The organism is Rhodococcus sp. P4_C10 (assembly GCF_056402135.1).
Window position 1 is genome coordinate 1 of sequence record NZ_JBFUHZ010000009.1, and the last position, 112,203, is coordinate 112,203.

Here is a 112,203-nt window from a genome sequence, read left to right on the forward strand (position 1 = left end):
CCGGGGAACGCGCAGCCGCAGTCCCTGGCCACCAACGCCTTCCGTAGTTTCGGGGAGATGACGCGGGTGGTKCGGCCCACGTCGAGAGGGTTGCCGCCCCGGTCGACGAAGATCGCGGTGAYCKRCGCGTCGCAGGAGATGCGGGCCGCGACGGCCGCGGAGATCGGGCCGGCCCAGGGCATGCTGGCGTGCCGGCCTCGCCGGTACCGGCGGGGTGGCCTGAAACCGGCGGGGCTGGTGCAACCGGTGCGCTCGCCGACGGGACCGGYTGCGTTGTCGGAGTGGTAGTCCCAGCCGTCGCCGCCCCAGGCGCCGGTCGCAGGTATCGCCGCCGCCGTCGCCGCCACCGCGTCCTTGAGTGCGTCGACATCGATGGTGACCGTGACGTGCGGGCGTTCCCCACCCTCCATCGGGCCGCGAGCCGCGTCGAGATGCCCGCGGATGATCTGTTCGAGGGCGTCGGCGCGGCGCYTGGCTGCGGAGCGGTCGTCCCGGATCGGGTGGCCGTCGTCGTCGGYGSTCGGGTGCGGCTTCGACAGTCCGGAGAGGGCGGTCTGCAGGGCCTCGCCGGACTCGGCGTCGAAGCTGCCCTTCACGAGCACCCGACCTCCGAGGGTGCTGGAGGCGTGGAACTCGTTGAGCTCGGGATTCTCGGCGTCGGAGGGGAGGTCGCTGTCGCGTTCGAAGAAGATCTCCATCTCGCGGGCCCGCTTGCGCAACTGTGTGGGGTCCTCGACGCGGGCGGCGATGAGCAGGTAGGCCTCGCAGTCGTCGGCACGGCCGCTGTCGGGGTCGGGGTGCTCCCAGTCGGTTCCGTCGGGTGCCGGGTCGATGTCGAAGTCGCGGGTGAGTTTCGCGAGTCGGTCGAGGAAGTTGACGATCACCTGGACGTGGGCGAGTTCGATCCGTCCGTCGTTCAGAACGTCGGCCACCTGCGGGTGCAGGGGCAGCTCGCGGGAGAGGCGGACGATTTGCGCGGCGTGGGCGCGGTGCATCCGCGTGGCGCCGGCGAGCCAGGCGGTGGTGTCGGCGGCGCCGGCGTGTTCGGGCAGGCAGCGCTGGTCTGCCTCGTGCACGAGTCGGACGAGGAGCGCGTCGCGTCTGCGCATGTCCTGAACCAGCTCCGGCACCGCCGAGGCGAGCTCGGTTTCGTCGAGTCGCCATGCCTCGACCCCGGCGGGGTCGGTGAGCATGGCGCCGAGTTTCATACATCGAATTCTACTCGCACGCACATTCGATCACAATGATGTTTCGCCTGGTAAACAGCCTGCGGCCTGTGCGCGCTTTTGGTAGCTGTGGCAACCAGAAGTGCGCACAGGCGCGGAGCGCATGGTCCCTAGACCCGATCGGCCAGCGCCTCGTCGACGGTCGCAAATATCGCGAGACGCTCGCCGGTCCGCGTGGCATCGTCGAGAACGTCACGCACCTGTCCGATGTCGTGCGCGATTCGCAGGTCGATTCCACTGCGCCGCAACGTCGTCTGCAGCTGCACCAGCATCTCCGCGGCGCTCACGTCGATGCTGGGCGAGGTCTCCGCATCGAGTACGACCACCCTGGTCGCGTCGGTGCACATCTCCTCGACGCTGGCGCGGACGTGATCGGCGTTGGCGAAGAACAGTCCGGCCTCCACCCGAACCACCACGATGTCCGGGCGGACAGTCGATTCCGGGTGCCGATCGGTGTCGACCCACAGCGCGCCCTCCCTACCGAGCGTGGCCACGTGCGGGCGCGAGGCGCGGTAGAGCAGCAACAGCATGGACACCCCGATGCCGATGACCAGCCCGGGAAGGGTGTCGAAGAGCAGCACGCCGAACATCGCGGCGATCGCGGCGCCGAAGTCGGCTCTGGCCGCGAAACCGTAGATGCTGCCGAGCCGTTCCGTCCAGATCCGGTACAGCCGGCGCAGTCCCGCGAAGTCGACCAGCTCGATCACCGCCGCGATCACGACGGCCGCGAGCGTCGCCTCCGGCAACTGCTCGAACAGGCCCGTCAGGAACAGCAGGGTCACGATCGTCAGGACCGCCACCACGAGACCGCTGAGCTGGGTCTTCGCCCCGGCCGACCCGTTGACCGCGGTCTTCGACAGGCTCCCGTTGACCACCATGCCGGAGCTCAGACCGGAACCGAGGTTCGCGGCGCCGAGCCCGAGCAGTTCGCGGTTGGGATCCACCTCGTATCCGGCCTTGGCGGCATACGTTTTCGCGGCGCCGAGCCCTTCGGCGAAGCCGATCAGCAACACGCCGATCGCGGGACCGGCCAGGTCGTAGTAGTCGTGCCAGCTGCGGCCCTCCGGGAGTCCGATGGACGGCAGCCCGGACTCGATGTGCCCGACGATCTCGACGCCGTGCTGGTCCAGCGAGAACACGCTCACCGCCGCGATGCTCAGCAGCACCACCACCAGCGAGCCCGGGACCAGGGGTAGCCACCGCTTGAGCAACAGAACCAGCGCCAGGCTGAGCGCCCCCACCACCAGCGTGGGCCACTGCGTGTCGCCGAGGTTCCTGATCGCACCCCAGGCCTGCTCGAAGAAGTCCCCCTCGGACTTCTCGATCCCGAACAGCTTCGGCACCTGCCCGACGATGATGGTCAGCGCCAGGCCGACGATGAAGCCCTTGAGCACCGGCTCGGAGATGAACGACGCCGCGAAGCCGAGCCGGCACAGCCCCGCGAGCAGACCCATCACGCCGGTCATGATGGCGAGCACCGCGGTCAGCGTCAGGTAGTGGCCGCCGTCGGCACCGGCGACCGGCGCGATGATCGCCGCGGACAGGGCTGCGGTCGCCGACATGGGGCCGACCACCAGGTGCCGGGAACTGCCCGCCGCCGCGTACAGCACCAGCGCCGGGACCGCGGCGTAGAGACCGACGACGGGGGTGACCCCGGCGATCGTGGCGTAGGCAAGCGATTCCGGCACCAGCACCGCCCACACGGTGAGACCCGCGACCACGTCCGGGCGCAGCCATTTTCGGTCGTATCCCTGCAGGGACGCGAACAGGAGCCATCGCTTGCGCGCACTTTCCACGACCCCATCGTGGACGTTCGCGCCCGCCGCGGCATCACCTCACAAGGATGATGCGGTCGCCGTCGGCATCAGTCGTAGTGCCAGTCGGTGTCCATCCGGCGGAAGTACGGGAACAGCGAGGACTCCTCGAATTCGAGGTGCGCGCGCAGATGCTCGGCTGGCGCCGCGACCAGCCCCATGACGTCCTCGTGCTCGGCGTGCAACCGCTCGATTACCGGCCCGAGTTCGGGGAAGGTCCGCAGCATCGTCGGGGAACATCCGCCGGTCCTCGACGGTGTGGTGCAGCGTGAGGGTGTTGCAGTAGAAGTCGCAGTTCACTGCCAGACGAAGTTCGCGACCGTCAGTTCGGACCGTTGCAGCGCGCCGGTGAATCCCGCTCCGAGCCCGTGGATCTCGATCACACTGGGCCAAGCGGTGGCCGGGCATTCCCGACCACCGCTCCCGCGGCGCTAGCGGACCTGCTGCGCCAGCAGCTGCTCGAACGGCACCGGGTCGTCGAACGGGTCCACCGGCCCGCGGTTCGCGCGCCCGACGATCGCGTCGGCGAGTTCGCCCGCCGCGCGCTCGATCCGGCCGGCGAGCCCGCTCCCCGACCCGCTCGCGCCCCAGTCCTCCGACGCGGCGAAGACGCCGGTGGGCACCGCCGCCGCGCGCAGGTAGGCGAACATCGGGCGGACGGCGTGCTCGATCACGAGCGAGTGCCGGGCGGTGCCGGCCGTCGCGCCGATCAGCACCGGCTTGCCGTCCAGCACGCCGGGCTCGAGCACGTCGAAGAACGACTTGAACAGCCCGCTGTACGACGCGTTGAAGATCGGCGTGACCACGATCAGCCCGTCCGCGCCGACCACCGCGTCGATCGCCCGCTTCAGGTCAGCGCTCGGGAATCCCGTGAGCAGGTTGTTCATCAGGTCGTGGGCGTGGTCCCGCAGCTCGACGACCTCCCCCTCGGCGCCCTCGCCGAACTCGGCGAGGGCCCGGGTGGCGGCGGCCGCGAGCTGGTCCGCGAGCAACCGGGTGGACGAGGGCTGGCCGAGCCCGGCCGCGACGACGGCGATCCGGCGCGCGGTCACGACCGCACCGCCGCCGACTCCGCGCCGGACCGTGCCGCCGCGACCCGCGCACCGTGCGTCGGACCGTCCGGGACGTGTGCCGGACGCAGCGCGTCGAGTTCCTTGCGCAGCACTGGGACGACCTCCTCGCCCAGCAGGTCGAGCTGCTCGAGCACCGTCTTGAGCGGCAGGCCCGCGTGGTCGACCAGGAACAGCTGACGCTGGTAGTCGCCGAAGGTCTCGCGGAAGGTCAGGGTCTTGTCGATGACCTCCTGCGGGCTCCCCACGGTCAGCGGGGTCTGCTCGGTGAACTCCTCCAGCGACGGCCCGTGGCCGTACACCGGCGCATTGTCGAAGTACGGCCGGAACTGCCTGACCGCGTCCTGCGAGTTCTTGGCCATGAACACCTGCCCGCCGAGCCCGACGATCGCCTGGTCGGCCGAGCCGTGGCCGTAGTGCTCGTACCGGCGGCGGTAGAGGTCGATCAGGCGCTTGAAGTGCTCCTTCGGCCAGAAGATGTGGTTGGCGAAGAAGCCGTCGCCGTAGTAGGCGGCCTGCTCGGCGATCTCGGGGCTGCGGATCGAGCCGTGCCAGACGAACGGCGCCACCCCGTCCAGCGGCCGCGGCGTCGCGGTGAAGGACTGCAGCGGGGTACGGAAGTTGCCCTCCCAGTCGACGACGTCCTCACGCCAGAGCCGGTGCAGCAGTCCGTAGTTCTCGATCGCCAGCGGGATGCCCTGCCGGATGTCCTGGCCGAACCAGGGGTAGACCGGACCGGTGTTGCCACGGCCGAGCATCAGGTCGACGCGACCGTCCGCGAGGTGCTGCAGCATCGCGAAGTCCTCCGCGATCTTCACCGGGTCGTTCGTCGTGATCAGGGTCGTCGACGTCGACAGGATGATCCGCTCGGTGCTGGCGGCGATGTAGCCGAGCATCGTGGTCGGCGAGGACGGCACGAACGGCGGGTTGTGATGCTCGCCGCTGGCGAACACGTCCAGGCCCACCTCCTCGGCCTTCTGCGCGATGGCGACCATCGCCTTGATCCGCTCCGCCTCGGTGGGCGTACGCCCCGTGGTCGGGTCCGTCGTGACGTCGCCGACCGTGAAGATCCCGAACTGCATGCTCACTCCAATTTAGTTGACGATTCAATTATATGGCAGAACCAGAGGGTACCCCGGCATATTCCCGCGGCCCGGATCAGCGTGCGACGGAAAAGACCCAGCCACGCAGCGCCAGGAACCGGAGCACGCCCACGAGCGCGCTGACCGCGATGACGAGGATCGCCTGGACGACGCCGGGCGCCGACGGAAACCAGAGATCGAGCAGCGCCAGCGCGGTCGAGCTGACGGCCAACCCCACCAGGGCGAGGCCGCCGGCCTCCCACTGCGCCGACAGCCAGTCCACCCGCTCCGCGGCGTTGAAGGTGAGCCGGCGGTGCAGCTCGTTGGCCAGCACGGTGCTGACCGCGACGCCTCCGACGTTGGCGATCAGCGACCCCTGACCGCGCAGCATCAGGAAGAGCGCCGCGTACACGATGTTGCTCGACCCTCCGACCAGGACGAAGCGCGCGAACTGCGCCGCGGCGCCCTCACCCCGGAGCCGGCAGCGCCGGGGCCGCCCCCGGAGCCAGTGGTAGGTCGCGGCGTCGGATTCGTCGACCGCCGCGTCTCCCACCTCCGGTCCGGGGCCGTCGCGCCCGATGACCTCACTCATGTGCCCGGGCCGGCTCGCGCCAGGTCAGCGCCGGCACCATCACGCCGTCGACGATCCGTTCCACCAGCTCCTTGTCCACCGGGGCGGCGAGCACGGTCAGGTGGTGGAAGGTGACGGCCGGGAACACGGTGCCGATCAGGTCGATGTCGCGGCCGGCCGGGACCTCGCCGCGCGCCACCGCCCGGTCGACGACGGCGGCGAAGACCGCCTCGTGCGGCACCGACACCGCGACCCGGACCGCCTCACGCAGTCCGGCGTCGTGAGCCATCGCGGTGAGCAGACCCGCGACCACCGCGTCGCGGCGGGAGTCCGGGTCGAGCCAGGTCGACGCCATCAGCACCAGGTCGCCGCGCAGCGTGCCGGTGTCCGGCTCCGGGTACGCGCCGTGCAACTGCGCGACCGCGTCGGCGACCAGTTCGCTCTTGCCCGCCCAGCGGCGGTAGACGGTGGCCTTGCCCGCGCCGCACCGGGCGGCGACGGTTTCGATGGACATTCGGTCGTACCCGACCTCGGCGAGCAGGTCCTGGGTGGCGACGAGGAGCGCACGGTCGAGGTCCGCGCTACGCGGACGGCCGGCCTTCGACAGCGATGACACCGATGTCCTCCAATCCAGGTGCGGCGGCCCYGCGGCCCCCGCCCCGACCACCAGGCCCACCACCAGCAGCACCGCGGCCACGGCGAACGCGGCGGTGAATCCCTCGGTCAGGGCGTTGGACGCCTGCGCGAGCAGGGACTCGTCGCCGGTGCCCAGCGCCCGGAAGTACTCCTTGTCCGCGTCGGCAAGCACCCCGTTCGCGGTGGTGGTGGCCACCGTCGAGAGCAGCGCGAGCCCCATCGCACCGCCGATCTGCTGGGCGGTGCTCAGCAGCGCCGACGCGATGCCCGCGTCGCCGTCGGTCACCCCGGACACCGCGCCGAGGGTCATCGGCAGGAAGGTGACGCCGAGGCCGAGCGCGGTGACGAACATCGCCGGCAGCAGGTGCGTCCAGTACGACGAGTCCGGCCCGAGGAACGCGAACCACACCAGGCCCGCCGCGGCAAGCACCAGGCCCGGGCCGGCCAGCAACCGGGCCGGGACCTTGCCCGCGAGCTTCGATCCCATCGCCGCGCCGAAGCCCATGCCGAGGCTGAACGGCAGGTACGCGAGTCCGGTCTGCATCGGCGAGAACCCGAGCACCTGCTGCAGGTAGAGCGAGAGGAAGTAGAACATCGCGAACATCGCGGCGCCGACCACCACCATGGTGACGTAGGAGCCGGACCGGTTGCGGTCCTCGAGCAGGCGCAGCGGCATCATCGGGTGGTCCGAGCGGGTCTGGATCACCAGGAAGGCGACGAGGAGCGCGGCGGCGGCCGCGAACAGCGCCAACGTGACCGAGTCGGTCCAGCCGGACTCGCCGCCGCGGGTGATCGCGTATACGAGGCTGACCAGGCCCAGGGTGCCGGTGATCGCGCCGGGCACGTCGAGGCGGCCGGTCATGCGGTCACCGACGGGCAGGATCCGGGTGCCGACGAGCAGCGCGACGCCGATCGGGACGTTGACGAAGAAGATCCACCGCCAGTCCAGGTAGTCGGTGAGCAGGCCGCCGAGCAGCAGGCCGAGGGTCGAGCCGATGCCGGACATGGCCGCGTACACGCCCATCGCCTTGTTTCGGGACCCGCCCTCGGGGAAGGTCGTCGCGATAAGTGAGAGCGCGGTCGGCGCTGCGATCGCCGCGCCGACGCCCTGCAGCACCCGTGCCGCGATCAGCAGTTCGGCATCGGGCGCCAGCCCGCCGAGCAGCGACGCGAGGGTGAACACGGCGATACCGATCCGGAACATCCGGCGGCGGCCGAACAGGTCACCCGACCGGCCGCCCAGCAGCAACAGGCCACCGAAGGCCAGCACGTACGAGTTCACCACCCAGGCCAGTCCGGACGCGGAGATGCCGAGGTCGGCCTGGATGCTGGGCAGCGCGATGTTGGTGATGGTGCTGTCGAGGATCACCATCAGCTGCGCGGTGGCGATGACGACGAGGGCGAGGCCCAGGTGCCTCGGGGCACCGGTGCCGGGCGCGGCGGACGCGCGTGCCGACGAGGTGGTGGTCATGGCTGGCCTTCCGGAGTTGTGATGCCGGTCGCCGACGTCCTGCCGTGACCCGCAATATAGAGACGAGACCGTATCGTATTTTATTCCCCGGCGACGGCCCGGCGTCCGGAACCCGCCTCCCCCGGAACTCGACCTGCGTATCGCGGCGAATGCCCCGCTGTCGATCGCGCAGGCGTGGGGCGAACGTCGTCCGCCGCAGTGGACAGGCCGCTGACGACACCCCGTAGGTGCTCGAACGACACGCGAAAAACCTTGAGCAGGGTTACGCTCCCTCTTAACTGGCCCCGTTGCGGCTTGCCCGCACTGGGGTGCGTTGGTGCATGCGCACCGGCGACGTCGTCCGTGGGGGAAGAGGCCAGATGACTGTAACGAGCTGGGATACGCGCCGAATACGAACTTGCCCACCGTCATACACCAATCCGACGATTCGCCGCCAACGGCTGCTCGACACCCTTTCCGACCTGGCCCTTCCGACAGAGCGATCGGCCGGTGCGGTCGTGATGCTCAGCGCCCCAGTGGGTTCCGGCAAGACAATGCTGCTCTCCGACTGGACCGCCGAGGTGGCCGACCGGCCGGGCGGCCCGGCTGTCGCCTGGCTCACCGTGGAGGAATCGGACAACGACCCTATTGCTCTGCGCACGTCTATGCATGTCGCACTGGAGAATTCGGGTGACGCCACATTGGCGGACGCGGTTCGGCCGCTACCACCCGTCACCGACGGCGACTACCCCGGCGAACTCACGCGCGCACTCGGCACGCTCGGCGACCCGATCGTGATGGTCCTCGACGACGCGCACCTGCTGCACGAACCGGCGGCCCTCGATGCGGTGAACGAGATTCTCCAGTGGGCCCCGGCATCGCTCTGCACCGTCGTCGCCGGGCGGTTCGCGCCGCCGCTGGCGGTGCACCGGATGCGACTCGACGGCCGGGTCCACGACTTCTCGTCCAACGAACTGGCATTCACCGCGGAAGAGACCACGACCATGCTGGCCGAGCACGGGGTCCGCCTGGACGAACCCGAACTCGCGATGATCCGCGACCGCACCGAAGGATGGGCAGCGGGCCTACGTCTGGCCGCGATTTCCCTTGCCTGCCAGCATGATCCCGCGGCGATGATCGCCGACTTCAACGGGGACAACCGGATTGTGGCGGATTACCTGGTCAACGAGATCCTCGACGGCCTTCCCGACCCGTGCCGCCACTTCGTGGTGGAGACGTCGGTCCCCGAACTGTTCACCGTCGAACTGGCCGAGGCGCTGACCGGAAACACCGACGCCCGAACCATTCTCGACCACCTCGAGCGCAGCAACTTCCTCGTCGAACGGGTCACCGGGTCCCCGGGCTGGTACCGGTACCACCCGCTGCTGCGCGAGTACCTGCGCGCCGAGGTGGGCCGACAGGGTCACCGCGCGGTCACCGACCTCGAACAGACCGCGGCGGCGTGGTTCGGCCGCAGCGGCGACTACCTGCCCGCGCTCGAGCACGCGTTGCACGCCGGCCAGGACGAAGCGCTGCTGACGCTGCTCGATGAACGCGGCCTGCACCTGGTCCTCGCGGGACGCGGCGAGGCGGTGATCGGGGTGCTCGACCGCGCGCCGCGGTCGGTGCGCTCCGCCCCGTCCATCCGATTGCTGCGCGCCGCAGCCGAACTCGACCGCGGCAACGACGCCGCCGCCACCTCGCACCTCGGGGTGGCGGATCGCCGGACCGACGACGCCTCCGAACTCGCGGTCCTCGAGGACACCCTGCGTCTGCAGTTGGCCGTTCAGAGCGGGGGCATCGCGGACGCCCTCGCGACCCTGCAGGCGGCACCGGTCGGTGCCACCGGCAATCCCGAGCTCGATGCGTTCTCCCGGGTCCAGGAAGGAATGGCCGAGCTGTACCTCGGACGGATCGGGCCCGCCGACCGGCACCTCGCCGACGCACTGGCCGACGCCCGCGCCGCCGACCTGTCCGGCGTCGTCCTGCAGGCCCTCGCCGCCCGCGCGACCGTGGCGGCGTTCCGGTGCCGGCTCACCGAGATGACCGAACTGGCCCGGCAGGCGGAGGACTTCGGCCGGACCAACGGTCTGACCGGAACGCTGTACTTCCACGTGGCGCAGCTGGTGACCGCCTGGGGTCACTACTTGCGAGTGGAGGACGAGCCGATGCGCCGACTCGGCGCCGAGTCGACCCGTGGCCTGGCCGGCTGCAGCGACCCGGCGATCGCGCGCGCCGCCGCGTGCCTGGCGGCGCTGTTCGCCTTCGAGAACTCCGACGACCCGCACGCGTTGGCCCGCGTCATCCGGGAGAACGCCGCTCCCGAACCTGGCCGGCCGCTGCCGCCGGGCGTCACCGCACTGCTCGCACCCTCCCTGCAACGCGTGTTCCTGCACGTCGGCGAGGTCGGCTGGGCCGGCCAGGTCGGGGACCTCGCCGCGCGCGAACTCGGCGACTGCGGCGAGTTGGCAGTCCTGGCCGCGTCGATGGCCGTGCACCACCGACGCGGCGACGCGGCCCGCCGCGACCTCGCCCCGATACTGAGCGGCAGCGTCCCGTGCGCCGCCGACACCACCCTGGTCCGGGCCTGGCTGATGGAGGCGGCGCTCGCCGACGACCGCAACGACCCGATCGCGGCCCACGCGGCGCTGCTCGAGGCCCTGACGCTCGCGGAGCCGAGCGACATCCTGAGACCGTTCTTCGACTCCGGTGACCAGATCCGGGACCTGCTCGACCGCCACCACGGGCGCTTCGGGGTCTACGACGAGTTCGCCGCGGCCGCCCGGTCGGCCATCCCGAAGTCCGCCGGCTCCCGGTCCGACCTGTTGACCCCCCGTGAGATGGAACTGCTCCGCGAGCTGCCGTCCTGGCGCACGGCGGAGGAGATCGCAGCCGACCTGTTCGTGTCGGTCAACACCGTCAAGACCCACCTGAGGGGGGTCTACCGCAAGCTGGGAGTGCGGACCCGTCGGGACGCCATCACCGCGGCCCGGAACCGCGGTCTGCTGTGAGCACGGCGGCGCAGGCGGGCGGTTCCGGCCACGTACCGGGCGGTCTCACCACCCGAGGGTGAGGCGGATCACGCCCGGCCCCGCAACACTGGATTGCGTCGGCCTGCGCATCCCGGTCGGCCCGCCGAACACCACACCGAGGAGGTCGCGTCGGTGGCACATCCCCCGTACTCCCGGGTCCGCTACGAGTTCCTCCTGCGGGGCGAGCTGTCCGAACGTGCCCTCGCCGCCTTCCCCGAGCTCGAGGTGTCCGCGACACCGCACGCCTACACGACGTTGTACGGCCCGATCGACAACGACACCCAGCTGCGCGGCATGCTCGCCCGCTTCGACGCGCTGGGCATCACCGTCGTCGAGATGCGACGACTTCCGGACTGACCCCGAAACGACTGTGCGCGACCGACACCGAAGTTGGGTGTCGATCGCGCACAGTCCTGGATCTGGTGGTTCCTAGCCGACACCGCTGATGTTGGTGGAACCGGTGACGGCCGAACCGATCATGGGCGCGGGCGGCGGAACGTACTCGTTGCCGGTGCCTTCGCCACTGATGTTGGTCGAGCCGGCGAACGCCGAGCCGAACAGCGGGGTGTCCGGGGTGACGGCCGGCAGCGTGGCGCTGCCGGCGCTGCCGTTGTCGGCGGGTGCCTCCCCCTCCTTGGTCACGGCGCCGGCCAGATTCTGATCGAGCGCGCCTGCCAGGTCCGCGCCGATCAGGCTGGCGCCGGAGAACCGGGCGCCCTTGAGATTCGCCTCACGCAGGTCCGCGTGGTCGAAGTTCGCGTCGGGCGCATAGGCGTTGGTCAGGTTCGCCTTGGCCAGATTCGCGTTGGTGAACAGGGCGAGCGACATGTTGGCCGCGGCGAGGTTGGCCCCGGAGAGGTTCGAGTCCGCGAGGTTCGTCCCGGTCAGGTTCGCACCGGCCAGGTTCGCGAAGGACAGGTCCATCTTCTCCAGCGCCGCGCCGGCGAGATTTGCGGCCGCGCAGTCGGTGAACTTGTCGACGGTGGGCTTCGAGACGATGACACAGCCGTTGATCGTGGTGTCCGCGCTCGCGACGGGGGCCAGCACGGCCAGGCCCGCGAGCGCGATCCCGGTACCGGCGAGGACTGCGGCACCTCGGCGCACCAGACCGCCCCGGACGGAAGCTCGTCGAAGATCGACTGCGGCCCGGGCGGGGCCGTTCACGAATGCCGACATGCACATCTCTCTTCCCAGAAACCAGCTACAAGCGAGGCGTAAATCCTGATCCGACGGCCATACAGTAGCCAACCGGCGTCAGCGACGGTCCCGGTTTTACGAAACAAGCGTCCAGGTCCAATCAATTGGTGTAATCGGCGCCCACCGCGCGCACCAACCGGCGCTCGGCCGCCTCGACCGCGTCGAGGGTGGACTCGCCGAGTGTGCTGGTCGCAGCGAAGGTCTCGAGCACCACACCCTGCGCGGCCAGCCGGCCGGGGTTCCACTGCTCGAGCACCTCCGGAGTCAGCCCGCTCAGGTACAACCGGCCACCGAGCCCCTCCAGCCGCGCCGCGTAGTCGGCGACCACCTTGAAGAACGTCGCGCCGAGCGTGGTGCGCCCGCGCAGGCGCAGGACCACCTCGGGCGACTCCGCGTTCGCCGGGTCCGGCAACCGGACCTGGAGCGTCCGCGCGCCCGCGTAGAAGAGGCTGCCGTACACATCCAGGACCACCACCTCCCGGTCCTTCAACGTGTTCGGTGCGGCGTGTTCGACCAGGGTCCCGTTCGGCTGCGGCACCAGCCGGACCACTCGCAGGTCCACCGCCTCCTGGTTCAGCTGCAACAGGATCGACAGGACCACGCCGATCCCCACCGCCGCGGTCACCGGGAGGACCAGCGTGGCCGCGAAGGTGATGACAAGCGCGAGAATCGAACTCGGTCCGCTACGCAGGATGGACAGGATCTGGGCGGGCCGGATCGAGCCGACCGCCGCATAGATCAGGACCGCGGCCAGCGTCGGCATCGGGACCTTGCCGACCAACCCGGAGAAGGCAACCAGGATGACGAGCATCCAGAGGCCGGAGAAGATCGCGCCCCAGCGGCTCTTCGCTCCCGCCGAGTCGTTGAGCGCCGTCTGCCCCACCGAACCGCCGACCGGCATCCCGCCGAACAGTCCGGACGCGATGTTGCCCACGCCCTGCGCGGAGAAGTCCCGATTGGGACGCGACCGGGACCCGTCCCGGTTGGGCGACGCTTCCGCCACACCCACGCCCTGCACCAGCACGATCGCGGCGACCGCGAACCCGCCGCCGACCAGGGACGGCGAGAGCAGGCCGAAGTCGGGTAGTTGCGGGAGCGGGATCCCGGTCGGGATGGTCCCGACGTCGGCCACCCGCGCGACACTGTCCAGCCCGAACCCGATCACCACCAGGCAGGGCACCACCAACGCGATCAGGGCGCTGAACAGGGCGAGGCGGGTCCGGGAGAGGACAACCAGCAGGAACAGGGCCAGCAGGCCCGTCAGCAACGACGCCGGGTCGACGGCCGACGGGTGCGCGAGCACGTCGACGGCCTTCGCAATCGCGACCGACCCGGTGGCGCTCGCCCCGGCGAGGTCGCCGATCTGGCCGAGCACGATGTTGACCGCCACCCCGGTCAGGAACCCGGTCATCACGGAGTGCGACACGAACCGGGTGTACCGGCCGAGCCGGAGCAGGGCGGCCGCCACCATCACCGCACCCGCGACCAGGGTCAACAACATCACCGCCCCGGCCCGGTCCGGCTCCGGCACCTCGGCCAGCGCGGACCCCGCGGCCAGCGCGGCGGCGCTGGTCGTGGTGATCACCATCAGCTTGGTGCTGGTCTGCAGGCCACCGAACACCGGCCCGGCGAAGCTCGCGTACAGACCGTGCACAGGGTTCACGCCGGCGAGCACACCGGAGGCCATGCCGTCGGGAACGCTGCTGATCGCGCCGGGGATTCCGGCCACGAGGTCGGACTTGAGGAACCCGCGTTCGGGTAGCAGTTCCCGGAACCACCGGCCCACCGACGACGGAATCGACACCATCGTCCGAGCGTCGGGCACGGAGGTCGGCCGGTCATCATTCCCGGCGGGTGAAGACCCGCCCCGACGCGGCGGCGCGTAGACTGCCGTACATGCAGCGGGCGCTCCTTCTTAATCGCCGCGACGGGGTCTGATTCAGACTGGCTTCCCGTCGCGGGGTTCAGTCGCGCCGGTCGACCCATCGGACTACCCGTCCCCTCAATTCGGAGATTCGTCAATGTCACCCGCCGACGCTTTTACTTCTGGATCGCGCACCATCACGCCGCCGTCCAAGCCTGCCCCTGCCGACCAGCCCGCCTGGAACCCGCAGAAGAACTCCTCCATGCCGACCTACCGGTACCGGCCGTTCGCCGACGAGGTCGAGCCGGTCACCCTCCCCGACCGCACCTGGCCCGACAAGGTCATCGACCGCGCCCCGATGTGGTGCGCGGTGGACCTGCGTGACGGCAACCAGGCGCTCGTCGACCCGATGAGCCCGGCCCGCAAGCGCCGCATGTTCGACCTGCTGGTGCGGATGGGCTACAAGGAGATCGAGGTCGGCTTCCCGTCGGCGAGCCAGACGGACTTCGACTTCGTCCGCGAGATCATCGAGGACGGCGCGATCCCCAGCGACGTGACCATCCAGGTGCTGACGCAGTCGCGCCCCGAGCTGATCACCCGCACCTTCGAGGCGTGCGAGGGCGCCGAGAACGTCATCGTGCACTTCTACAACTCCACCTCGATCCTGCAGCGGCGGGTGGTCTTCCGCGCGGACCGCGAGGTCATCAAGAAGATCGCCACCGACGCCGCCGAGCTGGTGCTCACGGAGTCCAAGAAGTACCCGGACACCAACTGGCGCTGGGAGTACTCCCCCGAGTCCTACACCGGCACCGAGCTCTCCTACGCCAAGGAGGTCTGTGACGCGGTCACCGAGACCCTCGGCGCCACCCCGGCCAACCCGGTGATCCTGAACCTGCCGGCGACGGTCGAGATGGCCACCCCGAACGTGTACGCCGACTCGATCGAGTGGATGCACCGCAACCTGGCGCGTCGCGACTCGGTCATCCTCTCGCTGCACCCGCACAACGACCGTGGCACCGGCGTCGCGGCCGCCGAACTGGGCTACCAGGCCGGCGCGGACCGCATCGAGGGCTGCCTGTTCGGCAACGGCGAGCGCACCGGCAACGTCTGCCTGGTCACGCTCGGCCTGAACATGTTCACCCGCGGGGTCGATCCCCAGATCGACTTCTCCAACATCGACGAGATCCGTCGCACCGTCGAGTACTGCAACCAGCTGCCCGTGGCCGAGCGCCACCCCTACGGCGGCGACCTGGTCTACACCGCGTTCTCCGGCAGCCACCAGGACGCGATCAACAAGGGCCTCGACGACATGAAGGTCACCGCCGACTCGCAGGACGCGGACGTGGCCGACATCCTGTGGCAGGTCCCCTACCTGCCCATCGACCCGAAGGACGTCGGCCGCACGTACGAGGCCGTCATCCGAGTGAACTCGCAGTCCGGCAAGGGCGGCGTCGCGTACATCATGAAGGCCGACCACGGCCTGGTGCTGCCGCGGCGACTCCAGATGGAGTTCTCGCAGTCGGTGCAGAAGCTGACCGACGGCGAGGGCGGCGAGGTCTCGCCCAAGGAGATGTGGGACGTCTTCAACGAGGAGTACCTCGCCCCGATCACCCCGCTCGAGCGGATGCGCCAGAAGGTGACCGCGTCCGAGGTCGACGGCGGCACCGACTCCATCACCGCCGTGGTGAAGGTGGGCGGCAAGGAACAGGAGATCTCGGGCAGCGGCAACGGCCCGCTGGCCGCGTTCGTCGACGCGATCGCCACGGTCGGCTTCGACGTTCGGGTCCTGGACTACAGCGAGCACGCCATGTCGGCGGGCGACGACGCCAAGGCCGCCGCGTACGTGGAGGCCGCGGTCACCACCCCGGACGGCACCAACAAGGTCGTGTGGGGCGTCGGCGTCGCCACCTCGATCACCACCGCCTCGCTGCGGGCCGTCGTCTCGGCGGTCAACCGGGCGCACTGAGCGAGACTCCGTAAAGGGGCCGCACCCGTCGGGGTGCGGCCCCTTTCTGCGCGGTGGACCCAGTCCCGCTGATCGGAAACGAGCACCACCCCGGCGCCCGTTTCGCATTGACTACCGGTCGTGACGACCCGACACCAGACGTTCCCGCACCTGCTCGCTCCCGGCGCCATCGGGCCGATGACGCTGAGCAACAGGGTCGTCCTCCCTGCCATGGACATGAACCTCTGCGAGGACGGCGAGATCCATCAGGGCGACATCGACCACTTCGCGGCCCGCGCCGAGGGCGGCACCGGGATGATCATCACGGGCTGCTGCGCCGTCGCCTACCCGGCGGGCTGCACCAGCCGCAAGGAACCGGGTCTGTCCGAGGACCGGTTCATTCCCGGACTGAAGGCCCTCGCCGACGCGGTCCACGAGACCGGCAGCAAGCTCTGCGTGCAGATGACTCACCACGGCAAGGTCGCCCGGATCGACACCCTCGACGGCCGCCCGCAGCTGGTGCCGTCCATTCCGAAGCCGCCCGGTGACATGAGCGCGATGGCCGACTGCACCCCCGAGGAGCTCGGGAAGATGGCCGCCATCCAGGAGGGCAAGAAGGCCACCTACCGCGAGGCCACCAAGGAAGATCTCGACTGGCTGGTCCGGATGTTCGCGGAGGCGGCCGGCCGGGTGAAGGCCGCCGGCGGCGACGCGGTCGAGATCCACTGCGCCCACAACTACGTGCTCGGCGGCTTCCTGAGCCGCTACTCGAACCAGCGCACCGACGAGTACGGCGGATCCCTGGAGAACCGGGCCCGGCTGACGTGCGAGGTGATCCGCGCGGTCAAGGACGAGGTCGGCGACAGCCTCGCCGTCATCGTGCGTCTGGCCGGGCAGGAGTACGGCGAGTCCGACGGCCTGACCCCCGAGGAGGCCGCCGGCGCGGCCGCCATGTTCGAGGCGGCCGGCGCGGACGCCATCCACGTCACGGGCACCGCGCTGAATGCCTTCGCGAACTTCACCGACGGCCCGCTGCCCAACAAGGTCGGCTACTACACCGACAATGCGGCGGCGGTGAAGCGCGCGGTGTCGATCCCGGTCATCACCGTCGGTCGCATGCTTCCCGAGGTCGGCGAGAAGATGATCGCCGAAGGCCGCACCGACTTCGTCGCGATGGGCCGTCAGCTGCTGGCGGACCCGGAACTGGTCAACAAGCTCGAGACGGGGCGCACCGCGCAGGTCCGTCCCTGCATCAACTGCTACGTCTGCGTGCAGGAGAACTTCTGGGACGACACCCCGCTGTGTGCGGTCAACCCGGCGCTGGGCAACGAGACGCTGCTCCCGTTCCCGACCACGACGGCCCGCAAGCACGTCGTGGTGGTCGGCGCCGGCCCGGGCGGCCTCGAGACCGCGCGCGTCGCGAGCGAGCGCGGCCACCGCGTCACCGTGCTGGACAAGACCGACCGCCTCGGCGGCACCCTGTGGTTCTCCACGTTGACCACGCCCGACAACGAGCGACTGCTGAACTGGCTCACCCACGAAGCGACGCGTCTCGGTGTCGAATTCCGACTGAAGACCGACGCCACCGCCGCCACGGTCAAGGCCCTCGCGCCCGACGTCGTCGTGGTCGCCACCGGTGCGGTTCGTGCGCGGCCGAGCGTGCCGGGCGGCAACCTGCCCCACGTGCACACCGGCGACAGCCTCCGCGCCCTGATGACCGGCGCCGGCGATGTCTCGGACCAGTCGCTGTTCCTGCGCACCATGGGCAAGCTCGGCGGGCTCGCCGGGATCACCAAGAGCCCCGAGAAGATCCGCGTCCTGAGCCGCAAGTTCCTCAGGTTCCTGCCGATGAGCAAGAACGTCGTCGTCATCGGCGGATCGCTCGTCGGCCTCGAACTGGCGGAGTTCCTGGCGGAGCGGGGCAGCCGGGTGACCCTGATCGAGGAGGGCCAGCAGCTCGGTGTGCCGATGGCGATGCCGCGCCGCTGGACCGCGGTCAAGCACGCCGGCGAGCTGGGCGTGAACATCCAGCGCAACGCGACGGTCGAGCGCATCAACCGCAAGTCGGTGGAGTTCACGGTCGGCGGCGAGACCCTGTCCGCGCCGGCGAACATGGTCGTCGTCGCGTCGGGTGTCTCGGCGGCGGCACCGCTGGCCGACGCGCTGGCCCGCGACGGCGTCGACGTCCGCGTCGTCGGTGACGCCGGCGAGGTCGACTACATCGAAGGTGCGATGCACTCGGCGTGGAAGGTGGCCACCGAGATCTGAGCGCGTCGTAACTCAGCCGCGGCCAACAGATCTCACCGCGACTACGTGGCTAAGGGGTGACGATCGAGAAGTCCGGGTCGGGCGCGTCGAGGTAGCCGGCGAGCTCGGCCAGCTTGCCGAGGTCGCCCTCCGCCACGATCCGGCCGTCGGCGATCGCGGCTCCGAGGTCCACCCCGCCGAGCAGTACCCCGAGCAGCAATGGTCGCGCCAACGTGAAAGTAGCGTCGGCCGCCGGGAACTCGGCGCCGAGGTCTCCGTCGATGTCGAAGTGCACCAGCAGACCGTTGCGCAGCTGCGTCCGGTGCACGAGGTCCTCGTCGGTGACGTGCCAGTCGACGACCACCTGCGCCGCCCACGCCCGCGGACCGTCGATCCGCAGCGACAGCGCGTCGAACACCTGCTCCACCGACAGCGCCGCCGCGATGTCCGGCGCGGACGGACTGGTCGGCGTCCCGACCGAGCCGTGTCGCAGCTCGTACGCCCCGGTGAGATAGAAGTTCCGCCAGGTCCCGTTCTCTGCCCCGAAGCCGAGCTGCTCGTACGTGTCGGCCTGCAACGCCCTCGCCTCCGCGTTGTCCGGGTCGGCGAAGATCACGTAGTTCACCACCTGTGCGACCCAGCGGAAGTCCCCGGCGGCGAAGGACTCACGGGCCTTGCGCAGCACCTCGGCGGCACCGCCCATGAACTCGACGTGCCGTTTCGCCGACTCGGTGGGCGGGTGTTCCCACAGGTGGGCGGGGTTGCCGTCGAACCAGCCCATGTAGCGCTGGTAGACGGCCTTGACGTTGTGGCTGACCGACCCGTAGTAGCCGCGGGTGTGCCAGGCCCGCGCCACGGCGGGTGGCAGTTCGAACTCCTCGGCGATCTCGATCCCGGTGCGCCCCTGGTTGATCCGTCGCAACGTCTGGTCGTGCAGGTAGCCGTAGAGGTCGCGCTGCAGGGACAGGAACTCGGTGAGCCGTTCGGTGCCCCAGGTCGGCCAGTGGTGCGAGGCGAACAGGACGTCGGACCGCGCGGCGTAGCGGTTGATCGACTCGGTCAGGTACTTGGACCACACGTGCGGGTCCCGAACCAGTGCGCCGCGCAGGGTGAGCAGGTTGTGCAGGGTGTGGGTGGCGTTCTCCGCCATGCAGAGCGCGCGCAGGTCCGGGAAGTAGAAGTTCATCTCCGACGGCGCCTCGGTGCCCGGCGTCATCTGGAACTCGATGCGAACCCCGTCGACCGTCTCGACCTGGCCGGTCCTGGACACGTCGACGGTCGGGGTGAGGAGGGTCGGGGTACCGGTCGAGGTGGTCTGCCCCAGCCCCGCGCCGATCGCGCCGCGCGGCCCGCGGGGCAGCGCGGCGCCGTACATGTACGCGGCCCGGCGGCCCATCGCGGTGCCGGCGTAGACATTCTCCGCCACCGCGTGCTCGACGAGCCCTACCGGGGCGAGGATCGCGCAGCGGCCCGCGGCCACCTCCTCTGCGGTGGTGACGCCCTTGACGCCGCCGAAGTGGTCGATGTGCGAGTGCGTGTAGATCACCGCGGTGACGGGGCGGTCGCCGCGGTGCGCGCGGTAGAGCGCGAGCGCGGCGGCCGCCGTCTCGGCCGAGATCAGCGGGTCGATGACGATGACACCGGCCTCGCCCTCGACCAGGGTCATGTTCGACAGGTCGAGGCCCCGGACCTGGTAGATCCGTTCGGCCACCTCGAACAGGCCCTGCTTGGCGACCAGCCTGGACTGACGCCACAGGCTCGGGTTCGCGGTGGGTGGGCACGGCTCCTCGAGGAACGCGTAGGAGTCGTTGTCCCACACCACCGTTCCGGCATCTCCCGTCACGACACCCGGAGTCAGCGCGGCCACGAAACCGCGCTCCGCATCCAGGAAGTCCGAATCATCGAAAAACGGCAGGCCCTCCGCGACACCCGCGTTGGCCGTCGTGATCTCGGGCGTTGCTCCGTCGGGCTCTGACATGCGGTTGCCTCTCCTGAGGTTGTCGATGCGAACCGGTCGAACTCGGCTTCGGCGTCAGCCGAGCAGCTTGGCCTTCGCGGCCGCGAACTCGTCGTCGGTGAGCACTCCGGAGTCGCGCAGCTGCCCGAGTTGCTTCAGCTTGGCGATCAGGTCGTCACCCCCGGCCGGCGCTGCTGCCGGCGCTGCTGCCTGCTGCGCCTGAACCTGCTGCGCATACGCGGCCTGCTGCTGCGCGGCCTGCTGCTCCGCCTGCTGGTCGGTGTAGGCCTGCTGTTCCTCGGCCTTCCGCTGAGACCGGCGGTTCATCGCGTTCGACGTCGCCTGTGCGGTACCCGCGACCACCGCGGTGCGCGCGACGGTGCCGAGCAACCCGGGACGCCCGACGCGCCTTGCCCTGAAAACCATGGGATTCTCCTGTCTGCGAAGAAATTTCGGTGTGGGTGGGACCGGTCAGAGGACCGCGTTGATGGCCGCCAGGACGTCGTCCCGCGGGATCTGGACGTGCAGCGCGACCTCGCCGCCGGCCGCGGTGACGGTGGTGGCCACGTTCCGGGCCCAGGTCTCCTCGTAGACGATGATCGCGGCCGACGAGTTCGGCTCGAGCGAATCCCGGACCACGTCCAGGTCCTCGTCGCTGATCAGGGCCTTGGCCTCGATCGAGAGGATGGCAAGTCCGATGTCGTCGAGGTCCTCGTCGACGTCGATCTGGGTGATGTTCCCGTCCGCATCCTTGGCGATGTAGACGAGGTCGAGCAGTGTCACGTAGCCACGATCGACCACGTCCTGGATGGCCTGAACGGCCGCGGGATCCACGCGCACGCCGGGAAAGCTCAGGACCACGAGCTCCACCGGACCTATGTTCACTGGCTCAGTCATGGCGTCCATTCTGCGCGCTCGACGGCCGCCACGTGCGGTAGTCCGGAGCCCCGGCGCGCCCCCACCCGGAGGTCACCGAATGTTCACCCGCTGCTGCGCTCTTTCACCTGTGAAGAGTGAGGCGGGCTCGACTGCTGTCTGCGATCCTCAGGCGAACACTCGGATCCACTGGAGAAACAGGAGCCTCACATGTCGTTCTGGGACATCATCTGGTACATCATCGTCTGCTTCGCCTTCATCGCCTACCTGATGCTGCTCTTCTCGATCATCGGCGACCTCTTCCGCACCGAGGGGACCTCGGGCTGGGTGAAGGCACTCTGGATCGTCTTCCTCATATTCGTGCCATTCATCACCGCGCTGATCTACCTGATCGTCAACGGCGACGCGATGACCAAGCGCTCCGTGCGGGCGGCTCAGCACATGAGGGACCAGCAGGACGCGTACATCAAGCAGGTGGCCAGCGGTAAGTCACCCGCCGAACACATCGCGGACGCCAAGGCCCTGCTCGACAGTGGCACCATCACCGAGACGGAGTTCCAGGCACTCAAGGCCAAGGCGCTCGCCTGACCTCTCGCCGGAGTCGGCTGGTCCGACTGCGCCGCAACGGCACCGAGGCTCCCGCCMCCAGGTGGGCCCGGTGCCGTTGCGCTGACTACCCCCGCTCGACCACGGCCCGCGCCTCGGCACGGAAGGCGTCGAGCACCGCCTCCACCGCCGGGCGCTCCGCGGCGGCCGGCCGAGTGGCCAGATCGTAGATCCGCGCCGCCCGGATACCCGCCAGGTGCGTGTGCACCAGGCCGGGGTGGGCGACCGCATGCCTCGGCATCAGCGCCACCCCGTGACCGGCCGCGACCAGCTCCTCGATCACCCGGAAGTCGTTGATCCGCTGCACCACCCGCGGCCGGACTCCGGTCACCGCGGCCACCGACTCCAGCACGTCGTCCACCGGGAACCCGCCGCGCACGCTGATCCAGCTCTCCTCCGCCAGTTCGTCGAGTTCGACCCCCGCCCGGCCCGCCAGCGGATGCCCGGGCCAGAGCACCAGGTCGATGGGTTCGCGCATCAACTCCTCGATCCGGACCCGCGGCGACGCCACGGTCGGCGCGCGCTCGTCCCGGTGGGTGAGGATCACGTCGAAGTCCGCCAGCAGCTGCGGCACCACCGACGCGGGTTCGTCCACGTCCTGCGCCTCGACGTCGACCCCGGAGCCGGCGAGGCGGCGCAGCAGGCCGGGCAGCATCAACGCGGCGCCCGAGGGGAACAACGCCACCCGCACCCGCCCCCGGGGCGAGCCGCGGTAGGAGTCCATCTCCGCGGTTGCCCGGTCCAGCGCCGCCAGCACGTCCTCGGCCCGCAGCACCAGTGCCTGCCCGGCGGCGGTGAGCCGGACCCGGCGGCCGTCCGGTTCGAGGATGGGGACGCCCGCCTCCCGGGCGAGGACCTTCAGTTGCTGGGAGACCGCGGACGGAGTCAGGTTCATCGCGACGGCGGTCGCGGCCACCGTGCCCCGGTCGGCCAGTTCGCGGAGGACCCGGAGGCGCTCGACATCCATGCGGTGAAGCTACGGTATTCGCCGGACAACGTTCCCGGCGCCGACCGAGCTCGGGACATTCGCATCCACCGATCGGGGGGACCTCGTGGGGTACGCATCTTTCAGCAACTGGCGTCGCTTGGAAGGCGACCGGCAGACCATCTGGAACGCCTTCACCCATCCGGTGGAGTGCGGAGCGTACGAGGAGCACAAGACGGAGACGGTCCTGCCTCCCGACTTCGAGATGGCCGCGGGACAGAGCTGGGACAGCAAGCACGGTGAGGAGTGCGACTTCGACGTCGTGCGGTGGAGCATCACCCGGTACGTGCCGCACGAGTTGATCACGTACTCCGGAAAGCAGCGCGGCATCCGCCAGGACGTGACGCTCACCATGGAACCCGAGGGCAACGGCTACGTCCTGACCGAGTCCATCCGCTTCCGCCCGGCCTTTGCCGGGCGCCTCGGCTCGCAGCTGGTGTCGTGGCTGCTGCTGGCAAGCGGCCTGCTCGCCAAGGTCGGTGACGACAAGGGCGAGTTCCTCGATCTGCTCGAGGAACATCTGGAACAGACCCACGGGTAGGCCCGGAGTTACGATTCGTGCAGCAAATCTACATGAATCATCCAGTTATATTCGATTGTCCTGATGTTTAGGTTGGCGCACCATTGTCCGGGTGACCACTCGCGACCGCCTGCTCGGACTGACCGTCGTGCTGCTGTGGGGGCTGAACTTCCTGGCCATCCGCGCCGGCCTCGACCATTTCCCGCCGTACTTCTTCGCCGGGCTCCGCTTCCTGGTCATCGCGGTCCCCGTGGTCCTGTTCGTCCCCCGCCCGGCCGTGCCGCTGCGGTGGCTGCTGCTCTACGGCGCCGGGTTCGGCGTCGTGCAGTTCGCGTTCCTGTTCTGGGCCATGAGCACCGGGATGCCGACCGGACTGGCGTCCCTGGTGTTGCAGTCGGCCGCCCCCTTCACGGTGCTGCTGGGTGCGGTGCTGCTCCGCGAACGCGTGAGCCGACGGCAACTGCTCGGCATAGCGGTCGCCGTGGCCGGCATGACGATGATCGGCTGGGACCGGGCCCAGCACGCGACGTTGCTGCCGCTGCTGCTCACCCTGCTCGCCGCGCTGGGCTGGGCGTTCGGCAACATCGGCAGCCGGCTGGCCCGGCCGGACAACCCGATGCGGCTGATGCTGTGGATGACCGTGATCCCGCCGCTGCCGCTCCTGGCGCTGTCCGCAGCGGTCGAGGGACCCACCACCGGCTGGTCCGCCCTCGGACAGTCGCTGAGCCCGGGCGGCTGGCCCGCCCTGGCCGGACTCGCGTACATCGTCGTCCTGGGCACCATCGCCGGATCCGGCCTCTGGACCGTGCTGATGAGCCGGTACCCGGCGAGCACCGTCGCGCCGCTGTCGCTGCTGGTGCCGGTGGTCGGTATCGGCGCTGCCTGGCTGGTACTCGACGAACAGCCGAGCCCGCTCGCCCTCGCCGGCGCGGTGGTGGTCGTCGGCGGCTGCCTATTCGGGACCCTGCGGTCGAACCCTCGCCCGGCGGACCCGCCCCTCACCGCGCCCACGCCGGATTCGGCAGCACCCGTGACCTCCCCCACCCCGGTGGCGGCACGCGTCTGACCGATCGGTCCGGTGTGGAAAACTCTGCCCGTGGCAATTGACGATCGTGGGGCAACGAGCCCGGGGAATTCTGGGTCGACCCACCAGCGCACTCGGTTCTCCGTGCGCGGCCGGCTCGCACTGCGCGCCGCCGCGGCCGCGTCCTGGGCCTCGCAGAAGGCCGGCCGGGGCAAGGGTTCGATGATCGGCGGGTTGATCGCGCTCAAGATCGACCCGACCCTGATGTCGCAGCTCGGCAGCGGCAAGCGGACGGTGCTGATCACCGGCACCAACGGCAAGTCCACCACCACCCGGATGACCGCGGCGGCGCTCGCCACCGTCGACGACGTCGCCACCCAGGCCGACGGCGCCAACATGGACGCCGGCATCGTCGCCGCGCTGAGCGTCCACGTGGACGCGCCGCTGGCCGCGATCGAGGTCGACGAGCTGCACGTCCCCCACGTGAGCGACGCACTGAACCCGGACGCGGTGGTGCTGCTGAACCTCAGCCGCGACCAGCTCGACCGGGTCGGCGAGATCAACATGATCGAGCGCAAGCTGCGGGCCGGGCTGGCCCGCCACCCCGGCGCCGTCGTCATCGCCAACTGCGACGACGTGCTGGTCGCGTCCGCCGCCTACGACGCACCGAACGTGGTGTGGGTCGCGGCGGGCGGCGGCTGGGCCGGGGACTCCGTGAGCTGCCCGCGCAGCGGTGAGCCCATCGTCTGGGAGGAACGCACGGGCGACGCGACGGGCATCGCCTACAACCACTGGCGCAGCACCGGCACCGACTTCGAGCGGCCCACCCCCCAGTGGTGGCTCGACGACGAGAACCTCTACGGCCCGGACGGCCTGGTCCTGCCGATGACGCTGGCCCTGCCCGGAAAGGCCAACCGCGGCAATGCCGCCCAGGCCGTGGCCGCCGCGGTGACGATGGGCGCGGCCCCGGCCGACGCCGTCGCCGCCGCGTCCGCGGTCCGCGAGATCGCCGGCCGGTACGCCGCCGTACAGGTGGGCCCGCACTCGCTGCGGATGCTGCTCGCCAAGAACCCGGCGGGCTGGCAGGAGGCTCTGTCGATGATCGACCCCGACGTCGACGGGCTGGTCATCGCGGTCAACGGTCAGGTTCCGGACGGCGAGGACCTGTCCTGGCTCTGGGACGTGCGCTTCGAGCACTTCGAAGGCGTCAAGGTGGTGGCCGCGGGCGAACGCGCCACCGACCTCGCGGTGCGCCTGACCTACGCCGGCGTGGAGCACACGCTGGAGCCGGACCCGTTGCGCGCCATCGCGTCCTGCCCGCCGGGCCGAGTCGAGGTGCTCGCGAACTACACCGCGTTCCGCGACCTGAACACCGCCATCGCCAAGGAGGACAAGGATGTCTGAGTCGACGGTGCGGATCGGCCTGGTGCTGCCCGACGTGATGGGCACCTACGGCGACAGCGGCAACGCCCTGATCCTGCGGCAACGACTGCGGATGCGCGGCCTGGACGCGGAGATCGTGGAGATCACGCTGTCCGACCCGGTGCCGGACTCGCTGGACGTGTACACCCTCGGCGGCGCGGAGGACGCGGCGCAGCGGCTCGCCACGCGGCACCTGGCCCGGTACCCGGGGCTGCAGAAGGCCGCCGAGCGCGGCGCGCCGGTGCTGGCGATCTGCGCGGCCATCCAGGTGCTCGGGCACTGGTACGAGACCTCCGGCGGCGACCGCGTCGAGGGCGTGTCGATGCTGGACGTCACCACGTCGCCGCAGGCCACGCGGTCGATCGGCGAGGTGATCACCCGGCCGCTGCTCGGCGGGTTGACGCAGCCGCTGACCGGGTTCGAGAACCACCGCGGCGGAACGACTCTCGGCCCCGACGCGACGGCACTCGGCCGCGTCACCCACGGCGTCGGCAACGGCGTCGGCGACGGGCTCGAGGGCGTGGTGCAGGGCTCCGTGGTCAGCACCTACATGCACGGGCCGGTGCTGGCCCGGAACCCGGAACTGGCGGACCTGCTGCTGGCCCGGGCCACGGGTGTGGACGCGCTGGCACCGCTACAGCTCGACGAGGTGGACCGGCTGCGCCGGGAACGGCTCGCGGTCGGTCGCTGACGGCGACGCGGCGACGGGTGTAGCTTCAGCTCCAGTGAGGGGTACACCTCGTCCCGGGAGGACAGATGCCTGCTGCAAGCCCGTGGCCCGCGATCCACGCCGAGCGCGGCGCCCTGACCGACGATCTCGCGTCCCTGCGTGAGGACCAGTGGTCCACGCCGTCGCTGTGCCGCGGGTGGTCGGTGTGGGAGACGCTGGGTCACATGACCGCGACCGCGAAGATGACCCCGGCCAAGTTCGTCCTCGGCATGTTCGGGACCGGGTTCCGCTTCGAGTCGTTCACGGCCAAGAACATCGCCCGCGAGACCGCGGGCACCCCCGCCGACACGCTCGCGGAGTTCCGGTCCGTGCGGGGGTCCACGTCGTCGCCGCCCGGCCCCGCCGACTCCTGGCTCGGCGAGACGATCGTGCATGCCGAGGACATCCGACGGCCGCTCGGCATCGCGCACACCTACCCGGCGGACGATGTGGTCCGGGTGGCCGACTTCTACAAGGGCTCGAATCTGCTGATCGGCACCAAGAGCCGGATCGCCGGTGTGACGCTGCGCGCGACCGACGTCGACTGGTCCACCGGCTCCGGGCCGGAGGTCACCGGCCCGATGCTCTCGTTGCTGATGGCGATGACCGGCCGCGACGTCGCGCTGGCCGACCTGTCCGGCGACGGCCTCGCCACGCTCACCGAGCAGATGTAGCCGCTGTGCCCGCCGTCGACGTGCGGACCGAGGTCGTCATTGCCCGGCCCCGGCACGTCGTGGCCGCGTTCGCCTGCGACCCCGCCAACGCCCCGGCCTGGTACGCGAACATCGAGTCGGCGCGCTGGGAGTCGGCGCCGCCGCTGCGGGTCGGCTCGCTCCTCGCATTCGTCGCCGAGTTCCTCGGCCGCCGGCTGGAGTACACCTACGAGGTCGTCGAGTTCGTCCCCGACGAACGATTCGTGATGCGGACCGCGCAGGGCCCGTTTCCGATGCGGACCGAGTACGCCTGGAACGACGCCGGTCCGTCGGCAACCGAGATGACGCTGCGCAACGTCGGCGATCCGTCGGGTTTCGGGCGGCTGGTCTCCCCGCTGATCGCGGGCGCGATGCGGCGCGCCAACCGCAAGGACCTGACCGCGCTGCGCGCGCTGCTCGAGGCCGACCCGGCACCGGAGTGAATCAGAGGGAGCGAACCAGAACTACCCCAGACAGGGGTTCGGCCGGGGATGTAGCGACTAATCGCATCCTCGGCCGGATCTCTGCTTCTCAAGATTTCCGACCGTTACCGGTCTGCTTTTCCTGATCCGCACCCCTGAGCGTACGCCCAGGATCGAACCCCGCGCAATAGTGCTGACCAGCAATTCTGGCAGGTAATTCCGCGCGCTACCGACCCATTCCGTCACTGCCGAGCCCCCCCCCCCCCCGAGGCCGCGCCCGGCGACGGCGGCGAGCCTGCCGAACGGCGTGTCCTCGGCGGGGCGCAGGATGCGGCCGCCGAGCTCGGTGACCTTGGCGAGCGCGGCGTCCATGTCGTCGACGCCGACGTAGAACTGCCAGAACGACGGCGAGCCTTCGGGCAGGAATCCGTCCGCGTCCATCACCCCGGCCACCATCTGCTTGCCGATCATCGCCTGCGAGTAGCGGAATTCGTCGGTGTCCCCGATCGGGGTGTAGCTCCAGCCGAACACCTTCTCGTAGAACGGCAACGCGTCCGTGTAGCTGCGGGAGAGGGTCTCGAACCACACCGGCGCACCGGGCTCGTCCACGAGACTGAAGCCCTGGTGCTGGCCGGGCTGCCAGACGCCGATCACCGCGCCGGCCGGGTCGGCGAGGATCGCCATGGTGCCCTGCGGCCCCACCTGCATCGCCGGCATCAGGACCTGTCCGCCGGTGGCGGCCGCCGTGTCCGCGGTCGCGGCGGCGTCCCCGGACTTCAGGTAGATCGTCCACACGTTGCCGTACGGGTTGCCCTCCTGCTGCGGACCGAGCCCGGCGATGGGCTTGCCGTCCTTGCTGAAGATGGCGTACCCGCCGTACTGCGGGTCCTCGTTGGAGTCCGCGGCCCAGCCGAACAGGCCACTGTAGAAGGGTTTGACCTGTTCCGGATCCGAGCTGGTGAGGTCGATCCAGCAGGGTGCGCCGGCAAGTGGCTGGTGATCAGGCACGAATGTCTCCTTGGGCCGAGTGGTGCGAAGGAAAGGGTGCGACCCCAAACCTACGCCCGGGCACCGACACTCGCCCGGCGTCCGGCACCGGTCGAGATCAGCCGGCGCGGCCGCCGGCGATCAGGAGACGGGGACCGGCACCCGCTCCTCTGCCTGCACCTCGGTCTTGATCAGCTCGGTCTTGATCGGCTCGGTCTCGACCGACTCCGGCAGCGCCGTCTCCGTCGCGCCGGCCTTCTGCGCGTAGTAGAAGTGCGGGCGGCGGTGCCCCAGGAACGAACCGAACCACGACATGACCGCGATGTACCGGTTGCGGAAGCCGACCAGGTACATCATGTGCACGACCAGCCACAGCACCCAGGCCAGGGCGCCGGTGAGCTCGATCTTCTTCACCTTGGTCACCGCGCGGAAGCGGTTGATGATCGCCATGCTGCCCTTGTCGCGGAACTTGAACGCGGTGCCGCGGGGGGTCTTGCCGAGGATCGTGCGGGCGACGTGCCGGCCGCCCTGCATCGCCACGGGCGACTGGCCCGGCAGGTTGTTCAGCGAGGTCATGTCGCCGATCGCGAAGATGTCGGCGCGGCCGCCGACGGTCAAGTCCTGGTTGACCAGGAGGCGCCCGGCGCGGTCGGTCTCGCAGCCGGTGCGCTCGGCGAGCACCGAGGCGAAGTCGTTGGCCTGCACGCCCGCCGACCAGATGATCGTCTCGGCGGTGCGCCGCTCGGCGGCCTCGCTGCCGTGCGCCTTGAAGGTCGCGCCGTGCTCGTCGATGTCGGTGACGAGGGTGTTCAGCACCACCTCGACGCCCGACTTCTCCAGCGACACCTTGGTGTACTCGCTGAGCTTGCCGCCGTACGCGGGCAGCGCCACACCGGCGCCCTCGACCAGGGTGACGGTGACGTCGGCGGCGGTGATGCCGCGGATCGACTGCTCGAAGTAGCGGCCCGCGAGCTCCTTGATCTGGCCGGCCAGCTCGACGCCGGTCGCGCCGGCACCGATGACGATGAAGCTGAGCAGGTTCTTGCGGCGCTCCGGGTCGGTGGTGGTGTGCGCCTCCTCGAAGCAGCGCACGATCTGCGAGCGAAGCCGCTCGGCATCGTCGACGGTCTTGAGTGCGTAGGTGACCTTCGCGAACTCGTCGCGGCCGAAGTACGACTGCCGCGCGCCGGTCGCCGCAACCAGCGAGCGGTACGTGATCGTGTGGCGCACCCCGCCCGCCAGGTAGTCGAGCTCCTGGTCGTCGGGTCGGACGTCGACGACCCGGCCCAGCCGGACGTCGGCGTTCGGGTACTTCGCGAGGATCGAACGGACCGAGGGGGCGATCTCGCCGGCGGAGAGCACGCCGGTGGCAACCTGGTAGAGCAGGGGCTGGAAGAGGTGCTCGGTGGTCTCGGAGATGAGGACGAACGGCGTGCCTGCCTTGGCCAGCTTCTTGGCCGTGGCGAGGGCGCCGAAGCCCGAGCCCACGATGACAACCTCAGTGCGGTCCATGCCTGCCTCGCTCACGAAAACCTCCAGCTCGATCAGATGTATGACAGCCACGCTAAGGATTCCGGGCCGGGTTTGGCCACCCAACTGGGATATTCGGAGAACAGTTATCTGGATTGCTCATAAGTAGGATGGGGGCATGGACTTCCGGCAACTGCGTTACTTCCTCGCGGTCAGCGAGGAACTGAACTTCAGCCGCGCCGCGCAACGCTGCTTCATCTCGCAGTCGGCGATCAGCCACCAGATCACCCGGCTCGAGGGGGAACTGGGCGCCTCGCTGTTCGAACGGTCCACGCGGGTCGTCCGGCTCACCCCCGCGGGTGCCCGGCTGGTGCCGATCGCGCAGCAGGTGCTGAGCCTCGAGAGCCAGGCGTTCGCCGTCGCGCGCGAGCCCCGCAACAGGATCCGGATCACCGCGAACATGAGTTTCGCGCCGCAGAGCCTCGACGCCATCGCCCGCGTCCGCGAACGGCACCCGGACGTCGACATCGAGTTCGTGATCAAGAGCTTCGCGGACCGCATCGACGCCGTCGCGGCCGGTGACGCCGACCTCGCGCTGATCCGCGGGGACGTCGACCGACCGGGCCTCGAGCTCGTCCAGCTGGGCATCGAGGACCTGGTGATCGTGACGTCGAGCCAGCATCCGTTGTCCGCCTTCTCCACCGTCGAGCTCGGCGAGCTGGCCCCGTACCCGTTGCTGCTGCCGCCGCGGCACAGTCAGGTCCTGCTGCACTCGGTGGTCGAGGACGCGTTCGTGGAGGTGGGGCGGCGGGTGCAGCTCGGCCCGCCGATCGCGCGCGACCACCGGGCCACCCTCGACCTGCTCACCAACCCCCGGGCCTGGACGGTGCTCTACGCCAGCACGGTCACCGACGTCACCCGGACCGGCCTGAGCGTGATGCGCGAGGCCCGCGGACGGCTCCGGGTGCCGGTCTGCGGCGTCGTGCGCAGCGGCGGCGAGCCCACATCGGCGATGGCGCACCTGGTGAGCTCACTACGCCAGACCATGTACCCCGCCGAGACCTCGGCCGACGCCGCGGACCCCGAGGCCTAGCCGTCCCGGTCCCGGCCGATGAGTTTCCGCGCCCCGCCGGGTCGACCTTTGTAGGCGGCCTGTCCGGCCGCCGTGCGCGGACCCGCGCGCTGGACTCGAACTTCAGGAGATGTGATGACGCTTCCGAGGATCGGAACCCGAGACGAATGGCTGGCCGCCCGCGAGGAACTGCTCGCCGAGGAGAAGGCCCTGACCAAGGCGCGGGACGCGCTGAACACGCAGCGGCGCAACCTGCCGATGGTCGAGGTCGAGAAGGACTACCTCTTCGACGGCCCGAGCGGCCCGGCGCGCCTGATCGACCTGTTCGACGGCCGTCGGCAACTGATCGTCTACCACTTCATGTTCGACCCGTCCTGGGACGAGGGCTGCCCGAGCTGCACCGCGGGCACCGACGAGCTCTCCCCCGGCTTCGTCAGGCACCTGCACGTGCGGGACACCAGCTACGTGCTGGTGTCGAGGGCGCCGCTGGCGAAGCTGGAGCGGTACAAGGCCGCGAAGGGCTGGGACCTGCCGTGGTACTCCTCGTTCGGCACCGACTTCAACTACGACTTCGGGGTGACGATCGACGAGTCGGTGACTCCGGGGCGGTACAACTTCCGCAGCCGGGCGGAGTTCGAGGCGACGGGCTCGGACTTCTTCGACGCCGAGCAGCCGTTCGAGATGCCGGGCCGGAGCTGCTTCCTCCGGGTCGACGACCGCGTCTTCCACACCTACTCGCAGTACGCCCGCGGCCTGGAGTCGACCGGGGGCTCGTACTACTTCCTGGACCTCACCGCCCTCGGGCGGCAGGAGGAGTGGGAGGAGCCGAAGGGGCGCAGCGAGTCCGCCCGCTCGGCGAGACCAGACTTCGCGTCCTGACCCCGATTCCCACCGCCGGCGCGCCGCGGCCCGGTCGGTGCGAGCGGGGACGGCGGAGGTCGGTCCGCCGCCCCCGGCAACTACATCGCGCGGCGGCCCGACAGCGCGCGCCCGAGGGTCAGCTCGTCCGCGAACTCGAGGTCGCCGCCCATCGGCAGGCCCGAGGCCAGCCGGGTGACGGACAGTCCGGGGAAGTCGCGCAGCATCCGCACCAGATAGGTCGCGGTCGCCTCGCCCTCGGTGTTCGGGTCGGTCGCGATGATCACCTCGGCGACGTCGACACCGTCGTCCTGGTTGCCGATGCGCGCGAGCAACTCCCGGATCCGGAGCTGGTCGGGACCGACGCCGCTGAGCGGGTCCAGCGCGCCGCCGAGCACGTGGTACAGCCCCTTGAACTCGCGGGTGCGCTCGACGGCCTGCACGTCCTTGGGCTCCTCGACCACGCAGATGATGGTGCGGTCACGCCGGGAGTCCGAGCAGATCCGGCACCGCTCCTTGTCGGAGACCGTGCCGCAGACCTCACAGAACTGCACCCCGTCGCGCACCCGTTGCAGCGCCTTCTGCAGCCGGTCGATCTCCGTCGGCTCGACGCTGAGCAGGTGGAAGGCAATCCGCTGGGCGCTCTTGGGACCGACGCCCGGCAGCTTGCCGAGCTCGTCGATCAGATCCTGAACCGGACCTTCGTACACCGGGCGCCGCTAGAAGGGGAGTCCGGGCAGGCCACCCGCGAGCGGCCCGAGCTTGCCGGCCGCCAGCGCCTGCGCCTGCGTCGCCGCGTCTGCGATGGCCCCGATCACCAGGTCCTGCAGGGTCTCGACGTCGTCGGGGTCGACCACCTTCGGGTCGATCGTCAGGGCCACCACCTCACCGGTCCCCCGGACGGTGGCCGTGACGAGTCCGCCACCGGCCTGGCCGGTGACCTCTTCCTTGGCGATCTCGGCCTGCGCGGCCATCAGCTGCTGCTGCATCTGCTGGGCCTGCGCGAGGAGTTGCTGCATGTCGGGTTGTCCACCGGGCTGCACGTCGATGTCCTTTCTGCGTGTTGTCCGCCAGCGTAGACGCTTGCCGCTAGCGTGGTTCGGATGCGAGGGACGACGGGACGGCTGACGGCACTGCTGCTCCTGGCCGCGTCCGCGCCGGTGCTCGCCGGGTGCACCATCCCGGTCGACGACGCCGCCGCGGCCGGTGTGGAGGCGCCGGGCGTCGCCGCCCCGGCGACGCCGAGCCTCGCGGGCCGGACGGTGTTCCTCGATCCCGGCCACAACGGCGCCAACGACGCCTCGATCGGAAACCAGGTCCCCACCGGCCGCGGCGGCACCAAGGACTGCCAGACGACCGGCACCAGCACCGACGCCGGGTACCCCGAGCACACCTTCGCCTGGGAGGTCAGCGCGCTGATCCGGGCCGAACTCGAGGCGCTGGGTGCCCGGGTGCTGCTCAGCCGCCCGGACGACGCCGCGGTCGGGCCGTGTGTGGACGCCCGCGTCGAGGCCGCCAACGCCGCGGGCGTCGACGCGGCGGTGTCCGTGCACGCCGACGGCGCCGGGCCGGACCAGCACGGATTCCATGTCTGCTACTCGGCGCCGCCGCTGAACCCGACGCAGGCCGGCCCGTCCGTGGCGTTCGCCGGCGCCGTCCGGGACTCGCTGCGCGAGGCCGGCGTGGTCCCGTCGACGTACGTCGGACGGGACGGGCTGATGCCCCGCGATGACCTCACCGGGCTCAACCTGGCGCAGCGGCCCACCGTCCTGGTGGAGTTGGGCAACATGCGCAACGCAGACGAGGCCCGCTCGATGGCCGACGACGCGGGCCGGGCCCACTACGCGGGTGCCGTGGCGCGCGGCGTCGCCGACTTCCTGGGTCCGCGGTAGCGGTCAGCCGACCTCGCGGGCCAGGTTGGCCAGCACCGCGCCCTGGATCTTCCGCAGTCCCAGCGGGGCGAAGGTGCGCTCGAAGAAGCCGCCGACGCCGCCGGCGCCCTTCCACGCGGTGGTGGTGGTGACCGTCGTGCCGGATCCCGACGGCGCGACCGTCCAGGTGGTGACGAGGCTGGAGTTGGCGTCGGTCTCGGTGACGGTGTTGCCGGCCACGGCGACGGTCGCCTTGATGTCGCGCGAACGCTTCTCGGTCGCCTTGAGCGTCCACTGCGCGACCGTGCCGGCACCCTGGCCGCCCTCGAGCACGCGGTAGTCCAGGTACTGCTCGGTGAGGATGCGGGGACGCACCGTCTCGTAGTCGGCAAGGGCCGCGAGCACCTGCTCCGGCGTCGCCGTGACCTCGACCGAACTGCTGGCGCTGACCTGTCCCACTGTGGATCTCCTTAAGGCTGAGCCGGCGCTGACGGTGCGCCGACCCCCGCCATCGTGCCCGGTCCCGAATGCCCCGGCTACCTTCTGCCGTCGCGTGTGCGGGGTATCACAACCGGATGCCGTGGCGGGTCGCTCCGCGACCGAATCGCAACGTTTACGTGACGTTTCCGGTCGACGGCGAATCACCGGTCGCCGAGTCCGGCGGTGCGCGATAGCGTCGAAGGGTGGCTGTCACTCTGAGTGCGTTACGCGAAGGACTGAGCAGACGATCATCCACGCCGCGAGAGGTCGGGTCACAGGCCCACCGCGCAGGCGTGCAACGACTGCTGTCGAGTTACCACGCCATCCCACCGGATGCCACCGTGCGACTGGCGAAGAAGACGTCCAACCTGTTCCGGGCCCGCGCCCGGAGCGATGCGCCCGGACTCGACGTCTCCGGCCTGACCGGGGTGATCTCGGTGGACCCGGTGGCGCGCACCGCCGACGTCGCCGGGATGTGCACGTACGAGGACCTCGTCGACGCGACCCTCCCCTACGGACTGGCGCCCCTGGTCGTCCCCCAACTCAAGACCATCACCCTCGGCGGCGCGGTCACCGGCCTCGGCATCGAGTCCACCTCGTTCCGCAACGGGCTGCCGCACGAGTCGGTGCTCGAGATCGACGTGCTGACCGGCGGCGGCGAGATCGTCACCGCGACGCCCGACGGCGACCACGCGGACCTGTTCTGGGGCTTCCCCAACTCGTACGGCACCCTGGGCTACTCCACCCGGCTGCGGATCGCACTCGAACCGGTCAAACCCTTTGTCGCGCTGCGACACCTGCGGTTCGACGACCTCGCCGAGCTGCAGGCCGCGATGGACCGGATCGCGTCGGAGCGCAGCCACGACGGCATCGCGGTCGACTACCTGGACGGCACCGTGTTCTCGGCGACCGAGAGCTACCTGACGCTCGGCACGCAGACCGACGAACGCGGCCCGGTCAGCGACTACACCGGCCAGCAGATCTACTACCGGTCGATGCAGCACGTGTCCACCACCCACCCGAAGACCGACCGGCTGACCATCCACGACTACCTGTGGCGCTGGGACACCGACTGGTTCTGGTGCTCGCGGGCGTTCGGCGCGCAGCACCCTCGGATCCGGCGGGTGTGGCCGAAACGCTACCGGCGCAGCAGTTTCTACTGGAAGCTGATCGCGCTCGACCAGAAGTACGACATCGGCGACCGGCTCGAGCGGCGCAAGGGCAACCCGCCGCGCGAGCGGGTCGTGCAGGACGTCGAGGTGCCGATCGAGCGCACCGCCGACTTCGTGCACTGGTTCCTGCGGGAGATCCCGATCGAGCCGCTGTGGCTGTGCCCGCTGCGACTGCGCGAACCCGCCCCCACCGGGGCCTCGGCCGCGCGGCCCTGGCCGCTGTACCCGCTGGAACCGAAGCGGACCTACGTCAACATCGGCTTCTGGTCGTCGGTCCCGATCGTTGCGGGCCAACCCGAGGGCGCCGCGAACCGGCTGATCGAGCACACGGTCAGCGACTTCGAGGGACACAAGTCCCTGTACTCCGACTCCTACTACACCACGGAGGAGTTCGACGTCCTCTACGGCGGCGAACGCCTCCGCGAGCTCAAGCAACGCTACGACCCCGATTCACGTCTACTGGACCTGTACTCAAAGGCGGTGCAACGCAAGTGACCACGTACAAGGATTCCCATACCCCGATCGGACACCTCAACGGCGCACAGAAGCTCTCGATTGCCGAGATCCTCGAGACCGTCGCCGACGGCGACATCCCCCTGCGTTTCACCGCATACGACGGCAGTGCCGCCGGACCCACCGACGCCGAGTACGGCCTGTCGCTCAAGTCGCCGCGCGGCGCCACCTACCTGGCGACCGCCCCCGGCGACCTCGGCATGGCCCGGGCGTACGTCTCCGGCGACCTCGAGGCCACCGGCGTGCACCCCGGCGACCCCTACGAACTGCTCCGGGTGATGGGCGACGACATGCACTTCCGTCGCCCGTCGGCGCTGACCATCGCCACCATCACCCGCTCCCTGGGCTGGGACCTGTTGCGCCCCATCGCCCCGCCGCCGCAGGAGCACCTGCCGCGCTGGCGGCGGTTCGCGGAAGGGTTGCGGCACTCCAAGACTCGCGACGCAGAGGTGATCCACCACCACTACGACGTCTCCAACGCCTTCTACGAGCACGTGCTCGGGCCGTCGATGACGTACACCTGCGCGGCCTACGAGTCCGCAGACCAGTCCCTCGAGGACGCCCAGCACAACAAGTACCGGCTGGTGTTCGACAAGCTCGGGCTCAAGGCCGGCGACCGACTGCTCGACATCGGCTGCGGCTGGGGTTCGATGGTCCGGTACGCCGCCCGCCGCGGCGTCCGGGTGATCGGCGTGACCCTCTCGGCCGAGCAGGCCGAGTGGGCCCAGAAAGCCATTGCCGAGGAAGGACTCTCGGATCTCGCCGAGGTGCGGCACTCGGACTACCGGGACGTCACCGAAACCGGATTCGACGCGGTCTCCTCGATCGGGCTGACCGAGCACATCGGCGTCGGCAACTACCCCGCCTACTTCGGGTTCATCAAGGACAAGCTGCGTGAGGGCGGGGTGGTGCTCAACCACTGCATCACCCGTCCCGACAACAAGCACGCGGCGCGGGCCGGCGGATTCATCGACCGGTACGTGTTCCCGGACGGCGAGCTGACCGGGTCCGGCCGGATCATCACCGAGATGCAGGACGTCGGCCTCGAGGTGCGGCACGAGGAGAACCTCCGCGAGCACTACGCGCTGACACTGGCCGGTTGGTGCCGGAACCTGGTCGACAACTGGGACGCCTGCGTCGCCGAGGTCGGCGAGGGCACCGCGAAGGTGTGGGGCCTGTACATGGCGGGCTCGCGGCTCGGGTTCGAACGCAACGTCGTCCAGTTGCACCAGGTGCTGGCCGTCAAGCTGGGCCCCAAGGGCGAGGCGAACCTGCCCCTGCGCCCGTGGTGGAAGGCCTAGGCAGAAGCGTCGGCACAGGAAGGGGCCCTTCGTTCCGGTGAACGAAGGGCCCTTCCTGTCTGTCGGAGGACCTCGGCCTGTCAGAGAACGAAGTGACCGATCAGCTGCCCGATGTGCTGGATGTCCACCTTGCCCTTGAACTCCAGGCGCACCTTGCCCAAACCGCTGAACCACATCTCCAGTTCCGCGTCGAGGTCGAAGGTACCGGCAGTCTCGACACTCCATGCCTGGATCTTGTTGTAGGGCAGCGAACTGTAGTCCCTCTTCTTGCCCGTCAGCCCCTGCACATTGATCGCGATGAGCCGTTTGTTGGTGAACACGACGCTGTCACGGATCCCCTTGAAGGCGAGGTGAAGCTGCTCGCCCTCGACAAGGAGTGGCGCGATCTCGCCGTGAAGTTCGGCCGGACTGATTGGGCCGAGCTTGGCGAACGCGGCATTCTGAAAATCGATCATGCGAAGAGAGAGTAGTGATGGCCCCTGACGGGCCGGAAAACGTACCTCGCCACCAGCCCCAACGTGATGAGTTTCGCTCGAACAGCGGGAGATCGGACTCGAGTGTGTACGGCGGACCCCGGAAACGCCTCGAGGCGTTCCCCGCTCGGACTGACCGAATGGGAAACGCCTCGAGGAGGTTGGAGCCTAGGCCTTCAGGGAGGCGGGCGGGGTGAAGCGCTCGCCGTACTTCGCGGCGAGCTCCTCGGCGCGCTTGACGAAGCCGGCCTTTCCGCCCTCGTAGCCGACGACGTACTGGTGCACGCCACCGGTCCAGGCCGGGAAGCCGATGCCCATGATCGAGCCGATGTTGGCATCGGCGCTGGTCATCAGGACGCCCTCGTCGAAGCACTTCTGCGTCTCGATGGCCTCGATGAACAGCATCCGCTCGATCAGGTCCTGGATCGGGGCCTGGTTCGAGCCGGAGTTGAACTGCTCACGCAGGCCCGGCCACAGGCCGGTGCGCTTGCCGTCGGTGTAGTCGTAGAAGCCCGCGCCGCCGAGGCGACCCTTGCGGTCGTTGCCCTCGACGAGGAAGTTGATGACGTCGCCGGCCGGGTCGGCGGGCAGTTCCTTGCCCTCCGCCAGCGCCGCGGCCTTGGACTCCGCGCGGATCTTCTGCATCAGCGTCAGGTTCAGCTCGTCCGAGAGCTGCAGCGGCGCCGCCGGGTAGCCCGCCTGCATGCCGGCCTGCTCGATGGTGGCCGGCTCGATGCCCTCGGCGACCATGCCGATGGCCTCGTTGATGAAGGTGCCGATGACGCGCGAGGTGAAGAAGCCACGCGAGTCGTTGACCACGATCGGGGTCTTGCGGATCGCCTGGACGAAGTCGAACACCCGGGCCAGCGCCTCGTCGGAGGTCTTCTCACCGCGGATGATCTCGACCAGCGGCATCTTGTCCACGGGAGAGAAGAAGTGGATGCCGATGAAGTCTTCCTGGCGCTTGACGCCGGTCGCGAGACCGGTGATCGGCAGCGTCGAGGTGTTCGAGCCCAGCAGCGCGTTGGGCTCGACGATGTCCTCGATCTCCTGGAAGACCTTCGCCTTGAGCTCGGGCGACTCGAAGACCGCCTCGACCACGAAGTCGACGCCCGCGAAGTCCGCCGCGTCCGCGGTCGGGGTGATGCGCGCGAGCAGGGCGTCCGACGCCTCCTGCGTGGTCTTGCCACGCGAGAGGGCCTTGGCCTCGATCTTCTCGGAGTACGCCTTGCCCTTGGTCGCCGCCTCGATGGTGACGTCCTTGAGCACGACCTCGAAGCCGGCCTTGGCGGAGACGTACGCGATGCCCGCGCCCATCATGCCGGCGCCGAGCACGCCGATCTTCTTGATCTCGCCCTTGGGGATGTCCTTCGGACGCGAGGCGCCCGACCCGATCGCCTGCATGTCGAAGAAGAACGCCTGGATCATGTTCTTCGCGACCTGGCCGGTGACCAGCGAGGTGAAGTAGCGCGACTCGATGGTCAGCGCGTTGTCGATGTCGACCTGCGAGCCCTCGACGGCCGCGGCCATGATTGCGCGCGGGGCCGGCATGGGCGCACCCTTGAGGGTCTTGCGCAGGTTCGCCGGGACGGCGGGCAGGTTGGCGGCGAACGCCGGGGTGGCGGGGGTGCCGCCGGGGATCTTGTAGCCCTTGACGTCCCAGGGCTGCACGCCCGACTCGGGGTTGGCCTTGATCCAAGCCTTGGCGGCGGGGACGAGCTCCTCGATCGACGAGACGACCTCGTCGACCAGGCCGACCCCCTTGGCCTGCACCGGTCCACGCTGCTGGCCCTGCAGAAGCATCTGGGTCAGCGCGGTCATCAGGCCGAACATGCGGACCGTGCGGACCACACCGCCGCCGCCGGGCAGCAGGCCGAGGGTGACCTCGGGCAGGCCGATCTTGACGCCCTTGACGTCCGCGGCGATGCGGTGGTGGGTGGCCAGCGCGATCTCCAGGCCGCCACCGAGCGCGGCGCCGTTGATGCAGGTGACGACGGGCTTGCCGAGGGTCTCGAGGCGACGCAGGTCGGCCTTGAGGGTGACGCTGTGGTTGAAGATCTCCTCGGCGTTCTCGGGGCCGACCTTGATCATGTTCTTGAGGTCACCGCCGGCGAAGAAGGTCTTCTTGCCGGAGGTCAGGACGACACCGGTGATGGCGTCCTTCTCCGCGTACAGCCGGTCGACGGTGGCCTTCATCGAGGCGATGTAGGCCGCGTTCATGGTGTTCGCGCCCTGGTTGGGGTCGTCGATGGTGAGCACGACGATTCCGTCGGCGTCCTGCTCCCAGTTGATGATGTTCTGCTCGCTCACTGCTTCAAGTCTCCTGGTAGTCGGCGATATGGAAGGGACGGGCCGCGTCAGACGCGCTCGATGATGGTGGCCACGCCCATGCCGCCGCCGATGCACAGCGTGATGAGCGCGTAGCGCGCGTTGCGGCGCTCGAGCTCGTCGACCATGGTGCCGGTGATCATCGCGCCGGTCGCGCCGAGCGGGTGGCCCATCGCGATGGCGCCGCCGTTGACGTTGAGCTTCTCGTCCGGGATGTTCATGTCCTTCTGGAACTTGAGCACCACGGAGGCGAACGCCTCGTTGATCTCAACGAGGTCCATGTCCTCGATCGTCAGGCCGGCGGACGCGAGGACCTTCTTGGCGGCCGGCGTCGGGCCGGTCAGCATGATGGTCGAGTCCGCGCCGGAGGTGGCGGTCGCGACGACGCGGGCACGGGGGGTCAGGCCCATGTCCTTGCCGGCCTGCTCGGAGCCGACGAGCAGCAGCGCGGCGCCGTCGACGATGCCGGAGCTGTTGCCGCCGTGGTGGACGTGGTTGATCTTCTCGACGAAGTGGTACTTCTGCAGCGCCACGGCGTCGAAGCCGCCCATCTCACCGACCGCCGCGAAGGCGGGGGCCAGGGTGCCGAGCGACTCCGCGGTGGTGCCGGGACGCATGTGCTCGTCGTTGTCCAGGATGGTGACGCCGTTGATGTCCTTGACCGGCACCACGGACTTGGCGAAGTAGCCGCCGGCCCAGGCCTTGGCGGCCAGGTCCTGCGAGCGCACTGCGTAAGCGTCCACGATGTCGCGGGTGAAGCCCTCGATGGTGGCGATCAGGTCCGCGCCGACGCCCTGCGGGACGAAGTAGTTGTCGTAGTTGGTGGCCGGGTCCAGGGCCCAGGCGCCGCCGTCGGAGCCCATCGGCACGCGGGACATCGACTCGACGCCGCCGGCGATGACCAGCTCGTCCCAGCCGGAGCGCACCTTCTGGGCGGCGATGTTGACGGCCTCGAGGCCGGACGCGCAGAAGCGGTTGAGCTGCACGCCACCGACGGTGTCCGGCAGGCCGGCGTCGTTGACCGCGATGCGGGCGATGTCCATGCCCTGGTCGCCGACGGGGGTGACCACGCCGAGGATCAGGTCCGAGATGCGGTCCTCGTCCAGGTCCGGGAAACGCACACGCAGCTCGTCGATCAGGCCGGTGACCAGCGAGATCGGCTTGACCGAATGCAGCGAACCGGTCTTCTTGCCGCGGCCACGCGGGGTTCGGATGGCTTCATAAATGAATGCCTCTGTGGTCACTGTGAGGTGTTCCTTCCTGTGCACGTCCCCGCGCGCATGCGTGCGGTTCGCGATGTTCAGTGAAAAATTCCACGCCTGGCGCCGTCCATCCAACGCCGGACCCGAGGTAGACACCTCGACCACACAATCCTAGAACGTGTTCCAAAAAATGATCTAGGACCGAACCGATCGAGGTCTGTGACCATTGCGATCACACCGGCGGCGGGCGTCCGGCCCCGGTTCCAACCGGGCCACCCCGCTCGTTCGCCTGGAAGCGCGTCGGATCCGGGTGTTCAATTGGGTACGGCCCGACGGCCGGCAGCGTGGGAGAGAAGATCCGCCAGGCGTCCGCCATAGGGAGACTCGATGACCATCTCCACCCCGAACCAACTGGAACTGCTCCGCGAGCTCGAGCCGACGGTCGAGTCCGGCCTGAACCAGCACCTGTCGATCGCGAAGGACTGGCACCCGCACGACTATGTGCCGTGGGACGAGGGTCGCAACTTCGCCGCACTGGGCGGCGACGACTGGGCGCCCGAGCAGTCCCGGCTCTCCGAGGTGGCCACGGCGGCGATGATCACGAACCTGCTGACCGAGGACAACCTGCCGTCCTACCACCGGGAGATCACGGCGAGCTTCTCCCGCGACGGGGCGTGGGGAACCTGGGTGAACCGCTGGACCGCCGAGGAGAACCGGCACGGCATCGTGATGCGGGACTACCTGACGGTGACCCGATCCGTCGACCCGGTGCGGCTCGAGGAGATGCGCATGGCGCACATGACCACCGGGCTGACCTCGCCGATGGACGGCTCCTTCCTGCACTCGGTGTCCTACGTGACCTTCCAGGAACTGGCGACCCGACTCTCGCACCGCAACACCGGCCATGCCTGCGCGGACGCCGACGCCGAGCGGATGCTGGACCGGATCGCCGCCGACGAGAACCTGCACATGGTCTTCTACCGGACTCTCGCCGGCGCCGCCCTCGACCTGACGCCCGACGCGGCGATGGACGCGATCACCGAGGTGGTGATCCGGTTCCAGATGCCCGGTCTGTCGATGCCGGACTTCCGGCGAAACGCGCTGCTCCTCGCCACCCACGGCATCTACGACCTGCGTCAGCACCTCGACGACGTGCTGTGGCCGGTGCTGCGGATGTGGAAGGTGTTCGACCGCAACGACTTCACCGCGGTCGGCGAGCGGGCCCGGGACCGGCTTGCCGACCACCTCGAGGAACTCTCACGCAAGGCGGTCCGCTTCGAGGAGACCCGCGAGCGGCTGCGGGCCCGGGAGGGCGCGCGGGCCTGAGCCCGGCTCGCCGAGGTCCGGGGCTCGCGCCTCTGACCAGGCACGGGATCGACATCACGCCGAAGTTCACCCGACAGTTTCACCCGTGTTCGAGCGGACTTCTCGCCCGCGCCCCTCGCGTTGCCGTGTGCCCCGGCCCTGACCGCCCTATGGTGGTCCCGGCACATGGCAAGCGGCGAAGGGGACGGCATGCGAACGGGTGGATCCACGATCTGGCACTGGAAGACGAGTTGGCGCGCGCACCTCGTCTTCGGGTTTGCCCGCGTCGTCGTCAAGCCGGTGATGGCGGCGTGGCCCACCGGCGACCGCGGTCTGGCCGTGCTCGCCCGGCTCGAGAGCCGACTGGACCGGATGCCGGCGCCGCCGAACACCACCGTCGAGCCGATGACGCTGGGCGGGGTGCGGTGCGAACGCGTCACCCACCCGCGCCAGGCCGGCGACGCCTTCTCGGGCGCCACCGTTCTGTACTTCCACGGCGGCGGGTTCCTGTTCTGCGGGCTGGGCTCGCACCGCGGCGTCTGCGCCCAGCTCGCCGCCTACTCCGGCGCCCCGGTGGTGTCGGTGGACTACCGCCAGCTCCCCCACGGCGGCATCGGGACCTCGATCGCCGACGCGATGACCGCGTACCGCGAACTGCTCGACAGCTGTGACGACCCCACCAAGATCGTCGTCGCCGGCGATTCCGCGGGCGGCTACCTCGCGATGAAGGTGGCCGAGATCGCGGCGCTGCAGGGCCTGCCGACGCCGGCCGCGGTGCTCGGGTACTCGCCGCTGCTCAACCTCGACCTCGAGGCGCACGACCCGGAGTTCATGCGCCGGGACGCGTACCTGCCGATGAACCAGGTGCGCAAGGTCAAGGATCGCTGGCTGTCCGGGCCGGAGAAGATCATCGGGGCGCAGTCTCCGATCGACGCCGACCCGGCCCTGTTCCCGCCGGTGTTCCTGGTCGCCGCCGAGTACGAACTGATGCGCCCGGACGTCGAGTACCTCACCGCCCGCTTCGAGCGGGCCGGGCAGCCCGTCGAGACCCACCTGTGGGCCGGCCAGATCCACGCCTTCCCGGTGATCGGCCCGACTCTGAGGGAGAGCCGGGAGTCCGTCGGGCTGAGCGTCGAGTTCGCGCGGCGCAGCCTCGGCGCCGTGCGCAAGCGTTCGGCCTGACCGACCCCCGTCACGCTCCCCAATGTCACATCGGGTGCCCTCGGGGCACCCGATGTGACATTGGGGACGGTCGGCCGGTCGGCAGGCGGACGCGGCACCACTCCAGATCGGTGCGGGCCGCGGGACGACCGCGTCACTCGATGCGCTTGGCGCCCAACTCGTCCGCCAGGAGCTCGATGGCGATCTCCACCGGGTCGCGCCGAACAGACTCGGCACCAGGCTCGGCGGCCTGCGCCATCATCTCTTCCTCGTCCTCGGGCGTGACGTTCTCCGAGGTCGGCGGCTCCGGCTCGTTCGGCGGCGGGCCCGGGTCGTCCGGGTAGTCCGGGTAGTCCGGCGGCGGGATGTCGTCGACGGAGTCCCCCGACGGGCGCGGCCGCGACGGCTGGGCATTTCCCTGACTCGGACGCGAGAACCTCGGCCCGCCAGCCGGTTTCGACGGCTCGCGCGAGGCCGCGGCACGCTGCACCGGCGCGACGGGCTCCGCGGTGCCGACCTCGCAGTCGACGGTCCAGTCCACCCCGAACACCTCGCGCAGCGCGTCCCGGATGACGTCCGCGTTGCGCGTCTCGACCAGCCGTTTGGCCAGTGGCGCCGAGGCGTGGATGAGGATCAGCCGGTTGTTCTCGATCGCGCGCACGGTGGCACCGGAGAGCATGACCTCCACGGTGCGACTGCGCTCGCGAACCTTGGCGCGGACCTCGGACCACACCGCGCGGACCGCGGCGGCGTCGGGTTGGCCGGCCGCCGCGGGTGCGGGCACGGGCTCCGGTTCCGCCTCGGGCATCGGCTCGGGCACGGGCGCCGGCTCGGACACGGGTTCCGTTGCCTGCACGGGAATCTCGACCGGAACGGCCGGCTGCCGCACGGGGGCGGCGGGCTCCGGCTCCGGCTCGAACTGCTCCGGGGCCGGTGCGGCCTGGGCCGCCGGCTCGGGCCGCACGAACTCCGGTTCCGGGGCGGGCGTCTCGACGACCGGGGCGGAAGGCTCGACGACCGAGGCGGGCGGCTCGACGACCGAGGCGGGCGGCTCGACGACCGGGGTCACGGGCTCGGGCGCCTGGGCCACCGGGGCCGGTGCGGGCGCTGCCGGCTCGACCACCGGCGCCGGAACCGGCTCGGCCACCGGCGCCGGAACCGGCTCGGCCACCTGTGCCACCGGTTCCGGGGCAGCAGGCACCGGAGCAGATTCCACGGGTGCGGGCGCCGGCTCGGAAGCCTGCGTTGCCGACCGCTGCGAGGGCCGCTGGTAGATCGGCTCGGGTTCCGGGCCGGCCGGCGCGCTCGGCCGAGCGGCGGGCTCCGCAGCCGCGTGCGTCCGCGCCGCCGTCGCCTGCCCGGCCGCGGGCACGCTCACGCCGGGACTCCGCTCCAGCCGTTCCAGGCGTTGCAGCACGGCCGATTCCGCGTCGGACGCCGAGGGCAGCAGCATCCGCGCGCACATCACCTCGAGCAGCAACCGGGGCGCCGTGGCGCCGCGCATCTCGCCGAGTCCGGCGTGCATCAGTTCCGCGTACCGGGCCAGCGTCGCGGGGCCGATCCGCTCGGCCTGCTCCCGCATCCGCTCGAGCACGTCGCCGGGCGCGTCGACCAGGCCCCGCTCGGCCGCGTCGGGCACCGCCCGCATCAGGATCAGGTCACGGATGCGCTCGAGCAAATCCACCGCGAACCGCCGCGGGTCGTGGCCGGCGTCCATCACGTTGTCGACCGTGCCGAACAGGGCCGCGCCGCCACCGGCGGCGAGCGCGTCGACGGCGTCGTCGATCAGGGCGACGTCGGTGACGCCGAGCAGCGACAGCGCCCGCGCGTACGTGACGCCCTCGCTGCCCGCGCCGGCGAGCAGCTGGTCCAGCACGCTCAACGAGTCACGCGGCGAGCCTCCGCCCGCCCGGATCACCAGCGGGTACACGGCGGGGTCGACCGCGACGTGCTCCTGCGCGCAGATCTTCTCGAGCAGCCCGCGCATGGTGGTCGGCGCGAGCAGCCGGAACGGGTAGTGGTGGGTGCGCGACCGGATGGTCGGCAGCACCTTCTCCGGTTCGGTGGTGGCGAAGACGAAGATGAGGTGCTCCGGCGGCTCCTCCACGATCTTGAGCAGGGCGTTGAAGCCCTGCGTGGTGACCATGTGCGCCTCGTCGACGATGAAGATGCGGTAGCGGGACTCCGCGGGCGCGTAGAAGGCCCGGTCACGCAGCTCGCGGGTGTCGTCGACGCCGCCGTGGCTGGCCGCGTCGAGCTCGATCACGTCCAGGTTGCCGGGACCGCCGGGCGCCAGCGCGACACAGGAGTGACACACCCCGCACGGTGTGGAGGTGGGTCCCTCCACACAGTTCAGCGAGCGCGCCAGGATCCGGGCCGAGGACGTCTTGCCACAGCCGCGCGGACCCGAGAACAGGTAGGCGTGATTGATGCGGCCGGCGTCCAGGGCGGTGCTCAGGGGTTCGGTGACGTGCTCCTGCCCCACCACTTCAGCGAAGGTCGCCGGTCGATACTTCCGGTAGAGGGCCACGCGGTGAGGGTACCGGCGATGCCCGACATCGCGCCCACGGACCACTGCGACCCGCTCGCGTCCCGCGACCACGGCGCCACGTGTCACCGCCCGACCTCGGACGACCTGTGCAAAATCCGAAACACAGCCGCAACACGACCGCCGCGCCGGTGAAACCGCAGCCCCGCATCGTCAGTTACAGATGCGGCAACATCCCGCACCGACAGGAGGACTGACGTGCAGACAATCGACGCCGGCGACACCGCCTGGTTGCTCGTGAGCACCGCGCTGGTACTGCTCATGACGCCCGGACTGGCCCTGTTCTACGGCGGCATGGTGCGGTCGAAGGGCGTGCTCAACATGATCATGATGAGCTTCGTCGCCATCGCCCTGGTCACCGTCGTCTGGCTGCTGGTGGGGTACAGCCTGGCCTTCGGCGACGACATCGGCGGCGGCCTGCTCGGTGGGCTCGAGCACTTCGGGATGGCGGGCATCGACCCGACCACCCTGCACGGCACCGTGCCGGAGTTCCTGTTCGCCACCTTCCAGCTCACCTTCGCGATCCTCACCGCCGCGCTGATCAGCGGCGCGATCGCCGACCGCGCCAAGTTCTCCTCCTGGATGGTGTTCGTGCCGGTCTGGGCGCTGGCCGTGTACGTCCCCGTCGCGCACTGGGTGTGGGGTCCGGACGGCTGGATCGCCCGCCTCGGCGCCCTCGACTACGCCGGCGGCCTCGTCGTGGAGATCGTCTCCGGCGCGTCCGGCCTGGCGTTGGCGCTGGTCCTGGGCCCGCGCATCGGATTCCGCAGCGAGCCGATGCGCCCGCACAACCTGCCGTTGGTGCTGCTCGGGGTGGGCCTGCTGTGGTTCGGCTGGTTCGGTTTCAACGCCGGTTCCGCGCTGTCCGCGAACGGCACCGCGGCCGCCGTCTTCCTCAACACGCTGGTCGCCGGCTGCACGGGCATGCTCGGGTGGCTGGTGGTCGAGCAGCGCCGCGACGGCCACCCCACCACCTTCGGCGCCGCGTCCGGCGTGGTCGCGGGCCTGGTCGCCATCACCCCGTCCTGCGGCTGGGTGACGGTCGGCGGCGCCGCGGTGATCGGCGTGGTCGCGGGCGGCGTCTGCTCGTTCGCGGTCGGCTGGAAGTTCAAGTTCGGCTACGACGACTCGCTCGACGTGGTCGGCGTGCACCTGGTCGGCGGGATCGTCGGCACCCTGCTGATCGGCCTGCTCGCCGCGAAGGTGATGACCGGCGGCGTGTCCGGGCTGCTGTTCGGCGGCGGGCTGGCCCAGCTCGGCAAGCAGGTCGCCGCGGTCCTGGTGGTCGGCCTCTACGCGTTCGGCATGAGCTACGGCCTCGGCAAGCTGATCGACCGGTACCTCGGGTTCCGGGTCAGCGCCGAGGACGAGATCACCGGCGTCGACCTGGCGCTGCATGCCGAGTCCGCGTACGAGCACGCGGTGCTCGCGCACGGCGGACCGACCGGCCCGGGCCTGTTCCCGCCGCGCGACGAGGAGCCCCGCCGCCGGGCCGCCGAGGAGGACGACGACCCGGTGCACTGACCGGACGACGGATCGCCGCCGCCCCGCAACAGGTCCGCTACTATCCCGGGGTCCGGGCACCGGATGATTCGTCGTCCCACCAGGAAGCACCGATGTCCGCGACCACAGATCCACAGGCGACGACGTCGCCGTCCGACAACACACCCGACGCAACGACCGGCGCCGCGGAGAGCGCGTCGCCGGTCGGCGCCGGTGGCCGACTGCGCCGCTACGGCCGCACGCTGCACCCCGTCGGCCTGACGCTGGCCCTGCTGTTCTTCTGCTGGTCGATGACGCCGTCGCTGCTGCCGCGCACCTGGTACCTGCAGGCCGTGGCGACCGGCATCAGCGTCGCGACCGGGTACGGAATCGGTTGCCTCGCAGCGTGGCTGGTCCGCAAGTGCGGCTTCACCGTGCGGCACTCGGAACGGACCCGGCGGATCGGCTGGTGGACCCTGCTGGGCCTGGCCGTGGTCGCGGTGCCGACCTTCCTCGTCCTCGGCTCCTGGTGGCAGCAGATCGTCCGCGAGCTCGCCCAGGCGGAGCCCGCGAGCCGCTCGTACTACCTTCTGGTGCTGGCACTCTCGCTGACCGTCGCGGTCGCGATCCTGGCGATCGCGCGGGCGATCCGCGGCGGCACCAACCGGCTGACCGCGCTCGGGCTGCGCTACGTGCCCGCCCCCGTCGCGCGGCTGGCGAGCCTGGTGGTGGTGCTGGTCGTGGGCGTGCTGGTGGTCAATGGCGTTGTCTACCAAGGCGTCATCGGCCTGGCGAACCGGTCCGCGGCGACCGCGGACCAGAGCACCGCGCCCGACGTGACCGAGCCGACCGCGGCCGAGCGGTCCGGCTCCCCCGCCTCCGCCGAACCGTGGGGCAGCCTCGGCCGGGAGGGCCGCACGTTCGTCGCCGGCGGCCCGACCCCCGAGCAGATCTCCGCCGTCACCGGCCGTCCGGCGCCCATGCCGATCCGGGTCTACGCGGGCCGTGAGTCCGCCGATTCCGTTGAGGGCGTGGCGGATCGGGTGGTCGCCGAACTCGAGCGCACCGGCGCCTTCGACCGCAGCGTCCTCGCCGTCGCCACCACCACCGGCCGTGGCTGGGTCAACGCGCGGGTCGCGTCGTCGCTCGAGTACGTCGCCGGTGGCGACTCGGCGATCGCGTCGATGCAGTACTCGTTCCTGCCCAGTGCGCTGTCGTTCGTCGCGGACCGGCAGACCCCGCCGGCGGCGGGCCGGGCGCTGTTCGAGGCCGTCTCGGCAGCGGTGGACGCCCGTCCCGCGGGGTCCCGGCCCAAGCTGGTGGTGTTCGGCGAGAGCCTGGGCTCGTTCGGCGGGCAGGGCGCCTTCAGCGGGGCCCAGGACATGCTGTCCCGCACGGACGGCGCGCTGTGGGTCGGTACCCCGAACTTCGCGCCGCAGTGGGCGCAGATCACCGCGGACCGCGATCCCGGCTCACCGGAACGTCTTCCGGTGGTCGACGGCGGCGCGAACGTCCGGTTCGCCGCGTCCGCCGCGGACCTCGACCTCCCCGCACCGTGGGGCACCCCGCGGATCGTCTACTGGCAGCACGCCAGCGACCCGATCACCTGGTGGTCCTTCGACCTGCTGCTGCACAAGCCGGACTGGCTCCGCGAACCACTGGGCCCGGACGTCGACCCCGGCATGCGCTGGATCCCGTTCGTCACGTTCTGGCAGGTCACCATGGACATGGTGTTCTCCGCCGACGTGCCGGAGGGCCACGGCCACACCTTCGGCCGGGACGCGGTGAACATGTGGGCCGGCATCCTCGACCCCGCAGACTGGACCGCCGCCCAGACCGAGCAGGTGCGCGCCGTCGTCGGCGGCGACCAGACGGAGGAGTAGCCGTCCCGGCCGGCCGGCACACACCTTCTCGCGCCGTCACACGCCCGTTGCGCGTATGTGTGCGACGGAGACAAAGGGGACAAAGGGTATGTGCGGCTAGGTGGCCTTGGCTGCCTTCGCCGCCGCCTTCGCGGCCTTCTTGAACTCGCGCACCTCGGCGAGCGTCTGGTCGTCGACCACGTCCGCGATCGACCGGCGCGCGCCGTCGTCGCCGTACGCGCCCGCGGCCTCGCGCCAGCCGTCGAGTTCGACGCCGATCTGCTTGCCGAGCAGCGCCAGGAAGATCCGCGCCTTCTGGTCGCCGTAGCCGGGCAGCGCCTTGAGCCGCCGGAGCACCTCCTTGCCGTCCGGGGCGCCGTCAGTCCAGATCGCCTCGGTACGGCCGTCGTAGTGCTCGACCAGGTAGGTGCACAGGTCCTGGACCCGCTTGCCCATCGACCCGGGGAACCGGTGCACCGCGGGTGGGGTGGCGCACAGGGCGAGGAACTTCTCGGGGTCCATCTCCGCGATCTTGTGGACGTCGAGACCGTCGAGTCGGTCGTCGAGCTTCTTCGGCCCGGCGAAGGCGACCTCCATCGGAATCTGCTGGTCGAGCAGCATTCCGATCAGCAGGGCCAGGGGGTCGGCGGCGAGCAGCGCGTCCGCGTCCGCGTCGCCGGCGAGGTGCAGCGTGAGTGCCATGCCGACGATCCTGCCACCTGCCGCGCCGCCCGGGGAACAATGCGCGGACCCCGCACGTTGGTTCGGTACACCGTACGGAAATGGAGTGCCGATGACGCCGACAGCTGTGGAGACCGAATTCGACCGCCAGGTGGGGGTGCTCACCGAACTGGGCTACCCGGCGCTGACCGGGCTCGGCGCCCCGAAGTTCGCGGCCGCCCTCGAACCGCTGCGCGGCGTCGTCCTGGCAGATCCGGAGTGCTCGGCGGACCACGGCGAGGACCACGTCCCGTTCGTCCTGGTGGTCGCGCGCACCGCGCAGGGCGGATCGCTCGACGCCCACGGGGCGATGGCCCGGACCGCGCTCGGCGGCAGGCCGGGGTTCTCGGTCCTCGAGCCGGCCGAGCTCTCCCGGTTCCGCCCGGTCGAGACCGTGACGATCCCGGACGGCGTCGCGTACGTGCTGGTGAACGTCGACACCGGGTCGGAATTCCTCAATGTCACGCCGGCAGCCGCGCTCGAGTCACTGACCGCGATGGGCCGCACCCCGCTCACCGTCGAGGAGGGCATCGCCCTGCTCACCGCGCGCCCGGACATGCTGCGCAAGAACAAGTGCTTCTCGCTGCTGGCGTCGCGGTGCGGCGACAAACGGGTGCCCGCACTGTGGATCAGCGAGCGTCGACCGAAGCTCGGCTGGTGCTGGAACGGCAACCCGCACACCTGGCTCGGGTCGGCATCGGCGTCGGCGCGGCTGCCGCTCGCGCCCGCCTGACGGGTCCGCGGACCCGCCCGGCGCTCACGCCTGGGTGAGCGCCTTTTCGGCGGCGGCGAGCAGGACGCACGTCGCGACGCCGTCCATGGCCTTCGCCAGCTCGTCCGTCGACGGGAAGCTGGGGGCGAGGCGGATGTTCCGGTCCTCGGGGTCCTGCTTGTACGGGAACGCGGATCCGGCGGCCGTCAGGGCGATGCCGGCGTCCTTCGCGAGCCCGATGACCCGCTTCGCGGTGCCGTCGACCACGTCGAGGCTGATGAAGTAGCCGCCCTTGGGCTCGGTCCACGACGCGACCTTGGACGCACCGAGACGGTCCTCGAGGATCTGCAGCACCAGTGCGAACTTGGGCGCCAGGATCTCGCGGTGCTTGTCCATGTGCGCACGGACACCGTCGGCGTCCCGGAAGAAGCGCAGGTGGCGGAGCTGGTTGATCTTGTCCGGGCCGATGCTCTTCTTGCCCAGGTGCTGCTGGTACCAGGCCAGGTTCGCGTCGGAGCTGCCGAAGAAGCTGACGCCGGCTCCGGCAAAGGTGATCTTCGACGTGGACGCGAACACCAGAGGACGGTTCGGGTTGCCGGCCTCGGCGGCCATGCCGAGGATGTCGAGGGCCGGGGCGCACTCGGCGACCAGCGGGTGCACGGCGTACGCGTTGTCCCAGAAGATGCGGAAGTCGGGGGCGGCGGCGGGCATCGACGCGAGCGCGCGGGCGACGTCCTCCGAGTACACGGCACCGGTCGGGTTGGAGTACGTCGGGACGACCCACATGCCCTTGATCTGCGGATCGGCGGCGACCAGCTCCGCGACCTTCGCCATGTCCGGGCCGTCGTCGCGCATCGGGATGGCGATCATCTCGATGCCGAAGGACTCGGTGATGGCGAAGTGACGGTCGTAACCCGGTGCGGGGCACAGGAACTTGACCACCGGCTCCTGCGACCACGGCCGCGGCGAGTCCGGGTTTCCGTGCAGCAGCGAGAACACGATCGCGTCGTGCATGATCTCGAGGCTCGCGTTGTTACCGGCCAGCAGATTCGCGACGGGGATGCCGAGCAGCTCGCCGAAGATGGCACGCAGCTCCGGCAGACCGGTCAGTCCGCCGTAGTTGCGGCAGTCGGTGCCGGCGCCGTCGCGGTAGTCGCCGTCGCCGGGCAGGGAGAGCAGCCCCGCGGAGAGGTCCAGCTGCTCGGGTGCGGGCTTTCCTCGGGTGAGGTCCAGCGCGAGCTTCTCGGCCTTCAGCTGCGCGTACTTCGCAGACTGCCGTTCATGCTCGGAGCGGAGTTCCTCATGGCTCATCAACCCAATCTGGGTTTGGGTAGGCATCCCGAAAGACCTTTCACACCGTGGCGGCGGAGCTGGGGTGGAAATTAAAGGGGACCCCGCGCACCCGGCAGAGCCCATTGACCCTTGCTGCCTTCCGGCCCTGGGGGAGTTCACAGGATGCGCGCCGCGCGGGATCCACAGACGAGCATACCGACGACTCGGCGGGCGTGGACAGCGGGGCCGCAATCGCGCCGCGCAACCGGGGTCGGGGGCCAGTTCGGGGGGCCGTTTTCGTGGTTTGGCAGGTGACCCGGTATGCTCGCCCACGGAGGATTCGCCTAGTGGCCTATGGCGCTCGCCTGGAACGCGGGTTGGGTTAACGCCCTCAGGGGTTCAAATCCCCTATCCTCCGCCACACGATGGCCCCCGATCTCCGGATCGGGGGCCATTGTCGTATCCGGGGGCCGCCCACCCCGGGCAGATCCGCGCCCCACAGGGGTGTGACGACCGCCACGACGGGCGGCGATCACGGCCCGGACCTCGACGGATCCTTCCCCCGGAACCCGCAGCCACGAAGACACGCGCTGCGTTGCGTAGGACTCTTCGATAACGTCCCGCCGCGAACGCCGGACCTCGGCGCGCACCCCGTGACCCCCGGAGGATTTCCATGGCAGACCTCGGCTCCAGCAACATCGCCCCCACCGTCAACGGCACCGCCACCGGCATCGTCGGCATCATCGGCGACACCCTCACCAGCATTGCCTCGACGCTGAACAACCTCAGCCTCAGCTGAGATCGCTTTCGAGAACGGCCCCGCCTCGCATCCGCCGGGCGGGGCCGTTCCCGTCGAGCGGTCGTGACGCGAATGTCCAAGACCTTGTCGGTGCCCCGGCGCAGACTGTGGCGATGACCACAACCGAGACCGCCGCCCTCTACCGCCGCCTCGCCGAGACGCTGACCCGCACCGTCGAGTCGGTACCGGCCGACCGCTGGGACGCCGACTCCCCCTGCGAGGGATGGACGGCCCGCGACGTGCTGCGTCACGTCGTCGAGACCCAGTCCTACCCACTCGGCAACGTCGGACTGACGCTGCCGCCGGTGCCCGACGTCGACGTCGACCCGGTGGGGGCCTGGACGCAGACCCGCGACGCCGTCCTGGAGATCCTCGACGACCCGGCCCGCGCCGGCCTCGAGTACGATAGCCAGATGGGCCGCACCTCCGTCGCGGCGACGTTCGGCACCTTCTTCTGCTTCGACCTGGTGGTGCACCGCTGGGACCTGGCGCATGCCACCGGACTGGACGAGACCGTCCCCGCCGAGGACCTCGCCCTGGTGGCCGGCTTCGTCGAGCAGGCCGGCGAAATGCTCCGTTCCCCCGGCGTGTGCGGCCCGGCCGTCGAGACACCGGCCGCCGCCGACCAGCAGACTCGCCTCCTCGGCGCCCTGGGGCGCCGGGCCTGACCCGATTGCCCGATTCGAAAGCCGTTCGCACACAGGAATTTCCCGTTCGTCGGGATCGCGTTCACCTGGTCGCCGCCGCCTGGACACGATCGGCCTCCACCCTGTGACGAGCGCCTCTTTCCAGCAGATGCGGGGGGATATGCCCTTCGGCTACCGTCCGTGGTGCACCAACGACAACGCGACTTTCCCTGGAGGATCCACATGGCCGACATCACCAACATCGCCGAGCCCGCCGCCGGCAGCGGCAGCAGCGGAGCCGACATCGCGAGCGCGCTGCTCGGCGGCGTTGCCAAGATCTTCGGCCAGCTGGTCGGCGGCTTCAGCAGCTAGTCTCCACCGCTCGCGTTCACGGCCCCCGACCCTCGCGGTCGGGGGCCGTTGCCGTCCCCACCCACCCGCCGAGTGCGCAGTTTCCGGCGCGTCGCCCGGGAGCGGGCGACGGGAGGTGCACCCTCGGCGGGTGCGCTGGCGGCCCCTGACGGCTCGCTAGGGTTCACTCATGCACCAGCACGCATCCGGGGCGGGACGGTTCGCCCCCAGCCCCTCGGGTGACCTGCACCTGGGCAACCTCCGCACCGCACTGCTGGCCTGGCTGTTCGCCCGTTCCACCGGACGACGTTTCCTGATCCGCGCCGAGGACCTGGACCGGGTCCGGCCCGGCGCCGAGCAGCGCCAGCTCGACGACCTCGCCGCGCTCGGGCTGGACTGGGACGGCCCGGTCGTGCGGCAGTCGGACCGGCTCCCCCGATACGACGCGGCCGTCGCCACCCTCGTCGACGCCGGCCTGACCTACGAGTGCTTCTGCACGAGAAGGGAAATCCAGCAGGCCGTCTCGGCGCCGCACGGTCCGGACGGGCACTACCCGGGCACCTGCCGGAACCTGACGGCCGCGCAACGCGCGGACAAGCGCGCGCAGGGCCGGATGCCCGCGATCCGGCTGCGCGCCGAAAAGCCCGAGTACACAGTCGAAGACATGCGCCGCGGCAGCTACACCGATGCCATCGACGACGTGGTGCTGCGGCGTGGCGACGGGGTCCCCGCGTACAACCTGGCCGTGGTGGTCGACGACGCCGCACAGGGCATCGACCAGGTGGTCCGCGGCGACGACCTGCTCTCGTCCGCGCCGCGGCAGGCCTATCTCGCGTCCCTGCTGGATCTTCCGGCACCCCACTACGCGCATGTGCCGCTCGCGCTCAACGCCGAGGGCAAGCGGCTCGCCAAACGGGACGGCGCCGTCACCCTGGCCGACCAACGGGCCCGCGGGCGCACCCCGGAGGAAGTCCGCGCGATGATGGCGGTCTCTCTCGGCATGGCCGGCGCCGACGACCGGCCGACCACGGCCGAGTTGCTCGCGACCTTCGACCCGAACGCACTTCCCAGCACTCCCTGGGTGTTCACCACGGCCTGACACGAATCCGCGAAAAGAGATGCATGTCTCGCCAGGACCTACCGGGCATTTCCTCACCGCCCCAGTACTGTGTCGGCATCCGAATTCGCGGATGAACACATAAGTAGGGGGCTACATGACAAGCGGCGGACCGAACGATCCGAATAATCCGGGGGTTTCCGGCGGGCAATTCCCGCAGGCCGGACAAATCCCTACCCAGGGATACGGAAATCCGGTGGATTACGGCACGCAGCCCGGCCCGTCCTACCCGGGTCCCGCGGCGCCTGGCGGATACGGCGGATACCCGTCGGCGCCGCCGATGCCGCCGGCACCCGGCGGCGTCAGCCAGCAGGCGGCCGGGTTCTTCCCAGCCCTGTTCGACTTCAACTTCGACAGTTACGTGACGCCGAAGGTCGTCAAGGTCCTCTACATCCTGGTGACAGCGATGATGGGGCTCGGCCTTCTCGTCATGGTCGTCTCGGCCTTCTCCCAAGAGCCCGTTGCAGGGCTACTCGCCCTCCTCTTCGGTTCGCTGGGCTTCATCGTCTTCCTCGCGCTGATCCGGATCAGTCTCGAGTTCTACGTCGCAGTCATCAAGATCTCCGAGGACGTGAAGGAACTCAAGCGCAGGTAGACGCGTCACCCCGACCGCGACCGACACGGACGCGCGGTCGGGGTGCCCCTCCCTGCCGCCGACGAACGAATCCGAATCGGTACCAGTTTCCGGCAATGAATGGCCGGATACCACGTAGGGTCATGCTCGCACTGCCAAATGGTGAGAAATTCAACCATGACGCCGTCGACAAGGGGACCCAAGTGAGCGAGAACCCGCCACCCGGTGATCCGAACACCGGGCGAAATCCCGATCCGAATTACCCACAGAACCCGCAGAACCCGCCCCAGAATCCCGCTGGCGGATACCCGCCGCCGAACTACGGCCAGCCGGGCAACCCGCAGCAGGGTGGCGCCCCGAACATGCCCGGCGGCTACCCACCGCCCCCGGGCTACGGCGCCCCCGGCGGCTACCCACCGCCCCCCGGCGGCTACCCACCGCCCCCCGGTCAGGGCGGCTACATGCCACCGCCTCCACCCGGTTACGGCCCGCCTTCGCCACCACCGCCCGGCTTCGGCGGACCCGGCGGCGTCCCCCAGCTCACCGTCGGCGACGCACTCGGCTACGCCTGGAACAAGTACAAGGCCAATGCGGGCGTGTGGATCGGCATCCTGCTGGTCATCGTTCTCATCGAGGTCGCGCTCAGCCTGAACTTCGGGCGCGACTCCGACTCCATGAACGTGGCCAGCTTCTACACGGTGTGGAGCGTGATCGGCACGATCGTCAGCGTCGTCGTCGGCTATCTCGTCAATGCCGCGCTGGTCCGCGGAGCCCTGCACGAACTCGACGGCAACACCCCGACCATCGGCTCGTTCTTCCAGTTCACCAACGTGGGCGCGGTCATCCTCGCCAGCCTCTTGGTCGGCCTGATGTCCGGCATCGGTTTCGTCCTACTGATCATCCCAGGCATCATCATTGTCTTCCTGACCTGGTGGACTCTGCAGTTCGTCATCGACCAACAGCAAGATGCGATCCCCGCAATCAAGTCCAGCTTCGGTGCGATCTCACAGAACGTCGGCCCACTTGCGCTGCTGACCCTGGCGCTGATCGCGCTCAACATCGTCGGCTTCCTACTGTGCCTGGTCGGCCTCCTGGTGAGCTACCCCGTGACCATCATCGCCTCGACCTACGCGTACCGGGTCGTCGTCGGGGGCCGCGTCGCCCCCTGACCCACCGCTGCACGCCTGCTCACGACGCCGGGCGCGAACCGACCCCACCGGGTCTGGGTTCGCGCCCACCATCGTGGCGCTCTTCACCGCCGTGCTGCTGATCTCGAACATCTGCGCCACCAAGGGGGTGGCATTCTTCGCCGGATCCGAGCTCAGCATCGGGCCGCTGCAGATCCTGCCGATCATCACCGACGGCGGCTTCTTCCTGTTCCCGCTCGCCTACGTGCTCGGCGACGTGCTCAGTGAGGTGTACGGCTTCAAGGCCACCCGCCGGGCGATCTACCTGGGGTTCGGCGCACTGATCCTGGCGGCGGGCTGCTTCTGGCTGCTGCTCGCGCTGCCGTCGGCGGACTTCTACGAGCACCAGGCGGCACTGGAATCCGTGGTCGGCGTCTACCCCCGACTGCTGCTGGCCGGGCTCTCGGGCTACCTCGTCGGACAGTTGCTGAACTCGTTGGTGATGGTCGCCATCAAGGAACGCACCAAGGAGAAGCACCTGTGGGCACGGCTGATCGGGTCGACCGTCGTCGGCGAGTTCGCCGACACCCTGATCTTCTGCTCGATCGCCGCGGGCGCGATCGGCATCACCACCGGCGGCGATTTCGTCAACTACCTCCTCGTCGGCGTCGTGTGGAAGATCCTGGTCGAGGTGCTGGTCATGCCGATCACCTACCGCGTCATCGCGTACATCAAGAAGCGCGAGCCGACGTACGTGCTCGCCGTCTGACCGGCGGGCAAGGACAAGCCCGCTACGGCTTGTCGGGGCCGTAGAACCGGCCGAGGGTCTCCGCCTTGAACTCGTGGAAGTAGCCGCCCTCGATGCTGGCGCGGATGTCGTCGACCAGCTTCACGGTGAACCGCTCGTTGTGAATGGTGCACAGCGTCGAGGCGAGCATTTCCTTCGCCTTGAACAGGTGGTGGATGTACGCGCGGGTGTAGTTGGCGCAGGTGTAGCAGTCGCACTCGTCGTCGATGGGTGTGAAGTCGCGGCGGAAACGGCTGGTGTTGATGTTGAAACGGCCCGAGCGCACGTAGATGGCGGCGTTGCGGGCCACCCGTGACGGGTTGACGCAGTCGAAGGTGTCGGCGCCGTTCTCGATGGCGACGAAGAAGTCGTCCGGCTCGCTGATCCCGAGCATGTGCCGCGGCTTGTGCTCGGGCAGCTCCTCGTTGCACCACCGCACGATGGTGCCCAGGTTCTGCTTCTCGAGTGCGCCGCCGATGCCGTAGCCGTCGAAGCCGTAGCCGTTCTCCCCCTCGATGGACTCGAGGCCGCGGCAGGCCTGCCGGCGCAGGTCCTCGTACTGCGCGCCCTGCACCACGCCGAACAGCGCCTGGTACGGCTTGTCCGCGCGCTCGGCGGTGAGCTTCTCGTGCTCGGCGATGCAGCGGATCGCCCACTCCTGGGTGCGCTGGACCGAGCGTTCCTGGTAGCCGCGGGTGTTGAGCAGGGTGGTGAGCTCGTCGAACGCGAACATGATGTCCGCGCCGAGCTGGTGCTGGATCTGCATCGACACCTCGGGGGTGAACCGGTGCCTGCTGCCGTCGAGGTGCGACTTGAAGGTGACCCCGTCGTCGTCCACAGTCGCGAGCCGCTCCTTGCCGTCCGCGATCACGTCGTCGGACTGCACACCCACCGACTCCATCGCCAGCACCTTGCGGAAGCCGACGCCCAGCGACATCACCTGGAACCCGCCGCTGTCGGTGAAGGTGGGGCCGTCCCAGTTCATGAACCTGCCCAGCCCGCCCGCCGCGTCGACGATGTCGGCGCCGGGCTGCAGGTAGAGGTGGTAGGCGTTGGCCAGCACCGACTGGGTGCCCAGCTCCTTGACGGACTCGGGCAGCACCGCCTTGACCGTCGCCTTGGTACCGACCACCACGAACGACGGCGTCGCGATGTCGCCGTGCGGGGTGTGGACGGTGCCGGTGCGGCCGAGGCGGTCCTCGAGGCGGGTCCCGATGGTGAAGATCGATTCGGGACGCTTCGCGGGACCCACGCCGGCCTGCGGCTGTACTGCGGAATTCACGTGGCAATCCTGTCACAGGGCGGCGCGCCGGCCGCTTCTCCTCACCCGGCGGCGCCGACGAACTGGCTGTTGTAGAGGTCGAAGTACGCGCCGCGGCGAGCCAGCAAAACCTCGTGGGTGCCCTGCTCGACGATGTGCCCGTCCTCCATCACCACGATCAGGTGCGCGTCCCGGATCGTCGAGAGCCGGTGCGCGATGACGAAGCTGGTGCGGTCGCTGCGCAGCGCCGCGGTGGCGTGCTGGACCAGCAGCTCGGTACGGGTGTCCACCGAACTGGTGGCCTCGTCGAGGATCAGGATCGACGGCTGCGCGATGAATGCCCGGGCGATCGTGATCAGCTGCTTCTCGCCGGCGCTGACGTTGTTGCCCTCCGCGTCGATGACCGTGTCGTAGCCGTCGGGCAGTGTGTGCACGAACTTGTCCACGTGGCTGAGCCGGGCCGCCTCGGCGATCTGCGCGTCGGTCGCGCCGGGCCGTCCGTAGGCGATGTTCTCGCGGATGGTGCCGCCGAAGAGCCAGGTGTCCTGCAGCACCATGCCGACCCGGGAGCGCAGGTCGTCCCGGGTCATCTGCGCGATGTCGGTGCCGTCCAACAGGATCCGGCCGGAGTCCACCTCGTAGAACCGCATGATCAGGTTCACCAGCGTGGTCTTCCCCGCGCCGGTGGGGCCGACGATCGCGACCATGTGGCCGGGCTGCGCGGTGAGCGAGAGCCCCTCGATGAGCGGCTGCTCCTCCGTGTAGCGGAAGGACACCTTCTGGAACTCGACGTGCCCGCGGGCGACCGCCGGACTCCGGGCGGGCTTCGGGTCGGCGCTCTGCTCCTCCTCGTCGAGCAGGGCGAACACCCGCTCGGCGGACGCCACACCGGACTGCATCAGGTTGGCCATGCTCGCGATCTGGGTCAGCGGCTGGGTGAACTGGCGCGAGTACTGGATGAACGCCTGCACGTCGCCGAGGCTCATCGAGCCGGACGCCACCTTCATGCCGCCGATCACCGCGACCGCCACGTAGTTGAGATTGCCCAGGAACATGATCGCGGGCATCACCAGACCGGAGATGAACTGGGCGCCGAACGCGGACTTGTACAGCTCCTGGTTCTTCTCGTCGAAGTCGGCCTGCACCTCGCGCTGACGGCCGAACACCTTGACCAACTCGTGGCCGGTGAACGTCTCCTCGATCTGCGCGTTGAGGGCGCCGGTCGTCTTCCACTGCGCCACGAAGTGCTTCTGCGACCGCTTGGCGATCTGGGTGGTGACCAGCAACGAGAGCGGCACGGTGAGGACGGCGACCAGGGCCAGCAGCGGCGAGATCCACAGCATCATCGCGAGGATGCCGATCACCGACAGCAGCGACATGAGCATCTGGCTGATCACCTGGTTCAGGGTCTGCGCCACGTTGTCGATGTCGTTGGTGACGCGGCTGAGCAGGTCACCGCGCGGGTTGGTGTCGAAGTAGCGCAGCGGAAGCCGGTGGATCTTGTCCTCGACCTCGGCGCGCAGGCTCTTGATGGTGCCCTGCACGATGATGTTCAGCAGGTACGCCTGCACCCAGGCGAAGAGCGAGGACAGCACGTAGAGCCCGAGGACCAGCGCCAGCACCCGACCCATCGCGGTGAAGTCGATCCCGGTCCCGGGCACCACGTTCATCGAGGACACCATGTCCGCGAAGGTGTCCTGGCCCTGCGCACGCAGGCCCTCGACCGCCTGGTCCTTGGTCAGGCCGGCGGGCAGCTGCCTGCCGACGATGCCGTCGAAGATGATGTTGGTCGCCTGCCCGAGGATCTTCGGACCGATCACGCTGAGCACCACGCTCGCCGTGGCCATGGCGATCACCACCGCCACCGCGAACCGGTGCGGCGCCAGCCGGCGCAGCAGTCGCTTCGCGGACGGCAGGAAGTTCATGGCCTTGGCCGACGGACCGGTCGCCATACCCATCGGTCCGCGCGGAGACTGCGCGGGCGGCTCCGTGGGCGGCGCGGCCGGCGGGTCCGGCGGGGGCGGCGGGCCCGACGCGCTCACCGCGGGAAACACCTCGGTCGGCGCGTCGTCTGCGGGCGGCCCGCCCTGGATGGCCGGGTTGGGTGGCGTGCTCGCGGCAGGCGGCGTGCCCGGGGTGGGCGGCGTGCCCGGGACGGCCGGGGTGCCCGGGACGGCCGGGGTGGGCGGCGTGCCCCGGACAGGCGCGGGACCCGACGCGGGCGGGGTCTCGGTGTAGCGGGGGATCTGGGCCGTCACCGCATCGTCGTAGTCCCTGCGGATGGTGAACCAGTCGGTGCTGCCCGGGTAGAACCAGCCGCCACCGCGTCCGGTCGAGTCGTCGCCGCCGGTGGTCATGAGGCCTCCTGGGCCGCGAACTGCGAGGACACGATCTCCGCGTAGGTCTCGCAGGTTTCGAGCAACTGGGTGTGGGTGCCGGCACCGACGATGGCCCCGTCGTCGAGGACGAGGATCTGGTCGGCGTCGATGATGGTGGAGACCCGCTGCGCGACGATGATCACGCAGGCGTCCCGGGTGACCGGCCGCAGCGCCGCCCGCAGCCGGGCGTCCGTGCTGAGGTCGAGGGCCGAGAAGGAGTCGTCGAACAGGTAGATCTCGGGTTGACGCACCAACGCCCGGGCGATGGCGAGGCGCTGACGCTGCCCGCCGGAGACCGTGGTGCCGCCCTGGGCGACGGCCGTGTCGAGACCCTCGGGCATGGCCCGCACGAAGTCGTCGGCCTGCGCGATCTCCAACGCTCGCCACAACTGGGCGTCGGTGGCGTCCGGGTCGCCGTAGCGCAGGTTGGTGGCCACGGTGCCGGAGAACAGGAAGGGTTTCTGCGGCACCAGGCCGATCGAGGCCCGCAGCTGGTCCGGCTCGATGGTGCGGACGTCGGCGGCACCGACCCGCACCTGCCCGTCGGTGGCGTCGATCAGGCGGGGGATGAGGTTGAGGAGCGTCGACTTTCCGGAGCCGGTGCCGCCGATGATCGCGGTGGTCATGCCGGGTTCGGCGAGGAAGCTTATGTTCCGCAGCACCGGGGCCTCGGCGCCGGGGAACGAGAACGACGCGTTGCGCATCTCGACGATGCCCCGCGCCTGCCAGCCGGGCAGCACCCAGGACGGCGCCCGCACGGAGGGCTCGGTGTCGAGCACCTCGGAGATGCGTTCGGCGCAGACGGAGGCGCGGGGCAGCAGCACCGTCATCACCGTCACCATCGTCACGGCCATCAGGATCTGCATGATGTAGGACAGCACCGCGGTGAGGGCGCCGATCTCCATGGTTCCCTCGTCGATCAGGTGGCCGCCGAACCACAGCACCGTGACACTGGTGACGTTCGCGATGAGCATCACCACCGGCAGCATGAAGGCCATCAGCCGGCCGACCCGCAATGCGGTGCTGACCAGGGCCTCGTTGGCGTCCTCGAAGCGCTGGATCTCCTCCGGCTCGCGCACGAACGCCCGCACCACCCGGATGCCGGTGATCTGCTCGCGCAGCACCCGGTTGATCGCGTCGATCCGGACCTGCATGACCCGGAACTGGGGCACCATCTTCCGGATCACCAGGCCCATGCACAGGGCCAGCAGCGGCACCGCCACCGCGAGCACCCACGCCAGCCCCTGCGAGACCCGGATCGACATGATGATGCCGCCGATGCACATGATCGGCGCCGCGACCAGGATCGTGCAGCTGATCACCACCACCATCTGGACCTGCTGCACGTCGTTGGTGTTGCGGGTGATCAGGGACGGCGCCCCGAAGAAGCCCACCTCCCGGGCCGAGAATTCCGAGACCTTGTGCATGACGGCGCCACGCAGGTCGCGGCCGAGACCCATCGCGGCGCGGGCGCCGAAGTAGACCGCCCCGATGCTGCACGCGATCTGCAGGCAGGTGACGAGCAGCATGATGCCGCCGGTGGAGAGGACCACACCGGTGTCGCCTTTGGTGACTCCCTTGTCGATGATGTCGGCGTTGAGACTGGGCAGGTAGAGCGACGCCATGGTGGAGATGAACTGGAGCGCAATCACACCCGCCAGATCGCCCCGGTACGGGCGCAGGTGAGTGCGCAACAGGGAGTACAACATAGTGTCCGAGGCTACCAACCAGGTACTTTTCGACGTCGTAGGTCGTGCCACACGGGCTGAGGTCGGGTCCGGCCAGCCCAGGTCAGCGGCGGCGCCACGCCTGCGGGTCGGCGTTGAGTTCGGCGATGAAACCGGGCAGTGCGCCGGTCGCGATGTCCGCCACCGAGACCCCTTCGAGGACGGCACGCAGGTTCACCCGGACGGCGATCCACACGTCGAGCAACGGCGCCGCGGGGCCGTCGTAGTGGACCTCCTCGGGGCGCTGACCTCGCACCGAGGCGAGCGGACCCTCCATCGCGCGGATCACGTCGGCGACCGCGATCTCCGCGGCGGGCCGGGCCAACCAGTAGCCACCGTCGCGGCCCCGCCTGCTCTGCACCATCCCGGCCCGGCGCAGCTCGCCGAGCACCGACTCGAGGAACTTGTGCGGGACGGTCTGCGAGCGCGCCAACTCGTCCGCCTTGACCGGCGCGTCGCCCGCGGCGGCCAGTTCGACCAGAGCCCGCACGGCGTAGTCCACCTTCGCGGTGATGTGCACCCCGACCCTCCCCTCGCTGCCGGCTACCTCGGCGACCAATTCCTACCACCGATGCGGGGAAAGGAAGTCTTGACACCGCCCGGCGACCGATGGAACCTGAACGCATGTCCGGAAACCCCCTGCTCACGGTGCGACGCCACGTCGACCTGCTGCGGGTTTCCAGCACCCTGTGTCGGTAGCCGACCTCCCCTCCCCACGCCGCCTGCCCGGTCCGTCCGTCGGCAGCGCCGGCCGCGGCAAGCCGCCCTCCCAGCCTCACCCGACACACTTCGGAGACACCCATGAGCATCGACCTGCACTGGTTCCTGCCCACCGCCGGCGACGGCCGCGGCATCGTCGACAACTCGAACTCGTCCACCGCGGACCCCCGGACCGCCGGTGACCGCGCGCCCACCCTCGAGTACCTGGCACAGGTGGCCCAGGCCGCCGAACGGGCCGGCTTCACCGGTGTCCTCACCCCCACGGGCACCCACTGCGAGGACGCCTGGCTGACCACCGCGGCGCTGATCCCGCTGACGCGGCGACTGAAGTTCCTGGTCGCGTTCCGTCCCGGCGTCATCTCGCCCACGCTGGCCGCGCAGATGGCCGCGAGCTACCAACGACTTTCGGGTGGGCGCCTGCTGCTCAACGTGGTGACCGGCGGGGACTCGACCGAGCAACAGAGCTACGGCGACTGGCTGACCAAGGACCAGCGGTACGCCCGCACCGGTGAATTCCTGCAGGCGCTGCGCGGAACGTGGGGCGAGGCGCCCTTCGACTTCGACGGCGAACACTACAAGTTGGTCGGGGCCACGACCTCCGCGCCGCCGAACCCGGTGCCGCCCATCTACTTCGGCGGTTCGTCGCCCGCCGCGCTGCCCGTCGCTGGGAGGCACGCGGACGTCTACCTCACCTGGGGCGAGCCGCCCGCGCAGGTCTCCGCGAAGATCGCCGCAGTCCGCGAACACGCCGAACGGGCCGGGCGCACAGTCCGATTCGGCATCCGGCTGCACGTGATCACCCGCGACACCGCGAGGGAGGCGTGGGCGGTGGCCGACAAGATGCTCGCCGGACTGGACCCCGGAGCGATCGCCGACGCCAGCGCCCGCTTCGCGCGGTCCGAGTCCGAGGGGCAACGCCGAATGGCCGCCCTGCACGGCGGCCGCACCGACTCGCTGGAGATCGCGCCGAACCTGTGGGCCGGCGTCGGACTGGTGCGCGGCGGCGCAGGCACCGCCCTGGTGGGCAGCCACGCCGAGGTCGCGGACCGCATCGAGGAGTACCACGCGCTGGGCCTCGACGAGTTCGTGCTGTCCGGCTACCCGCACCTGGAGGAGGCCTACTGGTTCGGGGAGGGCGTGCGCCCCCTCCTGGCCCGGCGCGGTCTGCTCGCGGACGAACGCGCGCTGGTCAGCGCGTAGAACCGGGCCCGACCGGCGACCACCTGGTGGTGCCGATCGTGCCCGGGCGCAGCACGTTCATCGCCGCGTCGAGCAGGACGCGTTCGAGTTCCTCGTCCGTGGTGCCGGGCACCTGGGTGTCCGGCGCCAACGCGGTACCGAGGACCTGGACCGCGGCGACGGCCCGGATGGTGGCCTCCGCGGTGGCGTCCGGGCCGGCCAGCCACACGTGGATGCGATTGCTGAGGTCCATCAGCTCCGGCAGCATCGACTGGAGCGCCGTCGACATCGCGGCCGCGTCCCGCACGAACAGCGATCCCTCCGACCGGTGGTTCAGCAGGCCGACGAGGTAGCGGCGCAACAGGTCTCGGACGTCGTCCTCGTCGCGGGGTGCGTCGGCCAGGCCGTCGGCGACGTCGCGCATCACGAACAGCACCGGCGCGACGACCGCCGCGAGCAGGTCCGCCTTGGATTCGTAGTGGTAGTACAGCGAGGCCTTGGTGATGCCGACCTCGTCGGCCACCTCGCGCAGGCTGGTCTGCTCGACGCCCTTCGCGAGGAACTGGCGCAACGCCGCCTCGCGGATGGCCGACCGGGTGTCCCGAGTACCCACCGCCGTCCACCTCCACACCTCTGCCGACCTGCCGTCGACACCCGACCCGAACTTTTCCTGTTGTCGCGGGACTCCCGCCGCACTAGTCTACCTACCGCACGGTAGGCAGATTCGAGAACGGGTGTGGAGGGGCACATGTTCGGAAAACTAGCTCGGTTCGTCGTAAACAACCCATGGAAGATCATTGCGGCGTGGATCGTCGCCGCCGTCGCGGTGGTCGCCTTCGCGCCCACGCTGGGCGACGTGCTCAACAAGGAGCAGTCGGGCTTCCTGCCGGACACCTACGAGTCCATCGAGGCACAGCACCTCGCCGAGGAACAGTTCGCGAAGACCGAGGACGCGACCGCGACCATCGTGATCATGCGCGAGGACGGGCAGCCGCTCACCACCGAGGACCAGGCCAAGGTCGAGAGCCTCGCCGCGACCGTCAACTCGACCGGCATCGAGCGGGTCGTCGGCGCCCAGACCGGGCCGCAGGCGCTCGCCGAGAACCGACAGGTCCAGCTGGTGAGCGTCGGCCTGCAGGGCATGCCCGACGAGAAGCCGGTCGGTGAAGCGGTCAAGGAGATCCGCGAGATCGGCGGCACCCTGGACGGCAGCGGGCTGCGGATGTCGGTCACCGGCGACGCCGCGCTGATGGTCGACAACGAGGAGGCCTTCAAGAACGCGGAGGCGATCATCGGCCTCGTCACGGTGCTGTTGATCATCGGCCTGCTGCTGGTCATCTACCGCAGCCCCGTCGCGGCCATGCTGCCGATCGTCTCGGTCGGCATCGTCTCGTCCATCGCGCCCGGCATCATCGCGCTCGTCGCCAAGGGAACCGGCCTGCAGGTCGACCAGTCGCTGCAGATCATCCTCACCGTCGTGCTGTTCGGTGTCGGCACCGACTACATCCTCTTCCTGCTGTTCCGCTTCCGGGAACGGCTGCGGGCCGGCGAGGAGAAGACCGCCGCACTGATCCATGCGGTCGAGCGGGTCGGCGAGGTCATCGCCTCCGCGGCCGGTGCCATCATCGTCGCGTTCTGCGCCCTGCTGCTCGCGGTCTTCGGCGCATTCCGCAGCCTCGGCCCCGGCCTGGCCATCGGCGTCGGCATCATGGCGCTGGCCTCGCTGACCCTGATCCCGGCCATCGTGTCGCTGATCGGGACCAAGGTGTTCTGGCCGTCGAAGTCCTGGCAGCAGGAGCCGAAGGGCACGGTGTTCGCCCGGCTCGGCGCGTTCACCGGGCGTCGTCCCGGCGTCGTCGCGCTGGTCTCCGGCGGGCTGCTGGTGGTGCTGGCGCTGGGCATGTTCGGCTTCAAGACGGACTACGACCAGCTGGGCCAGTTGCCGTCGACCACGGAGTCGGCGCGCGGCATCAAGGACCTGCAGTCGGGCTTCCCGGCCGGCGCCCTGAACCCGACGCTGGTGTACCTGCACGCCACCGACGGGTCCCAGCTGGACCCGGCCGAGGTGGAGCGGGTGGCGCAGGAACTGGCCTCCTCCCCCGGCATCGGCGGCGCCATGCCGGCGAGCCCGGAGGGCGGCCTCGGCCTGATCTCCAAGGACGGCAGCACCGCGCAGATCAACCTGCTGCTCGACTACAGCCCGCAGTCCAACGAGGCGCTCGACGCGATCGGCCCGCTGCGCGACGCCGCGCACGCCGCCGCCTCGGAGGGCACCGAGGTGCTCGTCGGCGGCCCCACCGCCGCGTTCACCGACATCCGGGACGCCAACAACCGCGACCTGTCGGTGATCTTCCCGGTCGCAGGCATCCTGATCGCGCTGATCCTCGGCCTGCTGCTGCGGTCGCTGGTCGCGCCGATCTACCTGATGGCGTCGGTGGTGCTGGTGTTCTTCTCCACCATGGGCGCGACCGCGTTCCTGTTCAGCGTGGTCGGCGATCGGCCGGGCATCTCGTTCTCGCTGCCGATCATGCTGTACCTGTTCGTGGTGGCGATCGGCACGGACTACAACATCCTGATGATCGCCAGGCTGCGGGAGGAAGCGCGGGAGGGCCGCGACCCGCGGGAGGCGGCGCGTCTGGGGATCGAGCACGGCGGGCCGTCGGTCGGTGCCGCCGGCATCATCCTGGCGGGCACCTTCGGGTCGATGCTGCTGTCCGGGATCGCCCTGATGACCGAGATGGGCTTCGCCGTCGCCCTGGGCATCCTGCTCTCGTCGTTCGTGATGTCGATGTTCCTGGTGCCGTCGATCACCGCCCTGCTCGGTCACCGGGCGTGGTGGCCGGGCCATGGCGACGCGGTCGCCCCGGAGCGTGAGCGGCGCCCGGACGAGGACGCGGAACCCGCAGCGGTCTGAGGGCCTGACAGCGCTCCGGGCGCTGGGCCTCCGCGGCGGCCGCGGGGTCCCAGTTCTGCGCCTTGAAGTCGGCGCTGGTGACCGAGTCGCCGCCGACGACCTGCACGGTCAACGTGCCGAGCGAGCTGCCGAGCAGCGAACCGATGACGGGGGTGGCGATGGCCGAGGCCGCGTCCTTGAGCTGATCCCCTTCGAGCCCCTCCGCGCACAGGCGGACGGTGACGTCGACGTCGACCGGGTCCTTGCCGCTGTTGAGCTTGGTGACGGCACCGTCCACGGTGACCCCGGCCGGCAGGGTCGCGGTCTTCGCGATCACGGTGGCGGTGGGGTCGTCGTTGCCGGCGTCGGCGGGGCAGGTGGTGGCGGGTGCGGCGGAGTCGGAAGCGGCCGAGGTGTCCTCGGATCCACAGCCGGCGAGCAGCAGGGCGCTACCCGCGGCAAGAGCGATGATGGTGCGTTTCATTCGACAATTGTGAGGTGCGCGGCGCGGCAAGCGAGGTACCGGGGGTGAAGATCTGATGAACTACCCGCGGTCGAGCGGGTCGGTGAGCAGGCGGCGACCGTCGAACGGCACGTCGAGAGCGCGGGCGGACTCGGGTGCGGCGGCCGACTCGGGTGCGGCGCCGGACTCGGCGGGGTGCGCGAGGTCGAGTGCGCGCGCGACGAGCGGATCGTCGGCGAGCTCACGCAGCACCTCCTCGGCAGCGCACCGGGCCTGGGCACGGGCTCGTTCGTGCGCCTCGACGACCAGCGCCGCGAGCCGCGCCGCCCCCAGCCCGAGCGCCCGACCGTCGAGGACCAGACCGTCGAGGCGGCCGTCCGCGGTGAGGGTGACCCGGACCGCGCCGTCACCGGCCTCGGCGGTGCCGCGGACGGCGTCGACCGCCCGTTCCACCCGCCGCACCTTGAGGCCCAGCGACTCCGGCCGACCGTGCACGGTCATCTACTTCGTCCCCGAATCGGAACCCGGCCCGGCCCGCCTCGCCTCGGGCAGGTAGCACCCGGTGACGACGTCCAGCAATGCGTCGGTGCGGGTGCCGAGCACGACGTACGCGTCGTCCGGGCCGTAGATGCGCAGGTCGTGGTCGCCGGGCCGGTCCACGATGACGATCGGATCGCCGAAGCCGTGCCTGTCGGTGACCGAACGCATCGCGGCGAGGGCGCCCGGCCACAGTTCCTCGGGAATGCCGCCGTCGATGACCCAGAACCCGATCGACCACCCCTGGCCGTAGGTGTAGGAGAAGCCGTCGCAGTTCCCCGCCGACGACGGCGGACGAGACTGGCGCCACGGACCGACCGGGACGGCAGACGAGATCGCGGACCGGATCTCGTGCCCCATCGCCTCCGCCCGCACGATCATCTCCTCCAGGGAGGGCCGGGCCATCAGAACCGCGGTCCGGCGCGCCGCCTCCTCGTCGCTGTACCGCTCGCCGCCACCGATGGACATGCATCCCCCCAGCACCACTGCCGCCGTCACGAGTGCCACCGCCGCGACGCTTCGCCTCGTCAGCTCACGCACGCCGATCGCCATGCCTGTCACCGTCTTTCGCATCGGAACGCACCGTTGCTCCGCAGGACGGAACTGACATCAGAACGGACCTCGCAGCAGGCCCGAGGGCAGCGGCAGCGGGATCTCTCCCGGCAGGCCCAAGAGGCCGCCGAGCCCAGAACCGTCACCGAAGACCCGCTCCCGGAGGTCCCCCAGCGGGGAGCCCGGAACCCGGTCCGCAAGACCGGCGTCGGTTCCCTCCACGATCCGCTCCGGCATTCCGCCGACGACCGCGGCGATGTTGTACTGGCTGAAGGTCTTGTCCTCGAGATACTGACTGTGTCCCTCTGAGCCGGAACGTATTTCGCCCGGAATACCACCGATCGGCGGGATGGTCCCCGCCGCCGTGGACAGGTTGGTGACCCCGTCCATGCGGTTCGGGTCGTCGCCGAACGCGGCGAGGTCTGCGACGAGGTCGCCGTGGGCCTCGGCGACATACACGTGACCCGACCCCAAACCCAGGTCGCCGATGTCGTCGGTGCCGATTCCCGGCGAGCCGAAGAACACCGCGTCGTCGACGCCCGTCCCGCCGTGTTGCAGCGCCAGTCCCGTGGTGGTGGACCCGTACGAGTGGCCGAGCGCGGTCAGGTGCGGGTCGTCGGGGCGCGAGGCACCCAGACCCTCGTAGAAGGGCGCCAGCCGATCGGCTCCGTCCTCCGCGCCCCGCCGGCCGCCGAGATCTCCGATCGCGTCCGTCACCGTTCCGACGGGGTCGCTCGGATCCAGTTGCGGCGCACGGTAGTCCAGCCACGCAATCGCGGCGACCGTCTCGTCGTCGCGACCGGCGAAGTGGAGTTGACGCTCGGTCTCGACCTTGAGTGCGCGGACCGCGGCGGTGTATCCCTCCAGACCGTCACCGACGTTCGAGTTCACGCCCGGGGTGAAGACGGACACGTGGTCGGCGGTGTCGACGTCGCCGACCGCGACGGCGGCCTGCAGGTGGTCGCCGGCGTTACGCAGCACCAGCAGTTGCCTGTCCGGTTCCGCGACCGTGCGATCCACGGTGTCGAGCTCGGCCAGGCGTTGCACTGCCACACCGATCTCCCCGCGCACCAACGATGATTCGGGACTCATCGGGCCGAGTCCTGAGGTGTCCAGCCGGGCCCGCAGTTCCTCGATCCGGCCGTCGAGGGCGCCGCGCTGCTCGGCCAGCACCGTCCGGTTCGCCTGGTCACGGGCGTGCGCCGGGACGCCGTCCAGGTTGCCGACCCACTCCGGATGCTCCGCCAGCACCGCGGCCCGCTGCTCGTCCGAAAGCTGTTCCCAGTAGCGGGAATTGACGTCCGGGGTGCCGTCGACCGGGGGTGCCGGCGGCGGCTCGGACGGCTTGGTGCCGACCCGCGACGCGTCCCCGCAGAGGGCCGCCCACCCCCGGTACACCGCGTCGGCCGCGGTCGCGTCGGCGGCGGCAACCACGTCCAGCGCACCCCGCAGGCGCAGGTCGTGAACCCGCGCCAGCTCGTTGAGCCTGGCCTGCAGCAGTGCCACCGCGACGAACGGCCCGAGCGGGGGTACCCGCGGTGCCCACACCCGGCCGTCGTCGGCGACGTGCAGACCGTGGTCGGCGGCGGCCGCCTCGGCGATGCCGAGCGCCAGCGTCCGCGCGGGCCCGAGCACGGCGGCACCCCCGCGCAGTGCCGCCGCGACGGCGGCCAAAGCCGTGGCGGTGGTGTCCGCGGCCGCGCGTTCGCGTTCCGCGCGGGCGATCGCCGCGACGGCAGCCACCCCGGTCCAGTGCTCACGGGTGCCGGCGACCCGCCGGGCCCCGGCTGCCACGCCGTCGGCGTACGCGGCGTTGCACACCGACAGTTGCGTCGCGGCCCCTGCCAGCGCCTCCGGGTCCCAGGACCGCAACTGGGCCAGTGTCGGGCGCATCAGTTGCCGCCCTCGAGAACCCCGAATCCGGTCGCGGTCGCGTGTTCGGTGGCGGAGTAGGCGGCGGCGTCGAGCGCGGCGGCCCGGGACATCGCGCCGAGCCCGTCGGCGCTCGCCCGGTACGCGACCGCTGCCGCGTCGGGCAGCCCGCCGAGTGCGGCCGCGACGTCGGATCCCGGCAGTGCGGACCGGGCCGCCGTCACCGTCTCCGCCGGAGCGAGCGTCGCCACCTCGGCCGCGTCGGCCGCCAGGTCCCCCGCCAGCGCGACCAGTGCCGCGACGTCGACTTCCATTCCCTCAGACATTCTCATCCCCCCCGGGTGGTCCGGATCGGGTTCCGGACGATCCGCACGTTATCACTACAAAGGCCACGTCAGGGGCCGTGCACAGGCACTTGCCCACAGCGGAACCGGGGGCCCGGCCCGTGCGTCGCGGCGACCGGTGCACGCCCGGCTCGGAGGATTTCCGGACCCGGTCCCGGGCGAGGCGGCACACTGCAACCATGCTCGAGATCGTCCCCGAGTTCTGGAACTCACTGCCCAGACCGCTGCGCGACCCGGTGGCGTTCGCCATTCCGTTCTTCGTGCTGTTCCTGGCCCTGGAATGGTCGGCCGCGCGGTACCTCGCCGCTCCCGAACGCGGCGCGGACGGCCGAACCCACCCGCCCCGCGGCGGCTACGACCCGGCGGACTCCCGGGCGAGCATCTCGATGGGCGCGGTGTCGGTCCTGACCAGCGCCGCGTGGAAGGCACTCGCCCTGGTCGGGTACGCGGCGATCTACGCGTACCTGGCGCCGTGGCACCTGCCGGTGGACGCCTGGTACACCTGGGTGATCCTGCTGGTGGGCGTCGACCTGCTGTTCTACTGGTACCACCGGATCGCGCACCGAACCCGGATCGTGTGGGCCACCCACCAGGCACACCACTCGAGCGAGTACTACAACTTCGCCACCGCGCTACGACAGAAGTGGAACAACAGCGGGGAAATCCTGATGTGGATCCCGTTGCCGCTCATCGGCATTCCGCCGTGGATGGTGTTCGTCGGGTTCTCCGTGAACCTCGTCTACCAGTTCTTCGTGCACACCGAGCGGGTGGACCGACTGCCGCGCCCGGTCGAGTTCGTGTTCAACACACCGTCGCACCACCGGGTGCACCACGGCTGCGACCCGGAGTACCTCGACAAGAACTACGCCGGGATCCTGGTGCTCTGGGACCGCCTCTTCGGCACCTTCCAGCCCGAGACCCACCGCCCGACCTACGGCCTGACCAAGCCGGTGAACACCTACAACATCCTCACCCTGCAGGGGCACGAGTACGCGGCGATCGTGCGGGACGTGCGCTCCGCCGGCACCTGGCGCGAACGGATGGGCTACGTGTTCGGTCCGCCCGGGTGGACGCCGTAGCTGTACTTACGGGGACGGTGCGGACGCCGCTCAGCTGCGGACGAGGTGCACCAGGAAGTCCACGGTCCCGGACCCGTCGACGGTGACGAACGCGAACGACGGCGGCTGCACCCCGAAGTCGGTCCAGGTCACCGGGACGCTGCCCGACGCGATCAGCGACTCCCCCGAGTGCAGCACCTCGATGTCGACGGTGACGGGACGCTTCACCCCGCGCAGTTCGAGGGTGCCGGTGGCGGGGACGGTCGCGGTGGTCCCGTCCCGCGGCACCGTCGACAGGTCCACCGGGGCGTCGAGGGTGAACGTCGCGGTCGGGTAGGCGCCGGCGGACATCACGTTGCCGACGAACTGCCCGTCGCGTCGCGGGTTGTCGGTGGTGATGCCCTTGACCTGCACGGTCACGTCGGCTGCGGCGAGCGTCTGGCCGTCGACGGTGGCGCCGCCGTCGACCTGGTCGGTGGATCCGACCACGGTGACGCTCGCGCCGTTGAGCACCTCGTGCACGGTGTAGCCGGCGGCCGTGGCGTTCGGCGCGGCACCGGCGTCCACCCGCCACTGCCCGGCGAGGTCGCCGACGGCGGCCTGCGCGGCCGAGGTGGAGACCGCGGCGGCGGGGTCGTCGTCCTCGGCGATCCAGGTCCCGTACACCCACGGTCCGGCGAGGAACGCGAGCACCGCGACCAGCGCGATGCCCCCGGCGATCCACCACGACTTCTTCATCTGCCACACGATAGTGGCCGCCTCGCGGGGCGGCATTGCCGCCGAATGCAAGTGAGCCCCGACCGGAAACCGGTCGGTGCTAAATCCGGTGGTCAGGACGCCTTCGTCGACCGAATGTCGCATTCGTTCAGTCGGACTGTACGAATGTCGCATTCGGTCGGGGCGGGAGCGGACAACGGAACCGAAAGCGCAGGTCAGCGCTGCCCGCGGAAGAACTCCTCGAGCAGTGCCGCGCACTCGGCCTCGAGCACTCCCCCGCGCACCTGCGGGCGGTGCGTGAGCCGACGGTCGCGGACCACGTCCCACAGCGAGCCGACGGCGCCGGTCTTCGGCTCCCACGCCCCGAACACCACCTTCGAGACCCGGGCCAGTACCAGGGCGCCCGCGCACATGGTGCACGGCTCCAGGGTCACCGCCAGGGTGGCGCCCTCGAGCCGCCAGCCGTCGCCGTGCACGCGGGCGGCGGCGCGCAGCGCCAGGATCTCGGCGTGAGCGGTCGGGTCGGCGGACGCCTCGCGGGCGTTGGCGGCCCGGGCCAGTTCCACCCCGTTGGCGTCGAACACCACGGCCCCCACCGGGACGTCGGCGGCGTCGGCGTCGGCCGCGGCGGAGATGGCCGCCCGGACCATCGCCTCGTCGCGGCCGACCGGACTGCCCAGTGTCATCAACGCGGTGCCGTCTGTGCGGTGTCGTCTACCGCGGCGCGGCGTCGAGCACCGCGGACAGCTCGGTTGCGAACCCGAGCCGCTGCGCGATCATGTTCAACTGCTCGTCCGGGTACAGCTCGGTCTCCGCGAGGATCACCCCGAGCACCGGTTCCGGGAGGCCGAGGTCCGCAAGCAGGCCGAGGTCGCCCTCTTCCCAGGGCTCGACGGTGTCGAGTTCGTCGGGGTCGATGTCCGGGGTCTCGACGTTCAGTGCTTCCAGCACGTCCGCGGCGATGTCGTAGTCCAGCGCCATGGTGGCGTCGGAGAGGAGCAGCCGGGTCCCGGACGGCGCCGGGCGCAGGATGACGAAGAACTCGTCGTCCACGTCGATCAGACCGAACACCGCGCCGGAGCTGCGCATCTCACGCAGTTCGGTCTCCGCGGCCTCGAGGCTGTCGAGCGCAGCCGTGGTCAGCGCCGTGCACCGCCACTTGCCGTCCTCCCGGACGACTGCGACCGCAAACCCCTCGAGATCGTCGAGCTCGTCCGAAGGTGCGCTGTTGTCCCGCGCGCGCTGAGCTGCCATGCGGTCACCGTAGTCCGCCGCAGGCCGGTAACAGAAGTCCAGCGCGAAATGTGCCAACCTATCCGGGTGTCTGCTGAATCCACCACCCCGCCGGTGTGCGTGCTCGGGCTCGGCCTGATCGGCGGGTCGCTGCTGCGCGCCGCCGTCGCGGCCGGCCGCACCGCCTGGGGCTACAACCGTTCCGCCGGCCCGGTCGAGGAGGCGCGCGCGGACGGCTACGACGCCGACAGCGACCTCACCGCGGTGCTGCGCCGGGCCGCGGAAGCGGATGCGGTGCTGGTCGTCGCGGTGCCGGTGCCCGCGCTCGACGCGGTGCTCGGCCAGATCGCGGTGCACGCCCCCGGGTGCACCCTCACGGACGTGGTGAGCGTCAAGGGCGCGGTGCGCGACGCCGTCGCCGGGCACGGGCTCGGCGCGCGATTCGTGGGCGGGCACCCGATGGCCGGCACCTCGCAGTCCGGCTGGTCCGCCGGCGACGGCGAGCTGTTCCGGGACGCGGTCTGGGTGGTCACCGCCGAGGACGGCACCGATCCGGCGTCCTGGACTCGCGTGGCGGACCTGGCGCTGGACTGTGGCGCGGTGGTGGTGCCCGCGGACCCCGACGAACACGACTCGGCGGTCGCGCGGATCTCGCACCTGCCGCACCTGCTCGCGGAGGCCCTGGCGGTGACGGCGGCGTCCGGCGGCGACCTGGCACTGGCGCTGGCGGCGGGCTCGTTCCGCGACGGCACCCGGGTCGCGGGCACCGCGCCGGACCTGGTCCGCGCGATGTGCGAGGCGAACGCCGAGGCCCTCACCGTGGCGCTGGACGAGGCCCTGGAGCTGCTCACCGCGGCCCGCGCCGCGCTCGCGGCGGACGCCGACACCGAGGCACTGGTCGTCGCCGGGCATGCTGCGCGGCGTCGCTACGAGAACCTGCCGCGCACGGAGATCACCGGCGTGCGGGTGGGCGAACCGGGCTGGGAGCGGCTCCTGCGGGACGCCGGACGCCGCGGCGAGGTGCTGCGGGCCCGGACCTACTGAGCCACGGAGGCGGGGCCGGTCGGGACCCGCGTCAGATCCGTTCGGCCAGTCCGGGGTAGTCGAGGACGAAGCCGTCGGCGTCGATGGTGATCGAGGAACTCGACACCGGGGAGAGCACGTGGATGCCGTCCGAGCCGCTGCTGTACGTCAGGCTCGCCTCCCGCACGCTGAGGTCCGGCAGGTACACGTACACGACCGGAACCTGGATGTCCTCCGAGTCGGTCTGCATGCCGAAGCGCCGGATCGGCAGCGTGTTGAAGAACGGGCTGAGCACCACGTCCACGTCCAGCGCGCCGCCGAAGGTGGAGCGCTTGGGGTTGGTGCCGTCCTCGATCATCCAGTAGCCCTCTTCGTCCCGGCTGATCGAGACCTGCTTCTCCCCGGACGCGAGACTGGCCCGCAGCGAGAGGCGTCGGGTGACGCCGTTCTCGTCGGTGACCAGGTCGTAGGAGGCGCTGAAGGCGTTGTGCTCGGCGCAGTGCCCACCGATGATCCGGCCGGCGGCCTTGATCCGGTTGCCGACGAGCTGGACGCGGACCGATTCCATCCGCGGCGCCGAGTGTGCACGCCAGGTGAGAACCGCGGGCCAGGCCGAAGCGGAACCCGGGGCCGACGCGGCGCCCTGCACAGGAATGGTCACCTGCCTACGGTAAGCGACAGCGGGCCGTTCGGCACCGGTGACGCCGCACCGCGCGTCGCCCGGCCCGTTCGGCCCGCACCGAACCGGGCCCGCGGTAACACTCCGACCGCCGATACGGATGAACCGGACAGACGGCCGGACGCGTCGGTCGCAGTAGACGGGGGTACTGCATGCGCGACAACCAAGAGGTCTGGGCGGAGCACGCCCGGACGGTCCTGGTCGAGGTGGCCGGCAGCTACCTCGGCACCGTCACCTACGGGGACCTCGCCGCCCGGATCCAGGCCGACACGGGGGTTCGCACGAAGAGCCTGATGCAGAACTGGATCGGCGAGACCCTCGGCCGGGTCGGGGCGGAATGCCGTCGCCGCGGCGAGCCACTGCTGACCTCCCTGTGCGTGAGCAAGGTCGACGGCACCGTCGGCCCGGGGTACGCGGTCGCGGTGAGGGCGTCGTACGGCGAGACCCCGGAGGACGTCGAACTGCACGCGGCGCAGGAGCGGCTGCGCTGCTACCGGCACTTCGAGGCGGCCGGGCTGCCCGCCGACGGCGGCACCGCGACTTTGACCGAGCAGGTCCGCCGGGCCCGCGACAAGACCCGCCGACGCGACCAGTCTCGGCGCCGCGAGCACGGCGCCGAGATGACCTGCGGCGAGTGCTACCAGGTGCAGTCGCTGACCGGCGTCTGCGGTTGTCACTGATCCGGAACCCGACGCGAGCTATCCCGCGGTGGCCGGTCGGTAGGTGCAGACGTTCACGCCCGCGTCGCTGGTGACCGTGGAGACCAGCTCGAGCGTGCGCAGGCCACCGTCGTCGGGGAAGATCGACTTCCCGCCGCCGAGCAGCACCGGCATCACGATGAGCCGGAGCTCGTCGACCAGGCCCTCGCTCAGCAGGGTGCGGGCCAGGGTGGGGCTGCCCATCACCACCAGGTCGCCGCCGTCGGCCTCGTGCAGCTTCCGGATTCCCGCGACGGCGTCCTCGCCGGGAATGCGGGTGGTGTTGTCCCAGGTCAGCTCGCCGTCGCCGAGGGTCCCGGACACGACGTACTTCGGGATGGCGTTCATCCGGTCGGCGAACAGGTCGCCGGCGCGCTCGGGCCACGCCGCGGCCATCGTCTGCCAGGTGCGGCGGCCGAACAGCAGCGCCGCGGCCGCGCTCAACGCGCCGTCGAAGGCGCCACCGACCACCTCCGGGTCGAAGAACGGGTGCGACCAGCCGCCGTGCGCGAATCCGCCGTCGGTGTCCTCGTCGGGTCCGCCGGGCGCCTGCACGACGCCGTCCAGGCTGATGAATTCGCAGATCACAATGCGCATGGAGTCGCTCCTCGTTTGTCGCTTCGGGATGTACGGCAGTGGAGACCGTCGGGCCGCCCCAAACTAATCGCGCCGACCCGATCCCGCAGCGTGTGAGGTGACGCACACCCTGCCCCGGCAAACCAAAAGGGCCCCGTCACCAGTGGTGACGGGGCCCTTTGTTGTGCGCCCGAAGGGATTCGAACCCCTAACCTCTTGATCCGTAGTCAAGTGCTCTATCCGTTGAGCTACGGGCGCATGTTCTTAAATTGTGTTGGCCAACTGGCACCAACGTGGCGGAAGCGAGAGGATTTGAACCTCCGGTCCCCTTTGAGGAGGACAACTCATTAGCAGTGAGTCCCATTCGGCCGCTCTGGCACGCTTCCTAGGCTCAGGAACCTTTCGGAACCGCCGGATCGAAAGGTTACACAGACTGGACCGGGATGGCAAAACGCCTCCAAAGTCCCAGGTCACTGCCGGTAACCGGGCCGTCACCTGAGGTTTCCGTCGAACCAGTCGAAGATCCGCCGCTGCGCATCCATGATCGCCTGCACCTCCGGATCGCTGTCGTCCCCGTTGTCCGGCACCTGCGGCGGCTCGTCGGCGCGGTGCGCCAGGCCGCGGTAACTCACCACGTGGGTGGCGACGGGTGCGCGGGCGGACGCGTCGCGCAGCCGCTCGACGTGTGCGGGCGGGGTGCGGGGGTCGTCATCGCCGTACAGGCCCAGCCAGGGCGCCTGCAGTGACGCCAGCGCGTCCACCAGGGCCGGTGTGTCCGACCGCAGCGGCTCGACGATGCCGCGCGCCGCGACGCTCACCGCCGCCCCGACCGGCCGGTTGGTGGCGACCAGCAGCGCGGCCGTGCCGGCGTCGTCGAAACCGAGCACCCCGACGCAGTCCGCGTACACGCCGCGGGCGACCAGCCAGTCGAAGGCGGCGTCGAAGTCCGCGAACAGGTTGTCGCCGAACACCTCGACCTCGAGGTCCCCGGGCTGCCGGTGGAACAGGTGCGGCGCGACCGTCAGCCAGCCCTCGCCCGCGAGCAGGCGCATCAGGTCCAGTACCGAGTCGGTGAACCGCCGCGACTCGTGCAGCACCACGATGCCGCCGCGGGCCGGCCCGTCCGGCGCCGCCGCCGTCAGCGGCACGGTGGCCCGCGGCTGATCCGTCTGCGACTGATCCGACTGGTCACCGACGGCGCGGAGCAACGCGCTGTCGGTGAAGATTCCCGACATACATCTACTCTGGCACGACCCGGGCCCGTGCGCTCGTCCCAATTTGCGCCCGGCCTGGGCCGACGGCCCACCGCGAGTCGGCCACGCATGCATAATGACCTCCCGTGACCGCACGCACCCGCCCCGACCTCGTCGACATCAGCCCCTACGTGCCCGGGCGCACGTTTCCCGGCGCGATAAAACTCGCGAGCAACGAGACCACGGCGGGCCCGCTGCCCAGCGTCGCCGCTGCGATCGCGGAGTCCGCGCTGGGCGTGAACCGCTATCCCGACAACGGGTCGGTCGCCCTGCGCGAGGCCCTCGCGGACTCGCTCGGCGTCAGCGTCGACCGCGTCGCCGCGGGCTGCGGATCGGTGAGCCTGTGCCAGGAGCTCGTGCAGATCACCGCGGGCCCCGGCGACGAGGTGCTCTTCGCCTGGCGCGCGTTCGAGGTGTACCCCGTGGTCGCGCGGGTCGCGGGCGCCACCCCGGTCCAGGTGCCGCTGACCGCAGACCACCTGCACGACCTCGACGCGATGCTCGCAGCGATCACCGACCGGACCCGCGTGATCTTCGTCTGCAATCCGAACAACCCGACCGGCACCGTCGTCACCCAGGACGCGCTCGAACGATTCCTCGACGCGGTGCCCGCGGACATCCTGGTGATCCTCGACGAGGCGTACATCGAGTACACGCGCCCTGGCGACCAGGCCGGCGCGGAAATCCCGAACGGCGTCGCGCTCGCCGAGGGCCGGGCGAACGTCGTTGTACTGCGGACGTTCTCGAAGGCGTACGGCCTCGCGGGCCTGCGGGTGGGGTACGCGGTGGCGGACCCCGGGATCATCGCGGCGCTGAGCAAGGTGCACATCCCGTTCGCCGTGAGCACGGTCGCGCAGGCCGCTGCGGTCGCCTCGCTGGCCGCCGCGGACGAACTGCTGGCCCGCACCGACGGGGTCGTCGCGGAGCGCCGCCGGATGCGCGAAGCCCTGATCGGCGCCGGCTACGAGGTGCCCGCGTCCAACGCGAACTTCGTCTGGCTGCCGCTCGGCGACCGCTCGGCGGAGTTCTCCGAGGCCAGCGCGGCAGCGGGTGTGCTGGTGCGCCCCTACGGCACCGACGGGGTGCGGATCACCATCGGCGATCCCGACGAGAACGATGCCTTCCTCGCCTTCGCCACCGGCGACGGCCTGCCGATCTGGAAGTCGCGCCAGGTCTGACCGTCACCGGCCGAGCGACCGGGCCAGGGTGGGCCACGCGTCGTGCAGGTCCTGCTGCCAGTAGGGCCACGAGTGGGTGCCGGCGGGCCGGTAGCGGAACGTCGCGGGGATGGCCAACTCCCGCAGCCGGTCGTCGAACAGCTGGGTGCAGCGCAGGGCGGCCGCCTCGAGCGCCGCGCCGAGGGTCAGTGCACTGAGCCCGTCCACGGTGGTCGGGTCGTCCAGCGGCCCGGCCGCGCCGTTACCCGTCGCGACGTAGATCTCCTTGCCGCGCAACGCCTCCGCGTTGCGCATGGGATCGTTCGCCGCCCACTCCGGGTCGCCGTCCGGTCCCCACATGTTGTCCGCGTCCCCGCCCTTCCAGGCGACGGTGGCGCGCACCGACAGCCGGGAGTCGGCCTGGCCGTTGTCGGCGCAGCCGCTGAAGGCCGCGACGCCGCGGTACATGGCGGGGTGCCGGGTGGCGAGATTCAGTGCCGCGTGCGCGCCCATCGACAGTCCTGCGATCGCGTTGACGCCGTTGCCCCGGAACTGGGTGTCGATCAGCGGCGGCAGTTCCGTGGTCAGGAACGTCTCCCACTCGTCGACCCCGAGGGCGGGGTCCGGCTGCTTCCAGTTCGTGTAGTAGCTGCCGGTGCCGCCGACCGGCAGCACCACATTGACGTCCTTGTCCGCGAAGAAGTCCACGGCGTCGGTCTTCAGCGTCCAGGTGCTCTCCTGGTAGTCCGACTCCTCGCCCCCGCCCGCGCCGTCGAGCAGGTACAGCGTGGGCCTGGCGGCGGACCGGTCGGCGGGCAGCAGCACCTGCACCTGCACCACCTCGCCCATCGACGGGGAGTGCACGAACACGGCGGCGCGACGTTCGGTGAGCATGGTGACGTGGTCGACGGAGGCGGCCTGACGGGCCAGGCCGGCCCCACGCGGGCCGGCCGCGGAGACCGAGGGGAAAAGGCCGCACAGGGCCATCGAAAGAGCCATTGTCGCGATTAGCTTCATGGGCCCACCTCGAGCGACTGCCCGCCGGGTGCGGGCGAACCGCTGCCCGTCAAGGTAGCGGACTTTCCGCCGCCGAGTGATGTCCCACGCCGAAATCTGTTGCCGTGCCGCCTCACTCGGGCAGCCTGTTGGACGACCGTCCGGGATGCCGGGCGCCAGGTCAGGGCGCTGCCGGTCGGCACCTCCTGCCGCGACGGCGTCCGGCGCGCCTTCGCGACCCCGCCGTACGGCGGGTCGCGCTTCGCCCGAAACCCGGCGCCCGTCACCGCCGCGGCGGTAACCTCGGTGTTCCCGGTCCTCTCCCCAGAGGTGCACATGCGCACACACCGACCGCTCCGTCCCCGCGCCGTCCGCGCCGCGGCCCTGGCAGCCGCCGTCTGCGCCGGGCTGTCGTCCCTCACCGGGTGTTCCGACGCCAGCGCCGGCGGCATCACGGGCGCCTCGGCCGAAAACGGCGTCTCCGGAACCTTTTACGGGACACCGACGGGCATCGGGGCCGGCTCTGCCCGCGCGTACGTGACGCTCGACGCGGAGGGCCGGCCCACCGACGTCGGCATCCGGATGACCGCCGCCGCGCTCGACGGACTGCCCGACGCGCCGATGACCGAGTTCCCGCTCGCGATGCCGGCGCAGGGCGCGTCGACGATCTTCGACAGCGTCGTGGTGGACTGGAATGCGCACGGCCACAATCCCGTGGGGCTGTTCGACAAACCCCACTTCGACATGCACTTCTACATGGTCGACGCGGCCACCATCGCCGAGAACGACCCACTGCGACTGGACTACCTCCCCCGCGCCGGAAACCTGCCGCCGGCAGCGCAGATGCCGACGAACTACTCACCGCCGGAGGGCCTTCCGGTCCTGACGAACGTCCCGAAGATGGGCCAGCACTGGACGAACAACGCCGACGTCCTGGCACCCGGCGGGTTCGACTTCACCCAGACGTTCATTGCGGGCTCCTGGGACGGCGCGTACACGTTCATGGAGCCGATGATGACGCGCGAGTGGCTGCTGACGAGGTCGTCGGCGGACGAGGAGATCCCGCAACCGGAGATCTACCCGAAACCGGGCCGCTACCCCACCACCTACTCGGTGAACTACGACGCCGGCACCGGCGAGTACGTGCTCGAGCTAGCCGGAATGCAATCACGGCCGTAATCGGTTTCCCCGCTTGCAGATTCGCCGTTTGCACCGATCCTCCGGAGTCGACGGTGGCGGCGCCCGGCGACCCGGCCACCGCCTTTTCACCCGCGGTGATCGGGGCGATTCGCCCGACGCTTGCGCGACGGCGGGTTTACAGTCGAATTCGGCCCTTCCTTCGTCTGGTCCAGGTGAGGTAACGAAATGAACCTGATCAACAGAACGGCAGCATCCACCCTGATCGCCGCGGCCATGATCGCAGGCCCGGGAATCGCACAGGCCGGCGCCGCTACCGGCCCGCCCGGCCAGGCAGTCCCCGGCGTCCACCAGGTCGACTCGCCCGAGAAGCAGGCCGCCTTCGAGCACATGCTCAACGAACTCAACCTCGGCTGGGCCAACGGCGGCGCGGCCGGGACTGCGATCGGCTCCGTCGCGGGACTCGGCATCGGATGCATCTCGATGTTCCCCGGCAGCCTCGCGGGGTGCATCATCGGCGCCCCCACCGGCGCGATCATCGGCGCCCTCGCCGGCATGGCCACCGGCAACCCCAACGCGCAGCAGGCGATTCAGGACTACATCAACACGCCGTAGGCCCGAGGACTGCCGTCAACTCACGGTTGACGGCAGCAGGATCGTCAACCTATGGTTGACGCATGACGAATCCCGTACGTATGACCAACCCGGTGCGGCTCGACGAGCTGATCGAGGCCATCAAGAAGGTCCACCCCGATGCCCTGGACCAGCTCTCCGACGCGGTCCTCGCCGCCGAACACCTCGACGAGATCGCGGACCACCTGATCGGCCACTTCGTCGACCAGGCCCGGCGCACCGGCGCGTCCTGGACGGACATCGGCAAGAGCATGGGCGTCACCAAGCAGGCGGCCCAGAAGCGGTACACCACCAAGGCCGCGGACCAGCCGTCCGACCTGGACCCGAACGACGGCTTCAGCCGGTTCACCCCGCGCGCCCGGAACGTGGTCATGGCCTCGCAGAACGAGGCCCGGGCCGCCGGCAACCCCGAGATCCGGCCCGCCCACCTGGTGCTGGGCCTGCTGGCCGAGCCTGCGGGCATCGCGGCGAAGGCGGTGCTCGCGCAGGGGGTGTCCCTGGATTCCGTCCGTGCGGCCGCGACCGCGACCCTGCCGACCGCAGTCGACGCCGCCGCCGTGCCCGCGCTCATCCCGTACGACGCGCAGGCGCGCAAGGTGCTGGAGCTGACCTTCCGCGAGGCACTGCGGCTGGGCCACAACTACATCGGTACCGAGCACCTGCTGCTCGCGCTGCTCGAGCTCGAGAACGGCTCCGGCCCGCTCAGCGGCCTCGGCGTGGACAAGACGGCCGCCGATGCGCACATCGCCGACGCCGTGGCGGCCGCGGTCGCGGCGATGGACGCGCAGTAGCCGCACCGGAAGCATGAAAGGGCCCCGACCTGCGGGTACCAGGTCGGGGCCTTTGCGGAAGCGGAGGGATTTGAACCCTCTCGACCATGCAGGCCAGAGGGTCAGAATCTCCGTGACCTGCAGAATCGCATCACTACAGGTGCGCCCGGATCACACGGTTTCGTGGGCAAGTGTGGGCAAAGTGTGGGCAGAGAGGCACAGGTATTCGGGACCAGGCTGCGCTTTCGACGGGGACGGTCGAGGCATGTTTGGCACACCCCATAACCTCTTTGCGTGGCCGACATCTACATGTATGCGGACGAGACAGGGAATCTCGACTACGCGGGGGAGGGAAAGGCTGGCGCAGGCGCGTATTTCGGCTTCGGCACTGCCGTGTTCCGGGACGACCATGGGCACCACCTCTTCGGAGGAATGAAGTTGCGCGCTGGGCTCGAAAAGAACGGGTTGTCGCTGCCGAAGGGATTCCATGCCGTCAATGACAACCCGCGCACCAAGTCCGACATGTTCGGACTGATCAAGGACCAGGCGCCTCGGTTCGATACCACCTTCTTGCACAAGGCCAGCGCCTACCCGGCTGTTCAGGCACGAGGCCAGATGTATCTCTACCGGATGGCATGGTTTCTGCACTTCAAGGAAATTGCAACGCAGGTGTCGATGCCGGGAGACACCCTTCACGTGATCGTGGGGTCATTTGGCACTGCAGCCCGTCGGACTGAAGCGAAGGCCGCGATTGCCGATGTCTGCGGGCAAGTGAACCGCTCAATCGTCCTGTGCGTGTGGGACTCCCCGACGTCCTGGGGCCTCCAGGTAGCGGACTACGGCCTGTGGGCGACGCAAAGGTCGCTCGAAGGGAAAACCTGCACCTGGTTCGCCCCATGCGTGATGCCGACGCTCAAGAGCGTCTTCCTGCCCTGGGGGAGAAAAAGTTAACGCCGACTATCCCACTCCGGAGAAGACACCCCCTGGGCGTCTTGTCGTCGGCACCACCAGTAGACCGCACTACGGACTTCGGAGTCAAGGATGACGCGTCCTTCGGGCTCACGTCCCTCGCCCGCGGGCGCCTTCGCACGTGAGTTTCAGGGCCGCGTAAAAAGCGTCTGACTCGCGCCGGAGGAAGTCAGGCCGGGCCGACGAGCTGGCGATCTCAGGCACCCCTCCCCCAATGCAGCAGAGCGCCCCACCGTTGCCGATGGGGCGCTCTGTGTTTGTCGCTGGGCCTATGCGGCTGCGGTGGTCAGCTTCACGACGCCGAGCGGCTGGTAGACGCTGACGTGGTACCGGGACTCGCAGCGGGCGCGCAGCTGGTTCTTGCTGAAGTCGTCGCCCACGTTGTCCGACCACAGGACCTCGACCTTGGCGTCGGTGTCGATGGCGACGGCGGACGGGTCGAGCAGCAGCGCGGTCTTGGCCGGCAGCGCGTTGCAGATCGCGATCGGCACGCCCCACAGGGTCCGCTTGGCGCGGTCGACCGGGCCGCCGAGCTCGAGGCTGCCCGCGGTGTCGGTGCGTGCGAGCTCGAGGGTCTCCCAGTCGGCGGGGCTCAGGACGAAGGTGCCGGCGGTGTGCCCGATGTTCTCGATCTTGGTCACGGCCTGGCGGGTCGTGGTGATGAGGTCCGTCGCGAACGCCTGCGTCTGGATGCCGCCGGTCTGCAGCAGCCCGGTCAGCTGACCGGTGCCGGTGCCGTTGAGGACCTGCTGCTCGAGGGCGCGGTGCAGGCCGTACAGCAGCTCGTCGGCGACGAACCGCTGCAGGTTCCCGACGTCGGCGAGTGCGTACTTGTCGATGGCCTCAGACAGGTGCGCGATGACCTGCAGCTCTCCCTCGATCGGGGTGAGCCCGTACACCGAGGTGGGCTTGGCAGCGCCGGCCGCGACGACCGCGGCGTTGTTGGTGCGCGCGGTCTGGCGCAGGTACCGGAACACCGGGCTCGACTGCGTGACGACCGGGAGCGCAGCGAGCAGCTCGGACATCGGCTTTGCGGTCGTGGCGATCTCGGGCCGGACAGTCACCGACACCGCGGTCGAGCCTGCCGGCAGCAGTGCCTTCTGCCCGTACGCGTTGTCGGAGCACATACCGGGTGCCACGCGGTCGGCGAGCGCGCCGAACGACTTCGTCGAGACGTCCATGTAGCCGCGGCCGACGCTCTTGGTCTCGGAGTACCGCGGCCCGCCGTCGAGGCTGCCGTGATCCGGGCGCATGCTCCGGACCCCGCCCATCCCCTCGAGCTTGGCCAGGAGCGGGGCATTGCTCTTCGCCTTCTCGATCAGCGCGTCGAGCTTGTCGAGATTGTCGACGAGGGCGTGCAGCTCGGTGATCTGCTCCTCGCTGAAGCTGACACCCGCGGTGTCGCCGGTGGTGGCGTCCTCGGCGGCCTTGCTGCGGATCGCGTTGATCTTGTCCACGGTCGCGGCGCGCTTCTCGAGAATGTTCATGTTGGTTCCTTCGGTGAGGTCGGTGAGGTCGGCGATACGCAGTCGCAGCGCCAACGTGTCGATGTCGGTGCGCGGGGCCGCCTTGACCGCGACGATCTCGGTCTCGGGGTTCGCACCGCGGGGGACGAGGGAGACCTCGAACAGCTTGAGCTTGCGGAGCTCGGTTGCCCGCTTGCCTTCGGCGGTCTTCACCTCGGCGCTGTCCTGAACCTCGTAGGCAAAGGACATCTCGGACAGCCGCCGGCCCTTGACGAGTCGGTACGCCTGCGCGCCCTTCGGTGATTCGAGGTCGAGCTGCGCGGTGACGAGCAGACCGCGGTCGTCCTCCTTCGCGGAGATGACGTGTCCGATGTTGTAGTCGGGGTCGTCGTCCCGGTGGCCGTACAGGACCGGGATGTGGTTGTCGGAGCTCTCCCAAGCCTTGAGGGACTCAGCGAACGCGCCCTTGACGGTGATGTCACCGTGCAGGTCGACGTTCGCGAACACCGACGCGTAGCCGGAGAACTGGCCCTCGGCGAGGCCTTGCTTCTGACCGACACGCAGGTCGATCAGGCGAGCAGTTTTGTGATGCATGGGTCTCCTTCCCGCGGATCGCGGGGGATGAAAGTGGTTGCGCTGTGCGCAGGTTCGGGAGCTGGCGGTTACGTCTCGCGGGCTCTACCGTCGACGGTCTCGCGTGGTGCTTGCGGCCGGCATGTAGCGGGCGGCGTGCATCTGGCGGTCTGTCGCGTTCGAGTGTACCGCTTTCGGTCACCGGGAGTTGTTGCCTCGCAGCGGACCCCAGATCTCGGCGTTCCAGTGGTCGGCGGCGACCGGGTCGACGGCGTCGACGTACTCGTCGGGTTCCCCGGTGACCCAGTCGCCTATCCGGGACAGCACGCGGCGGGTCGGCTTCGGGTCAGGCATTGCGGCCCCGCTCGGCCATGTCGATCGCGCCGAACGCGTAGCCGTCGAGGAACACCTGCGCGTCGGTGTCGTAGAACTCCTTCGCGATGTGGGCCGTCCTCGTCGCCAGCGCGGTGATGACGGTCTGTGCGGCGTCCTCGGGGATCTCGTGGAGGAGTCGCGCGTAGTTGTCGGTGTCGTCTGCGGCGATCGCTGCGACGAGCTGGCCGGCAATCGCGATGTGGTCGAGGTCAACCTTCGGAATCTCATGCATGGTCATGTCCGTCCTGGTCGTGTTGGTGGCTGTGCGTGGCTCTCAGGGCTCGTCTTCTCGCAGCCCCGTGCCGCGGGGGGAAACGTCCTGATTTGCGGCCGTAGGGAGTCAGGCGGCCGGTCCGAGCTGGCGATCTTGGGTGCCCCTACCCCTCTGCCTCGGCGGTGTCGTGCAGCTGGTCGGCGAGCGCGCGGGCCTCGGCGGTGGTCATGGAGACGAGGAGCGGTCCGAGGTGGAGCACGACGGGGCGCATGGCTCCGGGGTTGCCGGCGACTTCGGCGGTGAAGGTGTCCGCTCGTAGCCTCACTCGGTCACTTCCTCGGTGTGGGTTGGGCAGTGGGTGGTGTGGGTGAGGTAGGGGCAGCCGGTGGCTGCGCAGCGGGTCACTGGTTGGCCTCGAAATCGGTGCGGTTGGCGGCAGCGGGGAACGCGGCCCAGTCGTCGCTGAGTAGGACGATGACGCGGCCGGGGTAGTTCGCTTCGAGTGGTGCTGAGAGGTGGGCGAGTCGGCCGGGGACCACGATCGGGGATCCCGGAACCCACCGCAGCCGACGAGCGCGGACCGTGTCGGCCGGGTCCGGGGCACGCCCTGCCTCGATTCCCGGCAGGAGTGGGCCGATCGCCTCGGCTTGGATCGCGACTCGGTCTCGCCACCAGTGCCGACCGATGCCGTCGAAAAAGGCGGGGAACTGGCTGGGGTTGGTAATGATTCGCCAGCCGCATTCGCAGCTGCGGTGCGGGGAGCGGTGGTGTCCACGAGCAAGGTTGCGTTGGTCGGGGGCCGGGTGACACGTCGCAGGGCGTGAGTGTCCGGTCCTGTCGAATCCGAAGATCAGTCCGGCTGGGGTCACGAGGTTGATTCGCCAGCCGATGACGGTGGTGGTGTGGGTCATGGTTGCCTTTCGTCGAGCGGTCATCGGTATGCCCCGATGCGGTTGTCTGGTGTGCGGTTCAGATCGGGCCGGCACCGCAGGCATGGGATGGGGTGTCCGTGGCCGTGGACGCCCCCTTGAGCGAATCGCCGTATCGGTCGTGGTTCATCGGGCGAGTTCCTTTCGGGCCCGGGCTTCGGCGAGGACGCTGCGGGCTGCGGCGCTTCCTCGCTTGGCGCGGTCTGTCGCGTCGGGGTCGTGGTCGCAGACGGTGGTTCCGGCGTAGCCGTCGGTGTCGCAGAGGTTGCAGGCCGCGACGGCGGCGGCGCGGTGGCCGGCGCGGGCCTGGGCGGTGTCGGACGCGGCCTGGCGTTCGGCACGGGTCCGTTCGGTCTGCCATGCCTGGTGCGCTTCGCGGGCGCTGGCGCAGCCGCCGCACGGGGCGAGGCTGCCCTGAGGGTGCTTGGGGCAGTTCTTGGAGGGGGGTTGGTGGTTCTCCGGTACGGGTGACGAGATACCGGCGTGACCTCCCCCTTCTTCTAGTTCTTCTATAGAAGGAACATCTGCCCGTTTGGGCAGATGATGATCTGCCCGTTTGGGCACATCCATCTGCCCATTCGGGCAGGCGCCCGACCTGTCATCGGCCCGTTTGGGCACATCCATCTGCCCGTTTGGGCAGATGGCAGGTGGAGAGGCTGGGCGGTACGACGAGGTCTGATCACTCACACCCCCAGCGCGATGAGTCCATGTCTCGATTTCGCCGCGCTTCTCGAGATTGTCGAGGGCCGTGCGGGCCATCTTGACGGTCAACCCCGTCTCCTCCGAGACCGTGGGGATCGAGGCCCGCCACCATCTGCCGGCCTCGTCCTCGATGCGGTTCTGTCCGGGCTGCGCGCACCGGAACTCGATGCGCGCGTACACGATGGCCGCGTTGCCGTTGCCGACTCGCCGCACCAGATCCGGGCGCACGATCACGAAGTCATCGGAGGTCCGGGCGTCACCCCCAGGGGTCCGGTGCGGCGTTGCGGTCATGGTGAAGGCTCACCGGCCTTTCGGGTTGAAGCGATGGAAGTCGAGGGCGATCCACAAGCAGCTCTGGCAGATCAGCAGCGCACCCAGAACGAGCTCGGTGGTACTCACATGTCCTCCCGCAGCGCAGCTTCGGCGCGGACCTGGTCCTCGTCGCGGTGCAGCTCGGCGGCCTGCTCGGCAAGCTCGCGGAGCGAGTCCCGGATCTGGTCGACGAGCGCGTGCGCCTGGTCTCGCTCGAGGTACATCGTCATCAGCCCGGATCGGATCGCCACCATGCCGAGATGTTCGGTCGGGTGCGCGGTCACCCGCGTTTCGGCGTTCACTGGCCGGCCTCGATCCGGCGGGCGTAGATGCCGTGGAACTGCTCGAGCTCGGCGATCAGTTCCGGCAGCAGGTGGGCAGGGATACCGGCATCGTCCAGCGAGTTGCGGAGCCCGCCGAACATGACGTAATGCTCGGCGCTCGTGACCTGACCGAAGCGGCCGTAAACGGTGGTGAGGTCGAGCGTCGCCACTACGCCCCCGCAGTTTTCCGACCTGTCATCGATACTGACCTTGGAGATGATGTCGACGACGATCTCGTCGGCCTTGTCGAGGTGCCCTTGCTCGTGGGCTTCGGTCCACTCCCCGGCTTCCTCGGGGGTGCCAGTGAACGTGGCGTCGCATGTGCGGAGCGGGCACATGGCGGTGACTTCTGCAATCATGGTGCGGACTCCTTCTTTCTTGCGATTGGTGGATTCCTTGCCCTCGATGCCCTGGCCGGCGTCGGGGGCGTTTTCGTTGGCGGGCATCACGCGGCGCCGGGACGGTCGTCAGTGCGCTGCAGCGTGTTCGCGTCGGCCCACTCCTGCACATCGGCCCAGCGGTACAGCACGCGGCGGCCGTGCTTGATGAACTTCGGTCCGACCCCTCGGTAGCGGTCATTGGCGAGCATCGCCGCGCTGGTGCGTAGGAAGGCTGCGACCTCCTGCGGTGTGGCGAGCGGGGATTCGGGCATCTCAACTCCTCATGTGATCGTGTTACGTCAAAGCCCGATCACTTCGACTGACTGCAGGTTACCCACAGTGATGCCGCTGCGTCAAGACGCAATCATGAGGTTGTCCCGTCGGGTCTGCATCGCGCACACTGAGCGGCATGCCAGCTGCACGTATCGAGTCATCTGACGGAGCCGAACCCTTGGAGGTGGCGCCCGGAATCTTCATGCGGCTGCCGGCTCGCCTGGCCGTCGAGGAATCCCCTTCTCCCGGCCTTCGAACGCTGATCGAGTTCGCATTCAACTTCGAGCGGCGGGAGGTGCAGGCCGTCACGGTGGCCGTTCAGTCCACGACTGGGTTGCCTGTCACCGGAACCGATTTGCGTGGCGTGCGCGTCGCCGAGTTGACCGCCGAGCATCTACCCACGTTGGCAACCAAGTACGAGGGTTCGCCCGTCCAGCCAGCGCCGAAGGCGATTGCCGACCTGGTCTCACAGGGCCCGTCAAACGGGTTGACCCTGCGACTGGTCGCTGACCTCTACCAGTACGCGAGCGCGGTTGGGCTACGTCCGGCGAAGCACGTGCAGGACGTTCTCGGGCTACCTTCCGCGACCGCCTCTCGTTGGATACGGCGCGCACGCGAAAGCGGCCTCTTCGATCGAGCTACCACGACCATCGAGGACGTAACTGATGGCGACGATTGAGAGCTACGAGACCGCGGCCGGCAAGCGGTACCGGGTCCGCTACCGCACCCCAGACCGGCGCCAGACGGACAAGCGCGGGTTCACCAGCAAGCGGGCAGCGCAGGACTTCGCGGCGACCGTAGAGGTCGAGAAGATGACCGGCTCGTACGTGCCGCCGGCACTCGGCAAGGTCACGGTGCGCGAGCTCGGCACCGACTGGGTCGAGCGCAAGCAAACCGACCTCAAGCCGTCGACTTACTCAAGTCTCGAGACCGCGTGGCGCATCCACGTCGAGCCGCGGTGGGGCCGCGTGCGGATCGCGGACGTCGACCTGGACCAGGTCGAGCGGTGGATCACTGACCTCGGCAAGGCCGGCAAGGGCGCCACGGTCGTGATCCGGGCCTATGGCGTGCTCTCCGGGATCCTGGACAGCGCGGTCAAGGCAGGACGGTTGGCGAGCAACCCCGCGCGCGGCGTCGACAACCTCCCCCGGAAGCAGCGCAAGCCGCGCGTGTACCTGACCCACGAGCAAGTGCGGGCCCTCGCCGACGAGGCCGGCCAACACGAGACGCTGGTCTACGTCCTCGCGTACTGCGGTCTGCGGTGGGGCGAGGCGATCGCGCTCAAGGTCGCGCACCTGGACATGCTGCGGAAGCGGCTTACCGTCGTCGACAACGCGGTGCAGGTGAACATGACCATGCATGTCGGCACGCCGAAGTCGCACACGCACAGGACCGTTCCCATCCCCGGGTTCCTCGTCGAGCAGCTGGCGCGGCAGTGCGAGGGCAAGGACCGGGACGACCTCGTGTTCCCCGGCCGCGACGGCGAGTACCTCAGACGCTCTGTGAGCTTCACGGGATGGTTCACCAAGGCGGTGGAGCGGTCGGGCGTCCCCACGCTCACACCGCACGATCTGCGGCACACCGCGGCGTCCCTGGCCGTGTCGGCCGGCGTCAACGTCAAGGCACTGCAGCGGATGCTCGGACACGCCTCGGCGGCGATGACCCTGGACACGTACGCGGACCTGTTCGACGACGACCTCGAGGCCATCGGAGACGCGCTGAATCAGGCCCGATCCGCGGCATCGGGGACGCACTGAATCATGCCCAATCCGCGGCAAGTGTGGGCAAAGTGTGGGCACGCGAGGGGTCACCCCCGAATGGCCAGAACACGAAAAAGCCCCTGACCTGGCAATTAAGTCCAGATCAGGGGCCAATTTCTCAGCGGAAGCGGAGGGATTTGAACCCCCGGTGGGTTTAACGCCACGCTCGCTTTCAAGGCGAGTGCATTCGGCCGCTCTGCCACGCTTCCGTGGCGAATCTTAGCCGCCGCGTCCGGCGGCGTCCGAGCGCCCCGCGGGTCAGGCCTCGTCGCGCTTGCCGAGTGCGGCGTCGACCTTGCCGAACACCTCGGCCACCCCGGTCAGCTCCGCGGGCTCGAGCAGGTCGATCAGGTAGCTGCGCACGCCCCGCACGTGGGTGGGCGCGGCCTCCGTGAGCTTCTCCCGACCCTGGTCGGTGATGACGGCCAGCACGCCGCGGCCGTCGTCGACGCAGGTGCTGCGGACGACCAGTCCCTCGGACTCCATGCGCCGCACCTGGTGGGTCAGCCTGCTCCGCGAGGAGAGCACCCCGTCGGCCAGTTCGCTCATCCGCACCGAGCCGTCCGGCGACTCGGAGAGCATCACCAGGATCCGGTAGTCCGCCAGCGAGAGGCCGTGGCCTGCCTGCAGCTCCCGGTTGAGCACCTCCATCAGCCGCTGACTGCCCTCGATGAACCCACGCCAGGCGCGCATCTCCGCGCCGTCGAGCCACCGCGGGGTGGAGCCGGTTTCGTCGGGTGTTTCTGTCAGCACGGGCCCATTCTAGTGCGGGCGCCGCTCAACTACCGACCACACGGTTTCCACTGCGGCGCCCGCCGACCGCTACCTGGCGGGCGCACTCTTCACCAGGTCGGCCGTGACGGCGAGACCGCGGAGCCGGCCGGCGAGTTCCGCGGGGACCACCTGGTATCCACCGACCGCACGCCAGGCCAGCTGCGCGGTGCCGTCCTCGCCGCTGAACCGGGCGACCCTCCCGCCGTCGACCTCGACCTCGGCGGCCACGGGGTGACCCATCGGCCCCTCCGCGCCGCCGAGGTGGTGCCACGCCTCGAGGATCGGGCCACGGATCAGCCAGGCGCCCGCCGCCGGGGCCCAGTAGACGGTGGCCCCGTCCGCGGCGCTGAAGTCGCTGAAGCGGTCCGACCCGCCCAGCGCCTCCTCCTCGTCGGTCGTCGGGAAGCCGAGCGCGCCGGCCGGACCGCCGAGTTCGCGGTAGCGCTCCAGGATCAGGCCGTACATGACGTGGGCGCCGGTCCCCGGCGAGTAGTAGATGGCGCCGCCGCTGTAGTCGCGGCCGGCGCCCGTCCCCACCGGGTACGCCTCCCCGACGGGGTGGCCGAGCGGCGAGTCAGCGCCGCCCCAGGACCGGTACTTCGCCTCGATCTCGTCGTGCGCGACCGGTGCCGGCGCGGCGGGTGCCGGCGCGGCGGGTGACGGCTCGGCCACCGCGGGGGCGCCGGCGGACAGGACCGCGGCCGCCGTCGCCACGCCCGCCACCACACAGCGAACAGACCGCGAACTTCCAGACCGACGCACCGAGGCACCCGTTCCCCTTCGGGGCGCCCGCCCGACACCGGCGCCGAATGCGGACAACTTAAACGACCGCACGGGAACCGAGGGGGCACAGTGGTCGAGGTAACACCCCGCCCCCGCGGGCGGCGCCGCGGCAGGCCAGGTCAACCCGCTAGTCACCCGCGAATATCACCCTCGCCGTCACCCGACCGCACCGCGGCAACAGGCAACGGGCGTTCAGCCACCGAGCACCGAGGCGTCCAGCTCGGCAACGGACGCGAACCCGGCCAGCCCGAGGGTCACGTCGAGGTCCGCCAGCAACACCCGAAGAGCATGGCGCACACCGTCCTTGCCCGCCAGGCCGAGCCCGTACACCCAGGGCCGGCCGTAGAGCACCGCGTCGGCGCCGAGCGCGAGTGCGGTGACAACGTCGACGCCGCAACGGATCCCGGAGTCCAGCAGCACGTCCGCCCGCTCCCCCACCGCGGCCGCGACCGGACCGAGCGCGTCCAGGGCGGCGATCGCCCCGTCGACCTGCCGGCCGCCGTGGTTGCTCACCACCACGCCCGAGGCGCCGGCGTCGACCACGGCTCGGGCGTCGTCCGGGTGCACGATCCCCTTTACCGCGATCGGCAGGTCGGTCCACTCCCGCAGGCGCGCCACGTCACTCGTCCGGATCGAGTGGTTGCCGAACATCGACACCCAGGTGAGTACCGCCATCTGCATGGCCTCGACGCTCTCCTCCGGCGCGACGGCCAGCCGGGAGCGGAACACCGGGTCGGACAGGTAGTTCGCAATTCCCTTGCCCTGCAGGAACGGCAGGTGTCCGAGTTCGAGATCGCGTGGACGCCAGCCCATTCCGGGGGTGTCCGCGGTCAGCACGATGGCCTTGGCGCCGGCCGCGGTGGCCCTCCGCACCAGCGACTCGGCCACCTCGTCGTCCGACGGCCAGTACAGCTGGAACCACCAGTTCTCCCCCGACACCGCGCCGACCCGCTCGATCGGGGTGGACGCCGCCGTGGACAGCACCGAGCCGATGCCGAGTTCGGCCGCGACCTCGCCGACCGCCAGCTCCGCGTCCGGATGCACCAGCTCGAGCACCCCGACCGGCGCGGTCAGCACCGGTGCGGCCAGCCGGGTGCCGAGCACCTCCACGCTCAGGTCCCGCGCATCCGCCGCGGCGGTCCCGCGCAGCATCCGCGGCACCAGGGCGTGACGGCCGAACGCCGCCACGTTCGCCGCCGCGGTCCGCTCCGTCGACGCGCTGCCCGCGATGTACCCGAACGCCTCCGGCGACAGGGTGGTGCGGGCGAGGTCCTCGAGTCCGGCCGCCGTCATCGGGAGCGGCGGCACCGCGCCGCTCAGACCGGCGAAGTAGATCTCGTTCTGCAGGTTGCCGAAGTTCGTCACCGGCGTGACGGTAGCCGCTGACCCGGCTCCTGCGGGACTGTTGCGCCTACCGTGTCGCGGGGCGCCCACTCGGCTAGCGTCGACACATGCGTGCAATCACCTACTCCACCCCCGGCGGACCCGAAGTGCTTGCCTGGACGGAGGTTCCCGACCCCAGCCCCGGTCCGGGCGAGGTGCTCATCGAGGTCGCGGCGACCGCCGTCAACCGCGCCGACATCGTGCAGCGTCGCGGCTACTACCCGCCGCCGCCCGGCGCCAGCGACATCCTCGGACTGGAGTGCTCCGGCACCGTCGCCGCGCTCGGCGAGGGCGCGGAAGGCTGGTCCGTGGGCGACCGGGTCTGCGCGCTGCTCGCGGGCGGCGGCTACGCGGAGCTGGTGACCGCCCCGGCCACCCAGCTGCTCCCCGTGCCCGACGGCGTGGATCTCCACGCCGCCGCCGCGCTGCCGGAGGTGGCGTGCACGGTGTGGTCGAACCTCGTGATGATCGGGGGCATGCGCGCCGGCCAGTTGGTGCTGATCCACGGCGGCGGGGGCGGCATCGGCACCCACGCGATCCAGGTGGCCGTCGCGCTCGGCGCCACCGTCGTCACCACCGCCGGCTCGGCGGGCAAGCTCGCCGCCTGCCGCGAGCTCGGCGCCGCCGTCACCGTCAACTACAAGGACGAGGACTTCGTCACGGCGGTGGCCGCCACCGGCCGCGGCGCGGACCTGATCCTCGACAACATGGGCGCCGCCTACCTGGGCCGCAACATCGACGCCCTCGCGATGGACGGGCAGCTGTGCGTGATCGGCATGCAGGGCGGGCGGGTCGGCGAACTGGACCTGGGCACGCTGGTGGCCAAGCGCGGCCGGGTGTTCGCGACCGGCCTGCGGGGCCGGCCGGCGACCGGCCCGTCCGGCAAGGCGGAGATCGTCTCGGCGGTCACCGAGCAGCTGTGGCCGATGATCGCGGACGGCCGGGTGCGGCCGGTGGTGCACACGGAGCTGCCCATCACCGACGCCGCGGCCGGGCAGCTGCTGCTCGACTCCCCCGACACGGTCGGCAAGGTGGTGCTGGCGGTGCGGTGACTGGCCTCAGCCGAGGGCGGAGACGGCGCGCGCCAGCTGGTCGATCTCGTACCGGGTGGTGTACGGCGCCAGGCCGACGGTGACGGCCCCGCCCTCCTCGTTCACCCCGAGGGAGTCCAGCAGCCGGCTGCCGCGTCCGCCGACCACGGTGCCGATCCGGTTGGCCGTGAAGTGCTCGGAGACCTTCTCCGCCGGGACACCCGCGACCGTGAAGCTCAGCGTCGGGACCCGACTGTTCGAGGTGCCGATCAGCGTCACCTGCGGCAGCCGGCGCAGCGACGCCATCAGGTGCTCGAAGATCCGGTCGTGGTAGTCCTGCAGCGAGCTGATCGACGTCTCGAGGCGCTCGCGGCGCGACCCGCTCGCGGTCTCGTCGAGCCCGGCGAGGTAGTCGATCGAGGCGGTCAACCCGGCCAGCATCGCGTACTGGTGCCCGCCGATCTCGAGCCGCTCGGGGCCGCGGGCCTTCGGGTTCAACGACACCGCTGGGATCCGGTCGATCAGGCTCGGGTCCCGGAAGACCAGGGCGCCGACCTGCGGACCGCCCCAGCTCGGCGCGTTCACCGCGAGGACGTCCGCCCCGAGTTCGTGGATGTCGACGTGCGCGTACGGCGCGGCGGCGATGGCGTCGACCACCAGCAGCCCGCCCATCTCGTGGGCCCGGTCCGCGGCGACCCGCACGTCTGGTGCCGACCCGACGATCGGCGAGGCCGCCGTCAACGCGACGAGCCGGGTGGTCGGCCCGATCAGTTCCGCGAACTGCCAGCTGGGCAGCTCGCAGGTGTCGATCTCGACCTCGGCCCAGCGCACCTGCGCGCCGTACCGGTTCGCCACCCGCAGCCACGGGGCGACGTTCGCCTCCTCGTCGAGGCGGGAGAGCACCACCCCGGTGCCCAGGCCCAGTCGCGAGCTCAGCGCCTCCGCCAGCCAGGCCAACAACGTGGACCGCTCGGGGCCGAGGACGACGCCGGCGGGATCGCCGCCGACCAGGTCGGCGACCGCCTCCCGCGCTGACTCCAGGATGGCGGCGCTGCGCCGCGCGGAGACGTGACTGCCGGTGTGCGAGGACCCGGCACTGCGGAAGGCGGTGGACACCGCCGTCGCGACCAGGTCCGGATGTTGCATTCCCGCCTGGGGATCGAGATGGATCCAACCGTCACCGAGCGACGGGATGAGGCCCCGTACCCGGGCGACGTCGTAAGCCATGCCCGACAGCCTAGAACTTGGGCGGCGTCCGGGTGCCAGTGGGACCGGTGCTATGTGAGAACTCACAACAACTTCCGCGCTGGCACGACGCCGTTTCCGGTCCCGGCCCCGGGCACGGGCTTAGCGGAACGCGGGCAAACCCGACAAGATGGAGCCCATGACTTCCCCGGAGAATGAACACGTCGTCGTGATCGGACCCGACGGTCAACCCGCCGGCGCGCCCACCGCCGACGCCGCACAGGACGCCGCGGCGAAGGACCCCGCCGCCAACGGCAAACCGGCCGCGGCCAACGGCGAGTCGGAGGAGACCCTGGCGGACATGGTCGAGCAGCCGGCGAAGGTGATGCGCATCGGGACCATGATCAAGCAGCTGCTCGAGGAGGTCCGGGCGGCCCCGCTCGACGACGCCAGCCGCGCTCGGCTCCGAGAGATCCACAGGTCCTCGATCCGGGAACTCGAACAGGGGCTGGCACCGGAACTGCGGGAGGAGCTCGAACGGCTGACCCTGCCGTTCAGCGACGACTCCGTGCCCACCGACGCCGAGCTGCGGATCGCGCAGGCGCAGCTGGTCGGCTGGCTCGAGGGACTGTTCCACGGCATCCAGACCGCGCTGTTCGCCCAGCAGATGGCGGCGCGGGCGCAGCTCGAGCAGATGCGGGGCCAGGGCGCCCTGCCGCCCGGGCTGGGCGGTCCCGTCCACGGGCACGGTCAGTCGAACGCGGGCACCGGCCAGTACCTGTAGGCCCTCAGGGGTACAGCATCCGGGCCAGCGCGGCCTTCGCCACGGTCTGCCGCTCGACCACTTCCTCGTCGTACCCTCCCGCCGACGGCCGTGCGGGCACAGCCGCAGAACCGTCGTACACGCCCCACCGGGAGCCGAGGTCGGCGAGCGAACCGTGCTTGACGTCGTAGTAGTCGGACTCGGCGGACAGGACGACCCCGGAGGCGCCGGCGGCGGCCGCGAGCAGTGTGGGTGGAACCGCGTGGAGATCCACGCCTGCCCGCTGCGCGCCGGCAGGCCGTCGCGCCACATCTGGGTGAACGGCACGAAGTGGGCGCCGGGCAGGAGGTGCTCGATCCGGTCGAACACCGCACGGTCGACGCCCGGGATGCCCTCGATCACCGTCGCCTGCTCGCCGCGCACACCCCACTCGGTCAGCAGTGCGGCGGCCCGCGACGCCAGCTCGTCGGCGCCGTCCGCGCCCTCCTCGCGCCCCGCGACGCCGTCCATCAGGTCCGACTGGATGCACAGCACGAACTCGCGCTCGGCGGCCGGACCGGTGTCGTACACCGCCGACGGCAGCTCCGTCAGGTGCAGCCAGGCGTCGTCGCCGCTGACCCCCACACCCGGGCGCGACGCGTCGAGCAGCGCGAGCGACGAGGTGTCCCGGACATCGAACACCGTGAACTCGGCGGCCAGGGACCGCAGCAGGGCCGCCCGGGCCGTGTTGCCGACGGGCGTCAGGCCCAGCCCGGACGCGTACGCCACGCCGCCGGTGCGCGCGGCCGCCTCCGCCGCGATCGCCAGCAGCGACAGGTGCTGCGGCCACACCGCGTTGACGTAGCCGCCGCCGAGCAGGTGCACCGTGGTCGCGGTCTGCAGCAGTTCGATGCCCACCGCGACCGGGCACACCATCCCGGGGTTGCCCACCGCCCGGCGCACGAACGCAGCCGCCTCCCACGCCGGCAGGTGCGCGGTGTGCGCGCACATCCGCCACACGGTGTCCACGACGGTCAGCCGGGGGTGCAGCCCCCGCAGCAGCACCGCGGCCTGGCCCGGCGTGTGACAGTCCAGCACGACGTCGGCGTCGGGGCGGACCCGCGCGAGGTGCGCGAGCCAGGCCCGCGCGATGAACTCGTCCCCGTAGTTGGGGGCGCCGCTCGGGGCGATCAGGTAGATCAGCTCGCGGTCCGGCGGGGGCCGACCGGCGGACGCCGCCCCGTCCTGACCGGCGTCCGGGAGCAGGCTTGCGGGGTCCGAGATGAGACGACGCAGGCGCGGGAAGGTGGGCATACCCCGCAGGGTACGAAACCGGGCATCGCGGGCGGCCCGACGGGTTCGGTGGGTTCGGTGACCAGGGCGGTCGGCGGACGCTAGTACTGTGGTCGCTTGTGCATCAGCCGACCGTAGACATCGCGAGCGAATCATCGCCGGCCTCGGACTCGCAGACCTTCCGTCGCGCGTTCAAGGACATGCGTGACGGCTTCGCGCAGCGCGAACTCTGGCTGCACCTGGGCTGGCAGGACATCAAGCAGCGGTACCGCCGGTCGGTGATCGGCCCGTTCTGGATCACCATCGCGACCGGCGTCCAGGCGGCCGCGATGGGCCTGCTGTACTCGGCGCTGCTCGACATCCCGCTCGACGAGTTCCTGCCGTACGTGACGGTCGGCCTGATCGTGTGGGGCCTGATCAGCGCGTCGATCCTGGAGGGCGCCGACGTCTTCGTCGCCAACGAGGGCCTGATCAAGCAGTTGCCGTCGGCGCTGAGCGTGCACGTGTACCGGCTGGTGTGGCGCCAACTGCTCTTCTTCGCGCACAACCTGCTGATCTACGTGATCATGCTGGTCGCGTTCGGGGTCTGGCGGAACCTGACCTGGCCGGACCTGGCCGCGATCCCGGCGCTCGGGCTGATCGTGCTCAACTCCCTGTGGGTCTCCATCGTGTTCGGCATCTTCGCCACCCGCTACCGCGACATCCTGCCGATCCTCAACAGCCTGACGCTGCTGCTGTTCGTGCTGACGCCGATCATGTGGACCACCGAGTCCCTGAAGAACCAGGGCGGCGAGGCCGCCGAGCGCGTCAAGCTGGCCGAGCTGAACCCGCTCTACCACTATCTCGAGATCATCCGCGCCCCCATGCTCGGCAAGCCGCAAGAGGCGTACCACTGGTACATCGTGCTGGCCATCACCGTCGCCGGCTGGGCCTTCGCGCTGTTCGCGTTGCGCAAGTACCGGGCCCGCGTGCCCTACTGGGTTTAGGGGTCTGACCATGATGACACTGGCGAGCGAAGCGACGGCGGGAAATGGGCGGCGGGGAAATGACTGAGCATGTGAGCATCGAGACGCACGGAGCGTGCGTCGACTTCCCCATTTTCGACGCCAAGTCCCGGTCGCTGAAGAAGGCGTTCCTCGGCAAGGCCGGCGGCTCCATCGGCCGCAACGACTCCGACGTGGTGGTCGTCGAGGCGCTCAAGGACATCACCCTCTCGCTCAAGGAGGGTGACCGCGTCGGGCTGGTCGGTCACAACGGCGCGGGCAAGTCCACGCTGCTGCGACTGCTCTCGGGCATCTACGAGCCGACCCGGGGCAGCGCCCGGATCCGGGGCCGCGTCGCCCCCGTCTTCGACCTCGGTGTCGGCATGGACCCGGAGATCTCCGGGTACGAGAACATCATCATCCGCGGCCTGTTCCTCGGCCAGACCCGCAAGCAGATGCTCGCGAAGATGGACGAGATCGCGGAGTTCACCGAGCTCGGCGAGTACCTGTCGATGCCGCTGCGCACCTACTCCACGGGCATGCGGGTGCGCGTCGCGATGGGCGTCGTCACCAGCATCGACCCGGAGATCCTGCTGCTCGACGAGGGCATCGGCGCCGTCGACGCGGAGTTCATGAAGAAGGCCCGCATCCGGCTGCAGAAGCTGGTGGAGCGCTCCGGCATCCTGGTCTTCGCCAGCCACTCCAACGAGTTCCTCGCGCAGCTCTGCGACAGCGCGATGTGGATCGACCACGGCCAGGTGCGCATGCACGGCGAGATCGAGGACGTGGTGCGCGCCTACGAGGGCCCGGAGGCGGCCTCGCACGTGGCCCGCACCATCCGCGAGATCGCGGCGGAGAAGGCCGGCGTCGCCCGCGGTGGGGACGAGTGAACGCCGCCGCCGAACCGCGCATCGCCGGGGTGGTCGTCACCCACAAGCGTCGTGAACTGCTCGCCGAGTCCCTGACGGTGCTCGCCGGGCAGACGCGCCCACTGGACCACCTGGTGGTGGTGGACAACGCCGACGAGGCCGACGTCCGCGAGCTTGTCGAGGGTGCCGGGATCCCCTGCACCTACCTCGGCTCCAAGCACAACCTCGGCGGCGCGGGCGGCTTCGCGCTCGGCATGCTGTACGCGCTCTCCCTCGGCGCGGACTGGGTGTGGCTCGCCGACGACGACGGCCGTCCCGACGGCCCCGACGTGCTCGCGACCCTGCTGGACTGCGCCACCCGGCACGGGCTGGCCGAGGTCTCGCCCGTGGTGTGCGACATCGACGAGCCGGACCGCTTGGCCTTCCCGCTGCGCCGGGGCCTCGAATGGCGACGGCTGCGCTCCGAACTGGGCGAGGAGGACCTGCTGCCGGGCATCGCGTCGCTGTTCAACGGCGCGCTGTTCTCCGCCGCCGCCATCGACGCGGTCGGCGTGCCGGACCTGCGACTGTTCGTCCGCGGCGACGAGGTGGAGCTGCACCGTAGGCTGGTCCGCTCGGGGCTGCCGTTCGGCACCTGCCTGCAGACCGCGTACGTGCACCCCAACGGCGCCGACGAGTTCAAGCCGATCCTGGGCGGCCGGATGCACACGCAGTACCCCGACAACGAGACCAAGCGCTTCTTCACGTACCGCAACCGCGGCTACCTGATGGCCCAGCCCGGCATGCGAAAGCTGTTGCCGCAGGAGTACGCCCGGTTCGGCTGGTACTTCCTGGTCTCCCAGCGTGACCCGGCCGGCTTCCGGGAGTGGATGCGACTGCGCAAGCTCGGCCGCCAGGAGCGGTTTACCCGACCGTAATCCCCTGGGCCGCAACAGGTTACGCACTGAACCGCTGGATCTGCCCCGGCGGCGCCCGGATCGGTTCCCGCCGTCCACCTGCCGACACCGCCGCAGGCTGGCAGCATGGGACGCATGCTGCATCGCATGCGCCGCAATGCCCGGCTGAAGCTGCAACGCGCGGTCGCGGAGGTGGTCCACGAGTCCGAGCGGCATCACCGGATCAAACTGGAGGACCAGCACGACCAGGTGCTGGCCGAGCTGACCGCCACCAATGGCGAACTGAGCCGGGTGCTCGGCGAACTCGCCGCCGTACGCGACCAAGTCGCCGCCGTGCGCGACCAGGTCGCCGCCGTACGTGACCAGCTCGCCGGCCACGAGCGGCGCGCCCGCCGCGACCTCGGCTACGCCCAGGACCTGCGGGCCGCCGCCGAGAGCGCCGCGTTCGTCGTCGAGAAGATGCCGCAGGCGCCCCCGTTCGCCGCCCCCCACGAGACCCTGAGGTTCGCGCTGTCGCAGGTGTCCGGGCCGGGGATGGCGCTCGAGTTCGGGGTGGCGGGCGGCACCACGCTGCGGATCGTGGTCGAGGAACTCGGCGCCCGGCCCGGCGTGACGCCGGTCGCCGGGTTCGACGTGTTCAGCGGGCTGCCCGAGACCTGGCGGACCGGGTTCCCGGCCGGCGAGTTCGCCCAGGAGTCCCTGCCCCGCGTGCCGGGGGCGCAACTGGTGCCCGGACTGTTCGCGGACACCCTGCCGGAGTTCCTCGACGCGCACCCGGGTCCGGTGGCCTTCGCGCACCTGGACGCGGACCTGTACTCGTCGACGGCGACCGTCCTCGAGCTGCTCGGGGAGCGGTTCCGGGACGGAACTGTGCTCGTCTTCGACGAGTTCTTCAACTACCCGGGCTGGCGGTCGCACGAGTACCGGGCGTGGACGGAGTTCGTCGCACGCACCGGCGTCGGCTACGAGTACCTCGGCTACACCGCCGACCACGAGCAGGTGGCGGTGCGGCTCACCGGGCGGTGAGCGGCCTTCAGCGCGGCGCGGCCGCGCACCAGCAGTGCGAGCGCACGCTTCTTGTCCCGCTTGCGGACTCGAACACCCTCCTGCGAGCTGTCGGTGACGACCGCATGCGAGAACAGCGACACGTGCCACCAATGTGCGTCGGCAGCGGAGATCGCGACGGGATGCGCGGGCAACGTGCCCCGCCACTGGGACAGCGCACGCTTGGCGAGCACCGCCCATTCCAGGCTCTTACTCGGGAAGGGTCCCGCCGGGGTGATGACCATGTCCGCGGGCCGCAGGTCCGGGACGTCGTTGCCACTGTGCCGGGCCGTCTCGCCGTACTCGGCGCGCTCACGCCGAATCGCACCCGCCGCCTCCATGCCACCGTCCTCGAGGTGACCGGGACCCTTCAGGAAGTCCTCGACTGCCTTGATCAGGGTGAACGCCATGCCGTACTGCATCGAGACGAGGTAGCGGTACAGATCAGTCCGCAGCTGCTTCGCCAGCTTCTTGCCGTCGAGATCGATGTGCATGACCGCGGTGATCATCGCGTTGCGGATGTTGAAGTAGCGATGCCACTCGTCCCAGTCCTTCCATGCGAAGTCCGCATGCCACACCGCGGCGCCCGGCAAAGTCACGGTCGCGAATCCGTTCGCGCGCGAGCGGTAGCCGAACTCGATGTCGTCCCACTGGAAGAAGAGCGGCAGCGGGTAACCGACCTGGGAAACGATCTCCGACGGGATCAGGCACGACCACCAGCCGTTGTAGCCGGCATCGACGCGGGTTTCCTGCCGCTTCTTGAGCACGTTCCGGTCGAGGAACGCATCCTTGACCTGGATCCCTGCCTGCAGCTTCTGCAGGTCGGCCACCTCGGCCCCGACGTGAACCCGGTCGGGGTGGAGCAGGTAGAGCATCTGCGCCCCGATGATCGCGGGCTCGACCGTCAGGTTCGCAAACGTGTTGAGCCGGACCACCGCCTCCGGCTCGCACAGCACGTCGTCGTCCATGAAGATGACGTTGGCCGGCTCGGACCGGTCCACCCCCTGAACCTCGAACAGGCCCCTGGTGAAGCCGCCGGCCCCGCCCAGGTTCGGCTGGGTGATGTAGACCAACTTGTCACCGAGCAGCTCGGAGACGCGGGTGAACTCGGGACGGCTCTGCACCTGGTCCGTGCCCTGGTCCACCACGTACACGGCCTCGACGTCGCGGAGCGCGACCGGATCGTCGGCCATTGCGGCCAACGTTGCCGCGCAGTCGTCGGCCCGGTTGAAGGTGCAGATCACCACGGCCGCGGGCCGGAGGGGGCCCTCGAACGGAACACTCCACTCGGCGTTCTCAACGGTCAGCTCGTCGCTCTGGGTGCTGATGCGCGCGAAGAGTGCGCCCCCGTCGAGGAATCGGTCGACCTTGGCAGTCAACGAGATGCGCCGCGACGCGCTGTTCGTGTCCACCGCCTCCGTGGCAACCGTCCGCTTGCGGCCGTTGAAGTCCGTGGCGATCAGTTCGACCGTGCCCGCCCCCGCCACGTCGGCGACGAACCGGACCTCCGTAGCGGTGGTCCAGCGCTGCCAGTAGCTGGCCGGGAAGCGGCCGAAGTAGGTGTTGGTGTCGACACTGCTCTTGCGTCCGAGGTGTGCGCGGGTGCGCTCGCGCACAACGGACCCCGTGACATCGGCGTACATGTCGTCGCTGACCAGGCTCGACGGCCCCACGAACAGGGCGCGCTGCACGGTGAGCAGACCCGGGTCGCGTGTGGGCGCCGGGGTCGGTCGATCAGTAGTCGTGGTCGTAGACGTCGACGTGCTCGTCACAACTGCTTCAGCCTCATCCATACCGTCGAACTACCTCTCAGAACCTTCTGGTGCGCAGGGCACAATCGGGGCCAAGGCTACCAACCACCGATGCCGGTGACCGATTCGCGAGTCTTCACCCCATCGCTCGGTCGACTAGCCTCACCTTGGCCAGGGGGCATGTGGCCCCACCCCACGTTGTCTTGGAGCACATGTGAACACCGTCCCCGCCGCGCCGGATTCGACGCGGAGGCGACGGTGGCTGTGGGGCTCGATCACCGTTCTGATGGTGGCGGCGGGTTACGTCACGGTGCTGTCAGTCAACGACCGCTTCTTCTACATGGACGATACCGAGTCCGGCGCGATCCCGAACTGGATCTATCTCGGCCGCATCCTCCGCACCGGCACGATGCCTTCGCTGACGCCCGAGCAGTGGATGGCCGGCAACTATCCGGTGGAGGGGCAGGGCGGGCTGTGGAATCCCGTCCAGATCGCGATCAACATGATGGCGCCCTCGGTGGACAACATGGTGCTGTTCGCGACAGCCACCAAGTTCGCCTTCGCGGCGATCATGGCCCTCGGCGTCTACCGGGTCTGCCTCGAATACGGGGCGCGACCAGCGTGGGCGGCGGTGGCGGGCGTCGCTGTTCCCTTCACCGGATTCTCGCTGTTCTACGATCAGGCGTCCTGGGTGACGGCCCTGACGAGTACCGCCTGGGTGTTGCAGGCGTGGGCCAGCGCCGTCCGATACTCGCGCGGGCGCTCCGGTCCGCTCCCGACGTTCGTGTTCCTCTACCTCGCGCTCAGCGTCGGCTACCTCCACCCCGCGCTGTGCGCGGGCATCCTGGTCGCCTGCCTCGCCATCGGCGAATACCTGTACCAGGGCAAGTGGCAGCCGTCGCTGCGACTCCTCGTCGTGGGTGCCTGCGCGGGCGCGGCGGGGGCGATCACCTTTCTGCCCGGCGCCCTCTCGGGCGATGTCACCTGGCGCACCGATGAGGGCAACGTCTACAACGACAACTTCCTCACCGCGCCGTGGTCGGAGACATTCACTGCGAGCATGCCGTCGGCGCTGCCGGCGATTCAGGCGTGGCAGGGCGAGGTGCAACCGTGGCCGGTCACCTACATCGCGTGGTTCCTGATTCCGGCGCTGGCGTTCGTCGACTGGCAGGCCGTCGGCAAAACGCTCCGCAGTTTGTCGGGGACGCTGATCTTCCTGGGCGTCATGCTGATCGCGGCCGCCGGGCCGAGCAGCTTGGGACCCCTGCGCTGGCCGGGCCGGGTGCTGCCGTTCGTCGCGTTCGCCGCACTGATCGTGGTCTGTGTGCTGCTCAGCAGGCACGGCACGCTGCGTTCGTTGAGGACACGGTGCGTCGTGGGCGCCGTACTGGTCGCCGTCATGGTGCTTCGCGCAGGGTCGTCCTCTCCGCTGCAGTTCGGTACGCACCTGCTGTGGGGTCTGGTGATCCTGGCGGCCGGGGCCGCCGTCCTGTTTGTGGCGTCCCGCTTCGGGATCGCCGCGGTGGCCGGGCTGCTGATGGCGTCCACCCTGCCTGTGGTGCACTTCCAGGTCAGTGAGTACCCGTACGAGTCGCAGTGGCTGTTGCCGGCCAAGCAGTCCGAGGCCAAGGCCGCCTTCCCCGACTGGGCGGGCAACAACCTCCAGTTGGGCACCCGCGACCTGGAGCCCCGCGAGAACCTGACGCTGGACGCCACCTGGAGCACCCTGACCTGGGGAAATTACGCCAAGTTGCTCGACCTCAGCTATGTCAACGCCTACACCTCCATCGGGTTCGAGGAGTTCGGGGACCGGTTGTGCATGGAGTACGACGGCTCGACCTGCTACGACAGTGTGTTTGACGCCTTCGCCACCGAGCCGACGACCGGCCGGACCTATGTCGACCTCATGTTGATCGACCGCGTGGTCCTGCAGAGGGCCCAGTACCCGGATGCGGACGCCAACCCGGCGCCGCCCGGCTGGAGGTGGACGCAGTACCCCGAGAACCCACATGTGGCGGACTTCGCATACGTGCTCGAGCGCATCGACGGGCCCATCTCCCACCGGAACGGACGGGTCGCGCACGCGGAGGGCGTGACCGCGCGGAGCGTCGCCGAGGCCGATGCGACCAGCTCGGTGAGCATCAGTTCGCCCGACGGCGGCCGGGTGGTCTTCGCGCGGTTGGACTGGCCCGGGTACTCGGCCACGCTGAACGGTGAACCAATCGGTACGTACGCCGTGGACGGTATCTTCGTCGCGGTCGACGTCCCCGCCGGTACCGTCGACGGGACGCTGAACCTGACCTGGACACCGCCCGGAAGATCGATCGGTCTCGCCGGCATCGGCCTCGGTCTTCTCGGCCTCGCCGTCCTCGAGGTGCACTTCCTGCGTTCGCGCCGCGCGGGCCGGGCCGCTCGGGATCCCGCCGCCGTCGCGGCGTGACGCGGACGGCCGCGAGACCATCCGCCGAAATGAGCGCGGAAACACGCAGCGCGCGCAGGATCGTGTGCAGTCGCTCAGTGCCGCCCGCGTAAACTCGCAGCCCGTGACCTCCGATGACGCCCGACCCACGGTGGCGCCGCACCGAATGTCCGTCGTGGTGCCGGTGTACCAGGGCGCCCAGACACTGCGCGACCTGATCGACGAGATCCTGCCGTGGACGACGACCCGATTCACCCCGGCAGGCCGGCCGATGGTCGTCGAGGAGGTCCTGCTCGTCTTCGATCACGGCCCTGACGACTCGGCGGCGGTCATCCGGCAGCTCGCGGCCGAGCACGACTTTGTCAGGCCGATCTGGCTGAGCCGGAACTTCGGCCAGCATCCCGCGACCCTGGCCGGCATGGCGTCGAGCGGGGGCGAGTGGATCGTCACCATGGACGAGGACGGGCAGCACGACCCGGCCGCAATCGGCGGCCTCCTCGACACCGCACTCGACGAGCAGGCCACCGTCGTCTACGCACGCCCGACGAACGCCGCGCCGCACGGGCTGCTGCGCAACGCCGCATCCCGCGGGTCGAAGTGGCTCATCGCGCACGCTCTCTCCGGTGACAACACCCGCAGCTTCCAGAGCTTCCGGCTGGTCCTCGGCGAGGTCGGCCGTTCAGTGGCGGCGTATGCGGGGTCGGAGGCCTACCTCGACGTCGCGCTCGGCTGGATCGCGGGAGACGTGACGACCAGTCCGGTGGCACTGCGCGCCGAGCAGGGCAGACGCTCCGGATACCACCTGCGCAGCCTGCTCTCGCACTTCTGGCGAATGGTGCTCTCCAGCGGGACCAAGGGCCTGCGATTGGTCAGCTTGATCGGCGTGCTGTTCGCCGCGCTCGGCCTGGCGCTGGTGCTGTACGTGCTGGTCTCGTACATGTTCTTCGACGTCGCCAGCGAGGTCCGGGGCTGGGCCTCGACGATGGTGGTCCTGCTGTTCGGAATGGGTGCCATCCTGTTCTCCCTCGGAGTCATCGCCGAGTACGTCGGTGTCAACGTCAAGACCGCGATGGGCAAGCCGCCGTACCTGATCGTCGGCGATCCGGCGGCGGGTCCGCTCGGCCGCGCCGAGCCGGCACCCGACGATCATCGATCCAAACCTGCGGGCGACTGAGATGGCCACCCCGACCTGGGTCGTGGGCGGCGGCGGCTTGCTGGGCCGCGCCGTCATCCGCGAGCTCGAACGTCGGGGCGAACGGGTCGAGACGAGCCGGGTCCCGTGGCACGACGGCGACCTCGCCAGGCGGGCGCTCTTCGCGGACGCGCAGCGGGTGATCGACTCGGCCGACGGCGGGCCGTGGCGGCTCGTCTGGTGCGCCGGTGTCGGCGTGAACGGCACGACCGCCGACGAGTTCGCCGCGGAGAATGCGGTCGTGTCCGACGTGCTGGACGAGATCGCCAGGATCACCCGCGGCCGCGCGGCACCCGGCGTGGTGCTGCACGCGTCCTCCGCGGGCGGGGTCTACGCCGGCTCGTCCGGGGCGCCGCACACCGAGGACACCGACCCGGTGCCGCTCGGCGACTACGGCCGCGCGAAGCTGGTGGCTGAGCGGCTGATGCACCGCTTCGGGGCCGACGCCGGGGCGTCCGTCGTGGTGGGGCGGTTCGCGAACCTGTACGGCCCCGGCCAGAACCTGACCAAACCCCAGGGACTCATCTCGCACCTGTGCCGCGGCTACCTGGTGTCGGCACCGATCTCGATCTACGTGCCGATGGACACGATGCGCGACTACCTGTTCGTCACCGACGCGGCCGAGATGGTCGTCGACGCCCTCGACCTCGCGCAGTCCCGGCCGGGCGAGCGGGTCACCAAGATCTTCGCGTCGGGCCAGAGCACCACCATCGGCGCCCTGCTCGGCGCCTGCCGCACCGTGTTCCGCCGCAAGCCGACCGTCGTGCTCGCGTCGTCGCCGCTCGCCAACGTCCAGTCCGGGGACCTGCGGTTGCGCTCGACGGTCTGGCCGGAACTCGACCGCCGGTCGTACCGCACGCTGCCGGCCGGCATCGCGGCCACCCTGGAGGCGACCCGGCGTTCGCTCGGCCGGTAGTCCGCTCGGTCCGTCGCGCTCAGCTACCCGGGTCGGCGGATCCCAGCACCGACTCGCCCGCCGCGGCGTAGGCCTGCTCCGTTGCGCCCTTCTGCGGACGCCACCACTGCTCGTTGTCGCGGTACCAGTCGACGGTCGCGGCCAGGCCGGAGCGGAAGTCCCGGTACCGCGGCTCCCAGCCGAGTTCGGTGCGCAGACGGGTGGCGTCGATGGCGTACCGCATGTCGTGGCCCGGCCGGTCGGTGACCGCGTCGAAGTCGTCCGGGTCCTTGCCCAGCAGCTCCAGGATGGTCCGCACGACGGTCCGGTTGTCGACCTCGCCGTCCGCGCCGATCAGGTAGGTCTCCCCCGGCGTGCCGCGCTCGATGATCGTCCACACGGCACGGTTGTGGTCTTCGACGTGAATCCAGTCACGGACGTTGAGGCCCTGACCGTAGAGCTTGGGCCGGACACCGTCGAGGACGTTGGTGATCTGCCGCGGGATGAACTTCTCCACGTGCTGGTACGGCCCGTAGTTGTTCGAGCAGTTCGAGATGGTCGCGGTGATCCCGAACGAGCGGGCCCATGCGCGCACCAACAGGTCGCTCGATGCCTTCGTCGAGGAGTACGGGCTCGACGGGTTGTACGGGGTGGACTCGGTGAACCGGGCCGGGTCGTCGAGTTCCAGGTCGCCGTACACCTCGTCGGTGGAGATGTGGTGGTAGCGCACGCCGTGCTTGCGGATCGCCTCGAGCAGCGTGAAGGTACCGATCACGTTGGTCCGAACGAACGGCGACGGGTCGTTGAGGGAGTTGTCGTTGTGCGACTCCGCCGCGAAGTGCACGACGAGGTCCGTGCCGGCGATCAGACCGTCGACCAGGTCGGCGTCGGCGATGTCGCCCTGGACGAAGTCGATCCTGTCCCGGACCGGGGCCAGCGATTCGACGTTGCCCGCGTAGGTCAGCGCGTCGAGGACGGTCACCTCCACATGGGGGCGCTCGTCGACGGTCTGCTGGACGAAGTTGGCGCCGATGAATCCAGCACCGCCGGTCACGAGTAGCTTCACGGTCCGCACGATACCGGTGGCCGGAGTTTGCCCGGGAACCGAACACTGGAACACTGCCCGCTATGCGCGGAATCATTCTGGCCGGTGGAACCGGGTCCCGGCTGCATCCGATCACGCTCGGGGTCAGCAAGCAGTTGGTGCCGGTGTTCGACAAGCCGATGATCTACTACCCGCTGTCGACGCTGATGCTGGCCGGCATCCGGGACATCCTGGTGATCACCACCCCCGAGGACGCCGAGCAGTTCCAGCGACTGCTCGGGGACGGGTCGCGCTTCGGCGTCAGCCTCACCTACCAGGTGCAGGCCGAGCCCAACGGGCTCGCGCAGGCCTTCGTGCTGGGCGCCGAGCACATCGGTTCGGACTCCGCCGCGCTGGTGCTCGGCGACAACATCTTCTACGGCCCGGGTCTGGGTACCCGGTTGACCCGGTTCGAGGAGATCGAGGGCGGCGCGGTGTTCGCGTACTGGGTCGCCGACCCGACCGCGTACGGCGTGATCGAGTTCGACCGCGGGGGTCGCGCGATCTCGCTGGAGGAGAAGCCCCAGCAGCCGCGCTCCAACTACGCGGTTCCGGGGCTGTACTTCTACGACAACGACGTGGTGTCGATCGCTCGCGACCTGTCGCCCTCGGCGCGCGGCGAGTACGAGATCACCGACGTCAACCGCGCTTACCTCGAGGCCGGTCGGCTGCAGGTCGAGGTGTTGCCCCGCGGTACCGCCTGGCTCGACACCGGCACCTTCGACTCGTTGCTCGACGCCTCGAACTACGTCCGCACCATCGAGGAGCGGCAGGGGCTGAAGATCGGAGCGCCCGAGGAGGTGGCCTGGCGGCGGGGCTTCATCACCGACGACGAGCTGCGGGTGCGGGCCGAGGCGCTGGTCAAGTCCGGATACGGCAACTATCTGCTCGGTCTGCTCGACCGCGGCAAGGATTGGTGAGTAATGCAGTTTCGCGAACTGAAAGTGCCGGGCGCATGGGAGTTCACCCCGCAGCAGTTCGGTGACGACCGCGGCGTGTTCCTGGAGTGGTTCCGGGACCCGACGTTCACCGAGGCCACCGGCCGCACCCTCGACCTGCAGCAGGCCAACTGCTCCGTCTCCGCGGCCGGCGTGCTGCGCGGCGTCCACTTCGCAGACGTGCCGCCCGGCCAGGCCAAGTACGTGACCTGCGTGCGCGGCGCGGTCCTCGACGTCGCGGTGGACCTGCGGGCCGGGTCGCCGACGTTCGGCGTGTGGGACGCCGTCCTGCTCGACGACGTCGACCGCCGCGCGGTGTTCCTCAGCGAGGGGCTCGGACACGCCTTCCTCTCGCTCGAGGACGACTCGACCGTCGTCTACCTGTGCTCGACCGGGTACGCGCCGGGTCGCGAGCACGGCATCGACCCGCTCGATCCCGAGGTCGGCATCGACTGGCCCACCGTGGGCCGGGACGGGACCGAGTTCGAGTTCCGGCTCTCCGACAAGGACGCGGCGGCACCCTCGCTCGCCGCCGCACTCGAGGCCGGGCTGCTGCCACGGTTCGGAGCCGGTGCCCAACCCCTCGGGTAGGGTTCACCGGAGCAAACGGGCAGCACCACAGCGATGAAGGACCACCAGTTGACCGACCGCGGTCCCCACGACCCGAGTTCGGGCAACACCGAAGCGACCCCGCCCGCGGGCATGTCGGGCGGTGCGGGACCGCTGATGCGGCTGGTGAACAACCAGGGGCTGGCCTTCCTGCTGGTCGGCGGGTTCAACACGGCCCTCGGCACGGCCTGGTTCATCGTCTGGCAGCTCGCCCTCGGCGACCAGCTCGGCTACCACTTCGCAATCGTCGCGGGATACCTGTGCAACGTGCTGTGCGCGTTCGCGATGTACCGCTACCTGGTGTTCCGCGTCCGCGGGCACCTGCTGCGGGACCTGTGGCGGTTCGTCGTGGTCAACTTCGGCGCCTTCGCGATCAACATGGCCCTGATGACGCTGGCGGTGTCGGTGTTCGGATTCCCCCCGATCCCGGCGCAGATCGCGATCACCGCGGTGACCGCGACCGCGAGCTTCTTCGGGTATCGAGATTTCTCCTTCAGTAGAAAGAAAAGGTCAGGTTCCGCATGACGCCTCGGGTCTCCGTCGTTGTTCCGGCGTACAACAACGCCGACTACATCGCCGAAACCATCGACTCGATCCTCGGACAGACCTTCGAGGACTTCGAGCTGATCATCGCCGACCACGCGTCGAGCGACGGCACCCTCGCCGCCCTCGCCCCGTATGCC

General features: G+C 70.0%; 110 protein-coding genes, 4 tRNA genes, 1 other RNA gene and 2 pseudogenes (1 of these 117 only partly in view). 55 read left to right on the forward strand and 62 right to left on the reverse strand.

All coding sequences use genetic code 11. The features are described from left to right. From AC1DWC_RS07255 to AC1DWC_RS07285, 7 genes are all read right to left on the reverse strand, one after another. Positions 1-1,208 (reverse strand): DUF222 domain-containing protein (locus AC1DWC_RS07255; RefSeq protein ID WP_477906786.1); only part of this gene is annotated, 1,208 nt, incomplete at its 3' end. A 128-nt stretch (positions 1,209-1,336) separates the two neighbouring features. Beyond that, the gene (locus AC1DWC_RS07260; protein WP_477906787.1) at positions 1,337-3,022 is read right to left on the reverse strand and encodes a SulP family inorganic anion transporter; all 1,686 of its coding nucleotides are present in this window, start codon (positions 3,020-3,022) and stop codon (positions 1,337-1,339) included. 68 nt (positions 3,023-3,090) lie between these two features. Further along, on the reverse strand, positions 3,091-3,267 hold the full coding sequence (locus AC1DWC_RS07265; protein ID WP_477906788.1) for a hypothetical protein: 177 nt from the start codon (positions 3,265-3,267) through the stop codon (positions 3,091-3,093). 204 nt (positions 3,268-3,471) lie between these two features. Beyond that, positions 3,472-4,092, reverse strand: a complete 621-nt coding sequence (locus tag AC1DWC_RS07270) for an FMN reductase (RefSeq protein ID WP_477906789.1) — start codon at positions 4,090-4,092, stop codon at positions 3,472-3,474. Continuing rightward, the gene (locus AC1DWC_RS07275) at positions 4,089-5,192 is read right to left on the reverse strand and encodes an LLM class flavin-dependent oxidoreductase (protein WP_477906790.1); all 1,104 of its coding nucleotides are present in this window, start codon (positions 5,190-5,192) and stop codon (positions 4,089-4,091) included. Before AC1DWC_RS07275 ends, AC1DWC_RS07270 begins: the two co-directional genes overlap by 4 nt. A 76-nt stretch (positions 5,193-5,268) precedes the next feature. Next, the gene (locus tag AC1DWC_RS07280) at positions 5,269-5,784 is read right to left on the reverse strand and encodes a GtrA family protein (protein ID WP_477906791.1); all 516 of its coding nucleotides are present in this window, start codon (positions 5,782-5,784) and stop codon (positions 5,269-5,271) included. Beyond that, entirely contained in the window at positions 5,777-7,870 is a 2,094-nt protein-coding gene (locus AC1DWC_RS07285; RefSeq protein WP_477906792.1) for a DHA2 family efflux MFS transporter permease subunit, read from the reverse strand. The genes AC1DWC_RS07280 and AC1DWC_RS07285 overlap by 8 nt, the downstream gene beginning before the upstream one ends. Positions 7,871-8,370: 500 nt before the next feature. Here AC1DWC_RS07285 and AC1DWC_RS07290 point away from each other — a divergent pair, with 500 nt between their 5' ends. Together AC1DWC_RS07290 and AC1DWC_RS07295 are read left to right on the forward strand one after the other, a co-directional pair. Beyond that, a complete protein-coding gene (locus AC1DWC_RS07290) occupies positions 8,371-10,860 on the forward strand; it encodes a winged helix-turn-helix domain-containing protein (RefSeq protein ID WP_477906793.1) in 2,490 nt (829 codons plus the stop codon). Between the two features lie 153 nt (positions 10,861-11,013). Further along, positions 11,014-11,238 (forward strand): hypothetical protein, encoded by a 225-nt coding sequence (locus AC1DWC_RS07295; RefSeq protein ID WP_072846650.1) that lies wholly within the window; start codon positions 11,014-11,016, stop codon positions 11,236-11,238. Between the two features lie 72 nt (positions 11,239-11,310). On the opposite strand, the gene AC1DWC_RS07300 is transcribed toward AC1DWC_RS07295, so the two are convergent. Then, complete coding sequence (locus AC1DWC_RS07300) at positions 11,311-12,057, reverse strand: pentapeptide repeat-containing protein (protein WP_477906794.1); 747 nt, start codon at positions 12,055-12,057, stop codon at positions 11,311-11,313. A 121-nt stretch (positions 12,058-12,178) separates the two neighbouring features. Beyond that, positions 12,179-13,885, reverse strand: a complete 1,707-nt coding sequence (locus tag AC1DWC_RS07305; RefSeq protein WP_477906795.1) for a SulP family inorganic anion transporter — start codon at positions 13,883-13,885, stop codon at positions 12,179-12,181. Between the two features lie 214 nt (positions 13,886-14,099). Between AC1DWC_RS07305 and leuA the strand changes: the two genes are divergently transcribed. Together leuA and AC1DWC_RS07315 are read left to right on the forward strand one after the other, a co-directional pair. Further along, the gene (leuA, locus tag AC1DWC_RS07310; protein ID WP_477842721.1) at positions 14,100-15,908 is read left to right on the forward strand and encodes a 2-isopropylmalate synthase; all 1,809 of its coding nucleotides are present in this window, start codon (positions 14,100-14,102) and stop codon (positions 15,906-15,908) included. A 120-nt stretch (positions 15,909-16,028) separates the two neighbouring features. Next, positions 16,029-18,155: an oxidoreductase gene (locus AC1DWC_RS07315; RefSeq protein WP_477906796.1), complete on the forward strand. Its 2,127-nt coding sequence runs from the start codon at positions 16,029-16,031 to the stop codon at positions 18,153-18,155. A gap of 49 nt (positions 18,156-18,204) precedes the next feature. Here the strand turns inward: AC1DWC_RS07315 and AC1DWC_RS07320 are convergent, their stop codons facing one another. The 3 genes from AC1DWC_RS07320 to AC1DWC_RS07330 are packed head-to-tail and all read right to left on the reverse strand — an operon-like array spanning position 18,205 to position 20,988. Then, positions 18,205-20,112 (reverse strand): alkyl/aryl-sulfatase, encoded by a 1,908-nt coding sequence (locus AC1DWC_RS07320; RefSeq protein WP_477906797.1) that lies wholly within the window; start codon positions 20,110-20,112, stop codon positions 18,205-18,207. Between the two features lie 54 nt (positions 20,113-20,166). Then, entirely contained in the window at positions 20,167-20,517 is a 351-nt protein-coding gene (locus AC1DWC_RS07325) for an SHOCT domain-containing protein (protein ID WP_477906798.1), read from the reverse strand. Positions 20,518-20,562: 45 nt separating this feature from the next. Continuing rightward, positions 20,563-20,988: a DUF6325 family protein gene (locus tag AC1DWC_RS07330; protein WP_072846681.1), complete on the reverse strand. Its 426-nt coding sequence runs from the start codon at positions 20,986-20,988 to the stop codon at positions 20,563-20,565. A 189-nt stretch (positions 20,989-21,177) separates the two neighbouring features. On the opposite strand from AC1DWC_RS07330, the gene AC1DWC_RS07335 reads away from it, so the two are divergent. After that, the gene (locus tag AC1DWC_RS07335; protein WP_477842714.1) at positions 21,178-21,555 is read left to right on the forward strand and encodes an SHOCT domain-containing protein; all 378 of its coding nucleotides are present in this window, start codon (positions 21,178-21,180) and stop codon (positions 21,553-21,555) included. An 85-nt stretch (positions 21,556-21,640) separates the two neighbouring features. Here AC1DWC_RS07335 and AC1DWC_RS07340 read toward each other — a convergent pair whose 3' ends face one another. Further along, a complete protein-coding gene (locus AC1DWC_RS07340) occupies positions 21,641-22,540 on the reverse strand; it encodes a LysR family transcriptional regulator (RefSeq protein WP_477906799.1) in 900 nt (299 codons plus the stop codon). Between the two features lie 85 nt (positions 22,541-22,625). Between AC1DWC_RS07340 and AC1DWC_RS07345 the strand changes: the two genes are divergently transcribed. The 6 genes from AC1DWC_RS07345 to AC1DWC_RS07370 all read left to right on the forward strand — a co-directional run bounded on the left by AC1DWC_RS07345 (position 22,626) and on the right by AC1DWC_RS07370 (position 27,368). Continuing rightward, positions 22,626-23,099, forward strand: coding sequence for an SRPBCC domain-containing protein (locus tag AC1DWC_RS07345; protein WP_477906800.1), 474 nt, complete (start codon positions 22,626-22,628; stop codon positions 23,097-23,099). 91 nt (positions 23,100-23,190) lie between these two features. Further along, positions 23,191-24,144: an EamA family transporter gene (locus tag AC1DWC_RS07350; protein ID WP_477906801.1), complete on the forward strand. Its 954-nt coding sequence runs from the start codon at positions 23,191-23,193 to the stop codon at positions 24,142-24,144. A gap of 102 nt (positions 24,145-24,246) precedes the next feature. Then, positions 24,247-25,506, forward strand: a complete 1,260-nt coding sequence (locus AC1DWC_RS07355) for a DUF1727 domain-containing protein (protein ID WP_477842706.1) — start codon at positions 24,247-24,249, stop codon at positions 25,504-25,506. Beyond that, positions 25,499-26,215 (forward strand): type 1 glutamine amidotransferase, encoded by a 717-nt coding sequence (locus AC1DWC_RS07360; RefSeq protein ID WP_477906802.1) that lies wholly within the window; start codon positions 25,499-25,501, stop codon positions 26,213-26,215. Before AC1DWC_RS07355 ends, AC1DWC_RS07360 begins: the two co-directional genes overlap by 8 nt. Before the next feature lie 65 nt (positions 26,216-26,280). After that, the gene (locus tag AC1DWC_RS07365) at positions 26,281-26,907 is read left to right on the forward strand and encodes a maleylpyruvate isomerase family mycothiol-dependent enzyme (RefSeq protein ID WP_477906803.1); all 627 of its coding nucleotides are present in this window, start codon (positions 26,281-26,283) and stop codon (positions 26,905-26,907) included. 5 nt (positions 26,908-26,912) lie between these two features. Continuing rightward, entirely contained in the window at positions 26,913-27,368 is a 456-nt protein-coding gene (locus AC1DWC_RS07370; RefSeq protein ID WP_477906804.1) for an SRPBCC family protein, read from the forward strand. 258 nt (positions 27,369-27,626) lie between these two features. Here AC1DWC_RS07370 and AC1DWC_RS07375 read toward each other — a convergent pair. Then, a pseudogene (locus AC1DWC_RS07375) lies at positions 27,627-28,355 on the reverse strand (VOC family protein); the annotation flags it as partial. 120 nt (positions 28,356-28,475) lie between these two features. Then, entirely contained in the window at positions 28,476-29,846 is a 1,371-nt protein-coding gene (locus AC1DWC_RS07380) for an NAD(P)/FAD-dependent oxidoreductase (protein WP_477907139.1), read from the reverse strand. A 136-nt stretch (positions 29,847-29,982) separates the two neighbouring features. Here AC1DWC_RS07380 and AC1DWC_RS07385 point away from each other — a divergent pair, with 136 nt between their 5' ends. Both AC1DWC_RS07385 and AC1DWC_RS07390 read left to right on the forward strand, forming a co-directional pair. Further along, a complete protein-coding gene (locus tag AC1DWC_RS07385; protein ID WP_477906805.1) occupies positions 29,983-30,897 on the forward strand; it encodes a LysR family transcriptional regulator in 915 nt (304 codons plus the stop codon). 114 nt (positions 30,898-31,011) lie between these two features. Beyond that, the gene (locus AC1DWC_RS07390) at positions 31,012-31,755 is read left to right on the forward strand and encodes a DUF899 domain-containing protein (protein ID WP_477906806.1); all 744 of its coding nucleotides are present in this window, start codon (positions 31,012-31,014) and stop codon (positions 31,753-31,755) included. Positions 31,756-31,835: 80 nt separating this feature from the next. Here AC1DWC_RS07390 and recR read toward each other — a convergent pair whose 3' ends face one another. Together recR and AC1DWC_RS07400 are read right to left on the reverse strand one after the other, a co-directional pair. After that, entirely contained in the window at positions 31,836-32,444 is a 609-nt protein-coding gene (gene recR, locus AC1DWC_RS07395) for a recombination mediator RecR (RefSeq protein ID WP_072846667.1), read from the reverse strand. 9 nt (positions 32,445-32,453) lie between these two features. Further along, positions 32,454-32,753 carry a YbaB/EbfC family nucleoid-associated protein gene (locus tag AC1DWC_RS07400; protein ID WP_217635565.1) on the reverse strand — a complete coding sequence of 100 codons (300 nt, stop codon included), beginning with the start codon at positions 32,751-32,753 and terminating at the stop codon, positions 32,454-32,456. Between the two features lie 84 nt (positions 32,754-32,837). Between AC1DWC_RS07400 and AC1DWC_RS07405 the strand changes: the two genes are divergently transcribed. Next, on the forward strand, positions 32,838-33,626 hold the full coding sequence (locus AC1DWC_RS07405) for an Rv3717 family N-acetylmuramoyl-L-alanine amidase (protein WP_477906807.1): 789 nt from the start codon (positions 32,838-32,840) through the stop codon (positions 33,624-33,626). A gap of 3 nt (positions 33,627-33,629) precedes the next feature. On the opposite strand, the gene AC1DWC_RS07410 is transcribed toward AC1DWC_RS07405, so the two are convergent. Beyond that, positions 33,630-34,064 (reverse strand): SRPBCC family protein, encoded by a 435-nt coding sequence (locus AC1DWC_RS07410; RefSeq protein ID WP_072846670.1) that lies wholly within the window; start codon positions 34,062-34,064, stop codon positions 33,630-33,632. A gap of 257 nt (positions 34,065-34,321) precedes the next feature. On the opposite strand from AC1DWC_RS07410, the gene AC1DWC_RS07415 reads away from it, so the two are divergent. Both AC1DWC_RS07415 and AC1DWC_RS07420 read left to right on the forward strand, forming a co-directional pair. After that, complete coding sequence (locus AC1DWC_RS07415) at positions 34,322-35,752, forward strand: FAD-binding oxidoreductase (RefSeq protein WP_477907141.1); 1,431 nt, start codon at positions 34,322-34,324, stop codon at positions 35,750-35,752. Continuing rightward, entirely contained in the window at positions 35,749-37,071 is a 1,323-nt protein-coding gene (locus tag AC1DWC_RS07420; protein ID WP_477906808.1) for a class I SAM-dependent methyltransferase, read from the forward strand. The genes AC1DWC_RS07415 and AC1DWC_RS07420 overlap by 4 nt, the downstream gene beginning before the upstream one ends. Positions 37,072-37,151: 80 nt before the next feature. Here the strand turns inward: AC1DWC_RS07420 and AC1DWC_RS07425 are convergent, their stop codons facing one another. From AC1DWC_RS07425 to AC1DWC_RS07435, 3 genes are all read right to left on the reverse strand, one after another. Then, positions 37,152-37,526: a PH domain-containing protein gene (locus AC1DWC_RS07425; protein WP_477906809.1), complete on the reverse strand. Its 375-nt coding sequence runs from the start codon at positions 37,524-37,526 to the stop codon at positions 37,152-37,154. Positions 37,527-37,712: 186 nt separating this feature from the next. Beyond that, positions 37,713-39,854: a 3-hydroxyacyl-CoA dehydrogenase NAD-binding domain-containing protein gene (locus AC1DWC_RS07430; protein WP_477906810.1), complete on the reverse strand. Its 2,142-nt coding sequence runs from the start codon at positions 39,852-39,854 to the stop codon at positions 37,713-37,715. 47 nt (positions 39,855-39,901) lie between these two features. Then, complete coding sequence (locus AC1DWC_RS07435; RefSeq protein WP_477906811.1) at positions 39,902-41,116, reverse strand: acetyl-CoA C-acetyltransferase; 1,215 nt, start codon at positions 41,114-41,116, stop codon at positions 39,902-39,904. Positions 41,117-41,461: 345 nt separating this feature from the next. Here AC1DWC_RS07435 and AC1DWC_RS07440 point away from each other — a divergent pair, with 345 nt between their 5' ends. Together AC1DWC_RS07440 and AC1DWC_RS07445 are read left to right on the forward strand one after the other, a co-directional pair. Beyond that, entirely contained in the window at positions 41,462-42,400 is a 939-nt protein-coding gene (locus AC1DWC_RS07440) for an acyl-ACP desaturase (protein ID WP_477906812.1), read from the forward strand. 189 nt (positions 42,401-42,589) lie between these two features. Beyond that, positions 42,590-43,561, forward strand: a complete 972-nt coding sequence (locus tag AC1DWC_RS07445; protein ID WP_477907142.1) for an alpha/beta hydrolase — start codon at positions 42,590-42,592, stop codon at positions 43,559-43,561. Between the two features lie 133 nt (positions 43,562-43,694). Here AC1DWC_RS07445 and AC1DWC_RS07450 read toward each other — a convergent pair whose 3' ends face one another. Continuing rightward, positions 43,695-46,070 (reverse strand): DNA polymerase III subunits gamma/tau, encoded by a 2,376-nt coding sequence (locus AC1DWC_RS07450; RefSeq protein WP_477906813.1) that lies wholly within the window; start codon positions 46,068-46,070, stop codon positions 43,695-43,697. Positions 46,071-46,286: 216 nt separating this feature from the next. Between AC1DWC_RS07450 and AC1DWC_RS07455 the strand changes: the two genes are divergently transcribed. After that, positions 46,287-47,612, forward strand: a complete 1,326-nt coding sequence (locus AC1DWC_RS07455; protein ID WP_477906814.1) for an ammonium transporter — start codon at positions 46,287-46,289, stop codon at positions 47,610-47,612. Between the two features lie 92 nt (positions 47,613-47,704). Beyond that, positions 47,705-49,453 (forward strand): alpha/beta hydrolase, encoded by a 1,749-nt coding sequence (locus AC1DWC_RS07460; RefSeq protein WP_477906815.1) that lies wholly within the window; start codon positions 47,705-47,707, stop codon positions 49,451-49,453. A 96-nt stretch (positions 49,454-49,549) separates the two neighbouring features. On the opposite strand, the gene AC1DWC_RS07465 is transcribed toward AC1DWC_RS07460, so the two are convergent. Next, positions 49,550-50,134 (reverse strand): HhH-GPD-type base excision DNA repair protein, encoded by a 585-nt coding sequence (locus AC1DWC_RS07465; protein WP_477906816.1) that lies wholly within the window; start codon positions 50,132-50,134, stop codon positions 49,550-49,552. A gap of 91 nt (positions 50,135-50,225) precedes the next feature. Between AC1DWC_RS07465 and AC1DWC_RS07470 the strand changes: the two genes are divergently transcribed. Continuing rightward, the gene (locus AC1DWC_RS07470) at positions 50,226-50,885 is read left to right on the forward strand and encodes a DUF5701 family protein (protein WP_477906817.1); all 660 of its coding nucleotides are present in this window, start codon (positions 50,226-50,228) and stop codon (positions 50,883-50,885) included. A gap of 24 nt (positions 50,886-50,909) precedes the next feature. Here AC1DWC_RS07470 and AC1DWC_RS07475 read toward each other — a convergent pair whose 3' ends face one another. Further along, a complete protein-coding gene (locus tag AC1DWC_RS07475; protein ID WP_477906818.1) occupies positions 50,910-52,202 on the reverse strand; it encodes an aspartate aminotransferase type Ic in 1,293 nt (430 codons plus the stop codon). A 45-nt stretch (positions 52,203-52,247) separates the two neighbouring features. Next, an RNA gene (gene ffs, locus AC1DWC_RS07480) (signal recognition particle sRNA small type) lies at positions 52,248-52,342 on the reverse strand. Positions 52,343-52,469: 127 nt separating this feature from the next. Between ffs and AC1DWC_RS07485 the strand changes: the two genes are divergently transcribed. The 8 genes from AC1DWC_RS07485 (at position 52,470) to AC1DWC_RS07520 (ending at position 57,499) form a co-directional block, all read left to right on the forward strand. Then, positions 52,470-52,557 (forward strand) — tRNA-Ser (locus AC1DWC_RS07485). Between the two features lie 252 nt (positions 52,558-52,809). After that, positions 52,810-52,935: a hypothetical protein gene (locus AC1DWC_RS07490; RefSeq protein WP_255312523.1), complete on the forward strand. Its 126-nt coding sequence runs from the start codon at positions 52,810-52,812 to the stop codon at positions 52,933-52,935. 113 nt (positions 52,936-53,048) lie between these two features. Then, positions 53,049-53,603, forward strand: coding sequence for a TIGR03086 family metal-binding protein (locus AC1DWC_RS07495; protein WP_477906819.1), 555 nt, complete (start codon positions 53,049-53,051; stop codon positions 53,601-53,603). Positions 53,604-53,804: 201 nt separating this feature from the next. Further along, positions 53,805-53,933 carry a hypothetical protein gene (locus tag AC1DWC_RS07500; RefSeq protein ID WP_255312522.1) on the forward strand — a complete coding sequence of 43 codons (129 nt, stop codon included), beginning with the start codon at positions 53,805-53,807 and terminating at the stop codon, positions 53,931-53,933. A 169-nt stretch (positions 53,934-54,102) separates the two neighbouring features. Further along, complete coding sequence (gene gluQRS, locus AC1DWC_RS07505; RefSeq protein ID WP_477906820.1) at positions 54,103-55,011, forward strand: tRNA glutamyl-Q(34) synthetase GluQRS; 909 nt, start codon at positions 54,103-54,105, stop codon at positions 55,009-55,011. Between the two features lie 214 nt (positions 55,012-55,225). Then, entirely contained in the window at positions 55,226-55,624 is a 399-nt protein-coding gene (locus tag AC1DWC_RS07510; protein WP_477843668.1) for a DUF4282 domain-containing protein, read from the forward strand. A gap of 182 nt (positions 55,625-55,806) precedes the next feature. After that, on the forward strand, positions 55,807-56,772 hold the full coding sequence (locus AC1DWC_RS07515) for a DUF2189 domain-containing protein (RefSeq protein ID WP_477906821.1): 966 nt from the start codon (positions 55,807-55,809) through the stop codon (positions 56,770-56,772). Between the two features lie 7 nt (positions 56,773-56,779). Beyond that, complete coding sequence (locus AC1DWC_RS07520; protein ID WP_477907144.1) at positions 56,780-57,499, forward strand: queuosine precursor transporter; 720 nt, start codon at positions 56,780-56,782, stop codon at positions 57,497-57,499. Positions 57,500-57,521: 22 nt separating this feature from the next. On the opposite strand, the gene tgt is transcribed toward AC1DWC_RS07520, so the two are convergent. From tgt to AC1DWC_RS07540, 4 genes are all read right to left on the reverse strand, one after another. Next, positions 57,522-58,799: a tRNA guanosine(34) transglycosylase Tgt gene (gene tgt / locus AC1DWC_RS07525; protein WP_477906822.1), complete on the reverse strand. Its 1,278-nt coding sequence runs from the start codon at positions 58,797-58,799 to the stop codon at positions 57,522-57,524. A gap of 41 nt (positions 58,800-58,840) precedes the next feature. Then, a complete protein-coding gene (locus AC1DWC_RS07530) occupies positions 58,841-60,736 on the reverse strand; it encodes an ABC transporter ATP-binding protein (protein WP_477907146.1) in 1,896 nt (631 codons plus the stop codon). Between the two features lie 395 nt (positions 60,737-61,131). Then, positions 61,132-62,865 carry an ABC transporter ATP-binding protein gene (locus AC1DWC_RS07535; RefSeq protein WP_477906823.1) on the reverse strand — a complete coding sequence of 578 codons (1,734 nt, stop codon included), beginning with the start codon at positions 62,863-62,865 and terminating at the stop codon, positions 61,132-61,134. Positions 62,866-62,947: 82 nt separating this feature from the next. After that, positions 62,948-63,403, reverse strand: a complete 456-nt coding sequence (locus tag AC1DWC_RS07540) for an RrF2 family transcriptional regulator (protein ID WP_072844627.1) — start codon at positions 63,401-63,403, stop codon at positions 62,948-62,950. A gap of 104 nt (positions 63,404-63,507) precedes the next feature. Between AC1DWC_RS07540 and AC1DWC_RS07545 the strand changes: the two genes are divergently transcribed. After that, on the forward strand, positions 63,508-63,582 hold the full coding sequence (locus AC1DWC_RS07545; RefSeq protein WP_477841171.1) for a putative leader peptide: 75 nt from the start codon (positions 63,508-63,510) through the stop codon (positions 63,580-63,582). Positions 63,583-63,684: 102 nt separating this feature from the next. Continuing rightward, positions 63,685-64,803, forward strand: a complete 1,119-nt coding sequence (locus AC1DWC_RS07550) for an LLM class flavin-dependent oxidoreductase (RefSeq protein WP_477906826.1) — start codon at positions 63,685-63,687, stop codon at positions 64,801-64,803. On the opposite strand, the gene AC1DWC_RS07555 is transcribed toward AC1DWC_RS07550, so the two are convergent. Next, a complete protein-coding gene (locus AC1DWC_RS07555; RefSeq protein ID WP_477906828.1) occupies positions 64,793-65,395 on the reverse strand; it encodes a TetR/AcrR family transcriptional regulator in 603 nt (200 codons plus the stop codon). The genes AC1DWC_RS07550 and AC1DWC_RS07555 overlap by 11 nt on opposite strands. A gap of 135 nt (positions 65,396-65,530) precedes the next feature. On the opposite strand from AC1DWC_RS07555, the gene AC1DWC_RS07560 reads away from it, so the two are divergent. Further along, complete coding sequence (locus AC1DWC_RS07560) at positions 65,531-67,696, forward strand: MMPL family transporter (protein ID WP_477906830.1); 2,166 nt, start codon at positions 65,531-65,533, stop codon at positions 67,694-67,696. Here AC1DWC_RS07560 and AC1DWC_RS07565 read toward each other — a convergent pair. The 5 genes from AC1DWC_RS07565 to AC1DWC_RS07585 are packed head-to-tail and all read right to left on the reverse strand — an operon-like array spanning position 67,590 to position 71,425. Beyond that, entirely contained in the window at positions 67,590-68,159 is a 570-nt protein-coding gene (locus tag AC1DWC_RS07565) for a hypothetical protein (RefSeq protein WP_477906832.1), read from the reverse strand. The genes AC1DWC_RS07560 and AC1DWC_RS07565 overlap by 107 nt on opposite strands. Positions 68,160-68,219: 60 nt before the next feature. Beyond that, positions 68,220-68,639 (reverse strand): YbaB/EbfC family nucleoid-associated protein, encoded by a 420-nt coding sequence (locus AC1DWC_RS07570; RefSeq protein ID WP_477906834.1) that lies wholly within the window; start codon positions 68,637-68,639, stop codon positions 68,220-68,222. Further along, positions 68,640-69,248 carry an LppA family lipoprotein gene (locus tag AC1DWC_RS07575; RefSeq protein ID WP_477906836.1) on the reverse strand — a complete coding sequence of 203 codons (609 nt, stop codon included), beginning with the start codon at positions 69,246-69,248 and terminating at the stop codon, positions 68,640-68,642. It abuts the gene before it with no gap. Between the two features lie 36 nt (positions 69,249-69,284). Beyond that, positions 69,285-71,120, reverse strand: a complete 1,836-nt coding sequence (locus AC1DWC_RS07580; RefSeq protein ID WP_477906838.1) for an alpha/beta hydrolase — start codon at positions 71,118-71,120, stop codon at positions 69,285-69,287. Next, on the reverse strand, positions 71,120-71,425 hold the full coding sequence (locus tag AC1DWC_RS07585) for a hypothetical protein (RefSeq protein ID WP_477906840.1): 306 nt from the start codon (positions 71,423-71,425) through the stop codon (positions 71,120-71,122). Before AC1DWC_RS07585 ends, AC1DWC_RS07580 begins: the two co-directional genes overlap by 1 nt. Before the next feature lie 197 nt (positions 71,426-71,622). On the opposite strand from AC1DWC_RS07585, the gene AC1DWC_RS07590 reads away from it, so the two are divergent. Further along, the gene (locus tag AC1DWC_RS07590) at positions 71,623-72,522 is read left to right on the forward strand and encodes a sterol desaturase family protein (protein WP_477906842.1); all 900 of its coding nucleotides are present in this window, start codon (positions 71,623-71,625) and stop codon (positions 72,520-72,522) included. 30 nt (positions 72,523-72,552) lie between these two features. On the opposite strand, the gene AC1DWC_RS07595 is transcribed toward AC1DWC_RS07590, so the two are convergent. From AC1DWC_RS07595 to AC1DWC_RS07605, 3 genes are all read right to left on the reverse strand, one after another. Next, positions 72,553-73,239 carry a YceI family protein gene (locus AC1DWC_RS07595; RefSeq protein WP_477906844.1) on the reverse strand — a complete coding sequence of 229 codons (687 nt, stop codon included), beginning with the start codon at positions 73,237-73,239 and terminating at the stop codon, positions 72,553-72,555. A gap of 194 nt (positions 73,240-73,433) precedes the next feature. Next, entirely contained in the window at positions 73,434-73,904 is a 471-nt protein-coding gene (locus AC1DWC_RS07600) for a nucleoside deaminase (protein ID WP_477906846.1), read from the reverse strand. 28 nt (positions 73,905-73,932) lie between these two features. Beyond that, on the reverse strand, positions 73,933-74,472 hold the full coding sequence (locus AC1DWC_RS07605) for a tRNA adenosine deaminase-associated protein (RefSeq protein WP_072844568.1): 540 nt from the start codon (positions 74,470-74,472) through the stop codon (positions 73,933-73,935). A 48-nt stretch (positions 74,473-74,520) separates the two neighbouring features. On the opposite strand from AC1DWC_RS07605, the gene AC1DWC_RS07610 reads away from it, so the two are divergent. Then, a complete protein-coding gene (locus tag AC1DWC_RS07610) occupies positions 74,521-75,495 on the forward strand; it encodes a prephenate dehydrogenase (RefSeq protein WP_477906848.1) in 975 nt (324 codons plus the stop codon). A 31-nt stretch (positions 75,496-75,526) separates the two neighbouring features. Here the strand turns inward: AC1DWC_RS07610 and AC1DWC_RS07615 are convergent, their stop codons facing one another. Then, positions 75,527-76,135: a putative glycolipid-binding domain-containing protein gene (locus AC1DWC_RS07615; protein ID WP_083577242.1), complete on the reverse strand. Its 609-nt coding sequence runs from the start codon at positions 76,133-76,135 to the stop codon at positions 75,527-75,529. 170 nt (positions 76,136-76,305) lie between these two features. Here AC1DWC_RS07615 and AC1DWC_RS07620 point away from each other — a divergent pair, with 170 nt between their 5' ends. Then, positions 76,306-76,833, forward strand: a complete 528-nt coding sequence (locus AC1DWC_RS07620) for a hypothetical protein (RefSeq protein ID WP_477906850.1) — start codon at positions 76,306-76,308, stop codon at positions 76,831-76,833. An 18-nt stretch (positions 76,834-76,851) separates the two neighbouring features. Here the strand turns inward: AC1DWC_RS07620 and AC1DWC_RS07625 are convergent, their stop codons facing one another. The 4 genes from AC1DWC_RS07625 to AC1DWC_RS07640 all read right to left on the reverse strand — a co-directional run bounded on the left by AC1DWC_RS07625 (position 76,852) and on the right by AC1DWC_RS07640 (position 78,662). Continuing rightward, positions 76,852-77,448, reverse strand: coding sequence for a dihydrofolate reductase family protein (locus tag AC1DWC_RS07625; RefSeq protein WP_477906852.1), 597 nt, complete (start codon positions 77,446-77,448; stop codon positions 76,852-76,854). A gap of 164 nt (positions 77,449-77,612) precedes the next feature. Beyond that, a tRNA-Arg gene (locus AC1DWC_RS07630) sits at positions 77,613-77,685 on the reverse strand. Positions 77,686-77,721: 36 nt separating this feature from the next. Beyond that, a tRNA-Ser gene (locus AC1DWC_RS07635) sits at positions 77,722-77,813 on the reverse strand. Between the two features lie 105 nt (positions 77,814-77,918). Next, complete coding sequence (locus AC1DWC_RS07640; RefSeq protein ID WP_477906854.1) at positions 77,919-78,662, reverse strand: dienelactone hydrolase family protein; 744 nt, start codon at positions 78,660-78,662, stop codon at positions 77,919-77,921. 104 nt (positions 78,663-78,766) lie between these two features. On the opposite strand from AC1DWC_RS07640, the gene hisC reads away from it, so the two are divergent. Next, entirely contained in the window at positions 78,767-79,858 is a 1,092-nt protein-coding gene (gene hisC / locus AC1DWC_RS07645) for a histidinol-phosphate transaminase (protein ID WP_072844562.1), read from the forward strand. A 3-nt stretch (positions 79,859-79,861) separates the two neighbouring features. Here hisC and AC1DWC_RS07650 read toward each other — a convergent pair whose 3' ends face one another. Further along, complete coding sequence (locus AC1DWC_RS07650) at positions 79,862-80,836, reverse strand: alpha/beta hydrolase (protein WP_477906857.1); 975 nt, start codon at positions 80,834-80,836, stop codon at positions 79,862-79,864. Between the two features lie 333 nt (positions 80,837-81,169). On the opposite strand from AC1DWC_RS07650, the gene AC1DWC_RS07655 reads away from it, so the two are divergent. The 4 genes from AC1DWC_RS07655 to AC1DWC_RS07670 all read left to right on the forward strand — a co-directional run bounded on the left by AC1DWC_RS07655 (position 81,170) and on the right by AC1DWC_RS07670 (position 84,324). Next, positions 81,170-82,012, forward strand: a complete 843-nt coding sequence (locus AC1DWC_RS07655; protein WP_477906859.1) for a DUF5602 domain-containing protein — start codon at positions 81,170-81,172, stop codon at positions 82,010-82,012. 186 nt (positions 82,013-82,198) lie between these two features. Next, on the forward strand, positions 82,199-82,585 hold the full coding sequence (locus AC1DWC_RS07660; RefSeq protein ID WP_477906861.1) for a hypothetical protein: 387 nt from the start codon (positions 82,199-82,201) through the stop codon (positions 82,583-82,585). Between the two features lie 62 nt (positions 82,586-82,647). Beyond that, positions 82,648-83,394 carry a Clp protease N-terminal domain-containing protein gene (locus AC1DWC_RS07665; RefSeq protein WP_477906863.1) on the forward strand — a complete coding sequence of 249 codons (747 nt, stop codon included), beginning with the start codon at positions 82,648-82,650 and terminating at the stop codon, positions 83,392-83,394. A 273-nt stretch (positions 83,395-83,667) separates the two neighbouring features. Continuing rightward, positions 83,668-84,324, forward strand: a complete 657-nt coding sequence (locus AC1DWC_RS07670) for a DUF3800 domain-containing protein (RefSeq protein WP_477906865.1) — start codon at positions 83,668-83,670, stop codon at positions 84,322-84,324. A 287-nt stretch (positions 84,325-84,611) separates the two neighbouring features. Here AC1DWC_RS07670 and AC1DWC_RS07675 read toward each other — a convergent pair whose 3' ends face one another. The 9 genes from AC1DWC_RS07675 to AC1DWC_RS07715 form a co-directional block, all read right to left on the reverse strand. Next, positions 84,612-86,402 (reverse strand): HK97 family phage prohead protease, encoded by a 1,791-nt coding sequence (locus AC1DWC_RS07675; RefSeq protein WP_477906868.1) that lies wholly within the window; start codon positions 86,400-86,402, stop codon positions 84,612-84,614. Between the two features lie 177 nt (positions 86,403-86,579). After that, a complete protein-coding gene (locus tag AC1DWC_RS07680; protein WP_477906870.1) occupies positions 86,580-86,735 on the reverse strand; it encodes a hypothetical protein in 156 nt (51 codons plus the stop codon). Next, positions 86,728-86,994, reverse strand: coding sequence for a hypothetical protein (locus tag AC1DWC_RS07685; protein ID WP_477906872.1), 267 nt, complete (start codon positions 86,992-86,994; stop codon positions 86,728-86,730). Before AC1DWC_RS07685 ends, AC1DWC_RS07680 begins: the two co-directional genes overlap by 8 nt. Before the next feature lie 139 nt (positions 86,995-87,133). Then, positions 87,134-87,295 (reverse strand): hypothetical protein, encoded by a 162-nt coding sequence (locus AC1DWC_RS07690; RefSeq protein WP_477906875.1) that lies wholly within the window; start codon positions 87,293-87,295, stop codon positions 87,134-87,136. 76 nt (positions 87,296-87,371) lie between these two features. Further along, the gene (locus tag AC1DWC_RS07695) at positions 87,372-87,881 is read right to left on the reverse strand and encodes a hypothetical protein (protein ID WP_477906877.1); all 510 of its coding nucleotides are present in this window, start codon (positions 87,879-87,881) and stop codon (positions 87,372-87,374) included. Positions 87,882-88,025: 144 nt separating this feature from the next. Further along, positions 88,026-88,835 carry a hypothetical protein gene (locus tag AC1DWC_RS07700; protein WP_477906879.1) on the reverse strand — a complete coding sequence of 270 codons (810 nt, stop codon included), beginning with the start codon at positions 88,833-88,835 and terminating at the stop codon, positions 88,026-88,028. A gap of 161 nt (positions 88,836-88,996) precedes the next feature. After that, positions 88,997-89,215 (reverse strand): hypothetical protein, encoded by a 219-nt coding sequence (locus AC1DWC_RS07705; RefSeq protein WP_477906880.1) that lies wholly within the window; start codon positions 89,213-89,215, stop codon positions 88,997-88,999. After that, positions 89,212-89,682 carry a hypothetical protein gene (locus AC1DWC_RS07710; protein ID WP_477906882.1) on the reverse strand — a complete coding sequence of 157 codons (471 nt, stop codon included), beginning with the start codon at positions 89,680-89,682 and terminating at the stop codon, positions 89,212-89,214. The genes AC1DWC_RS07705 and AC1DWC_RS07710 overlap by 4 nt, the downstream gene beginning before the upstream one ends. Next, the gene (locus AC1DWC_RS07715; RefSeq protein WP_477906884.1) at positions 89,682-89,888 is read right to left on the reverse strand and encodes a helix-turn-helix transcriptional regulator; all 207 of its coding nucleotides are present in this window, start codon (positions 89,886-89,888) and stop codon (positions 89,682-89,684) included. The genes AC1DWC_RS07710 and AC1DWC_RS07715 overlap by 1 nt, the downstream gene beginning before the upstream one ends. 137 nt (positions 89,889-90,025) lie before the next feature. Here AC1DWC_RS07715 and AC1DWC_RS07720 point away from each other — a divergent pair, with 137 nt between their 5' ends. After that, positions 90,026-90,568 (forward strand): hypothetical protein, encoded by a 543-nt coding sequence (locus AC1DWC_RS07720; protein WP_477906886.1) that lies wholly within the window; start codon positions 90,026-90,028, stop codon positions 90,566-90,568. Then, the gene (locus tag AC1DWC_RS07725; RefSeq protein ID WP_477906888.1) at positions 90,555-91,646 is read left to right on the forward strand and encodes a tyrosine-type recombinase/integrase; all 1,092 of its coding nucleotides are present in this window, start codon (positions 90,555-90,557) and stop codon (positions 91,644-91,646) included. Before AC1DWC_RS07720 ends, AC1DWC_RS07725 begins: the two co-directional genes overlap by 14 nt. A 125-nt stretch (positions 91,647-91,771) precedes the next feature. On the opposite strand, the gene AC1DWC_RS07730 is transcribed toward AC1DWC_RS07725, so the two are convergent. The 4 genes from AC1DWC_RS07730 to AC1DWC_RS07745 form a co-directional block, all read right to left on the reverse strand. Further along, a tRNA-Ser gene (locus AC1DWC_RS07730) sits at positions 91,772-91,858 on the reverse strand. A gap of 49 nt (positions 91,859-91,907) precedes the next feature. Further along, the gene (locus tag AC1DWC_RS07735) at positions 91,908-92,402 is read right to left on the reverse strand and encodes a MarR family winged helix-turn-helix transcriptional regulator (RefSeq protein ID WP_477906890.1); all 495 of its coding nucleotides are present in this window, start codon (positions 92,400-92,402) and stop codon (positions 91,908-91,910) included. Positions 92,403-92,471: 69 nt separating this feature from the next. Then, on the reverse strand, positions 92,472-93,137 hold the full coding sequence (locus tag AC1DWC_RS07740; RefSeq protein ID WP_477906892.1) for an LGFP repeat-containing protein: 666 nt from the start codon (positions 93,135-93,137) through the stop codon (positions 92,472-92,474). A gap of 261 nt (positions 93,138-93,398) precedes the next feature. Continuing rightward, positions 93,399-94,571, reverse strand: coding sequence for an alpha-hydroxy-acid oxidizing protein (locus tag AC1DWC_RS07745; protein WP_477906894.1), 1,173 nt, complete (start codon positions 94,569-94,571; stop codon positions 93,399-93,401). 86 nt (positions 94,572-94,657) lie between these two features. Between AC1DWC_RS07745 and AC1DWC_RS07750 the strand changes: the two genes are divergently transcribed. Continuing rightward, the gene (locus AC1DWC_RS07750; RefSeq protein WP_477906896.1) at positions 94,658-95,641 is read left to right on the forward strand and encodes an NAD(P)H-quinone oxidoreductase; all 984 of its coding nucleotides are present in this window, start codon (positions 94,658-94,660) and stop codon (positions 95,639-95,641) included. Between the two features lie 6 nt (positions 95,642-95,647). Here AC1DWC_RS07750 and AC1DWC_RS07755 read toward each other — a convergent pair whose 3' ends face one another. Further along, the gene (locus AC1DWC_RS07755) at positions 95,648-96,847 is read right to left on the reverse strand and encodes a cysteine desulfurase-like protein (RefSeq protein ID WP_072844514.1); all 1,200 of its coding nucleotides are present in this window, start codon (positions 96,845-96,847) and stop codon (positions 95,648-95,650) included. Between the two features lie 157 nt (positions 96,848-97,004). Between AC1DWC_RS07755 and AC1DWC_RS07760 the strand changes: the two genes are divergently transcribed. Further along, the gene (locus AC1DWC_RS07760; RefSeq protein ID WP_477906898.1) at positions 97,005-97,589 is read left to right on the forward strand and encodes a bacterial proteasome activator family protein; all 585 of its coding nucleotides are present in this window, start codon (positions 97,005-97,007) and stop codon (positions 97,587-97,589) included. Positions 97,590-97,593: 4 nt separating this feature from the next. On the opposite strand, the gene AC1DWC_RS07765 is transcribed toward AC1DWC_RS07760, so the two are convergent. After that, on the reverse strand, positions 97,594-97,842 hold the full coding sequence (locus AC1DWC_RS07765; protein ID WP_477906900.1) for a hypothetical protein: 249 nt from the start codon (positions 97,840-97,842) through the stop codon (positions 97,594-97,596). A 344-nt stretch (positions 97,843-98,186) separates the two neighbouring features. Then, positions 98,187-98,996, reverse strand: a pseudogene (locus tag AC1DWC_RS07770) (polysaccharide pyruvyl transferase family protein); the annotation flags it as partial. Here AC1DWC_RS07770 and wzm point away from each other — a divergent pair. From wzm to AC1DWC_RS07790, 4 genes are all read left to right on the forward strand, one after another. Continuing rightward, a complete protein-coding gene (gene wzm, locus AC1DWC_RS07775; protein WP_477906902.1) occupies positions 98,960-99,826 on the forward strand; it encodes a galactan export ABC transporter permease subunit Wzm/RfbD in 867 nt (288 codons plus the stop codon). The pseudogene AC1DWC_RS07770 and the gene wzm overlap by 37 nt on opposite strands. A 59-nt stretch (positions 99,827-99,885) precedes the next feature. Then, entirely contained in the window at positions 99,886-100,713 is an 828-nt protein-coding gene (gene wzt / locus AC1DWC_RS07780) for a galactan export ABC transporter ATP-binding subunit Wzt/RfbE (protein WP_477906904.1), read from the forward strand. Next, complete coding sequence (glfT1, locus tag AC1DWC_RS07785; protein WP_477906906.1) at positions 100,710-101,609, forward strand: galactofuranosyltransferase GlfT1; 900 nt, start codon at positions 100,710-100,712, stop codon at positions 101,607-101,609. The genes wzt and glfT1 overlap by 4 nt, the downstream gene beginning before the upstream one ends. A gap of 114 nt (positions 101,610-101,723) precedes the next feature. Continuing rightward, positions 101,724-102,614 carry a TylF/MycF/NovP-related O-methyltransferase gene (locus AC1DWC_RS07790; RefSeq protein WP_477906908.1) on the forward strand — a complete coding sequence of 297 codons (891 nt, stop codon included), beginning with the start codon at positions 101,724-101,726 and terminating at the stop codon, positions 102,612-102,614. On the opposite strand, the gene AC1DWC_RS07795 is transcribed toward AC1DWC_RS07790, so the two are convergent. Beyond that, on the reverse strand, positions 102,566-104,404 hold the full coding sequence (locus tag AC1DWC_RS07795) for a glycosyltransferase (protein WP_477906910.1): 1,839 nt from the start codon (positions 104,402-104,404) through the stop codon (positions 102,566-102,568). The two genes, AC1DWC_RS07790 and AC1DWC_RS07795, sit on opposite strands and share 49 nt — an antisense overlap. 193 nt (positions 104,405-104,597) lie before the next feature. Here AC1DWC_RS07795 and AC1DWC_RS07800 point away from each other — a divergent pair, with 193 nt between their 5' ends. The 3 genes from AC1DWC_RS07800 (at position 104,598) to AC1DWC_RS07810 (ending at position 108,910) form a co-directional block, all read left to right on the forward strand. Further along, positions 104,598-106,823, forward strand: coding sequence for an energy-coupling factor transporter transmembrane component T family protein (locus AC1DWC_RS07800; protein ID WP_477906912.1), 2,226 nt, complete (start codon positions 104,598-104,600; stop codon positions 106,821-106,823). Positions 106,824-106,968: 145 nt separating this feature from the next. After that, the gene (locus AC1DWC_RS07805) at positions 106,969-107,976 is read left to right on the forward strand and encodes a glycosyltransferase (RefSeq protein ID WP_477907148.1); all 1,008 of its coding nucleotides are present in this window, start codon (positions 106,969-106,971) and stop codon (positions 107,974-107,976) included. 1 nt (position 107,977) lies between these two features. Next, the gene (locus tag AC1DWC_RS07810; RefSeq protein WP_477906914.1) at positions 107,978-108,910 is read left to right on the forward strand and encodes an NAD-dependent epimerase/dehydratase family protein; all 933 of its coding nucleotides are present in this window, start codon (positions 107,978-107,980) and stop codon (positions 108,908-108,910) included. Positions 108,911-108,929: 19 nt separating this feature from the next. On the opposite strand, the gene rfbB is transcribed toward AC1DWC_RS07810, so the two are convergent. Beyond that, complete coding sequence (gene rfbB / locus AC1DWC_RS07815; RefSeq protein ID WP_477906916.1) at positions 108,930-109,955, reverse strand: dTDP-glucose 4,6-dehydratase; 1,026 nt, start codon at positions 109,953-109,955, stop codon at positions 108,930-108,932. A gap of 62 nt (positions 109,956-110,017) precedes the next feature. On the opposite strand from rfbB, the gene rfbA reads away from it, so the two are divergent. The 4 genes in view from rfbA to AC1DWC_RS07835 are tightly spaced (at most 48 nt apart) and all read left to right on the forward strand, a layout consistent with a single transcriptional unit that may run on beyond the window. Beyond that, entirely contained in the window at positions 110,018-110,893 is an 876-nt protein-coding gene (rfbA, locus tag AC1DWC_RS07820) for a glucose-1-phosphate thymidylyltransferase RfbA (protein WP_072844506.1), read from the forward strand. Between the two features lie 3 nt (positions 110,894-110,896). Then, positions 110,897-111,502 (forward strand): dTDP-4-dehydrorhamnose 3,5-epimerase family protein, encoded by a 606-nt coding sequence (locus AC1DWC_RS07825; RefSeq protein ID WP_477906918.1) that lies wholly within the window; start codon positions 110,897-110,899, stop codon positions 111,500-111,502. A gap of 48 nt (positions 111,503-111,550) precedes the next feature. After that, on the forward strand, positions 111,551-112,045 hold the full coding sequence (locus tag AC1DWC_RS07830) for a GtrA family protein (protein ID WP_477906920.1): 495 nt from the start codon (positions 111,551-111,553) through the stop codon (positions 112,043-112,045). After that, positions 112,042-112,203, forward strand: the beginning of a protein-coding gene (locus AC1DWC_RS07835) for a glycosyltransferase family 2 protein (RefSeq protein ID WP_477906922.1). It continues 669 nt past the right edge of the window; the window shows 162 of its 831 coding nt (coding positions 1-162); its start codon is at positions 112,042-112,044; the stop codon falls past the right edge of the window. The genes AC1DWC_RS07830 and AC1DWC_RS07835 overlap by 4 nt, the downstream gene beginning before the upstream one ends.

Bases quoted from the DNA above. Each gene is read 5' to 3' on its own strand.
- AC1DWC_RS07620 (WP_477906850.1), top strand. From the start codon at position 76,306: ATGCGCGACAACCAAGAGGTCTGGGCGGAGCACGCCCGGACGGTCCTG.
- AC1DWC_RS07320 (WP_477906797.1), bottom strand. From the start codon at position 20,112: ATGTCAGAGCCCGACGGAGCAACGCCCGAGATCACGACGGCCAACGCG.
- AC1DWC_RS07290 (WP_477906793.1), top strand. From the start codon at position 8,371: ATGCTCAGCGCCCCAGTGGGTTCCGGCAAGACAATGCTGCTCTCCGAC.
- AC1DWC_RS07275 (WP_477906790.1), bottom strand. From the start codon at position 5,192: ATGCAGTTCGGGATCTTCACGGTCGGCGACGTCACGACGGACCCGACC.
- AC1DWC_RS07685 (WP_477906872.1), bottom strand. From the start codon at position 86,994: ATGACCATGCATGAGATTCCGAAGGTTGACCTCGACCACATCGCGATT.
- AC1DWC_RS07640 (WP_477906854.1), bottom strand. From the start codon at position 78,662: ATGTCGGGAATCTTCACCGACAGCGCGTTGCTCCGCGCCGTCGGTGAC.
- gluQRS (WP_477906820.1), top strand. From the start codon at position 54,103: ATGCACCAGCACGCATCCGGGGCGGGACGGTTCGCCCCCAGCCCCTCG.
- AC1DWC_RS07300 (WP_477906794.1), bottom strand. From the start codon at position 12,057: ATGTCGGCATTCGTGAACGGCCCCGCCCGGGCCGCAGTCGATCTTCGA.
- AC1DWC_RS07570 (WP_477906834.1), bottom strand. From the start codon at position 68,639: ATGACCGTGCACGGTCGGCCGGAGTCGCTGGGCCTCAAGGTGCGGCGG.
- AC1DWC_RS07600 (WP_477906846.1), bottom strand. From the start codon at position 73,904: ATGACACTGGGCAGTCCGGTCGGCCGCGACGAGGCGATGGTCCGGGCG.
- AC1DWC_RS07625 (WP_477906852.1), bottom strand. From the start codon at position 77,448: ATGCGCATTGTGATCTGCGAATTCATCAGCCTGGACGGCGTCGTGCAG.
- AC1DWC_RS07380 (WP_477907139.1), bottom strand. From the start codon at position 29,846: ATGGACCGCACTGAGGTTGTCATCGTGGGCTCGGGCTTCGGCGCCCTC.
- AC1DWC_RS07755 (WP_072844514.1), bottom strand. From the start codon at position 96,847: ATGGCTTACGACGTCGCCCGGGTACGGGGCCTCATCCCGTCGCTCGGT.
- AC1DWC_RS07725 (WP_477906888.1), top strand. From the start codon at position 90,555: ATGGCGACGATTGAGAGCTACGAGACCGCGGCCGGCAAGCGGTACCGG.
- AC1DWC_RS07805 (WP_477907148.1), top strand. From the start codon at position 106,969: ATGTCCGTCGTGGTGCCGGTGTACCAGGGCGCCCAGACACTGCGCGAC.
- wzt (WP_477906904.1), top strand. From the start codon at position 99,886: ATGACTGAGCATGTGAGCATCGAGACGCACGGAGCGTGCGTCGACTTC.
- AC1DWC_RS07400 (WP_217635565.1), bottom strand. From the start codon at position 32,753: ATGCAGCAACTCCTCGCGCAGGCCCAGCAGATGCAGCAGCAGCTGATG.
- AC1DWC_RS07530 (WP_477907146.1), bottom strand. From the start codon at position 60,736: ATGGGTATGGCGACCGGTCCGTCGGCCAAGGCCATGAACTTCCTGCCG.
- AC1DWC_RS07565 (WP_477906832.1), bottom strand. From the start codon at position 68,159: ATGAAACGCACCATCATCGCTCTTGCCGCGGGTAGCGCCCTGCTGCTC.
- AC1DWC_RS07325 (WP_477906798.1), bottom strand. From the start codon at position 20,517: ATGGTTTTCAGGGCAAGGCGCGTCGGGCGTCCCGGGTTGCTCGGCACC.
- AC1DWC_RS07675 (WP_477906868.1), bottom strand. From the start codon at position 86,402: ATGCATCACAAAACTGCTCGCCTGATCGACCTGCGTGTCGGTCAGAAG.
- AC1DWC_RS07440 (WP_477906812.1), top strand. From the start codon at position 41,462: ATGACCATCTCCACCCCGAACCAACTGGAACTGCTCCGCGAGCTCGAG.
- rfbA (WP_072844506.1), top strand. From the start codon at position 110,018: ATGCGCGGAATCATTCTGGCCGGTGGAACCGGGTCCCGGCTGCATCCG.
- AC1DWC_RS07605 (WP_072844568.1), bottom strand. From the start codon at position 74,472: ATGGCAGCTCAGCGCGCGCGGGACAACAGCGCACCTTCGGACGAGCTC.
- AC1DWC_RS07580 (WP_477906838.1), bottom strand. From the start codon at position 71,120: ATGCGCCCGACACTGGCCCAGTTGCGGTCCTGGGACCCGGAGGCGCTG.
- AC1DWC_RS07445 (WP_477907142.1), top strand. From the start codon at position 42,590: ATGCGAACGGGTGGATCCACGATCTGGCACTGGAAGACGAGTTGGCGC.
- AC1DWC_RS07650 (WP_477906857.1), bottom strand. From the start codon at position 80,836: ATGGCTCTTTCGATGGCCCTGTGCGGCCTTTTCCCCTCGGTCTCCGCG.
- AC1DWC_RS07610 (WP_477906848.1), top strand. From the start codon at position 74,521: ATGTGCCAACCTATCCGGGTGTCTGCTGAATCCACCACCCCGCCGGTG.
- AC1DWC_RS07500 (WP_255312522.1), top strand. From the start codon at position 53,805: ATGGCCGACATCACCAACATCGCCGAGCCCGCCGCCGGCAGCGGCAGC.
- AC1DWC_RS07425 (WP_477906809.1), bottom strand. From the start codon at position 37,526: ATGATCGATTTTCAGAATGCCGCGTTCGCCAAGCTCGGCCCAATCAGT.
- AC1DWC_RS07715 (WP_477906884.1), bottom strand. From the start codon at position 89,888: ATGCCCGAATCCCCGCTCGCCACACCGCAGGAGGTCGCAGCCTTCCTA.
- AC1DWC_RS07340 (WP_477906799.1), bottom strand. From the start codon at position 22,540: ATGGATGTCGAGCGCCTCCGGGTCCTCCGCGAACTGGCCGACCGGGGC.
- AC1DWC_RS07595 (WP_477906844.1), bottom strand. From the start codon at position 73,239: ATGAAGAAGTCGTGGTGGATCGCCGGGGGCATCGCGCTGGTCGCGGTG.
- AC1DWC_RS07590 (WP_477906842.1), top strand. From the start codon at position 71,623: ATGCTCGAGATCGTCCCCGAGTTCTGGAACTCACTGCCCAGACCGCTG.
- AC1DWC_RS07390 (WP_477906806.1), top strand. From the start codon at position 31,012: ATGACGCTTCCGAGGATCGGAACCCGAGACGAATGGCTGGCCGCCCGC.
- AC1DWC_RS07330 (WP_072846681.1), bottom strand. From the start codon at position 20,988: ATGACTGAGCCAGTGAACATAGGTCCGGTGGAGCTCGTGGTCCTGAGC.
- AC1DWC_RS07385 (WP_477906805.1), top strand. From the start codon at position 29,983: ATGGACTTCCGGCAACTGCGTTACTTCCTCGCGGTCAGCGAGGAACTG.
- AC1DWC_RS07535 (WP_477906823.1), bottom strand. From the start codon at position 62,865: ATGTTGTACTCCCTGTTGCGCACTCACCTGCGCCCGTACCGGGGCGAT.
- AC1DWC_RS07360 (WP_477906802.1), top strand. From the start codon at position 25,499: ATGTCTGAGTCGACGGTGCGGATCGGCCTGGTGCTGCCCGACGTGATG.
- AC1DWC_RS07810 (WP_477906914.1), top strand. From the start codon at position 107,978: ATGGCCACCCCGACCTGGGTCGTGGGCGGCGGCGGCTTGCTGGGCCGC.
- AC1DWC_RS07695 (WP_477906877.1), bottom strand. From the start codon at position 87,881: ATGACCCACACCACCACCGTCATCGGCTGGCGAATCAACCTCGTGACC.
- AC1DWC_RS07460 (WP_477906815.1), top strand. From the start codon at position 47,705: ATGTCCGCGACCACAGATCCACAGGCGACGACGTCGCCGTCCGACAAC.
- AC1DWC_RS07335 (WP_477842714.1), top strand. From the start codon at position 21,178: ATGTCGTTCTGGGACATCATCTGGTACATCATCGTCTGCTTCGCCTTC.
- AC1DWC_RS07575 (WP_477906836.1), bottom strand. From the start codon at position 69,248: ATGCGAAAGACGGTGACAGGCATGGCGATCGGCGTGCGTGAGCTGACG.
- AC1DWC_RS07495 (WP_477906819.1), top strand. From the start codon at position 53,049: ATGACCACAACCGAGACCGCCGCCCTCTACCGCCGCCTCGCCGAGACG.
- AC1DWC_RS07405 (WP_477906807.1), top strand. From the start codon at position 32,838: ATGCGAGGGACGACGGGACGGCTGACGGCACTGCTGCTCCTGGCCGCG.
- AC1DWC_RS07680 (WP_477906870.1), bottom strand. From the start codon at position 86,735: ATGCCTGACCCGAAGCCGACCCGCCGCGTGCTGTCCCGGATAGGCGAC.
- AC1DWC_RS07465 (WP_477906816.1), bottom strand. From the start codon at position 50,134: ATGGCACTCACGCTGCACCTCGCCGGCGACGCGGACGCGGACGCGCTG.
- AC1DWC_RS07585 (WP_477906840.1), bottom strand. From the start codon at position 71,425: ATGTCTGAGGGAATGGAAGTCGACGTCGCGGCACTGGTCGCGCTGGCG.
- AC1DWC_RS07470 (WP_477906817.1), top strand. From the start codon at position 50,226: ATGACGCCGACAGCTGTGGAGACCGAATTCGACCGCCAGGTGGGGGTG.
- AC1DWC_RS07655 (WP_477906859.1), top strand. From the start codon at position 81,170: ATGCGCACACACCGACCGCTCCGTCCCCGCGCCGTCCGCGCCGCGGCC.
- AC1DWC_RS07720 (WP_477906886.1), top strand. From the start codon at position 90,026: ATGCCAGCTGCACGTATCGAGTCATCTGACGGAGCCGAACCCTTGGAG.
- AC1DWC_RS07660 (WP_477906861.1), top strand. From the start codon at position 82,199: ATGAACCTGATCAACAGAACGGCAGCATCCACCCTGATCGCCGCGGCC.
- AC1DWC_RS07665 (WP_477906863.1), top strand. From the start codon at position 82,648: ATGACGAATCCCGTACGTATGACCAACCCGGTGCGGCTCGACGAGCTG.
- AC1DWC_RS07790 (WP_477906908.1), top strand. From the start codon at position 101,724: ATGCTGCATCGCATGCGCCGCAATGCCCGGCTGAAGCTGCAACGCGCG.
- AC1DWC_RS07365 (WP_477906803.1), top strand. From the start codon at position 26,281: ATGCCTGCTGCAAGCCCGTGGCCCGCGATCCACGCCGAGCGCGGCGCC.
- AC1DWC_RS07825 (WP_477906918.1), top strand. From the start codon at position 110,897: ATGCAGTTTCGCGAACTGAAAGTGCCGGGCGCATGGGAGTTCACCCCG.
- AC1DWC_RS07280 (WP_477906791.1), bottom strand. From the start codon at position 5,784: ATGAGTGAGGTCATCGGGCGCGACGGCCCCGGACCGGAGGTGGGAGAC.
- AC1DWC_RS07305 (WP_477906795.1), bottom strand. From the start codon at position 13,885: ATGGTGTCGATTCCGTCGTCGGTGGGCCGGTGGTTCCGGGAACTGCTA.
- AC1DWC_RS07550 (WP_477906826.1), top strand. From the start codon at position 63,685: ATGAGCATCGACCTGCACTGGTTCCTGCCCACCGCCGGCGACGGCCGC.
- AC1DWC_RS07265 (WP_477906788.1), bottom strand. From the start codon at position 3,267: ATGCTGCGGACCTTCCCCGAACTCGGGCCGGTAATCGAGCGGTTGCAC.
- AC1DWC_RS07760 (WP_477906898.1), top strand. From the start codon at position 97,005: ATGACTTCCCCGGAGAATGAACACGTCGTCGTGATCGGACCCGACGGT.
- AC1DWC_RS07750 (WP_477906896.1), top strand. From the start codon at position 94,658: ATGCGTGCAATCACCTACTCCACCCCCGGCGGACCCGAAGTGCTTGCC.
- AC1DWC_RS07475 (WP_477906818.1), bottom strand. From the start codon at position 52,202: ATGCCTACCCAAACCCAGATTGGGTTGATGAGCCATGAGGAACTCCGC.
- AC1DWC_RS07710 (WP_477906882.1), bottom strand. From the start codon at position 89,682: ATGCCCGCCAACGAAAACGCCCCCGACGCCGGCCAGGGCATCGAGGGC.
- leuA (WP_477842721.1), top strand. From the start codon at position 14,100: ATGTCACCCGCCGACGCTTTTACTTCTGGATCGCGCACCATCACGCCG.
- AC1DWC_RS07560 (WP_477906830.1), top strand. From the start codon at position 65,531: ATGTTCGGAAAACTAGCTCGGTTCGTCGTAAACAACCCATGGAAGATC.
- AC1DWC_RS07490 (WP_255312523.1), top strand. From the start codon at position 52,810: ATGGCAGACCTCGGCTCCAGCAACATCGCCCCCACCGTCAACGGCACC.